84 protein-coding genes (1 of these 84 only partly in view) are annotated in these 95,381 nt (G+C 67.9%); 39 read left to right on the forward strand and 45 right to left on the reverse strand.

Translation table 11 applies throughout. The features are described from left to right. Window positions 1–784 carry the 3' portion of an aldehyde dehydrogenase gene (locus CRM90_RS15275; protein ID WP_102807807.1) on the forward strand. 689 nt of this gene lie to the left of the window's left edge, so 784 of the gene's 1,473 nt are visible here — the last part of the coding sequence; the start codon falls outside the window, past its left edge; the stop codon is at window positions 782–784. Window positions 785–841: 57 nt separating this feature from the next. Here the strand turns inward: CRM90_RS15275 and CRM90_RS15280 are convergent, their stop codons facing one another. Next, window positions 842–1,300 carry a MaoC family dehydratase gene (locus CRM90_RS15280; protein WP_102807808.1) on the reverse strand — a complete coding sequence of 153 codons (459 nt, stop codon included), beginning with the start codon at window positions 1,298–1,300 and terminating at the stop codon, window positions 842–844. A gap of 53 nt (window positions 1,301–1,353) precedes the next feature. Continuing rightward, window positions 1,354–3,183 (reverse strand): acyl-CoA dehydrogenase, encoded by a 1,830-nt coding sequence (locus tag CRM90_RS15285; RefSeq protein WP_102807809.1) that lies wholly within the window; start codon window positions 3,181–3,183, stop codon window positions 1,354–1,356. A gap of 262 nt (window positions 3,184–3,445) precedes the next feature. On the opposite strand from CRM90_RS15285, the gene CRM90_RS30715 reads away from it, so the two are divergent. Then, on the forward strand, window positions 3,446–3,583 hold the full coding sequence (locus CRM90_RS30715) for a hypothetical protein (RefSeq protein ID WP_199189913.1): 138 nt from the start codon (window positions 3,446–3,448) through the stop codon (window positions 3,581–3,583). Further along, window positions 3,584–4,213 carry a TetR/AcrR family transcriptional regulator gene (locus CRM90_RS15290; protein WP_102807810.1) on the forward strand — a complete coding sequence of 210 codons (630 nt, stop codon included), beginning with the start codon at window positions 3,584–3,586 and terminating at the stop codon, window positions 4,211–4,213. Between the two features lie 50 nt (window positions 4,214–4,263). On the opposite strand, the gene CRM90_RS31330 is transcribed toward CRM90_RS15290, so the two are convergent. After that, window positions 4,264–6,774 (reverse strand): hypothetical protein, encoded by a 2,511-nt coding sequence (locus CRM90_RS31330; RefSeq protein ID WP_142391379.1) that lies wholly within the window; start codon window positions 6,772–6,774, stop codon window positions 4,264–4,266. A gap of 184 nt (window positions 6,775–6,958) precedes the next feature. On the opposite strand from CRM90_RS31330, the gene CRM90_RS15305 reads away from it, so the two are divergent. Genes CRM90_RS15305 through CRM90_RS15315 form a run of 3 tightly spaced genes read left to right on the forward strand, consistent with a single transcriptional unit; the run spans window position 6,959 to window position 10,016 of the window. After that, on the forward strand, window positions 6,959–7,801 hold the full coding sequence (locus CRM90_RS15305; protein WP_502693278.1) for a PaaI family thioesterase: 843 nt from the start codon (window positions 6,959–6,961) through the stop codon (window positions 7,799–7,801). Between the two features lie 5 nt (window positions 7,802–7,806). Beyond that, on the forward strand, window positions 7,807–8,970 hold the full coding sequence (locus CRM90_RS15310; RefSeq protein WP_102807879.1) for an acyl-CoA dehydrogenase family protein: 1,164 nt from the start codon (window positions 7,807–7,809) through the stop codon (window positions 8,968–8,970). Beyond that, window positions 8,967–10,016 (forward strand): acyl-CoA dehydrogenase family protein, encoded by a 1,050-nt coding sequence (locus CRM90_RS15315; RefSeq protein WP_102807813.1) that lies wholly within the window; start codon window positions 8,967–8,969, stop codon window positions 10,014–10,016. Before CRM90_RS15310 ends, CRM90_RS15315 begins: the two co-directional genes overlap by 4 nt. 1 nt (window position 10,017) lies before the next feature. On the opposite strand, the gene CRM90_RS15320 is transcribed toward CRM90_RS15315, so the two are convergent. After that, window positions 10,018–10,800, reverse strand: a complete 783-nt coding sequence (locus CRM90_RS15320) for a crotonase/enoyl-CoA hydratase family protein (RefSeq protein WP_083117445.1) — start codon at window positions 10,798–10,800, stop codon at window positions 10,018–10,020. Window positions 10,801–10,955: 155 nt separating this feature from the next. Between CRM90_RS15320 and CRM90_RS15325 the strand changes: the two genes are divergently transcribed. Genes CRM90_RS15325 through CRM90_RS15340 form a run of 4 tightly spaced genes read left to right on the forward strand, consistent with a single transcriptional unit; the run spans window position 10,956 to window position 15,522 of the window. Beyond that, on the forward strand, window positions 10,956–11,696 hold the full coding sequence (locus tag CRM90_RS15325) for a 1-acyl-sn-glycerol-3-phosphate acyltransferase (RefSeq protein ID WP_502693280.1): 741 nt from the start codon (window positions 10,956–10,958) through the stop codon (window positions 11,694–11,696). Continuing rightward, a complete protein-coding gene (gene fadD12, locus CRM90_RS15330; RefSeq protein ID WP_102807815.1) occupies window positions 11,696–13,333 on the forward strand; it encodes an acyl-CoA ligase FadD12 in 1,638 nt (545 codons plus the stop codon). Before CRM90_RS15325 ends, fadD12 begins: the two co-directional genes overlap by 1 nt. After that, a complete protein-coding gene (locus CRM90_RS15335; protein ID WP_102807816.1) occupies window positions 13,302–14,588 on the forward strand; it encodes an alpha/beta hydrolase in 1,287 nt (428 codons plus the stop codon). The genes fadD12 and CRM90_RS15335 overlap by 32 nt, the downstream gene beginning before the upstream one ends. Beyond that, window positions 14,581–15,522: a DUF4436 family protein gene (locus CRM90_RS15340; RefSeq protein WP_233209343.1), complete on the forward strand. Its 942-nt coding sequence runs from the start codon at window positions 14,581–14,583 to the stop codon at window positions 15,520–15,522. Before CRM90_RS15335 ends, CRM90_RS15340 begins: the two co-directional genes overlap by 8 nt. Here the strand turns inward: CRM90_RS15340 and CRM90_RS15345 are convergent. From CRM90_RS15345 to CRM90_RS15355, 3 genes are all read right to left on the reverse strand, one after another. Further along, window positions 15,519–16,937, reverse strand: coding sequence for a WS/DGAT/MGAT family O-acyltransferase (locus CRM90_RS15345; protein ID WP_102807817.1), 1,419 nt, complete (start codon window positions 16,935–16,937; stop codon window positions 15,519–15,521). The two genes, CRM90_RS15340 and CRM90_RS15345, sit on opposite strands and share 4 nt — an antisense overlap. 57 nt (window positions 16,938–16,994) lie before the next feature. Next, complete coding sequence (locus tag CRM90_RS15350) at window positions 16,995–18,191, reverse strand: alpha/beta hydrolase (protein ID WP_102807818.1); 1,197 nt, start codon at window positions 18,189–18,191, stop codon at window positions 16,995–16,997. A 140-nt stretch (window positions 18,192–18,331) separates the two neighbouring features. Then, window positions 18,332–19,318 (reverse strand): glycoside hydrolase family 6 protein, encoded by a 987-nt coding sequence (locus CRM90_RS15355; protein WP_102807881.1) that lies wholly within the window; start codon window positions 19,316–19,318, stop codon window positions 18,332–18,334. 101 nt (window positions 19,319–19,419) lie between these two features. On the opposite strand from CRM90_RS15355, the gene CRM90_RS15360 reads away from it, so the two are divergent. Beyond that, the gene (locus CRM90_RS15360) at window positions 19,420–21,057 is read left to right on the forward strand and encodes an amidohydrolase (protein ID WP_102807882.1); all 1,638 of its coding nucleotides are present in this window, start codon (window positions 19,420–19,422) and stop codon (window positions 21,055–21,057) included. 21 nt (window positions 21,058–21,078) lie between these two features. Here the strand turns inward: CRM90_RS15360 and CRM90_RS15365 are convergent, their stop codons facing one another. Together CRM90_RS15365 and CRM90_RS15370 are read right to left on the reverse strand one after the other, a co-directional pair. Then, window positions 21,079–22,104: an alcohol dehydrogenase catalytic domain-containing protein gene (locus CRM90_RS15365; protein ID WP_102807819.1), complete on the reverse strand. Its 1,026-nt coding sequence runs from the start codon at window positions 22,102–22,104 to the stop codon at window positions 21,079–21,081. 7 nt (window positions 22,105–22,111) lie between these two features. Further along, window positions 22,112–24,055: a flavin-containing monooxygenase gene (locus tag CRM90_RS15370; protein WP_102807820.1), complete on the reverse strand. Its 1,944-nt coding sequence runs from the start codon at window positions 24,053–24,055 to the stop codon at window positions 22,112–22,114. A 128-nt stretch (window positions 24,056–24,183) separates the two neighbouring features. On the opposite strand from CRM90_RS15370, the gene CRM90_RS15375 reads away from it, so the two are divergent. The 4 genes from CRM90_RS15375 to CRM90_RS15390 all read left to right on the forward strand — a co-directional run bounded on the left by CRM90_RS15375 (window position 24,184) and on the right by CRM90_RS15390 (window position 28,883). Beyond that, entirely contained in the window at window positions 24,184–25,071 is an 888-nt protein-coding gene (locus CRM90_RS15375; RefSeq protein ID WP_102807821.1) for an alpha/beta hydrolase, read from the forward strand. Between the two features lie 4 nt (window positions 25,072–25,075). After that, window positions 25,076–26,176, forward strand: coding sequence for an acyl-CoA dehydrogenase family protein (locus tag CRM90_RS15380; RefSeq protein ID WP_102807822.1), 1,101 nt, complete (start codon window positions 25,076–25,078; stop codon window positions 26,174–26,176). Beyond that, window positions 26,176–27,339 carry an acyl-CoA dehydrogenase family protein gene (locus CRM90_RS15385; RefSeq protein ID WP_102807823.1) on the forward strand — a complete coding sequence of 388 codons (1,164 nt, stop codon included), beginning with the start codon at window positions 26,176–26,178 and terminating at the stop codon, window positions 27,337–27,339. Before CRM90_RS15380 ends, CRM90_RS15385 begins: the two co-directional genes overlap by 1 nt. A 260-nt stretch (window positions 27,340–27,599) precedes the next feature. Then, window positions 27,600–28,883, forward strand: a complete 1,284-nt coding sequence (locus CRM90_RS15390; RefSeq protein ID WP_102807824.1) for an HNH endonuclease signature motif containing protein — start codon at window positions 27,600–27,602, stop codon at window positions 28,881–28,883. Here CRM90_RS15390 and CRM90_RS15395 read toward each other — a convergent pair. The 3 genes from CRM90_RS15395 to CRM90_RS15405 form a co-directional block, all read right to left on the reverse strand. After that, window positions 28,880–30,178, reverse strand: coding sequence for an amidohydrolase family protein (locus CRM90_RS15395; protein ID WP_102807825.1), 1,299 nt, complete (start codon window positions 30,176–30,178; stop codon window positions 28,880–28,882). The genes CRM90_RS15390 and CRM90_RS15395 overlap by 4 nt on opposite strands. Then, window positions 30,172–31,350: a CoA transferase gene (locus tag CRM90_RS15400; RefSeq protein ID WP_233209344.1), complete on the reverse strand. Its 1,179-nt coding sequence runs from the start codon at window positions 31,348–31,350 to the stop codon at window positions 30,172–30,174. Before CRM90_RS15400 ends, CRM90_RS15395 begins: the two co-directional genes overlap by 7 nt. Before the next feature lie 117 nt (window positions 31,351–31,467). Next, on the reverse strand, window positions 31,468–32,388 hold the full coding sequence (locus CRM90_RS15405) for a hotdog family protein (RefSeq protein ID WP_233209349.1): 921 nt from the start codon (window positions 32,386–32,388) through the stop codon (window positions 31,468–31,470). 169 nt (window positions 32,389–32,557) lie between these two features. Between CRM90_RS15405 and CRM90_RS15410 the strand changes: the two genes are divergently transcribed. Beyond that, window positions 32,558–33,715, forward strand: coding sequence for an acyl-CoA dehydrogenase family protein (locus tag CRM90_RS15410; RefSeq protein WP_102807827.1), 1,158 nt, complete (start codon window positions 32,558–32,560; stop codon window positions 33,713–33,715). A 6-nt stretch (window positions 33,716–33,721) separates the two neighbouring features. Further along, window positions 33,722–34,441, forward strand: a complete 720-nt coding sequence (locus CRM90_RS15415) for a GntR family transcriptional regulator (RefSeq protein WP_102807828.1) — start codon at window positions 33,722–33,724, stop codon at window positions 34,439–34,441. On the opposite strand, the gene CRM90_RS15420 is transcribed toward CRM90_RS15415, so the two are convergent. The 6 genes from CRM90_RS15420 to CRM90_RS15445 all read right to left on the reverse strand — a co-directional run bounded on the left by CRM90_RS15420 (window position 34,438) and on the right by CRM90_RS15445 (window position 42,232). Then, the gene (locus tag CRM90_RS15420; protein WP_102807829.1) at window positions 34,438–35,376 is read right to left on the reverse strand and encodes an enoyl-CoA hydratase/isomerase family protein; all 939 of its coding nucleotides are present in this window, start codon (window positions 35,374–35,376) and stop codon (window positions 34,438–34,440) included. The genes CRM90_RS15415 and CRM90_RS15420 overlap by 4 nt on opposite strands. Then, window positions 35,377–36,909 (reverse strand): fatty-acid--CoA ligase FadD4, encoded by a 1,533-nt coding sequence (fadD4, locus tag CRM90_RS15425; protein ID WP_102807830.1) that lies wholly within the window; start codon window positions 36,907–36,909, stop codon window positions 35,377–35,379. It lies immediately after the preceding gene. 52 nt (window positions 36,910–36,961) lie between these two features. Then, window positions 36,962–37,867, reverse strand: coding sequence for a DUF4436 domain-containing protein (locus CRM90_RS15430; RefSeq protein WP_081845105.1), 906 nt, complete (start codon window positions 37,865–37,867; stop codon window positions 36,962–36,964). Between the two features lie 48 nt (window positions 37,868–37,915). After that, window positions 37,916–39,742: a phosphoenolpyruvate carboxykinase (GTP) gene (locus tag CRM90_RS15435; RefSeq protein WP_102807831.1), complete on the reverse strand. Its 1,827-nt coding sequence runs from the start codon at window positions 39,740–39,742 to the stop codon at window positions 37,916–37,918. A gap of 154 nt (window positions 39,743–39,896) precedes the next feature. Beyond that, window positions 39,897–41,327 (reverse strand): hypothetical protein, encoded by a 1,431-nt coding sequence (locus CRM90_RS15440; protein ID WP_233209345.1) that lies wholly within the window; start codon window positions 41,325–41,327, stop codon window positions 39,897–39,899. Further along, on the reverse strand, window positions 41,324–42,232 hold the full coding sequence (locus tag CRM90_RS15445; protein WP_102807833.1) for a hypothetical protein: 909 nt from the start codon (window positions 42,230–42,232) through the stop codon (window positions 41,324–41,326). Before CRM90_RS15445 ends, CRM90_RS15440 begins: the two co-directional genes overlap by 4 nt. Window positions 42,233–42,325: 93 nt before the next feature. On the opposite strand from CRM90_RS15445, the gene trmB reads away from it, so the two are divergent. The 3 genes from trmB to mmpL3 are packed head-to-tail and all read left to right on the forward strand — an operon-like array spanning window position 42,326 to window position 46,933. Beyond that, a complete protein-coding gene (gene trmB / locus CRM90_RS15450) occupies window positions 42,326–43,120 on the forward strand; it encodes a tRNA (guanosine(46)-N7)-methyltransferase TrmB (protein ID WP_102807834.1) in 795 nt (264 codons plus the stop codon). Next, entirely contained in the window at window positions 43,117–43,806 is a 690-nt protein-coding gene (locus CRM90_RS15455) for an NYN domain-containing protein (protein WP_102807835.1), read from the forward strand. The genes trmB and CRM90_RS15455 overlap by 4 nt, the downstream gene beginning before the upstream one ends. A gap of 49 nt (window positions 43,807–43,855) precedes the next feature. After that, window positions 43,856–46,933 carry a trehalose monomycolate exporter MmpL3 gene (gene mmpL3 / locus CRM90_RS15460; RefSeq protein WP_102807836.1) on the forward strand — a complete coding sequence of 1,026 codons (3,078 nt, stop codon included), beginning with the start codon at window positions 43,856–43,858 and terminating at the stop codon, window positions 46,931–46,933. Here mmpL3 and CRM90_RS15465 read toward each other — a convergent pair whose 3' ends face one another. Then, window positions 46,934–48,088, reverse strand: a complete 1,155-nt coding sequence (locus CRM90_RS15465) for an AI-2E family transporter (protein ID WP_083117491.1) — start codon at window positions 48,086–48,088, stop codon at window positions 46,934–46,936. Between the two features lie 373 nt (window positions 48,089–48,461). Here CRM90_RS15465 and CRM90_RS31335 point away from each other — a divergent pair, with 373 nt between their 5' ends. From CRM90_RS31335 to CRM90_RS15495, 3 genes are all read left to right on the forward strand, one after another. Continuing rightward, on the forward strand, window positions 48,462–51,662 hold the full coding sequence (locus CRM90_RS31335; protein ID WP_158249022.1) for a cysteine peptidase family C39 domain-containing protein: 3,201 nt from the start codon (window positions 48,462–48,464) through the stop codon (window positions 51,660–51,662). A 69-nt stretch (window positions 51,663–51,731) separates the two neighbouring features. After that, window positions 51,732–52,910, forward strand: coding sequence for a lysylphosphatidylglycerol synthase transmembrane domain-containing protein (locus tag CRM90_RS15490; RefSeq protein ID WP_102807840.1), 1,179 nt, complete (start codon window positions 51,732–51,734; stop codon window positions 52,908–52,910). Window positions 52,911–52,936: 26 nt separating this feature from the next. Beyond that, window positions 52,937–53,314, forward strand: a complete 378-nt coding sequence (locus CRM90_RS15495; RefSeq protein WP_102807884.1) for a DUF3054 domain-containing protein — start codon at window positions 52,937–52,939, stop codon at window positions 53,312–53,314. On the opposite strand, the gene CRM90_RS15500 is transcribed toward CRM90_RS15495, so the two are convergent. The 4 genes from CRM90_RS15500 to CRM90_RS15515 all read right to left on the reverse strand — a co-directional run bounded on the left by CRM90_RS15500 (window position 53,311) and on the right by CRM90_RS15515 (window position 56,460). Then, window positions 53,311–54,639, reverse strand: a complete 1,329-nt coding sequence (locus CRM90_RS15500; protein WP_102807841.1) for a HAMP domain-containing sensor histidine kinase — start codon at window positions 54,637–54,639, stop codon at window positions 53,311–53,313. The genes CRM90_RS15495 and CRM90_RS15500 overlap by 4 nt on opposite strands. A 7-nt stretch (window positions 54,640–54,646) precedes the next feature. Next, window positions 54,647–55,315, reverse strand: a complete 669-nt coding sequence (locus CRM90_RS15505) for a response regulator transcription factor (protein WP_170310646.1) — start codon at window positions 55,313–55,315, stop codon at window positions 54,647–54,649. Between the two features lie 57 nt (window positions 55,316–55,372). Beyond that, a complete protein-coding gene (locus CRM90_RS15510; RefSeq protein WP_102807842.1) occupies window positions 55,373–55,744 on the reverse strand; it encodes a heme-binding protein in 372 nt (123 codons plus the stop codon). A 167-nt stretch (window positions 55,745–55,911) separates the two neighbouring features. Next, window positions 55,912–56,460, reverse strand: coding sequence for a hemophore (locus CRM90_RS15515; protein ID WP_102807843.1), 549 nt, complete (start codon window positions 56,458–56,460; stop codon window positions 55,912–55,914). Window positions 56,461–56,736: 276 nt separating this feature from the next. On the opposite strand from CRM90_RS15515, the gene CRM90_RS15520 reads away from it, so the two are divergent. From CRM90_RS15520 to CRM90_RS15530, 3 genes are read left to right on the forward strand one after another with little or no spacing between them, the layout of a single operon-like run. Continuing rightward, the gene (locus CRM90_RS15520; protein WP_102807844.1) at window positions 56,737–59,676 is read left to right on the forward strand and encodes an MMPL family transporter; all 2,940 of its coding nucleotides are present in this window, start codon (window positions 56,737–56,739) and stop codon (window positions 59,674–59,676) included. Further along, window positions 59,673–60,167, forward strand: coding sequence for a transcriptional regulator (locus CRM90_RS15525; protein ID WP_102807845.1), 495 nt, complete (start codon window positions 59,673–59,675; stop codon window positions 60,165–60,167). The genes CRM90_RS15520 and CRM90_RS15525 overlap by 4 nt, the downstream gene beginning before the upstream one ends. A gap of 4 nt (window positions 60,168–60,171) precedes the next feature. Next, entirely contained in the window at window positions 60,172–60,591 is a 420-nt protein-coding gene (locus CRM90_RS15530) for a CoA-binding protein (protein ID WP_102807846.1), read from the forward strand. Here the strand turns inward: CRM90_RS15530 and CRM90_RS15535 are convergent. Continuing rightward, window positions 60,578–61,267, reverse strand: coding sequence for a hypothetical protein (locus CRM90_RS15535; protein WP_102807847.1), 690 nt, complete (start codon window positions 61,265–61,267; stop codon window positions 60,578–60,580). The genes CRM90_RS15530 and CRM90_RS15535 overlap by 14 nt on opposite strands. Continuing rightward, the gene (locus tag CRM90_RS15540; RefSeq protein WP_102807848.1) at window positions 61,264–61,851 is read right to left on the reverse strand and encodes a hypothetical protein; all 588 of its coding nucleotides are present in this window, start codon (window positions 61,849–61,851) and stop codon (window positions 61,264–61,266) included. The genes CRM90_RS15535 and CRM90_RS15540 overlap by 4 nt, the downstream gene beginning before the upstream one ends. A gap of 70 nt (window positions 61,852–61,921) precedes the next feature. On the opposite strand from CRM90_RS15540, the gene CRM90_RS15545 reads away from it, so the two are divergent. Further along, on the forward strand, window positions 61,922–63,898 hold the full coding sequence (locus tag CRM90_RS15545; RefSeq protein WP_102807849.1) for a M13 family metallopeptidase: 1,977 nt from the start codon (window positions 61,922–61,924) through the stop codon (window positions 63,896–63,898). A 4-nt stretch (window positions 63,899–63,902) separates the two neighbouring features. After that, window positions 63,903–64,418: a nitroreductase family protein gene (locus CRM90_RS15550; protein WP_102807850.1), complete on the forward strand. Its 516-nt coding sequence runs from the start codon at window positions 63,903–63,905 to the stop codon at window positions 64,416–64,418. Window positions 64,419–64,484: 66 nt separating this feature from the next. Here the strand turns inward: CRM90_RS15550 and CRM90_RS15555 are convergent, their stop codons facing one another. Beyond that, complete coding sequence (locus tag CRM90_RS15555; RefSeq protein WP_502693279.1) at window positions 64,485–64,841, reverse strand: ArsR/SmtB family transcription factor; 357 nt, start codon at window positions 64,839–64,841, stop codon at window positions 64,485–64,487. Between the two features lie 105 nt (window positions 64,842–64,946). On the opposite strand from CRM90_RS15555, the gene CRM90_RS15560 reads away from it, so the two are divergent. Then, window positions 64,947–66,173, forward strand: coding sequence for an MFS transporter (locus CRM90_RS15560; RefSeq protein ID WP_102807851.1), 1,227 nt, complete (start codon window positions 64,947–64,949; stop codon window positions 66,171–66,173). On the opposite strand, the gene CRM90_RS15565 is transcribed toward CRM90_RS15560, so the two are convergent. The 4 genes from CRM90_RS15565 to CRM90_RS15580 form a co-directional block, all read right to left on the reverse strand. After that, window positions 66,139–67,587, reverse strand: a complete 1,449-nt coding sequence (locus CRM90_RS15565) for an alpha/beta hydrolase (protein ID WP_233209346.1) — start codon at window positions 67,585–67,587, stop codon at window positions 66,139–66,141. The two genes, CRM90_RS15560 and CRM90_RS15565, sit on opposite strands and share 35 nt — an antisense overlap. A gap of 66 nt (window positions 67,588–67,653) precedes the next feature. Then, entirely contained in the window at window positions 67,654–68,724 is a 1,071-nt protein-coding gene (locus CRM90_RS15570) for a L,D-transpeptidase (RefSeq protein WP_102807853.1), read from the reverse strand. Between the two features lie 145 nt (window positions 68,725–68,869). Beyond that, on the reverse strand, window positions 68,870–70,105 hold the full coding sequence (locus CRM90_RS15575) for an MFS transporter (RefSeq protein WP_102807854.1): 1,236 nt from the start codon (window positions 70,103–70,105) through the stop codon (window positions 68,870–68,872). Window positions 70,106–70,206: 101 nt separating this feature from the next. Next, window positions 70,207–70,725 carry a TetR/AcrR family transcriptional regulator gene (locus tag CRM90_RS15580; protein ID WP_158249023.1) on the reverse strand — a complete coding sequence of 173 codons (519 nt, stop codon included), beginning with the start codon at window positions 70,723–70,725 and terminating at the stop codon, window positions 70,207–70,209. 169 nt (window positions 70,726–70,894) lie between these two features. Between CRM90_RS15580 and CRM90_RS15585 the strand changes: the two genes are divergently transcribed. Both CRM90_RS15585 and CRM90_RS15590 read left to right on the forward strand, forming a co-directional pair. Next, a complete protein-coding gene (locus CRM90_RS15585; RefSeq protein ID WP_102807856.1) occupies window positions 70,895–71,776 on the forward strand; it encodes a bacteriorhodopsin-like in 882 nt (293 codons plus the stop codon). A 13-nt stretch (window positions 71,777–71,789) separates the two neighbouring features. Then, window positions 71,790–72,827, forward strand: coding sequence for a Brp/Blh family beta-carotene 15,15'-dioxygenase (locus tag CRM90_RS15590; RefSeq protein WP_102807857.1), 1,038 nt, complete (start codon window positions 71,790–71,792; stop codon window positions 72,825–72,827). A 34-nt stretch (window positions 72,828–72,861) separates the two neighbouring features. On the opposite strand, the gene ricR is transcribed toward CRM90_RS15590, so the two are convergent. Both ricR and CRM90_RS15600 read right to left on the reverse strand, forming a co-directional pair. After that, entirely contained in the window at window positions 72,862–73,152 is a 291-nt protein-coding gene (gene ricR / locus CRM90_RS15595; RefSeq protein ID WP_102807858.1) for a copper-sensing transcriptional repressor RicR, read from the reverse strand. Continuing rightward, window positions 73,153–73,746: a DUF305 domain-containing protein gene (locus CRM90_RS15600; protein WP_102807859.1), complete on the reverse strand. Its 594-nt coding sequence runs from the start codon at window positions 73,744–73,746 to the stop codon at window positions 73,153–73,155. An 80-nt stretch (window positions 73,747–73,826) separates the two neighbouring features. On the opposite strand from CRM90_RS15600, the gene ilvD reads away from it, so the two are divergent. Beyond that, window positions 73,827–75,524, forward strand: coding sequence for a dihydroxy-acid dehydratase (gene ilvD, locus CRM90_RS15605; RefSeq protein WP_102807860.1), 1,698 nt, complete (start codon window positions 73,827–73,829; stop codon window positions 75,522–75,524). Between the two features lie 123 nt (window positions 75,525–75,647). Here ilvD and CRM90_RS15610 read toward each other — a convergent pair whose 3' ends face one another. From CRM90_RS15610 to CRM90_RS15620, 3 genes are all read right to left on the reverse strand, one after another. Further along, a complete protein-coding gene (locus tag CRM90_RS15610) occupies window positions 75,648–77,093 on the reverse strand; it encodes a PE-PPE domain-containing protein (RefSeq protein WP_142391381.1) in 1,446 nt (481 codons plus the stop codon). Window positions 77,094–77,207: 114 nt separating this feature from the next. Continuing rightward, the gene (locus CRM90_RS15615) at window positions 77,208–77,993 is read right to left on the reverse strand and encodes a DAPG hydrolase family protein (RefSeq protein WP_233209351.1); all 786 of its coding nucleotides are present in this window, start codon (window positions 77,991–77,993) and stop codon (window positions 77,208–77,210) included. Then, window positions 77,990–79,330, reverse strand: a complete 1,341-nt coding sequence (locus CRM90_RS15620; RefSeq protein ID WP_102807863.1) for an FAD-binding oxidoreductase — start codon at window positions 79,328–79,330, stop codon at window positions 77,990–77,992. Before CRM90_RS15620 ends, CRM90_RS15615 begins: the two co-directional genes overlap by 4 nt. A 110-nt stretch (window positions 79,331–79,440) precedes the next feature. Here CRM90_RS15620 and CRM90_RS15625 point away from each other — a divergent pair, with 110 nt between their 5' ends. Both CRM90_RS15625 and CRM90_RS15630 read left to right on the forward strand, forming a co-directional pair. Next, complete coding sequence (locus CRM90_RS15625) at window positions 79,441–80,181, forward strand: IclR family transcriptional regulator (protein ID WP_102807864.1); 741 nt, start codon at window positions 79,441–79,443, stop codon at window positions 80,179–80,181. 66 nt (window positions 80,182–80,247) lie between these two features. Further along, the gene (locus CRM90_RS15630; protein WP_102807865.1) at window positions 80,248–82,470 is read left to right on the forward strand and encodes a molybdopterin oxidoreductase family protein; all 2,223 of its coding nucleotides are present in this window, start codon (window positions 80,248–80,250) and stop codon (window positions 82,468–82,470) included. Here CRM90_RS15630 and CRM90_RS15635 read toward each other — a convergent pair. From CRM90_RS15635 to CRM90_RS15655, 5 genes are read right to left on the reverse strand one after another with little or no spacing between them, the layout of a single operon-like run. Then, window positions 82,467–83,081, reverse strand: a complete 615-nt coding sequence (locus CRM90_RS15635; protein ID WP_102807866.1) for a pyridoxamine 5'-phosphate oxidase family protein — start codon at window positions 83,079–83,081, stop codon at window positions 82,467–82,469. The genes CRM90_RS15630 and CRM90_RS15635 overlap by 4 nt on opposite strands. Before the next feature lie 26 nt (window positions 83,082–83,107). Next, window positions 83,108–83,605 (reverse strand): TIGR04338 family metallohydrolase, encoded by a 498-nt coding sequence (locus CRM90_RS15640; RefSeq protein ID WP_102807867.1) that lies wholly within the window; start codon window positions 83,603–83,605, stop codon window positions 83,108–83,110. Then, a complete protein-coding gene (locus tag CRM90_RS15645; RefSeq protein ID WP_102807868.1) occupies window positions 83,602–84,351 on the reverse strand; it encodes a DUF2786 domain-containing protein in 750 nt (249 codons plus the stop codon). Before CRM90_RS15645 ends, CRM90_RS15640 begins: the two co-directional genes overlap by 4 nt. A 49-nt stretch (window positions 84,352–84,400) precedes the next feature. Then, window positions 84,401–85,405, reverse strand: coding sequence for an alpha/beta hydrolase family protein (locus tag CRM90_RS15650; protein ID WP_102807886.1), 1,005 nt, complete (start codon window positions 85,403–85,405; stop codon window positions 84,401–84,403). Window positions 85,406–85,434: 29 nt separating this feature from the next. Further along, window positions 85,435–86,274 carry an alpha/beta hydrolase gene (locus tag CRM90_RS15655; protein ID WP_102807869.1) on the reverse strand — a complete coding sequence of 280 codons (840 nt, stop codon included), beginning with the start codon at window positions 86,272–86,274 and terminating at the stop codon, window positions 85,435–85,437. A gap of 72 nt (window positions 86,275–86,346) precedes the next feature. Between CRM90_RS15655 and CRM90_RS15660 the strand changes: the two genes are divergently transcribed. Then, the gene (locus CRM90_RS15660) at window positions 86,347–87,354 is read left to right on the forward strand and encodes a sigma-70 family RNA polymerase sigma factor (RefSeq protein WP_233209347.1); all 1,008 of its coding nucleotides are present in this window, start codon (window positions 86,347–86,349) and stop codon (window positions 87,352–87,354) included. A 13-nt stretch (window positions 87,355–87,367) separates the two neighbouring features. On the opposite strand, the gene CRM90_RS15665 is transcribed toward CRM90_RS15660, so the two are convergent. Together CRM90_RS15665 and CRM90_RS15670 are read right to left on the reverse strand one after the other, a co-directional pair. Further along, entirely contained in the window at window positions 87,368–88,321 is a 954-nt protein-coding gene (locus CRM90_RS15665; protein ID WP_102807888.1) for an L-lactate dehydrogenase, read from the reverse strand. 37 nt (window positions 88,322–88,358) lie between these two features. Further along, window positions 88,359–89,321: a hypothetical protein gene (locus tag CRM90_RS15670; RefSeq protein WP_102807870.1), complete on the reverse strand. Its 963-nt coding sequence runs from the start codon at window positions 89,319–89,321 to the stop codon at window positions 88,359–88,361. Between the two features lie 492 nt (window positions 89,322–89,813). On the opposite strand from CRM90_RS15670, the gene CRM90_RS15675 reads away from it, so the two are divergent. Further along, window positions 89,814–90,212: a heme-binding protein gene (locus CRM90_RS15675; RefSeq protein ID WP_102807889.1), complete on the forward strand. Its 399-nt coding sequence runs from the start codon at window positions 89,814–89,816 to the stop codon at window positions 90,210–90,212. Window positions 90,213–90,320: 108 nt separating this feature from the next. Here CRM90_RS15675 and CRM90_RS15680 read toward each other — a convergent pair whose 3' ends face one another. Continuing rightward, window positions 90,321–90,770, reverse strand: coding sequence for a MarR family winged helix-turn-helix transcriptional regulator (locus tag CRM90_RS15680; protein WP_102807890.1), 450 nt, complete (start codon window positions 90,768–90,770; stop codon window positions 90,321–90,323). 92 nt (window positions 90,771–90,862) lie between these two features. Between CRM90_RS15680 and CRM90_RS15685 the strand changes: the two genes are divergently transcribed. After that, window positions 90,863–91,618, forward strand: a complete 756-nt coding sequence (locus CRM90_RS15685; RefSeq protein ID WP_102807871.1) for a pirin family protein — start codon at window positions 90,863–90,865, stop codon at window positions 91,616–91,618. Then, window positions 91,599–92,882, forward strand: a complete 1,284-nt coding sequence (locus CRM90_RS15690; protein WP_102807872.1) for a PQQ-dependent sugar dehydrogenase — start codon at window positions 91,599–91,601, stop codon at window positions 92,880–92,882. The genes CRM90_RS15685 and CRM90_RS15690 overlap by 20 nt, the downstream gene beginning before the upstream one ends. Before the next feature lie 4 nt (window positions 92,883–92,886). On the opposite strand, the gene CRM90_RS15695 is transcribed toward CRM90_RS15690, so the two are convergent. Then, the gene (locus CRM90_RS15695) at window positions 92,887–93,165 is read right to left on the reverse strand and encodes a GlsB/YeaQ/YmgE family stress response membrane protein (protein WP_102807873.1); all 279 of its coding nucleotides are present in this window, start codon (window positions 93,163–93,165) and stop codon (window positions 92,887–92,889) included. 233 nt (window positions 93,166–93,398) lie between these two features. On the opposite strand from CRM90_RS15695, the gene CRM90_RS15700 reads away from it, so the two are divergent. Continuing rightward, entirely contained in the window at window positions 93,399–94,478 is a 1,080-nt protein-coding gene (locus CRM90_RS15700; protein WP_102807874.1) for a phosphodiester glycosidase family protein, read from the forward strand. A 9-nt stretch (window positions 94,479–94,487) separates the two neighbouring features. Here CRM90_RS15700 and CRM90_RS15705 read toward each other — a convergent pair whose 3' ends face one another. Beyond that, window positions 94,488–95,312 carry an SDR family oxidoreductase gene (locus tag CRM90_RS15705; RefSeq protein WP_102807875.1) on the reverse strand — a complete coding sequence of 275 codons (825 nt, stop codon included), beginning with the start codon at window positions 95,310–95,312 and terminating at the stop codon, window positions 94,488–94,490. Between the last annotated feature and the right edge of the window lie 69 nt (window positions 95,313–95,381).

Genomic DNA, 95,381 nt, shown 5'->3' on the forward strand with positions numbered 1-95,381 from the left:
GTTCACCTTCACCGGGTCCAGCGGCGTCGGCAAGGAGATCGCCAAGATCGCCGCCGAGAAGCTCAAGCCGTGCACCTTGGAGCTGGGCGGCAAGTCGGCCGCGATCATCCTCGAGGACGCCGACCTGGATTCGACGTTGCCGATGCTGGTCTTCTCCGGACTGATGAACTGCGGGCAGGCCTGTGTCGGCCAGACCCGCATCCTGGCGCCGCGGTCGCGTTACGACGAGGTCGTCGAGAAGTTGTCCGCCGCCGTCGCGGCCATGCCGATCGGGCTGCCCGACAACCCGGGCGCCATGATCGGCCCACTGATCAGCGAGAAGCAGCGCGAGCGGGTCGAGGGCTACATCAAGAAGGGTGTCGAAGAAGGCGCCCGGCTGGTCACCGGCGGTGAGCGTCCCGAGGGGCTCGACGGCGGCTGGTTCGTGCAGCCGACGGTCTTCGCCGATGTCGACAACTCGATGACGATCGCGCAGGAGGAGATCTTCGGACCCGTCCTGGCGGTGATCCCCTACGAGACCGAAGAGGATGCCGTCCGCATCGCGAACGACTCCGTCTACGGTCTGGCCGGTTCGGTCTACACCACCGACAATGACAAGGCGATGAAGATCGCCGCCCAGATCCGCACGGGTACCTACGCGGTCAACATGTACGCGTTCGATCCGGGTTCGCCGTTCGGTGGCTACAAGAACTCCGGTATCGGCCGGGAGAACGGGCCCGAGGGTATCGAGGCGTACACCCAGGCCAAGAGCGTGCTGCTGCCGTTCGGGTACACCCCCGAATAGCAGGTCACACGAAGAAGCCCCGCACGCGCGAGCGTGTCGGGGCTTTTTCGTGTCTGGTCAGAACAGCGCGCGGACGATCATCTCGGCGACGGCGGCGGGCTTGTCGACACCGTCGATCTCGATGGTGTGCTTGACGGTCAGGTTGACGGTGTTGTCGTCGACCTTGTCGGCGCCGACGAGTTCGGACCGCACCCGGATGCTGCTGTCCACCGGGACGGCCGCCACGAACCGAACCTTGTTGAGTCCGTAGTTGATCGCCATCTTCGCGTTCTCGATGCGGAAGTTGTCCTTGGACAGCGCCGGGATCAGCGACAGGGTCAGGAAACCGTGCGCAATCGGTGTGCCGTAAGGGCTTTCGGCTTTGGCCTTCTCCACATCCACGTGGATCCACTGATGATCCCCGGTCGCGTCGGCGAAGTCATTGATGCGCTTCTGATCGATCTGCAGCCACTCGCTGACGCCGAGCTCCTCGCCGACCGCGGACGCCGCGTCGTCGATGGACGTGATCACCTTCATGGGGTCCCTTCCTCGTCAATCCCACCGGTTGGTCTCGCCATCTTGACCGACGCTCAGAAGGCCTCTTCGGGCAGGTCCATGATCGACACGTCGATCGACTCCGCGACCTTCCGCTCGGCGGCCAGCCGCGGCAGCACGTTGCCGGCGAAGAACTTCGCCACCGCCACCTTGCCGCGGTAGAAATCCTGCTCACGCGGATCCGGGTCGCCGTCGAGTGCGTGTAGCGCGATCTCGGCCTGGCGCAACAGGAACCAGCCGATCAGCAGGTCGCCGACGGCGAGGAGGAAGCCGACCGATTCCAGTCCCACCCGGTAGAGCTCGCGAGCATCCTCCTGCGCCCCCAGCAGATAACCGGTCATCACGGTCGCGACCGCGCGCACGTTGTCCAGCGCGTCGGTCAGCGATGCGCGCGCGGCGGCCAGCTCGGGCCGCGGGTCGGGGCTGTCGATGAACTTCTCGATCTGGGTGACGACATGCCCCAGTGCCCCACCCTGGTCCCGGGCGATCTTGCGGAAGAAGAAGTCCTGGGCCTGGATCGCGGTGGTGCCCTCGTAGAGCGAGTCGATCTTGGCGTCGCGGATGTACTGCTCGATCGGGTAGTCCTGCAGGAAGCCGGATCCGCCGAACGTCTGCAGCGACTCGGTCAGGCACTGGTAGGCGCGTTCGGAGCCGACACCCTTGACGATCGGCAACAGCAGATCGTTGACCCGCTCGGCCATCGAGGCGTCGGCACCCGAAACGATCTGTGCCACCGCGGGATCCTGGTGTGCCGCGGTGTAGAGGTAGAGCGCGCGCAGCCCTTCGGCGTACGCCTTCTGCGTCATCAGGGCACGTCGCACGTCGGGGTGATGGATGATGGTGACCCGAGGTGCCGTCTTGTCGGTCATCTGGGTCAGGTCGGCGCCCTGCACCCTGGTCTTGGCATACTCCAGCGCATTCAGGTAACCGGTGGACAGCGTCGCAATCGCCTTGGTGCCCACGAACATTCGTGCGTACTCGATGACCTTGAACATCTGGGCTATGCCGTTGTGCACATCGCCCACCAGCCAGCCGATCGCCGGCTTACCGTTCAGGCCCAGGCTGAGTTCGGTGGTGGCCGAGGCCTTCAGCCCCATCTTGTGTTCGAGGTTGGTGACGAACGCGCCATTGCGCTCGCCCGGCTCGCCGGTCTCGGGATCGAGCAGGAACTTGGGCACCAGGAAGAGACTCAGGCCCTTGGTGCCGGGGCCGGCGCCTTCCGGGCGGGCCAGCACCAGATGAAGGATGTTCTCGAAGAAGTCGCCGGTGTCACCGTTGGTGATGAACCGTTTGACGCCTTCGATGTGCCAGGTCCCGTCGCCGGCGTCGACCGCCTTGGTACGGCCCGCACCCACGTCGGAGCCGGCGTCCGGCTCGGTCAGCACCATGGTGGCGCACCAGTTGCGTTCGGCTGCCAGGGCGGCCCAGTGCCGCTGCTGCTCGTTGCCGATGTGGAACAGGATGTTGGCCATGATCGGCCCGGCCATGTACATGAACACCGCGGGATTGGCCCCGAGCACGAGTTCGTCGATCGCCCAGGTGACCATCGCAGGCGCCGGGACGCCGCCCACCTCCTCGGACAGCCCGATGCGGAACCACTCCCCCTGCTGCCAGGCCCGCATCGACGTGCAGAACGGCTCGGGCAACGACACCGCATGGGTACCGGGGTCGAATGTGGGCGGATGACGGTCGGTCTCGGCGAACGATTCGGCGACCGGCCCCTCGGCCAGCCGGGCTGCCTCGGCCAGCATCTCCCGGATCGAATCCCCGTCCAGGTCGGGATAGGCGTCGAGAGCCTTCTCCACATCAAGGAACTCGAAGAGATTGAACTCGAGGTCGCGGACATTGCTCTTGTAGTGGCTCATCGCGTGCGTCCTCCTCATCGCCGGCTGAGCCCGAGCCTAGCTCGGTTCACCTGCACTGATCAGGGTGTTCATCCAGCGTCCTGAAATATGGTGTTGGCCATATAAGTGCACGTCCGGACCCTCGGCAGTGCGGCCTATCTGGCTGTTTGCCTGCTGTTAACGTCGGCGTCAGGCCCTATGTTGCGCTCACCGCATTCTTAACTTATGGTCATAACCATAGTTATGGAGTTGGTCTCCAGACCTACCCCGCAAGGAGAGAGATATGTGGCTGATCGAGCTGAACATCGCCGGCCACCGGTTCACGCGCCACGTACCCGACAAGCGCCGTCAGCTGTTCGGTCGCGGAGCTCGGGCGCTGGCGTGGCGGGGTAGCCATTTCCGTCAAACCCCCGCCGCCTGAATGACCCGGACCCCGACACCCGATCGCAAGAGCCGCGGCTCCACCCGCACCAAGATGCTGGTGAGTGCCGCCGAGATGCTGCGTGAACGCGGCGCCGCCGGCGTGACGATCGACGAGGTGCTGGCCCGCAGCGGTGCGCCGCGCGGTTCGGTCTATCACCATTTCCCCGAGGGGCGAAGCCAGATCCTGCGCGAGGCACTGGAATACGCCGGCTACGCGATCACGACCGCCATCGACGAGGCGGCATGCGAGAACGCCGGGGTGCTTCTGCGCCGCTATGTACAACTCTGGGAAGACGCCCTGATCACCAGCGACTACACCGCCGGCTGTCCAGTGCTGGCCGCGGCCATCGGATCCGGCGAAGACGAACAACAGCTCACCGCAGTCGCCGGTGAGATCTTCAGCCGCTGGCGCGAGGCGTCCAAGCAGGCCTACCTACGGGAAGGCTTCGACGCCGCCGACGCCAGTGCATTGGCCGACACCACCCTGTCCGCGATGGAAGGTGCAGTGGTGCTGTGCCGCTCGGTGCACAGCCTGCAGCCCCTCCATGACGTCGCCGCCCAGATGGAATTCCTGATCAAGGCAAAGGAATTCGTGACGAAGTTCGGTGTGCCGACCCTGAACCCCTGAATGGCCAACGGGCACAGCCGAAATGGCTGTGCCCGTTGGTTTCCAATCGATCAGGGGTGATTGGTCCCGTCGGTTCCGGCTGTGCCCGGGGTCCCATTGGCCTGCGCATCGCCACCGTTGGTACCCGCGGTGCCCACGCCCAGGACACCCGAGTCATTGCCACCGTTACCACCGTTACCGCCGGCGCCGCCGATTCCGGTGCCTCCGGTGCCGCTGTTGGTGCCCTTGCCGCCCGAGCCGCCGTTGCCGCCGGCATTGACCCCATTGGTCGACGTCTGACCGCCGGACAGCACGAAGGTGCTGTTGCCGCCGGTGCCACCCGCGCCACCGGCCGGAGTGCCCGTCCCGGTGCCGTTGGCTCCGCCGTCGCCGCCATTGCCACCCTTCGACGTGCCGTTGACGATCGCGGTTCCTGCCGGAGCATCCGCGTCGGCTGCGTCGAGCTTGGCAAACCCACCATCACCACCGAGCGCGCCCTTGGTGGCACCGCCGTTGCCTGCGATGGCCGAGCCGCCGGTGATCGTGCCGTTGAGCCCGATGACCTCCGAGAAACCACCGTCACCGCCGGCCTTGCCGTTGACGCTGGAGGCGCCGCCATTGCCGCCGGTGGACGTGATGCCGATAGCGGAGCCGATGAGACCTGCGGCCGTGACCGAGGAGTCACCGCCCGCGCCGCCGGTACCACCGGCGCTGGCCGCCCCACCGTTGCCGCCGGTGGAGAAGCCGTTCACCACACCGGCGTTGGTCCCGACGATGCCTGCTTGCAGCTGGGCCGAACCGCCGTTGCCGCCAACGCTGCCCGCGCCGGTGGCGTCGCCGCCGCTGCCGCCCTTGGCACTTCCCAAAGCGGTGCCGTTCGGGCCGGACTGGATTCCCGCAGCACCGCCCGCGCCGCCCTGAGCAGCCCCGGGACCGCTCTTACCGCCGGCACCGCCGGTGGCGGTACCGCTGGCCGAACTCAGCACACCGTCCGCGACGATGCTGGCGCCGCCGCCCGTGCCGCCCGCGACGCCCGCCACGGTGGTCGCGTCGCCGCCCGCACCGCCCGCACCGCCGATGGCGGTACCCGCAGCCGCGCCACCATTGAGGCCCTCGACGTGGGCGCCGCCACCGCCGCCACCGCCGCCACCGCCGAGGCCGGCTGCAGCCGCGGTGCCAACGGCACCCTTGCCGCCCGAACCGCCCTTGCCGCCGGTGGCTCCGACGCCGTCACTCGCACCGGCACCACCGGCGCCTCCGACACCGCCCGTGCCGAACGCCGCACCGTCAGTTCCCGTTCCGCCCTTGCCGCCTGAGCCGCCGTTACCGCCGGCTTGCGTCGACCCGTCGGCCAGGACGCCCTTGCCTGCACCACCGACACCGCCCGTGCCGCCGGTGCCGCCGACACCTCCGCTGCCGGTCGCACCGCTGGAACCGAAGATGAAGAGGAATCCGCCCGCGCCGCCTGCGCCGCCGACACCGCCGACACCGCCTTCGCCGCCGGCACCACCGTCACCGGCTGCGCTGACACCGTCCACGCCGTCGACACCAGTGCCGCCGGTACCACCGGTGCCGCCCTTGCCGCCGGCACCGCCGCCGCCGCCCGAGCCGAAGATCATGCTGCCCTTGCCGCCGGCGCCACCATTGCCGCCGGCCTCACCCTTGCCGCCGCCCGCGCCGGTGCCGCCGGTTGTCCCGGTCACACCGGATCCACCCGCGCCGCCGAAGCCGCCGCTGCCGCTGATCGACAATCCACCGACGCTGCCGCCGTCGCCGCCGTCGGCTCCGCTGCCGTTCAAGCCCGCGCCGCCGTCACCGCCACTGCCGGTGATCAGGCCGCCGGCACCGCCGTTGCCGCCCTTGCCACCGTTGACAGTGGCGACACCCGCTCCGCCGTTACCGCCGGTGCCGAACCAGCCGGCCGCACCGCCGTTACCGCCGTTGAAACCATTGCCGCCGGTACCGAACAGACCCGCGTTGCCGCCGTTGCACGCGGTGGTACCGGTGCACGAGGCCGAGGTGAAGCTGTAGCCGTTTCCGAAGAGGATGCCGGCGTTGGGGTGGTCGGCGGTGCCGTTGCCGACGTACATCCGGATGAAGTCAGTGATCGGGTTGCCGGCCAGCGCGGCCATCGCGGCCGCTCCGGGCGACGCCACCCCGGCCGCCTTGACAGCGGGCGCCGTCGGCTTGGCTGCGGCGCTGGGGGATTCGGTCGCGCCGGCGGGCTTGGCTGCGGCCGCCGGGACATCGTCCTTGACATCCGGTGTCGAGTCAGAACCGCCCGTCGAGGTCGACGGCTTGGCTGCAGCTCGGCTCCGCGGGGCACTGCGCCCTGTGCCTGCCTTCGTGGAGCCCTTGGTCGACGAATTCCCGCTTGCGTGGGACGAACCGGTCGAGGATCGCCCCGAACCCGAACCGCTGGAGCCGCCCGCACCGCCGGTATCCGCCGCCGCCACCGGCAGGGCTGCCGACGCCACGCCGACACCGAGAGCGACCGCGAGCACACCCACCCGGCCCACCCAGCGGGCGTATCCGGACGATGACATATCGGTGTGGTCGGTGCTCTGCGACAGATTACGCACGGTCATATGATTCCTCGCCGTTTCATGCGAGAACCCCGTGCCCCCGCCCGTTGCAGAGAAATTACCGAAAGCTCACCGGCACAGGAGGTATTTCAGAGTTTTCGACGGCACCGGCGTTTCGTCGCGCTCCCGCTCGGCGGACCTGCCTGCGCACCACGACGGCCGCTGATGCTGGAATACGAGGGTGACGACGCCCGACCGAACGACCGGCATGCAGGACCCGGAGACGCCGGAAAGTGTCATCACCCGGTTCGGCATCGAGACGCTCGACGAGAACCTCACCGAGTTCACGGTCGTCGCCTCGATGCCGGTGGGCCGGTTGACCAACCCGTTCACTCAGATGCCGACGATCGGTCCGCTGGCCATCCTGGTCGACGATGTCGGCGGCCGGGCCAACTTCTATCGCCGCGGCGCCGGTCAGTGGACGGTCTCGAGCGAGCTCTCCGTCGAACTCAGCCCCGACGGGATCGACAGCCTGCAGGCCGCGCCGGACGAACCCGTCGTGGCGAGCAGTCGCCCGCTCGGACCGCACGGTGCGACGCTGCTGTCCATCTGCACGCTGAGTCACCGCGGCAGTACGATCGGCGGCGGCACCGTGCGCACGGTCGCCATCACCGGTGGCCCCGATGCACCCATCCAGCGGGGACCGGACACCCTGGCGCGCACATCGCAGACGACGCTGGCGCAGTTGATGTCCGCCGACCCACGGCCGGACGAGGACGGCACCTACCGGCTGGACCAGCGGCCGGATCCGATCATCAACAACCTGATCGGGATCGTCCACGGCGGGGTCAGCAGCGCCGGGCTGGAACTCGCGGCGTCCGCGGCAATCAACCACGGGCAGGCCGAACCGCTACGCACCGCATCGCTGCGGGTGAACTTCCTGCGCCCGTTCTTCGCCGGCGACCAATCCCGTTACGAGGGCACCGCACTGCGGGTCGGACGCAATTCCGCGGTCGGCGACGCCCAGGCTGTCGGTGCTGATGGCAAGGTGGCCATCCTGGCGCGTGTCACGGGCTACCGGTGAGCACCATGACCGACGACTTCGGGGCGCTGTGCGCCAATGAGCCCGAGCTGGCCCGCTTGCGAGCTTCGATCCGGGCGTTCCTGGCCGCCGACCGTGACGAATTCGGTTGGCAGCCAACCGTCGACGCGTGGCTGTCGAGCTGGGACGAGGCGTTCAGCGCCCGTCTCGGTGCGGCGGGATTCCTCGGCCTGACCATTCCGCGCGAGTACGGCGGGCAGGGACTGAGCCACCTGCATCGCTATGTGGTGACCGAAGAGCTGCTGGCCGTCGGTGCGCCGGTGGCTGCGCATTGGATCGCCGACCGACAGGTCGCACCCGGGCTGCTGGCCTACGGCTCCGAAGAGCAACGGCAACGATTACTACCCAGAATTGCTGCTGGGCAATACTTCTCCGCGATCGGCATGAGCGAGCCGCAGGCCGGCTCGGACCTCGCCGCCTCGGCCGCCAAGGCTACCAAGACCGACGGTGGCTGGTTGCTGTCGGGCACCAAGGTATGGACCAGCGGAGCGCACCTGGCCCACCAGATCGTGGTGCTGGCCCGCACCAGCCCGGTCGACCCCGACCGTCGCCACGCCGGCTTCAGCCAGTTCATCGTGCCGACAGACAGTGCGGGGATCACGATCAGTCCCATCGTGATCATGTCGGGCGAACACCATTTCAACGAGGTGACCTTCGACGAGGTGTTCGTCAGCGACGACAACCTGCTCGGCGAGATCGGCAACGGCTGGCATCAGGTCACCGCCGAACTGTCCTTCGAACGCAGCGGCCCAGAACGCATCCTGAGCACCGCTGCGCTACTGACGGCACTGGTGCGTCTGCTGGCCGGCCAGGACGATCTCGACGACCACGCCGCCGCGGCCGTCGGCGACTTGCTGGCCCGGGTGATCTCGTTGCGGCAGCTGTCGGTGTCGGTGGCCAGGGCGCTGGCCGCCGGGCAGTCACCGGTCAACGAGGCCGCCCTGGTCAAGGACCTGGGCACCCGCTTCGAGCAGGAGTCGGTGGAGTTGGCGGCCGACCTGTTCGGCTACGCCGCGACCGACTCACCGGATCGCGACCGGGTGGCCGCGCTGCTGAATGTGGCACGGCTGCATGCGCCGTTATTCACCCTGCGCGGCGGAACCAACGAGGTGCTGCGCGGTGTGGTGGCCCGCGGAATGGGGCTGAGATGACGCGGGCGTTGATCGGTGGTGTCTTCGTGACCACCAGCGGCACAGATGAATTGGCTGACCTGCGCCAGCTGGCGGAGGATATCGGGGCCCGCTCCTTCGACGAGCGGATCGGCCGACGCGGCCTGCCGGACGACGTCGACACCGCCGCATGGCGGCATCTGCAGGACGCCGGCCTGACCCGTCTGACCAGCGATCCCGAATCAGGCGGTGGCCCAACCGAATCCGCGGTTGTGCTACGGGCGCTGGCCCGGCATGCCGTCACCGTCCCGATCGCTGAAACCGATGTGCTGGCGGCCTGGTTGGCCGCAAAGGCCGGGCTCGAGGTCCCCGCCCAGGGGCCGCTGACGATCGCGATCGGCCCGGCCGGGGCGACGAGCATCAGCGGCGTTCCGTATGCGGGCTCCGCCGGCGCGGTGGTGGTGGCCGTGCGCGACGGCGCCGCACTCTCGGTGGCGATCACCGAGCCCGCGACCACCGCCACCGGGCACAACCTGGGCGGTGAACCACGCGACACCATCGCCGTGCCCGCCGAGGGGTTCGTCACCGTCGAGGGAGCCGCCGAGGAGCTGGCGCGGCGCGGTGCCTGGGCGCGGTGCATCCAGGCGCTGGGCGCGCTGGACGCCGCGGTCGAGTCCTCGGTGGCACACACTCGGGAGCGGGTGCAGTTCGGTCGTCCGTTGAGCGCGTTTCAGGCGGTTCAACACACGCTGGCCTCGATGGCAGGTGAGGTGGAACGGGCGCGCGCGGCCACCGAGCTGGCCGTGGCCGCCGTGGCCGTTCACGGATTCGACAGCGCCCAAGCCGATTACGCCGTCACCGTCGCCAAGGTGGTGCTGGGCCGGGTGGTGCCGAGCGTGGTCACCGCCGCCCACCAGCTGCACGGTGCCATCGGCGTGACGATCGAGCACCGCTTGTGGCTGGCGACGATGCGAGCCCGCAGCTGGATCGACGAATTCGGTGACACCGCCTGGCATGCGCGGAAGTTGGGCCGGATGGCGCTGGCTTCCGGCAACGACCCGTGGGACTTCGTCGTCGGCGCGGTCTGACTCAGCTGCCCGTCCAGTTCGGGGCACGCTTCTCGGCGAACGCGATCGCGCCTTCCTGGGCGTCCTTCGACCCGAACACCGGCATCATGATCTTCGCCTGCTTCTTCCACTGCTCCTCAGGCGACCAGCCGCGCGACTCGGTGATGATCCGCTTGGTGGCGGCCACCGCCAGCGGGCCGTTGACGGTGATCCGCTCCGCCAGCTCGATCGCCGCATCGAGCGCGTGGCCCGGCTCGGCCAGCGCGTTGACCAGACCCAGCTCGTGGGCACGTACCGCGGACAGGTTCTCGCCGGTCAGCGCCAGCTCCATCGCGATCTGATACGGGATGCGCTGCGGCAGGCGCAGCAATCCGCCGCCGCCGGCCACCAGGCCACGCTTGACCTCCGGGATGCCGAACGCCGAGTCGTTGGCCGCCACGATCAGGTCGGTGGCCAGCGCCAGCTCCGTCCCGCCGGCCAGCGCGTACCCCTCGACCGCGGCGATCAGCGGCTTGAGCGGCGGGCGCTCGGTGAAGCCCAGGCCGCGACCCTCGGCCACCACGTTCTCTCCGCGGGCGAACGCCTTGAGGTCCATCCCTGCGCAGAACGAACCGCCGGCCCCGGTGACGATGCCGACCGACAGTCCGGCGTCGTCGTCGAGCTCGTCCATCGCGGCGGCCAGACCATTGCTGACCGCGGCATTCACGGCGTTCTTGGCCTTGGGCCGGTTGATGGTGATGATCAGAATTCGGCCGCGGCGCTCGGTGAGGACGGCGGGCTCTTCGGTAACGGCGTTTTCAGTCACGTCCGGAATGGTATCTATCGAGGTACGACGCGAGTCGCGAGGCCGGTAGCATGGAAAACTAGAACACGTTCCAATTCCTAGGAGGATGTGTGAGCACCAGCGACGCGACACCCGCCGAGACGGAGAAGTGGGACCCCGGCCTGGTCGAGAGGACCATGGGCGTGCTGCGCCCGTTCCTCAAGCTCTACCACCGCAGTGAGGTCCGCGGACTGGAATCGTTCCCGCCCGGCGGCGCCCTGGTGGTGTCCAACCATTCCGGCGGCCTGTTCGCGATGGACGTGCCGGTGTTCGCCCTGGGGTTCTACGACCACTTCGGCTACGACCGGCCGGTCTACACGCTGAGCCACGATCTGGTGCTGACCGGTCCGACCGCCGGCTTCTTCAAGCGCAACGGTTTCATCCGGGCCAATCACGAGAACGCCGACGAGGCGCTGCGCTCCGGCGGCGTGGTGGTGGTGTTCCCCGGCGGCGACTATGACGTCTACCGGCCGACGCTGTCCCAGAACAAGATCGACTTCGACGGGCGCACCGGCTATGTGAAAGCCGCCATCAATGCCGGGGTTCCGATCGTGCCCACGGTCGCGATCGGCGGCCAAGAGAGCCAGATCTTCCTCACCCGCGGCACCGGCGTGGCCAAGGCGCTGCGGCTGGACAAGCTGTTGCGCGCGAAGATCCTGCCGATCTCGTTCGGTTTCCCGTTCGGGTTGAGCGCTGTCGTTCCGCTGAACGTGCCGCTGCCCACCAAGATCGTCGTCCGGGTGCTCGAGCCCATCGACATCACCGCGCAGTTCGGCGAGGACCCCGACATCCATGCCGTCGACGCCCACGTGCGCGGCGTCATGCAACGGGCCCTGGACGAACTGGCCGCCGAACGTCGCCTCCCGGTGATCGGCTGATGGACCTGCTGTCCCGGCTGACGTCCGTCGGCGACGCCGTTGTCACGCTGGCCAAGGCCGGCTTCCTGACCCCGATGCGTCCGGACCGGACGGTCGCGATGGTGAACGCCGCGCGCGCCGAGGGATTGTCGATCGCCACCGGGTTCGCGACGGCCGCCGCCCGCCGCCCTGACAGCCCCGGGCTGATCGACGAACTGGGCACTCTGACGTGGCGCGAACTCGACCAGCGAGCGCACGCGCTGGCGGCCGCGCTGCAGCAGCTGCCCGGCGGCACGCCAGAAGTGGTCGGCATCATGGCCCGCAACCACCGCGGGTTCGTCGAATCGCTGATCGCCGCCACCCGCATTGGTGCGGACGTGCTGCTGCTCAACACCTCGTTCGCCGGCCCGGCGCTGGCCGAGGTCGTCAATCGCGAACACGCCGATGTCGTGATCTACGACGAAGAGTTCACCGGATCGGTGGACCGGGCCGTGCAAGATCGCCCCGAGGCCACTCGCATCCTGGCCTGGACCGACGCCCCGACCGAGGCGCAGACGGTCGAGAAGCTGATCGAAGCCCATTCGGGTCAGCGGGCCACCTCGAGCGGCCGCAAGAGCAAGCTCATCCTGCTGACCTCCGGTACCACCGGAACTCCCAAGGGCGCCAAGCACTCCGGCGGCGGGGCGAGCAATCTCATCGCGATCTTGAGCCGCACGCCGTGGCGACTGGGTGAGACGACCGTGGTGGTCGCCCCGATGTTCCACGCCTGGGGCTTCTCGCAGCTGGTGTTCGCCTCGGCGATGGCATGCACCGTGGTGACCCGGCGCAAGTTCGACCCGGAGGCCACGCTGGCACTGGTCGACCAATACAAAGCCACCGGATTGTGTGTGGTCCCGGTGATGTTCGACCGCATCATGGACCTCCCCGAGGACGTCCGAAAGCGCTACAGCGGGCGCACTCTGCGGTTCGCGGCGTGCTCGGGATCGCGGATGCGGCCCGACGTCGTCACCAAGTTCATGGACGAGTTCGGCGACGTCATCTACAACAACTACAACGCCACCGAAGCGGGCATGATCGCCACCGCGACCCCGGCCGATCTGCGGGCCGCACCCGACACCGCGGGAAAGCCCGCCACGGGTACCGAGATCCGCATCTACGACGACGAGTTCAACACCGTTGCGACCGGCGAGGTCGGGCGGATCTTCGTGAAGAACTCCACCCAGTTCGACGGCTACACATCATCTGGTCCGGGGGGCAGTACCAAGGACTTTCACGACGGCTTCATGTCGTCGGGCGACATCGGCCGCCTCGACGACGCGGGCCGGCTGTTCGTGGTGGGCCGCGACGACGAGATGATCGTCTCCGGCGGTGAGAACGTGTACCCGATCGAGGTGGAGAAGACGTTGGCCGGGCACGCGGAGGTGGCCGAAGCCACGGTGCTCGGCGTCGACGACGAACAGTTCGGCCAGCGACTGGTGGCGTTCGTGGTGCTCACCGACGGCGCGACCGCGAACCCCGACGACCTGAAGGCGCACGTCCGGGAGAACTTGGCCAACTACAAGGTTCCGCGGGAGATCACCGTCCTGAGCGAACTGCCGCGCGGAAGCACTGGCAAAATCCTGCGTAATGAACTCATCGCTCACACGGCTGACGGCTGAGCTTCGGCGGCCGCGCCCCTTGGTACGCGCGATCGTCGAAGCGGTCAATGCCGCCAACGGATTTCGTCCACTGGGGCGCCAGGGCTACAAGACGCTGGCAGTCTTCTCGTTCGGCTGGCCCACCTCGGAAGTGCCGATGCTCTACCTGGGCGGCTCCGTCCTCGACGCGGCGCGGCGCGGCCTGCGCGGCGACTTCCGCGGCCGGCGGGGTGTCGCGGCCCTCGCGCTGACGGCCGCGTCGTGGTTGTTCTTGCTGGCGATTCAACGCCGCAACGTGACCACACCACGACCGGTTTTACGCGCCGCGCTGGTGGAGGGGCTCGGCGAGAACTTCACCGACGTTCTGGAAACCTTGCCGAACACACCGTCGCCGTCGGGCCGGCCCACCGCATGGCGGACGACGTGGTCGCGGCGACGCTTCGTCGACAAGACGAGCACGATCAGCTACGGGCCACACGGCCGCGCCAATCTGGCCGACGTGTGGCGCCGCCGCGATCTACCCCGGGAGGGCAAGGCCCCGGTGCTGCTCGAGGTGCCCGGTGGAGCGTGGGCGATCGGCTGGCGCCGTCCTCAGGCCTACCCGTTGATGAGCCACCTCGCCGACCGGGGCTGGATCTGTGTGGCGATGAACTACCGGGTCAGCCCGACGCACACCTGGCCGGACCACATCGTCGACGTCAAGCGTGCGCTGGCCTGGATCAAGGAAAACATCGCCGACTACGGCGGCGACCCCGATTTCGTTGCCATCACCGGCGGTTCGGCCGGCGGTCACCTGGCGGCGCTGGCGGCCCTGACACCCAACGACCCGGAGTACCAGCCGGGGTTCACCGACGCCGACACCTCCGTGGTGGCCGCGGTCCCGGTGTACGGCCGCTACGACTGGTACACCACGCACGGCAACGGCCGCCGCGAGTTCATCGGCTACCTCGAACGCCTCGTCGTCAAGCGGCAGTTCAGCAGGTTCCGGGATATCTACACCGCCGCATCACCGATCCGCCGGCTACGCGCGGACGCACCGCCGTTCTTCGTTCTGCACGGCGAGCAGGACTCGGTGATCCCGGTGGATGAGGCGCGGGATTTCGTCGGCGAATTCCGCACGGTCTCGCAAGCACCGGTGCTCTATGCCGAGTTGCCCGGTGCACAACACGCTTTCGACATCTTCTCCTCACCGCGGGCGCATCAGTCCGCCGAAGCGGTCGGACAGTTCCTGTCCTGGGTATACGCGAAGCGGATGAACAAGGGGGAGCATGCGTAATCACATCCGACGGGTCCGTGATGTCGGGCTGCGCCGATTGATCATCGCCTCCGCGCTGCTGGTGGCGGTGATCGCGGCCAGTGTTGCGGGGTATCTCACCAGCCGCAACAACACCGATCAGGAGAGTTACTTCGGCGACGGGGACAATCCGGACCGGGTGAACGTGACCGCCTGGATCACGAAGGTGGACTCGACGACACAACAGCTTTCGGTGACCATCGTCGATGTGGCACCGAGTGGGAAACTGGCCGACCCGGACGGCAACTTCGCCCAGGACGTGACGCTGACGACGGCCGCTATCGGTAACTGGAAGGCGGACATCAAGGCAGGCAATCCCGCGCCGGACATCGAGCAGAGAGTGAGCGTGGACGGAGCGGTCACCGACTATCCGTTCGATCGATACACCGGCCGGCTCGAAGTCCACGTCTACAACACCGACGGCAACAATGTTCCGGTGGCCCTCACCGTGGTCAACACCGATCCGTTCTTCGGCCTGAACACCTCGGCAGGCACCGCCCAAAGCGGCGGCGTGCTGGTGAATCTCGGTCTGCACCGCAGCATGCCCACGGTCATCTTCGCGGTCTTCATCATGATGCTGATGCTCGGCCTGGCGATCGGCGCGGTGGTTGCCGCCTTCTACATCCTGAATTGGCGACGCGGCCTGGTCTTCCCGGCCTGCTCGATGATGGCCGCCATCCTGTTCGCGTTGATCCCACTGCGCAATGCGGTGCCCGGCAACCCGCCGATCGGGTCCATCATCGACTTCGGGTCGTTCTTCATCGCCGAAGCGGTCATCTCGATCTCGCTGATCTCCAGCATCGTGGTGGGCTTCCGCCACCAGCGAAAGATCGAGATCGCCGAAAGTACCCCCACCGAGGTGCTGGACGACATCCCGTCCGAGGACACCGCGACGATGGCTACTGAGCGCCCCTAGGCCTGCGCCATCGCCGTCTCGACGACCGCCAGCTCACCGGAAAGTCCTGCCGCCACTCGTATTTCGGAGAACGCCGCCAGCATGGCCTCGGTGACCTCGTGCGGGTCGCCGACGGTGACACCATCGGTGAGCACCGAGATGTTGAGCTGGTCGACGTAGCTCCACACGGTGATGTTCATCCCGCTGCCGGTGGTCAGCGGACCGACGGAGTAGATCTCGGTGACCAGTGCGCCGCCGACCCGGCCGTGTTCACGCGGGCCGGGCACATTCGAGATCGGCAGATTGAGGACCTTGTTCTGGCCGTCCTTGGTGGACAACCACTTGAACAGCGCTTGGGCGGGCGCAGGCGGCAGGTAGGTGGACCACCGGCTGATCAGTTCCGGCCCGATGAGCTGATGGCTCTCCTTGGCCAGCACCGCGGCATCGTGGGTCTGCCGCACCCGCTCCAGCGGATCGGCCACGTCGACCGGGACGGCCACCATCATGCCGGTGAAGTAGTTGCCCGACACGCGGTCCGGGTCGAAGTTGAAGCTCACCGGCACCGACGCCAGCAGCGGGTGATCGGCCACGCCGTCGTAGCGCAGCAGCAGCGTGCGCAAGGCGCCCGCGGCGGTGGCCAGCACCATGTCGTTGATCGTGACGCCGAGGAGCTTGCTGGTCTCTTTGATTTCAGCGAGCGCCAAAGTCGCTGTGGCGAAACGTCGTTCGGGAGTGAGCATGTGGTTGAGGAAGGACGGCGGCGGGGTGAAGGGCATGGTCAGCTCGGGCGACAACTTGCGGCTGCTGCGGCGGACCCGGGCCATGCCGTCGGCGGTGTACTTGATGACACCGGGCAGCTTGGCGATCTGCCGGAAATGGTCGGCGAATGCCGAGCGCACCAGCTCACCACGCCGGGGTGAGGGGTCGGTCGAGAAGTCCTGGTCCGGGTCGGGACCACTCTGCAGGTCCATCCCGCGCGCCATCAGGTTCCCGGAGGCGACTCCGTCGGCCAGCGCGTGGTGGATCTTGCCGACAACGGCAATGCGGCCGTTGGCAAGACCTTCGATGAAGTACATCTCCCACAGCGGGCGGTCCCGGTCCAGCGGGGTGCTGGCGATCTCGCCGATCGCCTCATCCAGTTCGCGCCGGCCACCCGGCTCCTTCACCCGCCACGGGCGGATGTGGTAGTCGAGGTCGACGTCGCAGTTCTCCCGCCACATCGGGTGATGAAATTTGAACGGGATGTCGACCAGTTGATAGCGGAACGGGTCGAGTTTGTAGAGCCGGCCACGGATGACCTCGCGGAACTCTTCGACACCGAAGGTTCGGCCACCGAGGTCCTGCAGTTCGATGATCGCCACCTTGAGGGTGTGCATGTGCACATTGGGAGCCTCGCTGTACAGCAGCACAGCATCCCAGCCACGCAATCTCTTCATCCGTGCGCCTCTCCGCCCCTGCCCCGTCCCGTTCGGGACGATACAGCCGAGTAGGTCTCAGATGACCTCTTTGGTGGACATCGCCGCGCGGTCGCGGTGAATCCGATTGAGGAACAGGCCGATTGCGGTGGACACCGACCCGGTGCGAGCACCGTCGGTCATGTCGAAACCGTGTCCGGCACCGGGCAATTCGACATATCCGACCGGCGCGTGCGACACGCTGCGCAACCGCTCCACGAAGCTCTGGGCCTGCGCGACCGGTATCACGCTGTCGCCGGAGCCGTGCACCACCAGGAACGGCGGGGCCTTGGGATGGATCCGCGCGATGGGCGACGCCTTGCGGAACACGTCGCCGTGCTTGCTCTGCTTCTTGTTGACCACCACGCGCTCGAGGAAGTCGACAAACCGGGTGCGTTCCGGCGTCGAGCGGTCTTCCCAGTCGTACCGGCCGTAGATGCCCACCACGGCGTCGACGGCGGTGTCCGAGCCCTCTGGCAGGTGCTCCTGGAACTCGGGGTCGTCGATGGTCAGTCCGGCCAGCGCGGCCAGGTGGCCACCGGCCGAACACCCGGCGACGGCGACGAAGTCACGGTCGCCGCCGAACCGGTCGACGTTGGCGCGGGCCCAGGCGATCGCGGCTTTGATGTCGTGGATGTGCTGCGGCCACGGGTGGTGCGGTGCGACGCGGTACTCCACGGACAGGCACACCCAGCCCTGCGCGGCCAGGTGCGACATCAGCGCGTAGCCCTGCAGGATGCGGCTGCCGTGCACCCAGGCGCCGCCCGGGACGAACACCAGAACCGGTGCGGGCTCGGCGGGCAGGTCCTTGCGACGCCAGACATCGAGAACCTGGGTCGGGTGATCGCCGTAGCGGACCGAGGAACGGTGGAGATGCTTGCGGTGCTCCAGGGCCCTCGCCACCGGCGGCTTGGTGTCGGGTGCCGGCCAGTCGATCTGCAGGTCCTCGGGCAGCACCACACCTCGCAGCCCGGTTTCGGCGACCTGGCGGGTGCTCTCCCGCTGGACCCGGCGCACGCGGCCCGCGTCGGGCGCCAGCCACGACTTGGCGGCCGCACCGAGGAGCTCAGGCATCTGCTTGGCGCCCCAGACACTCATGGCGCTCAGTGCGCCCAGCGGTTCGAGGTGCTTGCCGACTACGGGGAGCTGGGCAGACGCCATGCTCATCGCCATCAGGTAGTCGGCCGGACCCGCCTGCATCAGCCAGCGGGCCGTCGTCCACGGTCTAACCGTCATGGCGCGAAGCGTACCCCGCTGGCACTTTCCGAAACGACAAATTCTTCGGAATGTTCACTGCTTTGCTGGCCGAATCGAGATTCAGTCGTGCCCAGCGATTCCCACGGTGCCCGGGCGTTTGCCCGAACGTCAGTGTTCGCTCAGTGCCCGGCGTTTCGCGCCAGTTCGATCGCGAACGAGTTCACGAAGTGGCCCGGGCCCGGATCGCCCCGACCGCACGACCCGTCGGAGTCACCCGGACGCTTGACCCACAGGAACGCGTCGATGTGGCCGTTTCCGGTGTCGGTGGTGGGCTGGACGCCGAGCGCGCGGCCGCTCGGATTGCACCAGTACAGTTCGCCGTCGGCCGGCCCGTTCCCGTTGCGCGAGGTGTCGATGACATACGGCTTTCCGCCGGTCATGCCGGAAACTGCTTCGCCGTAACCGATTTCCTCGTCAGTGGTGAAGAAGTTGGAGACGTTGAGGCTGAAGCCGCGGGCTTTCTCGATACCCACCTGGTTGAGCCGGTTGGCGATCTCGTCGGCGGGCAGCCACCGCGAGTGGCCGGCGTCGACGTACACCGCGGCGGCGGGGTTGCGGGTCAGCGTGTCCACGCCGTAGCGGATCAGGTCGAAGCGTTCCTGGCGTGCGCCGGCGGACAGGCAGTCGGCCATGTCGAGGGCATCCGGTTCCAGGATGATCGTCACCGGGCCGCCGCCGATCTGGGAGGCGACGCGGTCGATCCACCCGCGGTAGGCCTCACCCGAGCCGAACCCGCCTGCCGCGAAACTTCCGCAGTCGCGATTCGGCAGGGAGTAGATGGCCAGCATCGGCATGGCGCCGGCCGCCCAGGCCCCATTGAGATAGGTGCTCACCGCGGCGGCCGGCACCAGATTGTCGATGAAGTAGGCCTGCGGAGTGTTGGCGATGTACGCCAGTTCGGGGTTGTCCGGATTGGCCTTGGACGCCCGCATGGCTGCCGAGTTCGGGTCGACGTAGAACGGTGATCCACCGATCGGGGCGGCGTCATCCGCGAGGCGGATGGGGCCGGTGTGAACCGGCGCGGTGCTGAGTACCAGCCCGGCGACGACGGCGAGGGTCATGAACGGGGCGATCCACCGTGCGACGGCACCGGCAGCGAAGGACATCACCGGAGAAAAGCTAATGCGCACCGGCGGCAAACGCCAACTGTCAGCCGCACCGAACGGCACTAGTTCCCTAGACTCAGGTGACCCTGAAGGAGGCCCAGATGACCGAGGCCGCAGATGTGATCTACACCGGTGGCGATATCGTCACCATCGACGACCGCAACCCGTCGGCGAGCGCGTTGGCGGTTCGCGCCGGCCGGATCACCGCGGTGGGCGACCGGGACGACGTGGTGGCGGCGCACCAGGGGCCGGGCACCCGAATGGCCGACCTCGACGGGGCGACGCTGCTGCCGGGTTTCCTCGACCCGCACAGTCATTACATCAATTCCCTGACCGTCGCCAATCAGGTGAACGTCTTTGCGCCGCCGGCCGGACCGGGCGCGGATGTCGAGGCAATCCTGAATTCCCTCAGGTCATTTCGGGACTCGCATCGGGTGCCACCGGGCGAGATGATCGTCGCCTACGGCTACGACGACACCCTGATGCCCGACGGGCGGACACTGCACAAGGACGACCTCGACGTCGACTTCCCCGCCAATCCCGTACTGGTCGGGCATGTTTCGATGCACGGCGCGGTGCTCAACTCGGTGGCAATGCGGATGTTCGACATCACCGCGGACACCGTCACCCCGGCAGGCGGGGTGATCGTCCGCAAGGACGGCTCCACCGAGCCGGACGGGCTGGTGATGGAGACCGCGTTCCTACCGATCTTCGCCGCCATGCCCAAGCCGACACCGTCGCAGGAGATCGCCTGGAGCAAGGCGGGCCAGATGCTCTATGCCGCGGCAGGCATCACGACGGCGCATGAAGGCGCCACCCACGCCGCCGACGTGGAGTTGATCTACCGGGCCGCCGAAGGCGGAGCGAGCCTTATCGACGTGGTGGCCTACCCGTTCATTCTGGAACTCGACGAGGTGCTGCAACGGCACCCTGCGGAGACGTTCGGCAGCTATCACAACCGGGTCAAGCTCGGCGGGGTGAAAGTCACACTGGACGGCTCACCGCAAGGCCGCACCGCATATTTCACGACGCCGTACCTGACCGATGGCCCGGACGGGCAACACGACTGGTGCGGTGAGCTCGGCTTCTCCCAGGAGACCGTCAACGGCTGGTTCAAGAAGGTCTACGACCTGGGCCTACCGCTGGACATCCACGCCAACGGAGATGCGGCCATCGACGTCGCGCTGGCCGCCCATGAATTCGCGGGCGCCGGCGATCTCGGCAAGGACCGTCTCACGGTCATGGTGCACTCGCAGTTCGTTCGTCGAGATCAACTGCGGCGCTACGTCGACTACCAGATCACCCCGTCGTTCTTCACCCCGCACACCTTCTACTTCGGCGACGCGCACGTCCGGTTGCGCGGGAAGGCCCAGGCAGATTTCCTGTCCCCGATGCGCGCGGCGATCGATATGGGGCTGCACCCCACCAACCACACGGACTTCGTTGTCACGCCGCTGGATCAGATGTTCGTGGTGTGGACCGCGGTGAACCGGATCTCGCGCAGCGGCCAAACCATCGGCGCCGACCAGCGCGTCACCGCGCTGGAGGCGTTGAAGGCCATCACGATCAACGCCGCACGCCAGTACCGCGAGGCGGATACCAAAGGCTCGCTCGAGGTCGGTAAGCTCGCTGATCTCGTTGTGCTGGACGACAATCCGCTGACAGTTGATCCCATGGCGATCAAGGACATCACCGTCGTCGAGACGATCAAGGAAGGTTCGACCGTCTACCGGGCATAGGTCGGGGCGTTGCGCCCGAGGTCACGGCGTGAGCAGGACCTTGACGACCTCCCCCGACCGCGCCGCGACGGCGGCATAGCCGTCGGCGGCCTGCGCCAGCGGCATTGTGGTGGTGAAGATGCCGTCGACGTCGAGGCGACCGCTCTGCAGCAGCGGGATGAGTTCCGGCCAGGTCTGCTGCACCGGCGCGGTGGTCATCCGGAAGGTGAGGCTGCGCAGCAGGGCGGTGAGCGCCGGGAACGGGTACGGGTTGAGGTTGTGCACCCCGACCACCGACACCGTGCCGCCGGCACGCACGGTGGCCAGCGAGTCGTCGATGGTCGTGTCGTTGCCGACGGCGTCGATCACCGAGTGCGCCCCGAGACCGCCGGTCGCGTCCATGACGGTCTGCGCAGCGGCCGGTTCGATCGCGATCGCACCGAGGCGGGCGGCCCGATCCCGGCGTTCGGCGACCGGGTCGACGGCGTAAACCCTTGCCGCACCTTGAAACAGCGCGCTGCGCACCGCGCACAGCCCGACCGCACCAAGCCCGATGACCACCGCTGTACCGCCGAGCGGGATGTCGGCACGCTTGGCGGCGATCCAGCCGGTGGACAGGTTGTCGGTGAGCAGCAGGGCCTGCTCGGTGTCGATGCCCACCGGCATCTTGAGCAGCTGGAAGTCGGCCGCCGGAACGGCCATCAGTTCGGCCTGCGCGCCGCCGAGCACCCCGGAACCGAACACCTGCGGACCCGACGCGCACAGGATCGGATCCTTGGTCGCGCACCCGGTGCAGGCGCCGCAGCCGGCCACCGACGACACGATGACCTGGTCGCCGACCGTCACCGTGCGCACGTCCGAGCCGATCTCGACGACGGTGCCGATGGCCTCGTGGCCCAGCGAGACAGGCTGGAAGAGCGGATAGTCGCCCTCGTAGAAGTGCAGGTCCGAGCCGCAGATGGCGGCCGCCGTCACCTTGACGATCGCGCCGGTCGATCCGGGTAGCACCGGGTCGGGCCAGTCGTCGACCCGGACCGACCCCGGCGTGTCGATGAGCACCGCGCGCATGGTGTCCTCACTCTCCCTTTGTCACAACGAAGTTCGACCAGTCCGGGGTGCGAATCGCATTCCAGTAGACCGGCAGCCGCCACGGGCTCACGGTGTGGATCTCCCCGTCCGGGTTCTTGAAGTACGAGTGTTCGATCGAGGGGTGCGCCCACACCATCTGGTTGATCTCGTCCTGATGCTTGCGATGCCATGCCTCGGTGGCCTCGGTCGTCGGTTCGATTGCTTTCCAGTCATTCTCGACGATATCGGCCAGACAACTGTCGATGTAGCGCATCTGCAGCTCGGAGTTGAAGATCAGGCTGCCGCCGTGTGCCAGGTGATTACCCGGCCCGTAAAGCATGAAGAAGTTCGGGAACCCGGGCACGGTGATGCCGAGATAAGCGGCGGGCCGCTCACCCCAGGAGGCACGCAGGTCCACCCCGTCGCGCCCGGTGATCTGCATCGGGTACAGCACCTCGGTGGCACGGAAACCGGTCGCGTAGACGATGACGTCGATGTCGTGGACCACCCCGTCGGCGGTCACCACACCGTGCGGCGTGATCCGCTCGATCGGAGTGCGCACCAATTCGACGTCGTCGCGGCGCAGGGTGGTGAGCCAGGTTCCGTTGTCCTGCAACGTACGTTTACCGGTCGCCGGATAGTCGGGCAGCACCTTGGCCAAGAGATCCTGGTCGTCGCCGACCTGGGTGGCGATCCAATCGGTGAACATCAGCCGGGCCAGCGCGTTGACCTCGCTGACCGCGTAGTTCGGATCGTCGGGGTGGACGTAGTCCGGGTCGGATCGGGCCGCCTCCAGACCCTTGTCCGCACCGGGCCACAGAAGCAGGAAGCGGTACCAACGGTTGTAGTAGGGAAGATGATTCATCGCCCACCGCACGCCGTCGGGGACGCTGTCGTGGTACATCGGGTTGGGGAACATCCACTGTGCGGTCCGTTGGAAGACCGTCAGGTGCGACACCTGGTCGGCGATCGCCGGCGCGATCTGGAAGCCGCTGGCCCCCGCGCCGATGAGTGCGACGCGCTTGCCGGTCAGGTCCACGGAGTGGTCCCACGCCGCGGAGTGGAAGGCCGGCCCCTCGAACTCATCGGCGCCCTCGATGTCGGGCAGCGCGGGCCGGTTCAGCTGGCCGACCGCGGTGATGACGGCGCGGGCGTCAATCGTGGATTCGGTTCCGTCCTTGTCCCGCACGGTGACTCGCCAGATGCCGTCGGCGTCGCTCCATGCGGCCGAGACCACCTCGGTCTGCCAGCGGACATTGGCGTCGAGCTGGTGCCGGTCCAGGACGGTCTCGAAGTAGGCCCGCAGCTCGGGTTGTTCGGCGAAGTAGTGCGACCAGTCGTTGCTCGGCTCGAAGCTGTAGCAGTAGAAGTGGTTCGCCACGTCCACCCGGGCACCGGGATAGCTGTTCTCCCACCAGGTTCCGCCCGGGCCGGCATTCTTCTCCACGATCGTGAACGGGATGTTGGCCTGCTTGAGCCGGATGCCGGCGAGCAGACCCGATTCCCCACAGCCGATCACGACGACCGGGAAGTCGGCGGTCGCGGCGGGGTCCAGCGCGACGGGGCGGCGTGGGTCGACGTCCTCGAGGTCCATCTCCTCGAGCACCATCGGACGGTACTCGTCGTCGACGTGCTCGCAGGCCGTCCAGTCCAGCATCTCCCCGATCAGTTCCGGGCTCAGCGGCACCGGCCCCGGGCAGCCCCGGTCGCGGTAGTCGGCGATGATCGGCAGGGCGAGCGCCCGCGCCTTGGCCTTGTCCTCCTCGGACATGAAGCCTTGGACCTCGTTGAGGAAGACGCCGGCCTGGGTGAACTCCCGGATGAACCGCGGATCACCGGTGATGTGGACCAACGACAACAGCAGCGTGGGAATGCTGACCTGCTCCAACGCCGCCGCGATCTCCTCATCGGAAGACGTGAACGGTTGGCCCGCATACGGATTGGTCGTCATCGACGGTGTCCTCTCACCCAGCGGCAATTACGCTACGCAGCGTTCCGTAATTGCCGCCACCACGATACTGTCGGCGCCGTCGAGGATCAAGGTCCAGTCCTGAAAGCGGTCTTGCCATACTGGGCGGCGTGGCCAACACCGACATCCATCCCGAACTGCGCAAAGCCGCGCGGTTCACCCCACGCGCGCTGATCTCCGCCCGGACCCTGCCGGTCCTGCGGCGGCTGACGGGCCTGCAACGACCGAAGAACGACGGCGTCGAGGTGCTGACGTTGGAGTCGGGGGTCGGTATCCGCCTCTATCGGCCTGCCGGCGCGACCACGACCACGCCGGCGCTGCTGTGGATCCACGGCGGCGGTTACGTCCTGGGGACCGCGGCGCAAGACGATGCCTTGTGCCGCCGATTCGTCCAGGCCTTGGGCATCACGGTCGCCTCCGTCGACTATCGCCTGGCACCGGAGCATCCGTACCCCGCGCCGTTGGAGGACTGCTATACCGCCCTGCAGTGGCTGGCCGGCCTGCCCGCTGTCGACGCGGACCGGATCGCGATCGGCGGGGCCAGCGCCGGCGGCGGACTTGCCGCCGCACTGGCATTCCTGGCCCGCGATCGCGATGGCGTGAAGCCGGTCTTTCAGCTGCTGGTCTACCCGATGATCGACGACCGCAGCGTGGGCCAGCACCTCAACGATCCGGGGCAGCGGCTCTGGAACGCCACCAGCAACCGGTTCGGCTGGCAGGCCTACCTCGGTGGCGCCGATCCCGAGATCGCGGCGCCCGCGCGCCGCACCGACCTCGCCGGATTACCGCCGGCCTGGCTCGGCGTCGGCACACTGGACCTGTTTCACGACGAGGACCTCGACTACGCTGCGCGGCTTCAGGCTGCCGGTGTGCCGTGCGAAGTCCACGTGGTGCCCGGCGCGTTCCACGGGTTCGACGGGATCGTCGCCAAAGCCGACGTGTCCAAGGCGTTCTTCACCAGCCAGTGCGACAGCCTGCGCATGAGTTTCGGGAGCTGAGCCGATGACAGCGTTGACCACCGAACAGCGGGACCTTGCCGAGGCGGTGACCGACCTGATGGCCAAGCGGTCGCCGGAGGCCGAGGTACGCCGGCTGATGGCCACCGACACCGGATACGACCCCGGGGTGTGGGCCGAGCTCGCCGGCATGGGCCTTTTGGGTCTGGCGATACCCGAAGAGTTCGGCGGCTCCGGCGCCGGCGCCGTCGAGGTGGGTCTGGTGATGGAGGCCATGGGACGGGCGCTGCTCTGTGCGCCGTACCTGTCCACCGCCGTGCTGACCACGCAACTGCTTGCGGCACTGGGCGATTCGGACGAGCAGGCCGACGTGCTGCCGCGGATCGCCGCGGGCGAGCTGATCACAGCGGTGGCGTTCGCCGAAGACGGGTCGGCACGGCCGCCCCTGGCCTCGACCACGAGGGCGCGTGCCGACGGGTCGGGGTGGCGGTTGTCGGGCAGCAAGACCTACGTGCTGGACGCGGCGAGCGCCGGGCGGATCTACGTGCTGGCCGGGGACGGGGTGTACGCGGTGGATGCCGACGCCCCGGGTCTCGACGTCAGCGTGCTGTCGACGGTTGACCAGACCCGCAAACAGGCCCGAATCGTGTTGAACGACACGCCGGCCCGGCTGGTGGGTGCGGCCGACTCCGGTGCGGCGGCGCTCGGCCACGCCCTGGACCTGGCATCAGTGGCGCTGCTCGGCGAGCAGGCCGGTGGCGCGATGTGTGCGATGCGGATGGCCGCCGACTACGCCAAGACGCGGTTCCAGTTCGGTCGGGCCATCGGCAGCTTCCAGGCGATCAAGCACATGTGCGCCGACATGCTGCTGGAGGCCGAGTCGGCGTTGTCGGCGGCTCGGCATGTCGCGGCGGCATTCGACGCCTCGGACGAATCACGCTGTGTGGATCTGGCTGCCGCACAGGCTTATTGCTCGGAAGCATTCGTCACGGTCGCGGCCAACAGCATTCAGGTGCACGGCGGTATCGGGTTCACCTGGGAGCATCCCGCCCACCTCTACCTGCGGCGGGCCCGGACCGACGCCGAACTGTTCGGCGACCCGGCGTGGCACCGGGAGCGTTACGTGCGACTGCGGGAGGCCCAGTGATGACCGACGACGACGTGCGCACCGAGGTCCGGGGCTGGCTGGCGGACAACTGGGACCCCGAGTTGGATCGCGGCGCCTGGGCACAGCGGGTGTTCGACGCCGGCTGGGCGGTCCCGAGCTGGGAGCCGCAGTGGTGGGGGCGCGGCCTGAGTGACCCGCAATCCCGCATCGTGGCAGCCGAATTCGCCGCGGTGGGCGCACCGGGCACCGGCCACGACAGGGCGAATCTGTTCGCCTGCACCCTGCACGACCTCGGCACCGACGAGCAGAAGCAGCGCCTGATCCCGCCGTCGATCCGCGGCGAGACCAAGTGGTGCCTGCTGTATTCCGAGCCCGGCGCCGGGTCGGATCTGGCGGGGCTGCGCACGCGCGCCGAACGGGACGGCGACGACTGGGTGATCAACGGCCAGAAGGTGTGGACGTCGTTCGCCAAGACCGCCGACTACGGGCTGCTGGTGGCGCGCACCGACTGGGATGTGCCCAAGCACAACGGGATCAGTTTCTTCATGTTCCCGATGCGACAGCCCGGCGTCGAGGTCCGTCCGATCCATCAGATCACCGGCGAGTCGGAGTTCAACGAGGTCTTCATCTCCGGGGCGCGGGTGCCGGACGCCAACCTGGTCGGCCAGCCCGGCGGCGGCTGGTCGGTGCTGCAGGTGGCACTGGCCTACGAGCGGCGGCTGATGGGCGACCTGGCCCGCACGTCGCGCGGGGCGCGCAAGCCTCAGGCCGATTCCGACAGTCTGGTGGCGATGGCCCGCAGTGCCGGCAAGCTCGACGACTCGTTCGTCCGCCAGGAGATCGCGCGGGTCGAAGGGTATGCGGCGGTGAACCGGTGGAACACCCAGCGGGCCAAGGCAACCTCTGATCGCGCCGAGGCCGCCACCCTGCTGGCGCTTGGCAAGATCGCGATGTCGCGGATCCTGCACGAGACGGCGAAGGTGCAGACCGAGATCGCCGGTCCGGAGGCGATGCTGACCGGGCCGGACAATCCGGTCGGCGACGCGGTCACGTTCCGGACCTTGAATGCGTACTTCACCTCGATCGGCGGCGGCACCGACCAGATTCAGCGCAACATCGTCGGCGAGCGCGTGCTGGGCTTGCCGAAAGAGCCGGAGCCGTACCGCAATACCGCGTTCCGGGAGTTGCCGACGTCGAGCTAGGGTGATCGCCGGTTCCGGGCCATCCACAGTTCCGAACTCATCCCCAGCCTGATGGCATCGACGGGTTCGTGTTGCCTCATGTCGCTTCGTGCGTGCTGTCACGACTTTCGGTTTCGGCGCCGCCGCCAACGCCTTACGGGCGTGACTTCGATGCCTTGAACGCGCATTTTCAGTGAGGCAACGAATCCCCTCTTCGCGCGCATTCCTGACGAGGAAACGCGTGTCGGTTTTTGTCAGTGGTTCGAACTAGTGTTCTAATCATGGGTTCGATGACGGCAGCGTTGGATGCGCTCGACGCAGCGATCGAATTAGTGGGCGCGGCTGATATCGAAGACGTGCCTGCACCAGAGCGATTCGCGGTTCTGGAACGACTCGAGACCGCGATGCGCCGGCAGGTTGCGATCTCGCACTCGCAGCTCACGCGGCTGGAGCGGTATGAGGGGTGCCCGCCGATTTCGATCGTGGTGGCTGACGTGTTGCGGATCAGTCGTGGTGCGGCCAAGCGCCGAGTTCGTGACGCCGAACAGCTGGTGCCGCGTCAGACATTGACCGGCGCGGAACTGCCCGCGTTGTTGCCTGCCACAGGTAAGGCATGGAACGCCGGGCTGCTCGACGGCGAGCATGTGCGGGTCATCCAACGGTTTTTCCGGGGTCTGCCGGATCATGTCGGACCGGTCGAGGTCGAGAAGGCCGAACGCACCCTGGCTGAGCATGCGCAGGTGATGCGGCCTGATCAGTTGGAGAAAATCGCTGATCGGCTGGCCGCCCATCTCAACCCCGACGGCACGTTCTCCGACGAGGACCGTGCCCGTAAGCGTGGCTTCCAGTGGTGCGGCGGCCAACGAGCCGACGGCATGAGCGTCGGAAAACTGATCGCCGACCCAGCTCTACGGGGGATGCTCGATGCCTGGTTGGCGAAGTTCGCCGCTCCCGAGCCTGAGGACACCCGAAGCCACGCACAACGGCAGCACGACGCACTGGCCGTGCTGGTCCGTCGTCAGCTGGGCGACCCGAAACTGGGCAAGCACAACGGACTTCCGGTCACGATGATCGTCACTACGACCTTGCAAGACCTGGCGGCCGGAGCCGGACACGGGGTTACCGCCGGAGGGACCTTGCTGCCGATCTCAGACCTGCTCCGGATGGCCACGCCGACGTACAACTATTTGGCGGTGTTCGACGGCGTCACCGGGCAGTCTTTGTGGCTAGGCCGGTCCAAGCGACTGGCCTCAGCGGATCAGCGAATCATGCTGCTGGGCAAATACCGTGGCTGCACCGCACCCGGTTGCACGGTCAACGGCTACAACAGCCAGGTGCACCACTCGACCAAAGACTGGAAACACGGCGGCACGACCGACATCGACGACCTCACCCTGGCCTGCAAATGTGACAACCTGCTCGTCGAGAACGACGGCTGGACCACCCGCCAACTGGCAGACGGCCAGACCCAATGGGACCCGCCACCCGATGTGCCACTGCGGGGCGGCACCAACAACTACCACCACCCTGAACGTCTTCTACCCAAGGATGACGAGAAAGACTAGGGCCGCAGGTGCAGGTGGCCGCCGATGACGGTGGCGGTCACGAGTTCGGCGTCGAGGGCGTCGAGCACCTCGGCGGGCGCTGCGCTCAGCACACACAGGTCACCGGACTGCCCCGGCTCGACGGTCCTGGGCACGTCGGGACGCTCGGCATGCCCGGTGAACAGCGTCAGTGCCGTTGCGGCCGACACGCATTCGGCTGGATTCAGCACCGCCCCGGTCTTGGTGGTTCGGTGCACCGCGGCGCGCATGCACGCCCACGGATCGGCATCACCGAACGGCTGGTCCGTCGACAGGGCCACCCGTACCCCGGCGTAGTGCAGTGATGCCAGTCGCCACAGTGCGGGCTGGTCAGCGGCGTCGACCTCGATCAGGTACTGGTCACCACGTTCGGTGACGAAGTTCGGCTGGGTCACCACCAGCACACCGATGTCGGCGAGGTCGGCGAGAGCGTCGTCGGGAACCACCGCCGCGTGCTCGATCCGGTCGTCGGGGTGGGTGCCCGCCACCCGCAGCGCCGCCAGTGTGACCACCAGCTGGCCTGCCGTCACACAGTGCAGGGCGACAGCTCTGTTGTCGCGGTGCTGTGCGGCGATCCACCCGGCGAGTTCGTCGAGATCGAGCGAATCATCATGCAGGATGCGCTTTCCCGGCGCCAGCCAATGCACGTTCTGACGCAACCCGCCGTGCCGGTGTTCCTCGGTCAGGGTGATGATGTCGTCGGCGCCGAGGTTTGGGGTGGCATCGGTGACGCCGGTGACGCCATAGCCGAGAAGCCGCCTGCTAACCGTGGCCAGCGATGTGTCGCGGCGCGCAACCGCATCCGACCAGTTGTCGTAGCTGCGCAGCCTGCCGTCGGGATGATCGGGCAAACCCACCCTGGACAGACCCGCGGAATTGAGGTACCACAGCACGCCACTGCGATGTTGAATGCGTACCGGCACAGCGGGAGTGAGATCATCGAGCAGACTGCGGTCCAGTGGGCCCGCGGCCGACTCGTGGTAGCCGACGGCCCGGATCCAGCCGTCCTCGCCGACCGGCGCGGCGGCGAGCACGGCGGCGAATTCCGCACGGCTATGGACCAGCGCCGGGCCGACCTGCACGGAGTCCAGCGCCGCAGCCGCGGCCCGCAGGTGTACGTGGTGGTCGTGCAGGCCCGGGATGACGGTGCCGCCCGCGGCGTCGAAGGTGTCCTCACCGCGGCGGGGGGTCAACGAGTCGGCGATCTCGTCGATGGCGGCGGCTACCCTGATGTCAACTATTCGCCCGTCCAACAGGTGGGCTCGCTGGATCAGCATGGCACCGAGTTCCGCTGCTGGACAAATGCTTCCACCGCGGCGTTGTCTGCGCCCAGCGCCGATGCCGGCGGGCTGGGCAGCGGAGCATGAGGCTGCCGTACCTGGATCGGCGACAGCGACGGCCCGGTGGGCAAGGCCGCATATGTGGCCGCGACGGCGGCCATCGCCACGTCGAGGGTCTCGCCACCCCCGCGCTGCAACGAATGCGCCACGGCCAGTGCGGCTTCCAGCCCGGTCAGCGGGTCGGCGATGGCGTCGGCGCAGAACACCGGGTCGTTCGAGCTGGTGCCGACCAGTCCGCCCGCGACGGCCGCGTCGTCACCGAAGGCGGGACGCTGCGACTGCGACCCATGACCGGTGATACGAAGCCAGACCCGGCCCGCCGGGCCGGGCAGCGACTCGGAGCTCAGGCCCCGCCGCTGCAGCACACCGGGCCGTGAGCCTTCGATCACGACGTCCGCGGCCGCCAGCAGTGCGCGCAGGCTCCCGCTTTCGAAATCAACTGCGTAGGAACGCTTTCCGTGGTTCATCCAATCAAAAAAGGCCGCGTTCCCGGAGCGGGTGCCGTCGGGGCGGCTCGGGCTCTCCACCTTGACGACCGTGGCCCCCGCCGCCGCGAGAAGCCGACCGCACAATGGGCCAGCCCACATCGACGACAGGTCGGCAACCAATAGCCCTTGTGCCGCGCGGGGTCCGGTGCGCGGCCCCGAAGTTCGCACCACCGGCGCCGCCGGAGTCGTCTCGCCGAGGCGGGCGGCGGGCAGGTCCAACAACGTGGCCCGGTCGAGGACCTCGTCGCCACGACGACAGGCGGCCCACTCCTCGACCGCGGGCCACGGGTCGGGCACCGAGTCGGCTTCAACGAGAGCGGGGACGGCCTCGATGTCGTCGGTTCGCGACAGGGTCAGGGCCCACCAGCCGTCCCGGGTCGGCATCAGGTGGGTGGCCCCGCCGGCCGAGACGCGGCCCTTGCGATGCAGGCCGAGCAGAGCGGCACGTCCGGTGAGGATGGTGGCGACATCGACCGGGATGCCCAGGAGATGAGTCAGCTCGGCGGCGACGGCGTCGGCCCGGGTTAGCATTGCCGCCCGGGAGTGGTCCGGCGGACCGTCGGACCGGCCGGTCAACCAGGCCAGGCCACTGTTGGCCCAGTCGGCGCCGGCGTCGTTCACCTGACCATTGTCGCGCGCGCCGGAAGGCCCCCGCAGAGATCCTGCGACAACAGCCGGACCGATATCGGTATCGAGATAGGTGACGGCCGGGACTGCGTTCGGGTTTTGTCTCTCGGATCAGAAATGCAGGGCGGTGAACCGCCAGTCCAGCACCTGCCGGTCGTCACCCTCGTCGGCGACGGCATAGACCACCGAACGCAGGGTGAGCACCCCGCCCCGGTCTCCGGGCAGCGGATCGGCCGCCTCAATGTGCAGGTCGCTGTACAGCGTGTCACCCTCGTGCACCGGACCGGTGTGGTCGCACGACGCCCACCCCAGCACCGTCGCGAGATTCGGCAGCAGCTGACCGGCCTGGGCCAACGCCAGCCCGATGGTGTGCCCGCCGTACACCAGGCGCTGGCCACCCACCCGCGAATCATGGTGGGTGGCAGCGATGTTCAGCGTCAGCCGGGCCAGCTCCGGCGCGGAGCTCGCCACGTCGCCGGTGCTGCGCAGAACCGAACCGGCCATGTCGGGGTAGAAGTGCGGGCCGGGAACCCGCTCGCGGAACGCCACCGCGTTCCAGTCGGCGGTCGGCTGCGGCGGCGCGGGCAACTCGGCGCCGATCACCGACAGGTCGTCGGCGTGCCCGGTGTCCGGGGCGTTCGGGCTCATCGGCAGCATCGCGCAGCGGTAGAAATCCAGGACCAGCCGGCCGACCTGGTCGATGGTGGTCATCCGCAGCGCCGCCAGTCCCGTCGGCGCCCGTCCGGGCTTGGCGCTGTTCTGCCGCAGCCCGACCACCTCGGTCCGCGTGAAGATGGTGTCGCCGATGACCGGATAGCGGTAGAACGTCAGCCCCCGGTAGAACAGGTTGGCCTTGACCCGCTGGGTGGCTAGCGTGCTCTGGCCGATCGCGACGTCACACACCAGCCCCGGATGGGCCAGCTCAGCGGTGCTACCCACCACGGCATAGGCCAGCCCGGCGTCCAGGGACAACCGCAGCCGATCGCCGACGATGGCCTGATGGCTGGCGGCGGCACCCGAGGTCAGCGTCATCGACGGTGCCCAGTCGAAGACCTGGCCGACCACCAGATCATCGAAATACGGTCCGCCCGACTCGCCTCCACCAATATGGCCGTACAAAGTCACAGTCGCTCATCCTGGTGCTTCCTCGCCCTGCATGTCAATATGGCCGTACATTTCACGACTTCTTGGAGCGGCCTACGTGAGCACTGCACTCAACGACGAAGAGACCATGCTGGTGGAGACGGTGCGGGCGTTCATCGACCGCGACGTCAAACCTTCGGTTCGCGAGGTCGAGCACGCCAACACCTACCCCGAGGCGTGGATCGAGCAGATGAAGCAGATCGGGATCTACGGCCTCGCGATCAGCGAACAGTACGGCGGCAACCCGGTGTCGATGCCCTGCTACGTCGAGGTCACCCAGGAACTCGCCCGCGGCTGGATGAGCCTGGCCGGCGCGATGGGCGGGCACACCGTGGTGGCCAAGCTGCTGGAGATCTTCGGCACCGAGGAGCAGAAGCAGACCTACCTGCCGAGGATGGCCACGGGCGAGGTGCGCGCGACGATGGCGCTGACCGAGCCGGGCGGCGGTTCGGATCTGCAGAACATGGCGTGCGTCGCCCGCGCCGACGGCGACGACCTGGTGATCAACGGAGCCAAGACGTGGATCTCCAACGCCCGCCGGTCGGGTCTGATCGCACTGTTGTGCAAGACCGATCCGCAGGCTATGCCGCGTCACAAGGGCATCTCGGTGGTGCTCGTCGAGTCGCCCACCGCCGGGCTGACGATCTCTCGTGACCTGCCGAAGCTCGGCTACAAGGGCGTGGAGTCCTGCGAGCTGGCCTTCGACGACTGCCGGGTGCCGGCCACGTCGATCCTGGGTGGTGCGCCCGGACGCGGTTTCGGCCAGATGATGAAAGGCCTTGAGACCGGCCGTATTCAGGTCGCCTCGCGTGCCCTCGGCGTGGCTACCGCGGCCCTGGAGGACGCGCTGGCCTACGCCCAGGACCGGGAGAGCTTCGGACAACCCATCTGGAAGCACCAGTCAGTCGGCAACTACCTGGCCGACATGGCCACCAAGCTGACTGCGGCCCGTCAGCTCACCCGCTACGCCGCCGAACGGTACGACAGTGGGGAGCGGTGCGACATGGAGGCCGGGATGGCGAAGTTGTTCGCCTCCGAGGTGGCGATGGAGATCGCGCTGAACGCGGTGCGTATCCACGGCGGCTACGGCTACTCGACCGAATACGACGTCGAACGGTACTTCCGTGACGCGCCGCTGATGATCGTCGGTGAGGGCACCAATGAGATCCAGCGCAATGTGATCGCGGGTCAGCTCGTCGCGCGCGGAGGCATCTGACCGGCCATGAAACCCGAACCCGCGTATCAGGTTCTGCGGCAACGGCTTCGCGACGAGATCGCGGCCGGGGCCTATCCTGACGGCGTGCGGTTGCCGACGGAGTCGGAGCTGGTCGCCCAGCATGGGCTGTCCCGGCAGACGGTCCGCCGCGCGTTCCAGGATCTGGTGGCCGAAGGTGTGGTGTACCGGGTGCCCGGCCGCGGCACGTACGCCAACCGGGGATATTTACGGCAGCTCGGTTCGATCGAGGACCTGATGAGCCTGTCCGAGGACACCAGCATGGAAGTGCTGCAGGGACTTTCGCGCCGCGTCGACGTGACGGCGGCCAGCCGGCTGCGCCTGGAGCACGATGTGGTGTATACCGTGGTGTTCCGACGTGTCCATGATGAGATTCCGTTCGTGGTGACCACGGTGCACTTACCGGAGCACATCGCCCGGCTGGTGTTCGACTCCCCGGAGCTGGCCGACGGCGCGGTCGGCACCGACACCGTGATCGGTGTCCTGGAACCGCACCTGGATCAGCCGATAGCCGAAGCGGCCCAGTCGATCACGGTTGCACCCGCCGACGAGCTGGTCGCCGAGGCGCTCGGCTGCGAGCGATACCATCCGATGCTGCGGGTGGACCGGCTGTACTCCGACACCACCGGCGCCCCGGTGGAGCTGTCGGTCAGCCACTTCCTGCCCGAGCAGTACACCTACCGGGTCACGCTACGCCGCTCCGGCTAGGTGACCTCGTCGACCAGACCCCACGCCAGCGCGGTAGCCGGATCGACGGTCCGGCCGGACAGCACCAAATAGGCTGTGCGCCAACGCCCGATTCGCCGGGTGATGCCCACGGTTCCACCGGCGCCGGGAATCAGGCCCAGCGTCAGCTCCGGCAGCCCCAGCACCGCGTCGGGATGGCAGCTCACCCAGCCGCAGAACGACGCCATCTCCAGTCCGCTGCCGAGAACGCGACCGTGGATGTCGGCCCGGCAGGCCCGGCCGAGGCGCCGGCTCAGCTCGTCGAGCGCCAACGCGGGGCTGTGCCGGGTCCGTGCCAGATGCGCCGAAGCCGGGTCGGCGAAGGTGCCGAACTCGCCGAGATCCCCACCGCTGCAGAAAGATGCGCCGTTGCCGCTGAGCACCAGCTCGGTGACGGTGTCATCGAGTAGCGCGACGGTCAGCGCCTCCAGCAACAGCGCCCGGGCGTCGGTGCTGAACGCGTTGTGCCGCTGCGGCCGGTTGAATCGGATACGCAGCGTGCCGCCGTCACGCTCGGCGAGCACCGGGTCGGCGATGTCAGGCAGCGACGCCGGACCCCGCGAGTCAAGCCAGCGGGCGAACTCCGGCCCGGACTGCAGCGTCGAGTACGCCAGCGACTCGGTGATGATGCCGGGGAGCGCCGGGCCGGTCACGTCGACCGACCGCAACACATCGTCGCAGACAGCGCTGGCGTGCGGCCAGTGCCGGCAACGGTCCCGAAGCAGGGCCACGGTGTCGCTCACCGACTCCACCGCGACGTAGCGGCGGTCTTCCTGCTCCTTCTCGGCCAAGGCGAAGGTGGCTGTGTCAAGCCAGAATTCACCCTCGGGCGTCGACGGCTCGCCGACCGCAACGACGACGCCCGGCGGACCGGTGACCCCGATCGGCGGCGGGTCGGACAGGTCGACGAGACGCATCTAGCCGGTCGGCGCGGGCGAGTACTTGACGATCAGTTCCTGTTTGTACAGCTTGCCGGTGTCGGTGCGGGGCAGCTCGGACTCGAACGAGATCGACCGCGGACACTTGTAGTGCGAGAGCCGATCACGCAACCACGCCAGCAGCTCGGCGGCGAATTCCTCCGTCGCGTCCGCGGAGTCGACCAGCTGGACCACGCCCTTGACGCTTTGGCCCATCTCCTCGTCGGGCACGCCGAACACCGCGGCGTCCATCACCTTCGGGTGCGTGACGAGCATGTTCTCGGCTTCCTGCGGATAGATGTTCACCCCGCCCGAGATGATCATGTGGTGTCGGCGATCGGTGAGGTAGAGGTAACCCTCCTCGTCCAGATAACCGATGTCGCCGACCGTCTTCCAGCCGTGGCTGTCGCGCGACTTGGCGGTCTTCTCGGCGTCGTTGAGGTACTCGAAGTCCATGCCGCCTTCGAAATAGATCTCCCCCGCCTGGCCGGGCGGCAGCTCGTTGCCGTCCTCGTCGAGGATGTGCAGTCCACCCATCATCGGCTTGCCGACCGAGCCCGGGTGGGTGAGCCAATCCTCGGCGAAGATCAACGTCGACCCGATGGCCTCGGACGAGGCGTAGTACTCGTCGACGATCGGGCCCCACCAATCGATCATCTGCTTCTTGATCTCGACCGGGCAGGGCGCAGCTGCGTGCATGACCCGCTGCAGACTCGAGATGTCGTACGAATTACGGACATCCTCAGGCAGTTTCAGCATCCGGGTGAACATCACCGGGACGAACTGGCCGTGGGTGACCTTGTGGCGCGCAATCGCGTCCAGGCAGCCCTGCGCGTCGAACTTCTCCAGCACCACAGTGGTGATACCCGCCGCCAGCGTCTGCATCGACCACACCGAGGGAGCGGTGTGATACAGCGGGGCGGGGCTGATGTAGACCGCATCGGGGTTCATCCAGAATCCGATGAGTCCGGCCATCATGCCGGGCACCTCGGTGGGCGGCAGGTGCGGAAGCTCGCGCTTGATTCCCTTGGGGCGCCCCGTCGTTCCCGACGAGTACTGCAGCAGGTCGCCTTCGATCTCGTCGTCGATCGGCGTAACCGGCTGGTCTGCAACGCATTCCGGGTAACTGCGCCAGCCGTCGAGCTCACCGTCGTTGATGATGAGCAGCGGCGGCATCGTCGGCAGCTCCGCGGCGAGCCCGGCGAGGGTGTCCGTCAGCCCGGCCGAGCCGACGACGGCCTTGGCCTCGCTGTTGTCGATGATGTACGCGGCTTCGGCCGCCGTCAGGTGCGTGTTGATCGGCACGTAGTAGAGCCCGGAACGCCGCGCCGCCCACAACACGGTGTGGAAGTGCTCGTTGTTCTCGATGAGGATCGCGACGGAGTCGCCCTCACGCAGCCCGGCCTGCCGGAACAGGTGTGCCAGCTGGTTGGCCCGAGCTTCCATCTCGCCGAACGTGACGGTTTTCCCGGACGGATACAGGATGACTGCCGGCTTGTCGGGAGTGGCCTGCGCATGCTCGCGGATCTGCATGGCAGCACTGTACGACAGCCCGAATTGACAGGCGTCAACTAGGTGCCGCTAGTCAGTCGCTGTGCCGAGCCCAGGACACCAGGTAGATGACCAGCGCCGCGACCAACGCCACCAACACCCAGAAGACCAGCGCCTCGTCGATCCAGGACCCCGGCGGCGGATCGCCGGGCAGCACGTTGCGGATCGGGACGACCGCGAAGAGCATCGCGGCGAACCACGTCGAGAACGGCGGCTGGAATTTCTTCTTGCCCAGCAGCATTTCGATCGCGGCGTACAGCGCCAGCGCCGGCAGCATCAGCAGCACCAGGCAGATCCCGAAGATCAGGGCCAGCGGGCCGCGCGATCGGGAGAACGTGACGGTCGCGTTGTCGTCGGCGCCGCCGGAGTGGGTGGCGGGCCCCGTCCGATCGCTGCGAACATCCCAGCCGTACAGCGATCCGCTCACCTCCACCCGGGCAGGCACATAACGCCTCTGGTCGCCCGACCCGACATACACGTCGGCGCCGATGGTGTCGGTGGTGTACCTGTCGAACGGCCACCTGTCGGCGTCGCCGGTGGCCAGCAGCGATGTCTTGGCGACTTTGGGGACCTGACCCTTGGGGAAGGTCAGCTCCCCGAACTCGATGCACGGACACAGCCGCACCACCATGTCGGTGGTGAGGTTGCCGAACTCGGGATCCAAGAAGCCCTTCTGCGGTATCACCAGAACCTCGACATCCACCCGATTGTCGAGTGGATGAATGGCCGTGAGCTCCAACAGGACAACGGTCTCGTTGGCGGTGTCCAGATTGGTGGGCTTCAGCGAGTGCGCCGAGCTGTCGATCCAGAAGTAGCCCGCCACCGACCCGATGTAGATGGCGAGAATGACGCCGACGGTGGCGATCCGGCGCCACCACGACTGGGCGGGCGCTGGCGCGTTGCGCGCCGGCGCCGGCGCATCCGCCGACGGGACCCCCACCGAACGGATATTAGCTGGGGTCAGGGGCCGAGCTGGCCGTAACGGAAGTTAGTCGGCTTCGGCAAGGCGCTGCTTGAGCGCCTCGAACTCGTCCTTGACCCCGGTCGGCAGCTTCTCCCCGACGAACTCGAACCACTCCTCGATCTGCGGGAGCTCGTCGCGCCATTCCTCGACGTTGACCGCCAGTGCCTCGTTGACGTCGGCCGGATCGGCGTCCAGGCCCTCGAGGTCCAGGTCGCCCGCGCTCGGCACGATGCCGATCGGCGTGGTGGAGCCGTTGGCCTTGCCCTCGACCCGCTCGATGATCCACTTCATCACCCGGCTGTTCTCGCCGAAGCCCGGCCACAGGAAACGACCGTCGTCGCCGCGGCGGAACCAGTTGACGAAGAAGATCTTCGGCATCTTCGACTCGTCGGCGTTCTTGCCGAGGTTGATCCAGTGCGCGAAGTAGTCGCCGACGTTGTAGCCGAGGAACGGCAGCATAGCCATCGGGTCACGACGGACGGTGCCGACCTTGCCCTCGGCGGCGGCGGTCTGCTCGGAGCCGAGCGTCGCGCCGATGAACACGCCGTGCTGCCAATCGCGGGCCTGCGTCACCAGCGGCACCGTGGTCTTGCGACGGCCGCCGAACAGGATGGCCGAGATCGGCACGCCCTGCGGGTCGTCCCACTCGGGGGCCAGCGTCGGGCACTGCGACATCGGGGTGCAGTAGCGCGAGTTCGGGTGCGCAGCCTTCTCATCCGAGGCCGGCGTCCAATCGCTGCCCTTCCAGTCGATCAGGTGCTGCGGGTCGCCTTCGAGGCCCTCCCACCACACGCCGCCGTCATCGGTGAGCGCGACGTTGGTGAAGACGGTGTTGCCTGCCGCGACGGTCTTCATCGCGTTCGGGTTCGAGCTCCAGTTGGTGCCCGGCGCGACCCCGAAGAAGCCGAACTCCGGGTTGGTGGCGTACAGCCGGCCGTCCTTGCCGAAGCGCATCCAGGCGATGTCGTCACCGACGGTCTCGGCGCGCCAGCCCGGGATGGTCGGCTGCAGCATCGCGAGATTGGTCTTGCCACACGCCGACGGGAACGCGGCGGCGACGAAGTACGCCTTGTTCTCCGGGGAGATCAGTTTGAGGATCAGCATGTGCTCGGCCAGCCAGCCCTCGTCGTGTGCCATGGCCGAGGCGATGCGCAGCGAGTAGCACTTCTTGCCCAGCAGCGCGTTGCCGCCGTAACCCGAACCGAAGCTCCAGATCTCGCGGGTCTCCGGGAAGTGGGTGATGTATTTGGTGTCGTTGCACGGCCACGGCACGTCTTCGTCGCCCGGCGCGAGCGGTGCACCGAGTGAGTGCAGCGCCTTGACGAAGAATCCGTCGTCGCCGATCTTCTCCAGCGCGGCCTTGCCCATCCGCGTCATCGTCCGCATCGAGACGACCACATATTCGGAGTCGGTGATCTCGACGCCGAGCTTGGGGTCATCGGCACCGAGCGGGCCCATGCAGAACGGCACCACATACATGGTGCGGCCGCGCATCGAGCCGCGGTACAGGTCGGTCATGAGGCCGCGCATCTCGGCCGGGTCCATCCAGTTGTTCGTGGGGCCGGCGTCGATCTCCCGCTCCGAGCAGATGAACGTGCGCGACTCGACGCGGGCCACGTCCGACGGCGCCGAACGGGCGAGATAGGAGCTCGGCTCCTCGGAGTCGCTCAGCTTGGTGAAGGTTCCGGCGGCGACGAGCTCGTCGCACAACCGCGTGTACTCCTCTTCGGAGCCGTCGGCGAAGACCACCCGGTCGGGCTGCGTGAGTTCGGCGACTTCCTGGACCCAAGCGAGCAGGCCCTGATGCTTGGTCGGTGCGTTATCCAGACCGGGGATGGTCGCTGAAGTCATCGCTGTCAATCTCCTGCTTATTTTTATGGCCAGGACGCAGGCCGGATTCCGCGCCGAGACACGGTCCTCCCTGAAAAATAGGTTAACGCGGGTGAGATACCCGCGGTTAATCGGGATTATGTCCGATCACTCACAGGAACGATTCAGAAGCCCACTAATTGGCCTGTTTGGCTGTATTCAGCGCGTCGAGTTCATCGCGGACCGCAGCCATCGCACTCTCAATCACTGGGACATGCCGGTCGCGGGCCGCGACCGCGCGGGCGCCGGCGGTCGTATGTTCGCGGATCTCGCGGTCGATGCGGGCAATGGTGTCCCCGGTTCGGGCGTGGTCTGCGGCGTCACGTTCGGCGGCCGCACGGCCCAGTGACGCCTCGGCCGCCACCACTCGGGTGGCCACCCATTCCTCCAGCGCGGTGCGCTGACTGCCGACGACCTCCACCACCCACCGGTCGAGGACCGCCCGGTCATGCAAGAGGCCGCGGACCCCGACCACCCACACGGTCAGGGCGACCCCGATGACGGCGCCGCCGAGTGTGCCGCCGACCGCCCACTGCGGCGCCAGGCCGGCGAACACCCGACTCAGGGTCAACGCCACCCCGACACCGAAACCGCCGCCCAGCAGCAGCATCAATCGGGTCTCCGCGCCGCGGGCCCGCGACGGCGCGGTGCCCACCGCGACCGGGGGACGGGAGTCCACCGGCTCGACCGCCAGACCCAGCTCCTCGCCGACGTCGGCCAGCTGCCGGGCGACGCCGGCGGCGACGTCGTCGGCCACCTCGGCCGCCCGGCGCCGCACCTCGTCGGGGAAATGGGCGAGACCGCGCCGGCTCACGCCTGCCAGGTCTTCCTGTAACTCCGTTCGCACCGAGGCGCACCGGTTGCGGGCGAAATAGGTCAGCGCAACGCGGGCGTGCTGAACCTGGGCGCGCAGCGCGATGGACCGCTGCGACTTGTCCACCCGGTACCGGTGCAACGCCGCGGTGCGCGCGGTGCGCAGGGCGGCCAGCCGTGCCTCCCGGCCGGCCCCTGCGACGTCGAGCTCCAGCCGCCGATGCACCGTCAACAGCCGATTTTTCAAGGCTTGCAAGCGATTTCGTCGATCTCGGGTCTCGTCGGTGAGCGTCTCGCGCAGCGCGGTGACGAGCTCGTCGATGACGGGTGCGCCCAAATCGGGCACGGCGGCCGTGCCGACCCACGGCATGTCGCGGTAACGGGGCGCCCGCTGCGCCAGCAGCGCACGGTCGGCATCGAGCACATCGCGCCAGGTGCGATGGACGTCGATCTTGGCCACCACCCCGATGACCGCAGCGGTGTCGGCAGCGACGGCGTCCAGCAGCGCACAGTCCGACTCGGTGATCGGCGCGGTGGCCGAGACCACGAACACCACCGCGGCGGGCGCCTGGCCGGCAGCCAGCTCGTCGGCTTCGACCACGGTGTGGTCGGGCAACCGCTCCCGCAGAGCGGTGACCACACTGCTGGTCCCGCTCAGCCACGGACCGGCCACCAGCACCACGTCGCGCCGCACGGTCGAGGGCATCGGCAGGGCCGCATCGATCTGCGCCACCAGGGACTCGACGTCGGTCACGGCGTCAGCTCCACCGGTTCCGGCACGCCCCCCGCGCGTTCCCACAGCCGCAGCGAGCCGCGGGCGATGTCGGCACCGCAGCGGCTGTGCAGCCGCGACACCGGCCCGCGTGAATACCGCTGCCAGACAACGGCGCGCCGCAGGTGGGCGTGGGCGCTGACGCCGGCATCGACGGTCATCCCGGTGGCCTGCACCACCTCGATCGCCGCGGCCATCCTGGCGGCGACGACCTCGTCGGCCGCCGAATCGGCGAACTCCTCGATCAACCGGCGGTAGCGCACCGGTGCCGCGGCCGCCTCGAGCCCGGCGAGCAGTCCGTCCAGCGCGCTCGCCTGGCGCAGCGCCGCGATCACTCCGGCTCGATCCGCGCCGTTGCGCAGCGCCAGCACCGCGTGCGCGATACCGAACAGATCGAAGTCGACGAGCAGTCGCTGCCGCACCGCAGTGGGCAGCCGATGCTCACCGGCCGCGAACCGGTCAGTGGAACCCAGGTCGGCCGGGTCGGCCGTCAACGTCCGCAGCGCGCCGAGCAGTTCGTCGTCCAGGATCCGGTCGTCCACCGCGGCGGCCGCGGCCAGTCCCGCCAGGGGATAGACCGGCACACCCACGCGATCGCCGAGCAGCCGGCAGCGCTCGGCGGCCGCCGCGACCGGCCCGCGACCGCCGAATCCGGTCAGGTCCGCTTTGTTGAGGACCGCGATGACGGGCCGCGGCGAGGTGGTCAGCGCGCGCCGATCTTCGGGCTTCAGCGTCTCGGCGAATACGTGAACGTCCAGGTCGGCAGCCTCGGTCGGCGCCAGCACCGCCACACCGGCCCCATGCAGCACGCGGGTCACCGTGCGCCGGCCGCACCCGGGCCTGCCGACCACCCTGACCCGCACCGGCAGCCCCACCACATCGGACATGCTGGCATCAGCGGGCGTGTGGCGCGAGCCACTACCAGGAGAAGGCAACTGTTGGGTATCAATATGCACCACGGAGCGGGTACACCTCTGTTCATGAGCGACCATGGACGGATGCATGCGCAGCGCCACGGTGGCTCAGCCACGCCCGATGCCTGGCCGGCGCATCCCTATCCCCGGATCACCAGCTTCCGTTCGCGGCGCTCGACCCTGACCGACGCACAGCAGGACGCGTGGGACCGGCTGTGGCCCGAGATGGGCACCATGGCACGCGAGGTCGACGGGCAGGAGCGCAGCGGCCAGGGATTCACCCCGGCGAAGCCTGCGGGGCTGCTGGACACCACGGCGTGGTTCGGTAGACAGGCGCCCGTCGTGCTGGAGATCGGCTGCGGAACCGGCACGTCGACGCTGGCGATGGCGATGGCCGAACCGGACATCGACGTCGTCGCGGTCGAGGTCTACAAGCGCGGCCTGGCTCAGCTGCTCAGCGCTGTCGGCCGCGAAGGTGTGTCCAACATCCGGCTGGTCCGCGGCGACGCGCTCGACGTGTTGGAGAACATGTTCGGCCCCGGCTCGCTCACCGGGGTCCGGGTGTTCTTCCCCGACCCGTGGCCGAAATCGCGGCACCACAAGCGACGGCTGCTGCAGCCGGCCACGATCTCGCTGATCGCCGACCGGCTGCGACCGGGTGGCGTGCTCCACGCCGCGACCGACCACGCCGGCTACGCCGAGCAGATCGCCGAGGCAGGTGATGCCGAACCCCTGCTGCGCCGCGTACAGCCCGGTGACGAGCTGCCGATCTCGGTGCAGCGCCCGACGACCAAATACGAGACGAAGGCCGCTGAGGCGGGCAGCGCGGTGGCCGAACTTCTGTGGTTGAGGCAACGATGAGTGTGATCGAAGACGCGACGGCGCCCGCACTGCCGGACAGCGGGGATCAGCCGGTGAGTCCGCCGATCCAGCGGGTGCTTCTGGTCTGGGACGCGCCCAACCTGGACATGGGCCTGGGGTCGATCCTCGGCGGTCGACCGACGGCCGCTCACCGGCCGCGATTCGACGCGCTGGGCCGCTGGCTCCTGAACCGCACCGCCGAATTGTCGGCCGGCCACCCGGAAGTCTCGGTGGAACCGGAGGCGACGGTGTTCACCAACATCGCGCCCGGCAGCGCGGACGTCGTCCGCCCCTGGGTGGAAGCGTTGCGCAACGTGGGCTTCGCGGTGTTCGCCAAGCCCAAGATCGACGAGGACAGCGACGTCGACTCCGACATGCTGGCCCACATCGAGATGCGTCGCACCGAAGGTCTGGCCGCCGTGCTGGTCGCCTCGGCTGACGGACAGGCGTTCCGCGCGCCGCTGGAGGAAATCGCCAAGGCCGGCACCCCCGCCTACGTGCTCGGATTTCGCGAACATGCCAGCTGGGCGTTAGCGTCGGATACCTTGGAGTTTGTCGACCTGGAGGACATTCCTGGTGTTTTCCGAGAGCCGCTGCCGCGAATCGGCCTAGATTCGCTCCCAGAGCAGGGGGCATGGCTACAACCGTTCCGGCCGCTGTCCTCATTACTGACATCGCGCGTCTGAGTAGGAGAAACCGATGCGCAGGTCGCAGAAGATTTGGTTAGGAGCTTAGGTGTTCGCCTGGTGGGGTCGAACTGTGTATCGATATCGATACATCGTGATCGCGGTCATGGTCGGGCTGTGCCTCGGTGGCGCCGTATACGGAGCCTCGTTGGGCAAGCACGTCACCCAGAGCGGTTTTTACGACAACGGCAGCGAGTCGGTGCGGGCCTCGACGCTCGCCGACGAGGTGTACGGCCGTGACCGCACCAGCCACGTGGTCGCCATCCTGACGCCGCCGGGCGACGAGAAGGTGACCGACAAGAACTGGCAGAAGACAGTCACCGATGAGCTCGACCAGGTGGTCAAGGACTATCCCGATCAGATCGTGGGCTGGGTCGGCTGGCTGAAAGCCCCCGACACCACCGACCCGACCGTCAATCAGATGAAGACGGCGGATCTCCGTCATACCTTCATCAGCATCCCGCTCAAGGGCGACGACGACGATACGATCCTGAAGAACTACCAGACCATCGAGCCGGCTCTCAAGAAGGTCAACGGCGGCACCATCCAACTCGCCGGCCTCAATCCGCTGGCCAGCGAGCTAACCGGGACCATCGGCACCGACCAGGCCCGCGCCGAAATCGCGATCGTCCCACTGGTGGCGGTGGTCCTGTTCTTCGTCTTCGGCGGCGCCGTCGCGGCCGCGTTGCCCGCCATCATCGGCGGCCTCACCATCGGCGGGGCGCTCGGCATCCTCCGGCTGACTGCCGAGTTCGGACCGGTGCACTTCTTCGCCCAGCCCGTCGTGACGATGATGGGCTTCGGCATAGCCATCGACTACGGATTGTTCGTCGTCAGCAGGTTCCGAGAGGAACTCGCCGAAGGTTACGACGTCGAAGCGGCGGTACGGCGGTCGGTGATGACGTCGGGCCGCACCGTCGCGTTCTCCTCGGTCATCATCGTGGCGTCCTCGCTACCGCTTCTGCTGATCCCACTTGGCTTCCTGAGGTCGATTACCTACGCGATCATCGCTTCGGTGCTGCTCGCGGCCTTCCTGTCGATCACGGTGCTGCCCGCGGTCCTGGGAATTCTGGGGGCCAACGTCGACGCCCTGGGGGTGCGGACTCTGCTCCGAGTGCCGTTCCTGGCCAACTGGCCGTTCTCGCGAAAGATCATCGACTGGTTCATCGAGAAAACCCAGAAGACCAAGACCCGCGAGGAGGTCGAAAAGGGATTCTGGGGCCGCCTGGTCAATGTGGTGATGAAGCGGCCGATCGCTTTTGCCGCTCCCATCGTGATCATCATGACGTTGCTCATCATCCCGATGGGGCAGCTGGCGTTGGGCGGGCTCAGCGAGAAATACCTGCCGCCGGACAACCCGGTGCGCAGCGCGCAGGAGCAGTTCGACAAAGAGTTCTCCAGTTTCCGTACCGAACCGCTGACCCTGGTCATCAAAACCAACAACGGCTCACCGGTCACCGAACAGCAGCTCGACGATCTGCGTGCCGAAGCGCAGACGGTGTCCGGCTTCGCCGGCAGCGACGACCCGTCGAAGATGTGGGAGGAGCGCTCGGCCCAGAACGGCGGATCAAAGGATCCGTCCGTACGGGTGATCCAGAACGGCCTGATCGACAGCAGTACCGCACCCCAGAAGATCGAGCAGTTGCGTGCGCTGACCCCACCCAGGGGCACCACGGTCCTGGTCGGCGGTACCCAGGCGCTGGCTCAGGACAGCATTTTGACGCTGTTCGACAAGCTGCCGCTGATGGTGCTGATCCTGGTGCTCACCACCACCGTCTTGATGTTCCTGGCGTTCGGCTCGGTGGTGCTTCCCATCAAGGCCGCATTGATGAGCGCATTGACGCTGGGCTCAACAATGGGCATTTTGACCTGGATGTTCGTCGAGGGCGGACACGGTTCAGGGCTGTTGAATTACACGCCACAGCCGTTGTTCGCCCCGATGATCGGTCTGATCATCGCGGTGATCTGGGGTCTGTCCACGGACTACGAGGTGTTCCTGGTGTCCCGGATGGTGGAGGCCCGTGAGCGCGGCCTGTCCACCGCGGAGGCCATCCGGATCGGCACGGCCACCACCGGCCGACTCATCACCGGTGCCGCGCTGGTACTCGCCGTGGTGGTCGCCGCGTTCGCGTTCTCCGACCTGGTGGTGATGAAGTATCTGGCCTTCGGTCTGTTGATCGCGTTGCTGCTGGACGCCACCGTCATCCGGATGTTCCTCGTCCCGGCCATCATGAAGCTGCTCGGCGACGACTGCTGGTGGGCACCACGCTGGATGAAGCGCCTGCAGGTGCGGATCGGCCTCGGGGAGACCCACCTGACCGACGAGCGCAAGCGGCCGATCGTGCGGGAACCAGATCCCGCCCTGGTGGGTGCCGGTGCGCCGGTATCGGCAGCCGAGGCCCGACGCCCGGCGCACGACCCGACCCATCCTGTCGAGGGTCGCGCGATGCCGCGTGTCGTCGGCCGCGCCGAGTACCGCAACCCGCCACCGCCGCAGGAAGCCCCGTCAGCCGCCGGAACCGCGCGGATGCCCGATCCGGTCGAAGCCCGCACCGAGATCACCGCCGGCGGGCAGGAGCGCAGCGACCGGGGAATCGCCGCCGGCGGGCAGGAGCGCAGCGACCGGGGAATCACCGAAGCACCGACCACGCGATTCTCGGTGGCCAAGAACGCCGTCAAGAACGCGGTGAACACCGCTGCCTCGGCGGCCAAGAGCACCCGCCCGGCCACGCCACCGGCGCCGGATCGGGAGATCGAGTCGTGGCTGGGTGAGCTGCGGGGTACCGGTGGGCAGGAGCGAAGCGACCGGGGAATGACCAAGCCGGGTGCCACCCCGCCGCAGCAGCCGTCGGCACAACCGACCCAAGCCATGTCAGGGCCGGAGGATGCCACCACCGCGATCCCCACTCAGCGCGACAAGAACGTCGCTGACGACGTCTCCCCCGCGATCAGCGCCGAGGAGACCCGTGCCATCCCGGTCAGCCGGCCCGAGCAGGGCGACTCCGAGGTGGCGACCGAGAAGCTGAACTCGCGCGGCAAGAAAGAGGGCGAGGATCGTCCACGTCGTGGCGGCGGGGCCGGCGGGGTCAGCGCGGCGGATCTGCTGCGCCGCGAAGGGCGCCTGTAGCTAGTCCCGCTCGCGCTTCGGCGGGACGACGTCGGGTTCGGCATTGAGGATGATGCCGTCGTCGTTCTCCTCGAGTTCGGCCGCCTCCTCGGCGGGGTCGTCCGCGACGAGAACCCGGATGGCGCTGTTGAGGAAGGCCACCAACGGCACCGACAGCAGCGCGCCGACGATGCCGGCCAGCACGGCGCCGGCGGAGATGGCGAGCACGATCGCCAGCGGATGGATCGACACCGCGCGACCCATCACCAGCGGTTGCAGGATGTGCGCCTCCAACTGCTGCACCGCGATGATCAGCCCCAGCGTGATCGCCGCGTAGACCACGCCTTTGGCGAGCAGCGCCACCACCACCGCGAGGAATCCGGTGACGACGGCACCCACCAGGGGAATGAACGCGCCGAGGAAGACCAGTGAGGCCAGTGGCAACGCCAGCGGGATGCCCATGATCGCCAGACCGGTGCCGATACCGACGGCATCCACCAATGCGACGAGCGCGGTGGCGCGCACGTAGCCGATCAGCGAGCCGAAGCCGGCCCGGCCTGCGTCCCGCACCCGTTCGCGGGCGTGCGACGGAATGATCTTGGTGACGAAGCTGTAGATGTTGCGGCCGCCGTGCAACAGGAAGATCAGGGTGAACAGCACCAGCAGTGCGCCGGTGACGAGTTCGGTGAGGGTGGCCGCCGTCGACAGCGCGCCGGTGGTCAGCTGCTCCTGGTTGTCGCGCAGCGCCTTGATCGCCGTGTTGCCTGCGTTGTCGATCTGTTCGCGACTCAGGTGCGCAGGGCCGTCGACGAGCCACCTGCGCAAGCCGTCGATACTGTAGGTGACCTGCTCCACCAGGCCCGGCAGGCCCGAAACGAATTGGCTGACAACGAAAGTCAGAATCCCGCCGAAGATGGCGAAGCCGCCGAGGAGGATCAGGGCCACCGCTCCGCCGCGGGGAGCTCCGCGACGGTCGAGCCAGTCCACGGCAGGCAGCAGCAGCGCCGCCAGCATGGTGGCCAGCGCCACCGGAACCACGATGACCTCGAGGCGGCTGACGACCCAGAGCAGGGCCACGATGGCCGCCCCGACGACCAGCAGGCGCCAGGACCACGCTGCGGTTTTACGGAGGAAGGGATCGACCGAGTCGTCGTCCGAAACGCGCGTGGCCGGCATGCGGCCAAGCGTAGTGGGAGATGGTCCGAATGCTTGCGGAACTCCGTCCGACGCGATTCTGCGGGCGTTCGCGAGCAAAGCACATTGGACACCGCAAGCTTGCGCTCACAACGAAAGTAAGCGTTGTTATGGACGGGGGTGTGAATTGCCTTTATGCTCCCCATTGCTACGTCGTACAGGTCCAGTTGCGACGGTTGGCTTCCAGTCGGTTCATACCCAAACGGGGGGTGGGTTCGTGGATTCTGTCGGCTCAAAATCAGGTCATCACGGCGTTGATCGCACGGAGTTGAAGGGTCGCCGCGGCGACCGAACCAACCGGATGCAATTGAACCGCGTTGACTTTGGCCTTGCGGCACTTGCTAATTCGCACGCGTTGACATGGCTTGGCGCGTCCGCGGTGGCCCTGGGTGTCGGCGCCGCGATCGCCTCGATGCCCGCGGTGGCCGCCGCCGACTCAACCGGCTCCGCCGGATCCAAGGGACCCTCGACATCGAGTAGCTCGTCGGCAGGCGGGTCGTCGAAATCCACCGGACATTCAGCGGCGCCGAAGAAAAATGTCCGACCCAAATCGTCGGACAACACGGTCTCGTCGATTCCGTCCGGCTCCGACCCGGCCAGCACGACAGCAACCTCGAGCAAGAAGTCGACGATCAGCACACGGCTGGCGAGCCCCGCCGCAGCGGCCGCGACTCCGCGGGCGTCCGCGCTTCCCACGCCGGAAGCCGCAGCCCAGACGATCATCAGCTTCTTCGTCGGCGACGGGACCGCGGCACACCCGAACGCCGGAATCCTCTCCGGCAACGGCTACACGTGGACCGCCGACACATGCGCATCGAACACCTCCTGCAAGGGCGGCAACAGCGGCGTCTTCGGCAACGGCGGCGACGGTTTCAACGGCGGAAACGGCGGCAGCGCGGGCTGGTTCGGCAACGGTGGGGCCGGTGGCGCCGGCCTGGTGAGCGTCAACGGCGGAAACGGCGGCAACGGCGGACACGGCGGGCTGATCACCGGTAACGGCGGCGCCGGTGGCGCGGGCGCGACGACAGCGACGGGTTCGACTGGCGGCCGGGGTGGCTCGGCCGGCCTGACGGGCAACGGCGGCGATGGCGGCGAAGGCGGGACGTCGACCGGTGACTACCAGGGCGGCACCGGTGGTCGTGGTGGCACAGGCGGCCTGTACGTCGGCAACGGTGGAAAGGGCGGCGCTGGCGGCAATGCCATCCTGAACGGCCAGACCGGCGGCACGGGCGGCAACGGCGGCGACACCGGGCTGGTCTCGTTCTGGGGCATCGCCGGCGACGGTGGCGAAGGCGGCGGCGCCAGTTCCGGTGACGGCGGTGCCGGCGGTAAGGCCACGTTCGGCGGTCGCGGCGGCAACGGCGGCAACGGTGGTCTGTTCTCGCTCTTCGCTTTTGGGGGTGACGGCGGGGCCGGTGGCGACAGCCCGGCGAAAGGCGTGACCGCCACCGACCACGGCGGTAACGGGGGCAACGGCGGACGCGGCGGCCTGTGGGCGGGCAGCGGCGGCGACGGTGGAACCGGCGGAGTCGGCGGCGGCGACGGTGGCAACGGCGGGAGCGTCGGCATGCTGTCGGTCTTCGGCGCGGGCGGTGACGGCGGTGCGGGTGGCCTCGGCCAGGCCGGCATCGTCGGAACCAACGGGGCTGATCCCGGCAAGAATCCGTCCTACTCGATCAACGGCGGCGACGGGGCACCCGGCGGTGCGGGCGGTTCCGGCGGTCGCGGCGGCAACGGCAGCTGGATCATCGGCACCGGCGGCCTCGGTGGCGACGGCGGCCAAGGCGGTGACGGCGGCCAAGGCGGCACCGGGTACACCCCGGACCAGGAGACCATCGACCCCGGACTGAACGGCGGCAACGGCGGTAACGGCGGAGCCGGCGGCCTCGGCGGAACAACCGGGGGTGCCGGCGGCACGGGGCGGGTGCTGTTCTTGCTCGCCTCCAACGGAACCGCCGGCGGCAGCGGCCAAGGCGGCAAGGGCGGCCAAGGCGGTGCCGGCGGGTACGGCCGTTCGATCAACGACGTGACCGGCGGATCCGGCGGTAACGGCGGCAACGGCGGAGCCGGGGCCGCGGGTGGCGCGGGTGCCGACGGTGGCGCGGGCGGCAACGGCGGCGCCGGCGGCGCCGGGGCATACGGCGGCGGCCAGGGTGGCTCCGGCGGTAGCGGCGGCGCCGGCGGTGACGGTGGCGAAGCGACCGACACTGCCGGGGCGGGCCGCGGCGGTGCGGGCGGTTCGGCCGGTGACGGCGCTGCCGGCGGCTATGCCGCGATCGATGCCGGTCCCGGCGCGGACGGCGGCAACGGCGGCAACGGCGGACAGGGCGGCGACGGCAGCGTCGGCGGCCTGGGCGGCGACGGCGGACAGGGCGGCGCCGGGGCCGGCACCCGGGGCGGTTCGGTCGGGGACGACGGAACACCGGGCGTACGCGGCGCCAACGGTTCGTCGACAGTCGCAGCGAGTGCGGTTGCGGCGAAGTCGGCCGCTGCTCAGCCGGCGGGCCCGGCGGCGTTCTTCGAGGAACTCAGCCGCCAGATCGCCTACGTCTTCTTCAACCGCGCGCCCAGCGTCATCGTCGAGGTCGGCGGCCAAGCCGGACCGACGAAGCAGATCCAGGTGACCGTCAAGGGCGAAAGCAACAACGGCTACGGCGTCAGCTACACCGTCAAGGTGGATCCGAAGTTCGGCAGCGTCGTCGCCGGCGACACGCCCGGGACGTTCATCTACACCGCGAACGACGCACTCATCCAGCCGGGAATCGTCGACCACTTCACGATCACGGTGAACAACGGCACGGCGGCGAAGCTGCCCGGCCTGGCCGGGATGGTGCAGGGCATGCTGCATTCCTTCGCGATCATGGTCGGTGCGGCCAAGCCCGACACCTTCGACGAGGAGATCGAAGTCACCGTCGACGGCACCAAGCAGTACGGCAACGCAACCACCGCCGCCGCCTACTGGGTGAACCAGAGCTACTCCAACTGCCAGCTGCAGGCGGCCGCGTCCGCGGTCCTGCAGGCGATCAAGCAGTTGCCGACGGCGGACACCGAGCAGACCTGGGTCGACTGGGCGAAGACCAATGATTCCGTGGTGACGCCGGGCGCGAAGATGTATCTGGACGCCAACATCGCGGAGGGTGTCGCAACCCAGGATGCCGTCGCGCTGATCAACAAGTACTTCAACGTCACCGCGACCTACCGTGAATACGACAAGACGCAGGAGGCCGGCGAGCAAGCGCTGCAGGATCTGGAAGCCGCACTGGCCGAAGGCAAATCAGCGATGGTGGCCTACCCGGTCTCGATCGTGTGGACAGCGGTCACCGACTTCAAGCCCGAGCCGAAGGACAGCTACTGGACCGCCGACCACGCCGCGGTGGTGACGCAGGTCGACCTGAAGAACGGTGTGGTGTACGTCAACGACAGCTCCATGCAGAACAACGGTGTGAGCGTCGGGCAGGCCAAAGCGCTGCCGATCGGCGTGTTCATGAGCGGGTGGCAGGCCGCCGGCTACGACTTGACGATCATCACTCCGAACGCACCGACCACCGTCGTCTAAGGCGGTAACCACCCCGACATCCCGCGGCGGACACCGTCGCGGGATGTCGGCGGCGTTACTCTGATCGGCGTGTCCTACGACGCGTCGGTGAACGCCGCCCGCGAGGATCACGGCCCCCCGGCGCGCGGGAAGTACTGGTGGGTCCGCTGGGCGCTGCTCGGCGTCGCGCTGATCGTTCTGGTCGTCGAGGCCACCCTGGTGTGGGATCAGCTGGCCAAGGCCTGGACAAGCCTGATCTCGGCGAACGGCTGGTGGGTGCTGGCGGCGGCCGCCGCGGCCATGCTGTCGATGCACAGCTTCGCCCAGATCCAGCGGACGCTGCTGCGGTCGGCCGGGGTGATCGTCCACCAGTGGCGCTCCGAAGCGGCGTTCTATGCGGGTAATGCGCTGAGCACCACGATGCCCGGTGGTCCCGTGCTCTCGGCGACGTTCGTCTATCGGCAGCAGCGGCTGTGGGGCGCCTCCCCCGTCGTCGCATCGTGGCAGTTGGTGATGTCGGGCGCGCTGCAGGTCGTTGGTCTGGCCCTGCTCGGTCTCGGTGGCGCATTTCTGTTGGGCGCCAAGAACAATCCTTTCTCGCTGCTGTTCACCCTCGGCGGGTTCATCGCCCTGCTGTTGCTCGCGCAGGCGGTGGCGACCCGTCCCGAACTCATCGACGGCATCGGCGTCAAGGTCCTCGGCTGGGTCAACTCGGTGCGCGGCAAGCCCACCGACACCGGCCTGCGCAAGTGGCGCGAAACGCTGAACCAACTGGAATCGGTCAGCTTGAGTCGCCGCACCCTCGGGGTGGCGTTCGGCTGGTCGTTCTTCAACTGGGTGTGCGACGTGGCGTGCCTGGCGTTCGCCGCCTACGCCACCGGCGGCAGGCCGTCGCTGGCCGGATTGACCGTCGCCTACGCCGCCGCACGCGCCGTCGGCTCGATCCCGTTGATGCCGGGCGGCCTGCTGGTCGTGGAGGCCGTGCTGGTACCCGGCCTGGTGTCCAGCGGGATGGCCCTGTCCGGTGCGATCTCGGCCATGCTGATCTATCGGCTGGTCAGCTGGATCTTCATCTCGGCGATCGGCTGGGTGGTGTTCTTCTTCCTGTTCCGCACCGAGGGTCCGCTGGACCCGGACGCGGTCGCCGACGAGATCGCCGCAGCCGAAGCCGAAAGCGGCAGCGCGACCGTCGACGATCCGGCCGACAGCGCGCTCCAGGGCCCGGTGCCGCCGCCGTGCCCGGACCCCGACGACGGCACGCCGCCCTGATTCGGGGCGTGTGCTTGAATCCGAACATGGCAGTTCGTAGCGACACCCGCCCGGCCCTGCTGGCGCTGGCCGGCGACATCGTCTGCGTCGTGGTGTTCTGCGCGATCGGGCGCCGCAGCCACGCCGAAGGCCTGACGCTCGCCGGAATCGCCGAGACGGCATGGCCGTTTCTGTCCGGCACCGTGGCCGGTTGGCTGATCTCCCGGGCCTGGCGCGCACCCACCGCGATCGCGCCGACCGGCGTGATCGTCTGGCTCTGCACCGTGGTGGTGGGAATGTTGTTGCGCAAGGCCAGCTCTCAAGGCGTTGCGGTGAGTTTCATCATCGTCGCGTCGGTAGTGACGGCGGTACTGCTGCTGGGCTGGCGCGGCGTCGCGGCCGTCGTCGCCAAACGCAGCGGTTAAGCCTGCGCCGCCGGGGCGACGGGTTCCGGAGCGGTCGAGACCGTCAACACGGCGCGCAACCCGCCGAGTGGGCCGTCGGAGAGTTCGATGTCGCCACCGTGCAGGGCGGCCTGCTGAGCCACCAGCGCCAAGCCCAGACCTGAACCGCCCGCGGTGGCGGTGCTGCCACGGGCGAAGCGGCCCAACACTTTTCGATGCTCTTCGGCCGGCAGGCCGCGACCGTTGTCGTCGACGGTGATGGCCAGCAGCGGGCCCTGGCGGCGGGCCCGCAGCACGATGCGGGTGGCCTCCCCGTGGGTGATCGCGTTGCGCACCAGGTTGTCCACGGCCAACCGCAGCCCGGCCGGCCAGCCCCACACCGTGCCGGCCTCGTCGGCCTCCACGATGATCTCCCCCACCCCGGACCGGATGTTCTCCCGCGCAACCCGATCGAGCATCTCGGCGACATCGATCGGCTCGCGGTCCTCGGCGCGGGCCAGCTGCCCGGACGCCAACTGCCCCAGCGCGGTGATGATCGCCTCCACCCGGCGCTGCGCGCGCGCCAGATCGGCGACCACCTCCTCACGCTCTTCGGGCGGCAGGTCGTGGATGCGCAGCGTGTCCAGGTCAGCGCGCATCGCGGTCAGCGGGGTCCGCAGTTCGTGGGCCGCGTTGGCAGCGAAATCCTGGGCCGCCTGAAGCGAATTCGTGGTCGCCGCCTGGGCATCCGCCAATCGGTTGAGCATCGCGATCATCGCCTCGGACAGGTCCTCGGCCTCGCGGGAACCGTGCACCGGATCAAGGCGATCGTGGCCGGTTCCCAACCGCCTGGTCTGCTCGGTGAGCTTCAGCAGCGGCCGGATCGCCGGCCCGGCCAGGATCCAGCCGAGCGCCAACGCCACCATCACCGCGAGACAGACGATCAACACGTAGAGCGGAATTCTGGCGCGGCTCAACAGGATGCTGTCGGCGCGGATACCGATCGAAACCAGGATCCCGCCGGACTGGTCGACGTTCACCGTCCGCACCCGATAGTCGAAGCCGTTGACGGTGACCGTCGCGGTCCCGGGCGGCAGCGGCGGCAACTGGAACCCGCGCTGGAACATCACCTGGCCGGTACGCCGGGATCGTCCCGTCGTCACCACCCGGCTGGGATCGCGCAGCTGTTCGGGATACATGCTGGCGTCGACGATCGAGTCGAGACGCTTGTCCAGTTGCGCCTCATCGTTGTTCGCCAGCACGATCGAGGTCAGCACCGCCAGCAGCGCGACCACGATCGCGGCGGCCACTGCGGCAGCCAGGGCGACCCGGCTGCGCAGGGACAGGCTCTGGCCCAGCGAACTCACGACCGGATCACGGCTCCGACCGGAGGACGTATCCGATGCCGCGCACTGTGTGGATCACCCGCGGCACACCCTCGCGTTCGAGTTTGCGGCGCAGATAACTGATGAACACGTCGGCGACGTTGGTGTCGACGTCGAAGTCGTAGCCCCACACCAACTCCAGGAGCCGCTGTCTGGACAGCACCACACCGGAGTTTTCGGCGAGCACCGCCAGCAGGTCGAATTCGCGTTTGGTCAGCTCGACCCGGTCGCCGTTGACGAACACCAGCCGCCGGGCGGTGTCGATGGTCAGCGGTCCGATCGTGACGGCGTCGGAGCCCTCGTGTGAATGCGACGCCCGCCGCAGCAGCGCATGCAATCGGGCCACCAGCTCGCCCAGATCGAACGGCTTGGTCAGATAGTCGTCGGCGCCGGCCTCCAGGCCGGCGATCCGGTCGTTGACGGTGTCGCGCGCCGACAGCACGCAGATCGGAATGTCGTTGCCCAGCGCACGCAGCGCGGTCACCACCGCCACACCGTCGAGCTCCGGCATCTGGACGTCGAGCACCAACGCGTCGTGATTCTCGTTCGCCAACAGCCGCAACGCTTCCTTGCCGGTCGCCGCGACCCGGACGTCGAACCCCGAGTGCCGCAATCCGCGGGCAACCGAAGTCCGGACATCCGGGTCGTCGTCGACCATCAGGACGGTGCGGCCAGCGCCTTCCTGGGCGGGCTGCTGTCCTACCCGCACCGCGGGTTAGGCGCCAGGAACGTCAGGAGCGCTACCGCAGCGGTTCTTCAGATCGACCAGCGGCTGACGAATGCCTTGCAGGTCGGCCTTCACCGAAGGGTTGTAGTCCAGGTACTGCTTCACCTCGGACCGGATGGTGTCGCGCGGCGCACCCTCCAGACCGGTGAAGAACGCGTTGACGTCCGGGTGCGTGAACAGGTAGGCCGACGTCGCCGCGGACACACCCGCGGCCACCCCGGCCAGGTCGGCGGCGGTGCAGTTCGGCGGCGGGTCGGCCAGCGCCGACGGGGCTGCGCCAATCAGCATCGCGCCGGCGACGGCGCCCGTGCCGATCGCTCCGACGACCGCGCGACGGGCCAGACGGGCATTAAGCAACATGCTCGGACTCCTTAGCGTTTGGGAGAAGCACTGTCAGTAACCGGTACTGACAGAAGAAAGCTAAGCAGAATTGCTGCAGACTTTCGCGCCTTGAGCTTAACCAATCGTAAGAATGTTCCGATGTGGCTGCTCAGGGCAGCTTCTGAGCGGGCGCCGAGCGCGCCGATTCAGCGAGTACCGATCGTGGCCGGGCCCGGCAGCGGGCCGTTGCCGAGCGCGGTCTGGCTGCCGGAGAGTTGTTGCGCCGGTGTCGTGGCCGTCAGCGCACCCGGCGCCGGTGCGGGCAGGCCGCCGGTCTGAGCCGACTGCAGCAGGCCGAGCACCTGCGGGAGGCTCACGGGCAGCTTGCACTGGGTGGACATACTCGTCAGCGGCTGCTGGATGGCCTGCAGGTCCTTGGCGGCCTGCGGGTTGGCGTCGAAATAACTCTTCAGCGCGACCACGGTCTGCGGACCGGCCTGCTGCTGGGAGATCGTCGTCAGCGCCTGATTGGTCTGCGGGTGCGCGTCCAGATAGGTCCCGGTGTTGGTGGCCACCGTGCCGATCGTTTTGGCGAGCTGGCTGGCCGCGCACGGGTCGGGGGCGGCGGCCGCCTCCGACATCGACACCGATGTCGACAGCGCCAGCAGGGCGGCACCGCCGGCGGCAGTGGCGGCCAGCACGGCACACACCCCGCGGCGCAGGCCCGCGGTCGCGGAGATGGTGGACGCAGACATGGGGACTCCTCGACTTCGCTGACGTTTGACTGACGTCACGCCGCGGCGCAGCGTCGCTACGACTCGGCACGGTCCCCGACCCCTGACGTGGTCGGTGGACATCCTGCCATCGGCAACGGCCGGGCCGCCACTCGTACGCAGGTAACGAGCGCCTGATCAGGAGGTCTCAATCCAGCTAAGACCGCCGGTCACGACAGGTCAGCGCACAGGCATCTGCGGTACGCTCGCAACCACGCAATCCGGGGAGAATGCGGGGAGACAGCCATCCAGCAGTTCATGATGCGCCTCAGCAGCAACCTGCGCAGATTCCGCTGGCTGGTGTTCACGTGCTGGTTGCTGGCATTGGTGCCGTCGGTATATCTGGCCCTCACCGAGTCCAATCACCTGACCGGTGGTGGCTTCGACGTGGCCGGCTCCCAGTCGCTGCATGTGCAGTATCAGCTCGAGGACCATTTCCCCGACCAGGGTGCCTCCCCTCTGGCCATGGTGGCCGCTCCTCGCGCCGACGCGAGCTACGCCGACATGAACACCGCCGTCGCGCAGTTGGAGGAGGCGGCCAAGCAGGTTCCCAGCGTCGTGGTGGTGCCCAACCAGGGTCAGCCCGCACCCGCCCCGGATCGGCCCTACGTGGTGTCGCTGCGGCTGGACTTCAACAACACCGGCGCGGTCGACGTCGCGCGGCAGCTGCGCCAGAAGATCGGGGTGACCGGCGATCAGCCGGGCCAGATCCAGAACGGCCGGGTCAAGCTCTATGTGATCGGTCAGGGCGCGCTCGGCGCCGCCGCCCAGACCAGCACCAAACACGACATCGCCGAGGCCGAGCGATGGAACCTGCCGATCGTTCTGATTGTGCTGCTCGCGGTGTTCGGCTCGCTGGCGGCTGCGGCGGTCCCGCTCCTGCTGGCGGTGTGCACCGTCGTGGTGACCATGGGTGTGGTCTATCTGCTGTCGACCGTGATGAGCATGTCGGTGTTCGTGACGTCGACGGTGTCGATGTTCGGCATCGCACTGGCCGTCGACTATTCACTGTTCATCCTGATGCGCTACCGCGAGGAACTGCGCGCGGGCCGAGACCCGCAGCAGGCCGCCGACGCCGCGATGGGCACCTCGGGGCTGGCGGTGTTGCTGTCCGGTCTGACCGTGATCGCCTCGCTGACCGGCATCTACCTGATCAACACACCGGTGCTGCGGTCGATGGCCACCGGCGCGATCCTGGCCGTGGCGGTCGCGGTGCTGACCTCCACGACATTGACCCCGGCGGTGCTGGCCACGTTCGGCAGGCCGGTGGCTCGACGTTCGCGGGCGCTGCAGTGGTCGCGCCGCGCCGAGGCCACCCAATCGCGGTTCTGGACCCGCTGGGTCGGCGAGGTGATGCGCCGGCCGTGGCTGTCGGCGCTGGGTGCGACGGCGGTGCTCCTGCTGATGGCGGCACCCGCGTTCTCGATGGTGCTCGGCAACAGCATGCAGCGCCAGTTCCCGGCCACCCATGAGGTCCGCGGCGGGGTGGCCGCGGCCGCCCAGGCACTCGGGCCCGGCGCGCTGGGCCCGGTACGGGTGCTGGTCACCTTCCCGGGCGGCGCGGCCTCCGACCCGAAGAACGCCGCCGCGCTGGACGCGATCAACACCGAGATCTCGAAGGCGCCCGACGTCGTCTCGGTGTCGACGCCGGTGTTCGCCGACAACAACAGCAGCGCACTGATCTCGGCGATCCTGTCGGTGGACCCCGAGGACCTCGCCGCCCGCAATTCGATCGACTGGATGCGCAGCCACCTCACCGCACTGCCCGCGGCGAAGGGCGCGCAGATCGACGTCGGCGGCCCGACCGCACTGATCAAGGACTTCGACGACCGGGTCGGGCACACCCAACCGCTGGTGTTCGTGTTCGTCGCGGCGATCGCGTTCGTGATGCTGCTGATCTCGGTGCGGTCGGTGTTCCTGGCCTTCAAGGGCGTGCTGATGACGGTGCTGTCCGTCGCCGCGGCCTACGGCAGCCTGGTGATGGTCTTCCAGTGGGGCTGGCTGGAGGGGCTGGGCTTCCATCGGATCACCTCGATCGACTCGACGATCCCGCCACTGGTGCTGGCGATGACGTTCGGCCTGTCGATGGACTACGAGATCTTCCTGCTGACCCGGATCCGGGAGCGCTACGTGCAGGTCGGTGACACCCGTGACGCCGTCGCCTACGGCGTGTCCACCAGTGCCCGCACGATCACCAGCGCCGCGCTGATCATGATCGCGGTGTTCATCGGGTTCGCGTTCGCCGGCATGCCGTTGGTCGCCGAGCTGGGGGTGGCGTGTGCGGTGGCCATCGCCGTCGACGCCACGATCGTCCGGCTGATCCTGGTGCCTGCCTTGATGGCGATGTTCGACCAGTGGAACTGGTGGCTGCCGGCGTGGCTGGCCCGGATCCTGCCGTCGGTCGACTTCGAGAAGCCGCTGCCCAAGGTCGACCTCGGCGACCTCGTCGTCATTCCCGACGACATCTCGTCGCTGGCGCCGCCCGCCGCCGATCTGAAGATGGTGGTCAAGGGCGCGGCCAAGCTGAAGACCTTGGCCCCGGACGCCGTCAGCGTGGCAGATCCGCTGGCGTTCACGGGATGCAGCGAGCTGGCAGGCAAGGTCAAGGGCAGCGACGACGCCCGCGCCCGCCCGGTCCGCCTCGGCCCGGGCGGTACGTCGACCGTCAAGCTGATCCGCGGTTACCGCAGCGCGCGGACGTCGACGCCGCGGCCGATCCATCCGGTCACGATGTGGCGGGGACGGCTGGCGATCGCTCTCGATGCGTTGGAGACCGGGGCCGCCGGCGACCGGCGCGGCGGCGTGGAGCGGCTCAGCCCGGTGGAGACCACCAACGTCCAGCTGTCGACGGGTGACCGGCTGCAGATCCCGACGTGTGCGGAGACGCTGCGCATGCAGGCGTTCCTGATCATGTGCCGCAACAGCCGGTCGGATTTCGCCGAGTTCGCCGACCTGGTCGGTGGGATGGATACCGAGACCGCCGCGGTGGTACTCGCAGGGATGGACCGGTATTACTGTTCTGGACAACCTAAGCGACAATGGGTGGCGACTCAGCTGGTCCGCCGGCTGGCCGACCCCGACCCGTCCGATGTCGGCGACGACGAGCGGTGGGCAGGGCCGGAGGGGGCCGCCGAATGGGAGCGGATCAGGCAGCGTTGCCTTGCGGTGGCGGTGGCGATCCTGGAGGAGGCGAGGTGACGGTGGCAGCGGAACGCGATGCCTTACCCGCAGCGGCCGCGCAATCATTCATCGACCCCCGTCCCGTCGAGTTCTGGCCCACGGCCTCGATCCGCGAGGCGCTCGAGAGCGGCGACATCACCGTCTGGCAGCGGATCGTGATGGCCATCAAGCGAGATCCCTACGGCCGGACCGCCCGCCAGGTCGAGGAAGTGCTCGAACACTCCCAGCCGTACGGCATCTCCAAAGCACTGGCCGAGGTGCTGCTGCGCGCCCGCAGCCACCTGGAGGCCAACGAGCGCGCCGAGGCCGCCCGGCACGTCCGGTTGCTGCTCGACCGGTCAGGCTTGGCCGAGCAGGAATTCGCCTCCCGGATCGGGGTGGCCCAATCGGATCTGGACTCCTACCTCGACGCCACGGTCAGTCCGCCTGCGTCGCTGATGATCCGGATGCGCAGGCTGTCGGACCGGTTCGCCAAGATGCGCGCCCAGCGCGCGTCCGGCGGAGATTGAGCCGGTGAATCCGAATTCGGCTGAGCTGGAAGCGATTCTGCGCGACACCCGCACGGTCGCGGTGGTGGGCGCCTCCGACAATCCGGCCCGGCCGAGCCACGAGGTGTATCAGTATCTGGCGCGGTTCAGCGATTTCGAGCTGTATCCGGTGAACCCGAACATCAGTGACATCGACGGCGCCCGAGTCTATCCGTCGCTGGCCGAGTTGCCCGTCGTGCCGGACATGGTCGACGTGTTCCGCCGCCACGACGATCTTCCCGGGGTACTGGCGGACACGCTCGCGCTGAGCCCGCAGCCGAAATGCCTGTGGCTGCAACAAGGTCTGTGGCATGACGAGGTGGCTGAGCAGGCGCGCGCCGCCGGGCTGCGCGTCGTGATGGATCGGTGTTTGAAGGTGGACTACGCCAGGCTCATCGGGCGTTGATCGGCGAGATGTCGAGCACCAGCCACCGGCCGTCCTGCTTGGCCAGGCTGACCCGCAACGCCAGTACCGCGGTACTGGGCTGCTGACCCGGCTGGCTTTGGGTGCCCCGCATCACCACCGCCACACTGGCTGCGGTGGGACCCAGCGCCTCCAGCCCGGCCGACATGGTCTGCGCCGTGGCGGAGATGTTCTTCTTGGCCAGATCCGAAGTGGACTTGCCGAATTCGTTCTTGAACGCATCGGCCCGGTCGGGCGCCATGAACGTCGCGGCCCGGTCGATCGACGACATCGGGTCGGCCGGTGTGAACGTCGCGGTGGCTTCGGACGCGGCGGTGGCGATGCGCACCACCTCGGCGGAATCGCGGGTGAAATCCCGGTCCGGGCGCGTCCACTGGGTGTAGCCGACGACGACGGTGGCGACCAGCGCCGTGGTGGCCAGCGCGACCACGGCCAGGCGTAGGCCGGGGCCGTCGTCGTCGGTACCGACGGTCACCGAATCCCGGCGGAACAGCACGATGTTGACGATCACGCCCTCGACGATGAGCAGGCACAGCATCGAGCTGACCGCCACCCACCAGAGCGGCCAGCCGAGCACGACACCGATCGCGAGCAGGGCCGCGATGGCGGCCAGTGGTGCCACGATGTCGAAGGCCAGGACGCGGGCCAGGTTCCTCATCGCAGCGACTCCAGCCGCGAGATCATCGGCTTGCCGTCCACATCGGAGACACCAAGCCGCAGGTTCCAGCGCACGGTCGTGGGTTTGTTGCCGGAGTTCTCGCTGACCGAGGTGGCGATCACCAGCACGGAGTCGGTGCGGGTGGCCAGCTCTGGCGGCAGGGCAGGCGCCTGCGGGGCCTGACCCGGCTTGGCGTTCAGGTCATGGTGCACCGCTTCGAAGGACACCGACTCGATCTGTCCGGTGGTGCGGGCCTGCAGGGTGCGGACCACCTCGCGGTAGGGCTTGATGGCGGCTTCGAAATCGGAGTTGAGCTGACCGGCGGTGCCGTCATGCAGTTTCGCCAGGCTGGCGTCGACGTTGTCGACGTTCATGTTGATCAGAACGCTGGTCCAGTTCGCGGCGGCCGACATCACCTTGGACTGATAGGCCCGCTCGTCGGCGGCGTCGTGGTGCCCGGACCAGATCAGTACGCCCAACACGACGGCCGCGACGGCCACCACACCGAGAACGGCGGAGGCGACGCCGTAGCCGGTGAAGGTCCGCTCGTCGGCACCGTCATCGGTCGGTTCGGCCTCAGGCATGAAGGCGAGGCTACCGGGCGGCCACCTGCGGGCCGGACGCCGAGGTCGGACCTCTGGTAAGGATGGTTGGGTGACGGTAGAAACGCTGCGCTCGGGTATCGACCTGTCCCATGTCGAAGCCCAGGTTCGCCCCCAAGACGATCTGTTCGGCCACGTCAACGGACGCTGGCTGACCGAGTACACCATCCCCGGTGACCGGGCCACCGACGGCGCGTTCCGGACCTTGTACGACCAGGCCGAGGAGCACGTGCGCGAGCTCATCACGCAGGCGAGCGGTTCGGCCGGCACCGATGCGCAGCGGATCGGCGACCTCTATGCCAGCTTCATGGACGCCGAGGCCGTCGAGCGCCGCGGGGTGCAGCCGCTGCTCGACGAGCTGGCGCACATCGATGCCGCGGCCGATCCGGCTGCGCTAGCCGCGGTGATCGGCTCGCTGCAGCGCACCGGTGTGGGCGGTGGAGTCGGGCTCTACATCGACACCGATTCCAAGAACTCGACGCGTTACCTGCTGCACGTCACGCAGTCGGGTCTCGGTCTGCCGGACGAGTCGTACTACCGCGACGAGCAGCACGCCTCCATCCTGGGCGCCTATCCGGCGCATATCGCCGCGATGTTCGCACTCGTCCTGGGCGGCACCGCCGAGGACCACACCGAGCGGGCCGCGCGGATCGTCGCACTGGAGACCAAACTGGCCGCCGCGCATTGGGATGTCGTCAAGCGCCGCGACGCGGACCTGACCTACAACCTGCGCAACTTCGCCGATCTGCCCGCCGAGGCGCCCGGCTTCGACTGGGCCGGCTGGATCGGCGCGCAGGGCACCACCCCGGACGTGGTGGCCGAACTGGTTGTGCGCCAACCTGATTACCTCACCGCGTTCGCCGAGCTGTGGTCGAGTCACGACTTCGCCGACTGGCAGGACTGGGCGCGCTGGCGACTGATCAACGCCAGGGCCGCCTACCTGACCGAGGCGGTGGTGGAGGCGAACTTCGACTTCTACGGTCGCACCCTGTCCGGCACCGAGCAGATCCGCGAACGCTGGAAGCGGGCGGTGTCGCTGGTGGAGAGCCTGATGGGCGACGCTGTCGGACGGCTCTACGTCGAGCGGCATTTCCCGCCGGATGCCAAGGCCCGTATGGACGTACTCGTGGACAACCTGCGCGAGGCCTACCGGGTCAGCATCAACGACCTGGAGTGGATGACGCCGGAAACCCGTCAGCGCGCACTCGCCAAACTGGACAAGTTCACCGCCAAGATCGGCTACCCGAAGAAGTGGCGCGACTACTCGACGCTGGTGATCGATCGAACTGATCTGTACGGCAATGTGATTCGTGGTGCCGAGGTGGCCCACGACCGGGAACTGGCCAAGCTCGGCGGCCCGGTCGACCGCGACGAGTGGTTCATGACCCCGCAGACGGTCAACGCCTACTACAACCCCGGCATGAACGAGATCGTGTTCCCCGCGGCGATTCTGCAGCCGCCGTTCTTCGATGCCGAGGCTGATGACGCGGCGAACTACGGCGGGATCGGCGCCGTGATCGGCCACGAGATCGGTCACGGATTCGACGATCAGGGCGCCAAGTACGACGGCGACGGCAATCTGGTCGACTGGTGGACTGACCAGGATCGCGCCGAGTTCGGTACGCGCACCAAAGCGCTCATCGAGCAGTACGAGACGTTCGTGCCGCGTGGGCTCCAGCCGTCTCAGCACGTCAATGGCGCGTTCACCGTCGGCGAGAACATCGGCGACCTGGGCGGGCTGTCGATCGCGCTGCTGGCCTACGAGCTGTCGCTGGACGGCAAGGAAGCCCCGGTGATCGACGGGCTGACCGGCCGGCAGCGGGTCTTCTTCGGCTGGGCGCAGGTCTGGCGTACGAAATCTCGTGAGGCCGAGGCGATTCGACGCCTGGCGACCGATCCGCACTCGCCGCCGGAGTTCCGCTGCAATGGTGTGATCCGCAATATGGACGCGTTCTACGAGGCGTTCGACGTCAGCGAGGACGACGAACTGTATTTGGAACCCGAACGGCGCGTCCGCATCTGGAGCTAACGCCATGGAAGCTTGGGATGCCATTTGCGCGCGGCGCAATGTGCGCACGTACACCTCGAACGCGATACCTGGCGACGACATCGACCGGATTCTGGAGGCCGGATGGCGCTCACCCTCGGCGCGCAACAACCAGCATTGGGATTTCGTGATCGTCACCGATGCGGCCACGCTGCAAGAACTCTCAACGGTCTGGGTCGGCGCCGGCCACATCGCGAAGGCCCGCGCCGCGATCGCACTGGTGATTCCCGAACCGCCTGACGAGCGGACGAAGCTCCTCGACCAGTACGACCTGGGCCAGGCCACCATGGCGATGGCGATCGCCGCGACCGACCTGGGTATCGGCACCGGACATTCGGCGATCGGCGAACAGGACAAGGCCCGATCGATCCTCGATGTCCCGCCGGGTTATCTGGTCGCCTATCTGCTGGGCCTCGGCTATCCCGAAGACCGTCCGCTCACACCGATTCGCAAGCCCAACCGTCGCCCGTTCGACGAGGTCGTCCACCGCGGCAGCTGGTAGGTCAGCGCCCAGACAGTCGCCCAGGCTGTAGTTATCGAGCGAAAGTTCGAGTAAGCAGCACGCTAACTACAGGCTCGGCAAGGGGTCGGCGGCGACCTCGCGGTTGGCGCCGTCGACCACCGAGGCCAGCAGCCCGGGTAGTACCGCGTCGACTTCGTCTGCGCGCAGCCGCTGATGGGTGAGGCCGCCCACGACCAATCGTTCGAGCAATCCGGCTTCGCGCAGGATCTTGAAGTGGTGGGTGGCGGTGGACTTGTTGATGCCGTCGTACAGGGCGCTGCACTGCAGGGGTGCGCCGGCGTTGCGCAGCCGCCGGACCATCTCCAGCCGGGCCGGATCTTGTAGCGCCGCGAGCACCTGGTGCAGCGGGCCGACCTGATGGACGGGATAGCTGTCGGCAGGGAATGCCTGCACCTCAACCACGGTTGTCTCCTGTGTTCGCCGTCACGGCCTGCGAAGTTTGATCAACATCAAACCTAGCGTACGCTCGAACGAGTTCGATGACCATCAAACTACTCCGGAGTTGTCATGGCCTGTGTGCAGGACACCCCGCCCGCTGACGTCACCGGCCAGCGCTGGGCGTACCCCCTGCTTCTGGTGCTCAGCGGCGTCGCGCTCGGCGTCTCCGGCCTGCCCGCGCCGCTGTACGGCATCTACGAATCGAACTGGCATCTCTCGCCGCTGGCCACCACCATCGTGTTCGCGGTGTACGCCTTCGCCGCCCTGGCGGCGGTGCTGGTGTCCGGCCGCATCTCGGACGTGGTCGGCCGCAAGCCGGTGCTCCTCGGCGCGCTGATCGCACTGATCGCCGGTCTGGGCATCTTCCTGATCGCCGACAGCATCGAGATGCTGCTACTGGCCCGCACCATCCATGGCGCCGCCGTCGGCTCGATCGTCGTCGCCTCCGCCGCGGCGCTGCTCGACCTACGGCCGCACCACGGGGTGCGCAGCGGCCAGCTCAGCGGGGTGAGTTTCAACATCGGCATGACGGTGGCGATCGTCGGCTCGTCGCTGCTGGCGCAGTACGTCGCGCATCCGCTGCGCACCCCCTACGCGGTTGTCGCGGTGGTGTGCGCGATCGTCGGCATCGGTGTGGTGGCGCTGCGGGAAACCCACGAAGGCCGCACCGGCGGCCGAATCCGGATCAGCAAACCGGCTGTGCCACAGGCGATCCGTGAGGACTTTTGGTTCGCGGCCCTGGGCGCGATGGCGTCCTGGTCGGTGCTCGGGGTGCTGCTGTCGCTGTATCCATCGCTGGCCGCGCAGCAGACCCACGTGCACAACCTGGTGTTCGGCGGCGGCGTGGTCGGGGTGACCGCGTTCTCCGCGGCGATGGCGCAGCTGCTGGCCACCCGACTTCCGGCCCGGCGCTCGGCGGTGATCGGCGACATCGGCATGGCGGTCGCGCTGCTGCTGACGATCCCGGTGCTGCTCACCCACCGCTGGCCCCTGGTGTTCGCCGCCGCGGCACTACTGGGTACGACCTTCGGACTCGGTTTCGGCGGCTCGCTGCGCCACCTGTCCGACGTGGTGCCCACGGACCGCCGCGGCGAAACGATGTCGGCGTTCTACCTGCTGGCCTACACCGCGATGGCACTGCCGACGATCGCCGCGGGCTGGGCTGCCACGAAATGGCCTCTGGCGCAGGTGTTCCCGTGGTTCGCGCTGATCGTGGCGTTGGCCTGCCTGGGTGCTGCGGCAGTCGGCTTCAGACATGACGTCAGGCCGGCGAGTCCGTCGCGCCCGGCGTCTTGATCTGAGCCGCCAGCCACGGCAGCGCATCGGAAAAGGCCCGCTCGGCGAACTGCCAGGTGTGGAAGCTGATGATGCGGTGCACTGAGCAGGAGATGCCGACGGTCTTCGCCGTCGCGCACAGATCGTCGGCCGCCCCGGCCTCATCGGAGTCCTTGAACTCGTCGTGCCCGCCGAAGCCGGTGGGTGCGTCGGATTGCGGTCGGTGCCCACCGCCCCCGCCGTACGGCGATGCGGTGTTGGTCGGCGTCACGGTGTCCTCGAACCAGCCTGCGACACCCTGATACGGGCCGTGCCGCATCATCACGGTCCGCGGGTCGAACTCGTCCCACTTGGCGGCGTCGCCGCCGTAGAGCCGGCTGATCGTCTGGTCCTTGGTCCCTGAGGTCGGGCCGTGGTCGCCCGCGATGTCCTCGAAGGTGCTGAAAAGATCCGGATGCATGACGGTCAGGTCGATCGCGCAGGTGCCGCCCATCGACCAGCCGACCACCGCCCAGTTGGCCGCCTGATCAGATGCGCCGAAATGCTGTGCCACATAGGGCCGGACGTCCTTGGTCAGATGGTCGGCGGCGTTGCCGCGGGGACCGTTGACGCATTCGGTGTCGTTGTTGAAGCTGCCACCGGAGTCGACGAACGCGAAGATGGGTGCTTGTCCGCCATGGGCTTTCGCGTAGCCGTCAATGACGGGCATCACGTTTCCGCTGCGCATCCAGTCGGCTGGGGTGTTGAACTCGCCGGCCACCATCATGATGACCGGCAACCGGGGTGGCGTCGCGCCGGCGAACCAGGCCGGCGGCAGGTAGACGTACTCACTGCGGTGCTTGAATCCACTTGCGTCTGACGGGATGTCGACCTCGACGAGCTTGCCTGTCGTCTGCACGGTGTTGCGCAGGCCGGGCAGTTCGGCGGCGTCGATCTGGTTGGGCAGCGGCCCGGCCGTCAGGGCGCCCCAGGCGGTTTGCACGCTCGGGTAGTACCCGACCCACTTGTTCAGCGCCAGCAGCGCCGCCACCAAGGTCAACGGAATCGCCAGGACGGCGACACCTCGTCGCCACCAGGAATTTCCGCGCCAGCCCAGTACCGCCACCGCGACCCCGGCCGCGAAAACCCCTATCCAGACCCACAAATAGAACGGTGCCGGATCTGAGGCCAGCCCCTCGGAGTTGACGTAGAGGCGCGCGACGAGCGCGCCGAGCAGGCCGACGACCACACAGACCGGCAGCCACAGCAGCCACCAGCGCCTGCTGGGCCGCCATCCGATCGCGACGATCAGCGCGACAGCGGCGACGATTTCGATGGTCAGCGGCAGCCAGCCGCCCAGCAGCGAAACTCCGTGCGCGTACTGGTGCAGATCAGGCGCGGGCAGCTGAGGCAGCGGTGCCGTCGGCGTCGGCGGCGGTGTCGGGGTGGGCGGCACGAACCCCATTGTGGAGTTCGTTTCTGTGCCTAAGCTTTGAGACCGGTTAGGCCAGTGGACGACTGGCTAGGACAGCTGCCACTGCCAGTCGTCGGCGCCGTCGGGGTTGTTGTAGGTGCCGACGGAGTTCTTGACCACGATCGGGTCGCCGCTGCCGAAGTTGTCGTAGAACCATTTGGCGTTGTCCGGAGACAGGTTGATGCAGCCGTGGCTGACATTGCGCTTGCCTTGATCGGCCACCGACCACGGCGCACTGTGCACGAACGCCCCACTGTTGTCGATACGCACCGCCCATTGGACTTTGAGCTTGTAGCCCTCGGGCGAGGTGTTCGGCACGCCGTAGGTGGCCGAGTCCATGATGATGTCGGGGAACTTCTCCAGCACGTAGTAGGTGCCGTTCTTGGTCTCGTGCTTGCCGTCCGGCTTGCCCATCGAGACCGGCATGGTCTTCTCCACCTTGCCATTTCGCGTGATCGTCATCTGGTGGGTCTTGTCGTCGACGGTGGCCACCAGGCTGTCGCCGACGCGGAAGCTGGACTTGGCGCCGCTGGCGTCGATGTTGACGACCGTGCCCTGCGGCCAGAAGTTGTACGGCCGCCACCGCACCTGGGTGTCGGTGGTCCAGTAGAACGCGCCGGGAACCGGTGGCACCGAGGAGATGTGGATGGCCTGCTCGGCCATCGGCCGGTTGGCGATCGGGCGGGCGAAGTTGATGATGATCGGTTTGGCGACGCCGACCATGGCGCCGTTCACCGGGTTGAATGACGGCGGCGCGAACACCGGATCCCCGGTGTAGGGCGTCGGGTTCTGGCCCTTCACCGGACCGGCGGCCGCGGCGGCGGCCTGCTGAGCGGCCACCGGATCGACCGGTGGCGGTGGCTGCGGAGCAAAGGGGTCGGGCGGCGGGACGGCCGGGTCGCCTGCGGGAGCGGACGGCGGGAACGCCGCCGGGTTGACCGCTGGCGGCGCGAACGGATCGGGCGCGGGCACCTGCGCGGGCGGCACGTCGGCGATCCCCGGATCGGCGGGCGCCTGGTCTGGATCGGCGAGCGCCGAACCGCTGCCGAGACTGATTCCGGCGGCCACTCCGACCACGCACAGCGTGGTGGCGATGGCCCCCTTCACCCGCAGCGTCATAACCAAAACTCCCTCGATACCGACTTTGACCCAGTCTGACATAACACGCTGGGTGCACTTCTGGAGTTCATTCGCCAGCGAACCCGGCCGCGAACTCCGTCACTGCCCTGAACTGTGCAGATCGTCGGGCGTGGGGTGACAAGCGTTACTTTTCGCTGGTAGCCGGGTGGTCCGCGAACAGCCCGCGGCTGACCACCACGCAAGCCAATGCGCCCAGCATCAGCACGCATGACGCGGTGAGCATCGCCGCGACTCCGGTCCGTTGGTAGAGCAGTCCGCCGGTCAGCGATCCGGCCATGATGCCGACCTGGAAGCACGCGACGTAGAGCCCGGAGGCACCGTCGGGATCCTGCGGCGAATGCCGCATCGCGGCGGTCTGCAACATCGGCGGCATCGCGTTGGCGGTCGCACCCCACAGCACGATCGCCGCCGCCCCGGCAGCTGCGACGGCGACGGTGTGCCACCTCAGGTGACCCAGCGCCGCCAGTGCCGCGAACGCCAGCGACGATGCGGCCAGACAACCCATCACCGCGGCCTTGGGCCGCCGGTCCCCCGGCCGGGCCAGCAACGCCATGCCGGTCAGGCCGGCCACCCCGTACGCCGCGAGCAGCCAGGCCTGCTGCGCCCCGTGCACGCCGACCACATCCCGGATGATCACCACGATGAACGTGTAGGAGATGAAATGTGCGGTGACACCCACCAGCGTCAGCACGCTCAGCATCAGCAGCGGGCGGTTGCGGTGGTGGATCACTCTGCGGGGCCGCGCACCGCCGGCCGTGTCGGTCAACGCCATCACCGGAAGTGCCAGCCGTGCCGCCACCAGGACGAGCACCGACGCCACGGCGATGACACCGACCGCGGGCCGCCAGCCCCACAGCTCGCTCATCGCAGCCGTCAGCGGGCTGCCGACCACCAGCGCCAGGCCGGTGCCGACGTACACCGCCATGGTGGCGCGGCCGGCGTGGCTCGGCGGCACCAGCCGCGCACCGATCGGCGCGATCACCGACCACATCAATCCGTGGGTCAGCGCGCACAGCACCCGGCCGACGGCCAACACGGTGAAGGTGGGCGCCAGCGCGGAGATCAGTTGCGAGATCGACAGGCAGGCCAGCGTCCACAGCAGCGTGCGCCGTCTCGGCCATGTCGCCGTCCAGCGCACCAGCGGCATCGTGGCCAGCGCGGCCACCAGGGCGTAGCTGGCCAGCAGGGTGCCCACCATCGCTTCGCTGACGTGTAGATCGCGCGCGATTGCGGACAGCGCACCGACCGGCATGATCTCGGCGGTGACGTAGATGAACGCCGCGGCGGCCAGCACGGCCAGCGCTGTGGCGACTCGCGGTGTCCACGGGCCGGTGCGCGACGGCGAGGAATCCAAGGTCAAGAGGGCCCACCCGTGCGGTCCGGCACAGACGTCACCGCATCACGGTATCGGCCCATGCGGTGCGGGCCTAGCCTTCCAGACACGTTGCGAACGTGTCGTTTTCAGGAGCTGCCGAGAACCAGGTCGACCGCCGCCTCGATGATGTCGTCGTCGGGCAGCGTGCCGAACATGAGCGACGGGCACGCCACCACGCCGGCCAGCATCGAGATCGCCGCTTCCAAGCGCGGCCCATGGAAGCGCTGCTCGAGGATGGCACGGACGGGGCGCTGACCTTCGGTGTTGATCTTGTCCCTGAGCTGGCACATCGTCTCGACCGTCGCCCATTGGGCCATCGCGGCGAGCACCCGGTCGAGGTGCAGGTCGGCGACCGCTTGACGGAACGCCATGAGTTCACCCACCAGATCGGCCCGAATATCGCCGGTGGGCTCGTGGTGCGGCATGTCGCCGAGGGCTTCAAGTGCGGTGGCGAACAGATCGGCTCTCGACGGCCAGTGTGCATACAAAGTCGTCTTCGAGTACCGGGAAACCTCAGCGACGCGGGCGTGGGTGAGTGCATCGGCGCCCTCGGTGCTGAGCAGGTCTAGGGCAGTCCTGGCGATGTCGGCACGCGTACGTATCACCCGAGCGTCCTCGCGCACCTCTGCCCTTTCCTGCGACTCCTCACGCCGTTCCCATGAAACTAGTCGATCGACAACTTGTCCAATTCTGTAATAATTTTCCACTATTGAACAGATAGGACACTATCGTACAGTCCTTCCTGTAAGCCTCGCATCCCAGTGAAGGTGAAAGATGATTCCTGACGCACTAACCCAGGCCCAGTTCGACACTGTCTACAACGTCCTGTCACTGACGCTCGCCGCTCAGTTGTTCGGCGCGATCTTCCTTCTGTCAGTCCAACCGAGGGTTCTGGCCCGCTACCGTCAGGCCCTGGTGATCTCCGCGATCGTGTGCGGTATCGCGGCCTACCACTATTTCCGCATCTTCGAATCGTTCAAGGCAGCGTTCGTCACCGATGCCCGAGGTGGCCGCGGAACCTACATCCAGGCCGCGGGTGAATCGTTCAACGAGGGGTACCGCTACGTCGACTGGCTGCTGACGGTGCCGCTGCTGCTCACCGAGCTCATCGTGGTGCTGGCGCTGGCCCATAAATTACGGAACTCGTTGTTGTGGCGATTGATCCCGGCGTCCGCGCTGATGATCGCGCTCGGCTATCCGGGAGAGATCAGCGGCGACAACACCATCCGCAACGTCTTCGGGCTGCTGTCGACGATCCCGTTCCTCTACATCCTCTATGTACTGTTCGTCGAACTGACGCGATCGCTGGATCGTCAGCCGGCGGCGGTGCGCCAAACCGTCAGCCGGATGCGGATCCTTCTGCTGGCCACCTGGGGCGTCTACCCGATCGCCTACATCATCCCGCTCTATTTCTCCCATGCCGGAGCCGACGCATGGGCATTTAAGCAGGTCGGCTACTCGGTCGCCGACATCCTGGCCAAGGTGCTGTACGGCCTGCTGATCTACAAGATCGCGCGGCTCAAGTCGTTCGCCGACGATCCGACCTTCTCTGCCCGGGAGAACGAGCACGCCGAGCACCAGGCACCCACCCAGGCGAACGGCAGCAGGACACCGAAGGTCGCCGTCGCACAACACGATTCGCCTACCTCAGCGTAGGGCGCTGACCGCCATGGCCATCGTGACGCGTCCGGCCCGCGTCGGCGGATGGCATGGCAGCGAGGGTCCCCCGGAAGCACATGCTCCGGGGGACTTCTCGTCTGGGGACAGCCGGACACTGGCGCGGGCCGCGGTGTGGTCGCGACGGCTGGTGGTCGGCACGCTGGCGATCACGGCAGTAGCCGGGATCGGTCTTCCCGGCCTCGCTTCACCAATCACTCTGGTTGTCGCGGCACTGGGTTTCGCAGCCGGCGTCCCGCACGGTGCGATCGACCACCTGGCCGCCGCCCGGCTGGCCGGCGGCCGATCGATCATCCTCATCACCGTCGCGTACGCCGGATTGGCCGCCGGGACATGGGCCTTGATGACGTGGGCGGGTACCGTCGCCCTGGCGGTGGTCGTCGGGCTCAGCGCACTGCATTTCGGCCTCGGCGAACTGCACGTCACACGACAGCTGAGCGGCTGGCGGCCGGGCGCGATCCCGACCGTTGCGCTTGTCATTGCAGGGTGCGGGGCACTCCTGCTTCCGCTCGCCAGGTCCGGTGACGATCTCGCCGCGGTGGCGTCGGCCGTCTCACCCGATATCGCCCATCTGCTCGGCTCGGCACCGATGCAAGCGGGCTTGGTGATCACATGGCTTGCCGCGGCCCTGGTCACCGTCATCGCCGCGCTGCGGTCGGGCCATCGAGGCGCTGCTGTCGACGTGGTCCTCATCGGGCTTCTGGGCGCGCTGGCATCGCCGTTGGTCGCATTTGCCGTGTGGTTCGGGGGCTGGCACGCCCTGCGTCACTGTGCGCGCATGCTGAGCGTCGAGCCCGGTTGCCGGAGCTTGCTTCACACCGGCCGGCGAGGTGCCGCCATCCGGCGGTTCGCCCGCCTTGCGGGGTGGCCGTCGGCCGGCGCTTTCACGGTCCTGGCCGCACTCGGGTGGTTCACCACGACGGCACCCGACCCGACCACTCTGGTGGCCGAGCAGTTGCGACTCCTGTTGGCTCTCACTGTTCCCCACATGGTGGTGGTGGGTTGGCTCGACCGAACCCCCGCCCCCTAGGCCCGGCGTCGGTACGCTGCCAGGCCAGTAGGGCTTAGGAGCGGACCAGGCGCGCGATCGCGGCGGAGGCCTCGGCCAGCTTCTTGTCGGCCTCGTCACCGCCCTCGGCGACCGCATGGCTGACGCAGTGCCCGAGGTGTTCGTCGAGCAGGCCGAGCGCGACGGACTGCAGCGCACTGTTGACGGCGCTGATCTGTGTCAGCACGTCGATGCAGTACTTGTCCTCGTCGATCATCTTCGCGATGCCGCGGACCTGGCCCTCGATGCGCCGCAGCCGCTTGGTGTAGTTGTCCTTCTGCGACGAATAACCATGTGCGCCAGTCATTTAGCCTCCAAGCATCTGCTTCATCTGGTCGATCTCGGCCTGTTGCGCGGTGACCATGGACTTGGCCATCGCGGTCAGGTCGGCGCTCTGACCGTTGGCGATCTCGGCCTTGGCCATCTCGATGGCGCCCTGGTGGTGGCCGATCATCGCCTGCAACCACAGTGTGTCGAACTGCGGCCCGTTGAGCGATTTGAGTTTGGTCATCGTGGCGTCGTCGACCATGCCCTGCATCGCCGCGCCGTGCCCGCTGTGGTCTCCCATCGTGGGGTCGACGTCCCACTGCACCAGGAGCGCTTTCATCGCGTCGATCTCCGGTTGCTGTTCGTCCGAGATCTTGCCGGCCAGCGTGCGGACGGCCTGGTTGGTGGTGTGTACGGCGGCTATCGCCGCCAGGTCCACGGCCTGCTGGTGATGCGGGATCATCATCTGCGCGAACATGACATCGTCGGCGTTGTGCGCGGCCACCGCCTGGCTGGCCGGTGCGGTCGACGTGGCGCGCTCGCTCATGCCCTCGGTGTTGCTGCACGACGAGACGACGACGGCAGTGGCAAGGGCTGCGGCAACCGCCACGATGCGGCTGAGCGTGGATGTCATGTTTTCACCGTACCTTCAATACCCCTCGGGGGTATAAAAAGAAATTTGGTGGGCACCCCCGACCACGGCATACTTGTCCGGTGAGCGAAACCCCCGATCTCAAGCCCCGCAGTCGCGACGTCACCGACGGTCTGGAGAAGGCCGCCGCCCGCGGGATGCTCCGCGCGGTAGGCATGGGCGACGAGGACTTCGTCAAGCCGCAGATCGGGGTGGCGTCGTCCTGGAACGAGATCACGCCGTGCAACCTGTCGCTGCAGCGGCTCGCGCAGTCGGCCAAGGACGGCGTGCATGCCGCGGGCGGCTACCCGATGGAGTTCGGCACCATCTCGGTGTCCGACGGCATCTCGATGGGCCACGAGGGCATGCACTTCTCGCTGGTGTCGCGCGAGGTGATCGCCGACAGCGTGGAGACGGTCATGATGGCCGAGCGGCTGGACGGCTCGGTGCTGCTGGCCGGCTGCGACAAGTCGCTGCCCGGCATGCTGATGGCCGCCGCGCGACTGGATCTGGCCGCGGTGTTCCTCTACGCGGGTTCGATCCTGCCGGGCCGGGCCAAGCTGTCGGACGGCACGGAGATGGACGTGACGATCATCGACGCGTTCGAGGCTGTCGGCGCGTGCGCGCGGGGGCTGATGTCGCGCGAGGACGTCGACACCATCGAGCGGGCGATCTGTCCGGGCGAGGGTGCCTGCGGCGGCATGTTCACCGCCAACACGATGGCGTCGGCGGCTGAGGCGCTGGGGATGTCGTTGCCGGGCAGCGCGGCACCGCCTGCCACCGACCGCCGCCGCGACGGCTATGCGCGGCGCAGTGGCGAGGCGGTCGTGGAGCTGCTTCGCCGCGGGATCACCGCCCGCGACATCCTGACCAAGGAAGCCTTCGAGAACGCGATCGCGGTCGTGATGGCGTTCGGTGGGTCCACCAACGCGGTGCTGCACCTGATGGCGATCGCGCACGAGGCCAACGTGAAGCTGGACCTGGCGGACTTCACCCGCATCGGCGCCAAGGTGCCGCACCTGGCCGACGTCAAGCCGTTCGGCAAGCACGTGATGTTCGACGTCGATCGCATCGGCGGTGTGCCGGTGGTCATGAAAGCACTGTTGGACGCTGGCCTTTTACACGGTGGCGTCATGACGGTCACCGGTGAGACGATGGCCGCCAACCTGGCCCACATCGCGCCGCCGGATCCGGACGGCAAAGTGCTTCGCGCGCTGAGCAATCCGATCCACCCGACCGGCGGCATCACGATCCTGCACGGCTCGCTCGCACCGGAGGGCGCGGTGGTCAAGTCGGCCGGCTTCGACTCCGATGTGTTCGAGGGCACCGCACGGGTTTTCGACGGCGAGCGCGCAGCGATGGACGCCTTGGAGGACGGCACGATCGTGGCCAACGACGTCGTCGTCATCCGCTACGAAGGCCCCAAGGGCGGCCCCGGCATGCGCGAGATGCTGGCGATCACCGGCGCGATCAAGGGCGCCGGGCTCGGCAAGGACGTGCTGTTGATGACCGACGGCCGGTTCTCCGGTGGCACCACCGGTCTGTGCGTCGGGCACATCGCGCCGGAGGCGGTCGACGGTGGCCCCATCGCGTTCGTGCGCGACGGTGACCGGATCCGTCTCGACGTCGGCAACGGCACGCTGGACGTGCTGGTCGATGAGGCCGAATTCGATTCGCGCAAGGCGGGATTCACCCCGCCCGCGCCGAAGTACACCACCGGTGTGCTGGCCAAATACCGGAAGCTGGTCGGCTCGGCAGCGAACGGCGCGGTCTGCGGGTAGGTGTTCCCGCGGTCAGCCGCCGCCTGCTGGTGGGGGTGTGTGTGTTGTTCAGAACGTGATAGCACCAGTGATATCGCGTTCTGAACAAACACATGGTGACCCCCGGCGCGGGAGCACCCACGACTAGCTGGCCCGCTTGGACCCGCCCACGCCCTTCTTGGCAGATGCCTTCGGCGCTGAACTCTTCTTGCTCGACGTCGTAGTCGACTTCTTCGACGGCTTGCCCGATTTCGCGCTGGGCGCCAACGGCGTCACAGCCGACGGCGTGGTCACCGCGGCCGCCGTCACCGTGGGCTCCGGCGCCGGTGCGGGCGTAGTCGTCGTCGACTTGCCGCTCAACACATCCCGGAATCCGGTGAACAGTGCCTTGGCCACGTCGCCGGGCACCGCGGCCCACTCCTGCGGCGTCAGCGTCGCCTGTGACAGGAACGGGATGTACTGCGACGACTGGTCATACGTGCGGTTGTAGGTGCCGCCCTCGCTGGGCGTCTGCACGTCGGTGTAGCCGATGTTCACCAGAATGGACAGCGCAGGCTGCAACGCATCGGCCAGCGGGGTGCCCAGTGTGATCGGGATCTTCGCCGCCTTGAAGACCGCGTTGAGGATGCGCGACGGCAGCCGCAGCGGCTCCAGTAGCGGCAGGTCGGTGGGCACCAGCGTGCTGTACGTGGTGCTGGGGGCGCCCAGGGTCAGCAACGCGATGAGGTTGCCCTCGATCGTGTTGATGCTGGCGCCCTGCAGCTCCGCGCCGCCGAGCAGGTAGGTCGGGAGCACGCTCGCCATGAAAGAGTTGGCCAGCGAGAACGGGTTCAGCGTCTCCGGAAAATCCGACAGCATGTCATAGCCGAGGGCGACGTTGACGAACGCACCGTTGAACTTGATGCCGAGGCTCGAACCGGAGCCGGCGTTCGGGCTGACCGGGTTCGTCCCGAACAGGTTGAAGATCGGGGCGAAACGCGCGTACAGACCCCCATTGGGAGTCTCGGGATTGCGCACCAACGCAATCGGCAGGTTGGTGACGTTGGTGCCCTGGACGCAGGTGACGCCCGACGAACACGGCTGGCCCGTGATCGAACTGACCTTGCCGGCGGCGACCAGCGGATCGTATCCCGGCAGCGTGTTGCCGTTGGCGCTGGACAGTAGGGCTTGATAGGTCTGGAGCGCAGCGGGAACGCCTGTGCCCGAGGCGATCAGTAGCGGACCGGTGGGACTGCTCGCCAGGATGTTCGGCCGGGTCGCGGTGCCGAGAACGTATCCACCGAAAGGCGCCGCGTTCAGGGTGTTGTTCAGTCCGACCGGGTCCGCTTTCTGCCAGTCGAAGGCCAGCGTGATGGACCCGATGACGGGGATGTTGTCGAAGGTGAAGCTGTCCACCCCGAGTTCGTTGATGAGCCACAGCAGCGGCCCGGTCGTGGTGGTGTCGAGGGTCAGGGCGTTTGCGGCGGGCGCCACGGGTTCGGCGACGGTGCCCATCGTCATCGCCACGGCGGTGGCAGCCGCTGCGCCGAGCAACGCGGACTTCCTGCTCCCGGCCGTCACTGCCCGCCGGATCTTGTTTGAAAACGCCACAGCTACCATCTGAAACCCCCGATCGCCGCCCCCACGAGGCTGTTTTGCGAAGATAACCCCTCAGGTCGGCGGTGGTGGGGATTTGGCAATCTCTGTTGCCAGAGGTGACAGCCGTCAGGTTTCAGCGAACTCCGCGTAAATTCTCGGCAGGAAGCTCGCGAGGTGGTTCATCTCCTGCGCACAGTGCACCAGCAGGTCCCGCGGCTCGGGCAGCTGATGTGCGGCGATCGGGCGGATCACCGAATCGGCCAGCCGGTTGCCGCGGCGCACCCCGATGTAGGGACCACCCATCCAGAACCGCGATCGCATTTCCGCCCCGCCTGGCACCGCCCGGACGTGGTGGATGAACCAGCCGATGTCGACCGGCACCTCGCTGGACCCCAGCCGCGCGCACACCGCGACGTCGGCGCCCAGCCGGGATGCGTCGAGGCCAAGCGCCGACGGTTCGAGGAATGCGATGGCCGCCTTGGCGTAGGCCGAGCCAAGGTATTCCTCGATGATCGAGGTCCGTCCGACGTAGCTGCCGTCGGGCCCGCTGTCACCCCAGTGCGCCGAGGCATGCGCGCGCGGATGCCACAGCTTGTAGCGGCTGGACTCGCTGCCGTGCCAGCCGAACCACCAGTCCCACATCGCCGGGGTGACGCCGGGCATGTCGGTGCGGATCGCGACGTGGAATCCGCCGCCGCGCAGCGCGCCGTAGCCGTTCTCGGTCTGTTGATACCCCTCGTCGAGAAGCGTTGCCGCCGAATCGAATCCGAGCATCGTCTGATCGGCCTGCGGACCGTGCTCGAGTGCGACGACGGCGTGCCGCGGCAGGTCGGCCATCTGCGGATCGAAGTACTTGCCCCACCCGGTGTCCCCGTCACCGGGGCGGTAACCCAGGTACGTCTCGGCCATCAGAGTCGTCCCATCCAGCTGTGGAACCGGCCGTCGGGGTCGTACTGGGCTCGTACCCGATCGAGCCGGGCCATGCTCTCATCGGTGACGAATTTGGCGGGGCGGCGGCCCAGATTCTCGTCGGCCAGCTGGATTCCACTCGCCAGCGATGCCATCGACGCCATATTGGATCGTGGCCAATCGCTGTACTTGTCGTCGTCGGCCGGGTCCAGCCAACCGGCATACAGCGCCAGGTAGATCTCGCTTTCCAAGCTGTAGGCCATGTCCTGGCGCTGCGGCGACGGGCCCCAGTTCAGCCATAGGAAGTGCGCGGGGTGCGGCGGCAGGGTGTCCAAAATGCGGTGGATACCCGGCATCAGCTCGGCGGCCGAGGCGTTGGTCCACATGTTGTCGGCGGTGTAGCGATGATCCTCCAGATAGTTGCTCATCACCGCGGTGTACCAATCCGCAAGGGCCATCGGCGCATACGGAACGGCGATGAGTGCCTTGTCGACGACGGGACACTGGTCGAGCAGATTGAAGGCCTCCTTGGCTTCGGCCTCGGTGTCGGCAAACGCCGGTGAGGCCATCACGATCGCCGGCCGGTCGATGCCCGCGTTCGGCACGCTCCTGGTGGCGACGATCTGCAACTCGACGCGGCGGTCGACGTCGGCGGAGATGCCACGGGCCCAGGTGAAGATCTCGTCGGCGAGCTCCATCGGGTAGGCGTAGAAGCTGCTGCCCAGCACCGCCGGCTTCGAATACAGCTTGAGGTGGAACGCGGTGACGACGGCGAAGAAGCCCGGTCCGGCGCCGCGGGCCGCCCAGTACAGATCCGGGTGGTGGTCGGCGTCGATGTAGATCTGGTCGCCGTCAGCGGTCACCACGTCCAGCCCGATCACGCTTTCACAGGCCGGCCCGACCACCCTGCTGTTCCAGCCGTAACCGCCCTGCAGCAGATAACCGCCGATGCAGACGCCCTTGCAGTGCCCGGCGGGAAAGAACAGTCCGACCGCATCGAGCTCGGCGGCCAGCACGCTGCCGCCCTTGCCCGGCCCCGCGACCGCGGTCATCGCGTCGACGTCGATGCTGGTCTGGTCGACTCGGCTCATGTCCAGCAGCACCGCGCCGTCGCGCAGGTGGCTGGCTGCCCAGCTGTGGCCGCCGGACTTGATGCTGATCTGCTTGTTGTTGGCCTTCGCGTAGCGCACGGCCGCGACGACGTCGTCGGCGTCGACCGCCTGGACGATGACGTCCGGATAGCGGTCGGGCACCCGCTGGTTCCACACCGTCGCCCGGCGTGCGTTCTCGTACCCGTCGTCACCGCGGAAGAAATGCCGACCCTCAGGAAGTGACCCCACCGAAGCCTCCTATGGTTCACATAGCGAATCGCTATGATCCGTAATGCGGCACATTACCGCTGCGGCTACGCCGACGGAAGGGATGTCAGTTGACTGACGCGAAAATTTCTATGGTCGGCGCCGAACGTCCCTCGAATGCCCGGGACGACGGCATTCAGGTACTGCGCCGCGCCGCGGCCGCGCTCGACGAAATCGCCACCGCGCCGGGCCGGCTGCGCCTGGTGGACCTGCACAGCCGGCTGGGGCTCGCCAAGTCAACCGCGCGGCGGCTGCTCGTCGGTCTGGTCGAGGTGGGGTTCGCCGCAGTGGACGACGACGGCCGCATCGTGCTCGGGGATCGCCTGCTCGCTCTGGTCAATGCCGACGCCGCCCACATCACGTCCGCATTCCGGTCCACGTTGGAGCGGGTGGCCGAGGCAACCGGTGAGACGGTCGACCTCTCGGTGCATCGCGGTGGCCAGATGCTGTTCATCGACCAGATCGAGTCGCCGCACCGGTTACGCGCGGTCTCGGCGATCGGCGGGCGATTCACCTTGTGCGACACAGCCAACGGCAAGGCCGTGCTGGCGTTGTTGGACGATGACGACCTCGAGCAGGCGCTCGCCGCCCTCGACCCGGGCCAGGCCGATCGGGTGCGCACCGAAATCCGGACCGTCCGCACCGAGCGGGTGGCGTTCGATCGCGACGAGCACACCGACGGCATCTCGGCCGCGGGGATCGCGGGCCGCGCGGCCGGCGGCAACATCGTCGCGATCTCGGTGCCCGCCCCCACCGGGCGGTTCAACGCCCACTCCGACCGCATCGTCGCCGCCCTGCGCGAGGCTTTGGAGTCACCGGTCTGGACGGACTGAATCAAATCTGACCATCCGGTTGGTTGGGCTTGCCACCGGGGTCGATCGCAGAGCACAGTGGCAACCATGAGCCGCACCGCTTTGCGAATCTGCCCGTTCTGCGAGGCCACCTGCGGGATGGTCCTCACCATTGATGACAACGACCGGGTCAGTGCCGCCCGGGGCGATCGTGACGACGTGTTCAGTCACGGCTTCATCTGCCCGAAAGGGGCCAGCTTCCCCGAGTTGGACAACGACCCCGACCGGCTGCAGAAACCCCTGGTGCGCCGCGACGGTGAGCTGGTCGAGACCTCGTGGGCGGAGGCCTTCGCCGCGGCCGCCGGCGGGCTGCAGCGCGTCATCACCGACACCGGCGGCTCGTCGGTCGCGGTGTACCTGGGCAACCCGAACGCGCACACCATCGCCGGGTCGCTGTACGGGCCGGTCGTGATCAAGTCGCTGGGCACCCGGCAGGTGTATTCGGCCAGCACACTGGACCAGATGCCCAAACACGTGTCCTGCGGATACCTGTTCGGCAACCCGCTGGCCTTCACCCTGCCCGACCTCGACCGCACCGACTACCTCGTCGTCATGGGCGCAAACCCGTTGGTGTCCAACGGTTCTCTGGCAACCGCCGCCGACTTCCCGGGTAAGCTCAAGGCATTGCGCCGTCGCGGTGGCACCTTGGTGGTGATCGATCCCAACCGGACCCGCACCGCCGAACTGGCCGACCGGCACATCGCGCCCCGCCCCGGCACCGACGCGGCACTGCTGTTCGCGGTCGCGCATGTGCTCTTCGATGAGGACCTGGTCGATCTGGGCAGGCTGGCCGAGCACGTCTCCGGTCTGGAGCGGGTGCGGGCGGCGGCGCAGGACTTCCCGCCGGAGGCGGTGGCCGGGCACTGCGGGGTGGACGCCGACGAAATCCGAACGCTGGCACGCGAACTCGCCGCGGCCCCGAGCGCAGCGGTCTACGGTCGCATCGGCACCTCGACCGTCGAGTTCGGCACGTTGACCAGCTGGCTGGTCGACGTGGTGAACATCCTGACCGGCAATCTGGACCGCCCGGGCGGGGTGATGTTCGCCAGCTCGCCGATCGCCGGGGCGCCGCGCCCGCCGCGTCCGGGCCGCGGATTCGCCACCGGACGCTGGCGCAGCCGGGTCTCCGGCCATCCGGAGGCACTGTCCGAACTGCCCGCGGTCGCGCTTGCCGAGGAGATCGAGACCCCCGGCGACGGGCAGGTACGGGCGATGATCACGATCGCGGGCAACCCGGTGCTATCGGCACCCGACGGCGCCCGGCTGTCCGACGCCCTCGATGGCGTCGGCTTCATGGTGTCGGTGGACCCGTATCTCAACGAGACCACCAGGCACGCCGACGTGATCCTGCCGCCGCCTGCGCCTTCTCGCGCAGCGCATTACGACCTCGCGCTCAGTGGGGCGGCGGTGCGCAACAACGCCCGGTATTCACCACCGGTACTGCCGCTGCCCGAAGGCAGGCCCGACGAGTGCGAGATCCTGGCGCGGCTGGCGCTGATCGTGCTGGGTATGGGCCCCGACGCCGATCCGGCCCTGGTGGACGAGCAGGTGATCGCGACCACCCTGGGCAAGGAGGTCGCCGACGAACACTCGCCGGTGGCGGGCCGATCCGTCGAGGAGCTGACCGCGATGCTGCCCGAGGGCCGCGGTTTCGAACGACGGCTGGACATGATGCTGCGGCTGGGCCCGTTCGGGGACGGTTTCGGCGCGAAGCCGGACGGCCTGACCCTGCAGCGGCTGAAGGACACCCCGCATGGGGTGGACCTCGGCGCGCTGACCCCGCGGATCCCGGAGATTCTCCGAACCCCTTCGGGCACAATCGAATTGGATCCTGAGCCGATTCTCGCTGATATCCCGCGGCTGCAGGCCGCGCTGACGTCGGAGCCGGGGTTCCTGCTGATCGGCCGGCGACACCTGCGGTCCAACAATAGCTGGATGCACAATCTGCCCGCCCTGTCCGGCGGCACGAACCGCTGCACACTGCAGATCCATCCGGACGACGCCGCCCGGCTGGGCCTGGAGGAGATGGCTGTCGTCACCGGCCCGGGCGGGAAACTCGAAGTGCCCGTGGAGATCACCGATGCGATCCGCCCCGGCGTGGTGTCACTGCCGCACGGGTGGGGGCATACCGAGCCGGGGACCCGGATGCGGGTGGCGGCGCAGCACCCGGGCGTGAACGTCAACAACCTCAACGACGGCACGCTGCTGGATCCGTTGTCGGGCACCGCGGTATTGAACGCGCTGCCGGTGGAGGTGGCTCCGGCCGGCTAGTACAACACCTTGCGAATGTTGTCCTCGCAGTAGCGTTCCTCGAGGTCGGCGTCGGACCAGTCGTGCCGCAACGCCTTGGCCATCTGGGCCACGCTGGGCAGCGCGGTCGGATTCCAGGTCTCCGGCTTCCAGGTATCCGAGCGCAGGAATGCCTTGGAGCAGTGGAAGAACACCTCGTCGATGTCGATCTCCAACGCCAGCAGCGGCCGCTGGCCCTTGACCGCCATGGCGTCGAAATAGTCGGCGTCGGCCAGGATGCGGCCCCGGCCGTTGATCCGCAGCGTGTCGCCGCGGCCCGGGATCACGAACAGGGTGCCGACGCCGGGACGCTGCAGCACGTTGAGATACCCGTCGACGCGCTTGTTGCCAGGCCGATCCGGGATGGCGATGGTGCGGTCGTCGATCACGTGGACGAATCCCGCCGGATCCCCCTTCGGCGAAATGTCAACGCGTCCTTGCGCATCGGTGGTCGCCACGAACGCCAGCGGTGAATGCGCCAACCAGTCGCGCTGCACCGGCGACAGCCGGTCCTTCACCTTGTTGGCCACGTAGTGGTCGGGTTCGCCCACGATCTCCCGCAGCTGGGCAACGGTCGTCACTTCACGATGCATCGCCTCAGTATCCTCCACCGCGCCGGTCAGCGGACACCTTCCTTGGCGTACACCACGCGCAGCACATGGCCCACCTCCGGTCCCATCACCAGCGCGGCCAGCTCGCAGAACGTCGCGACGAATCCCGGACCGTGGGCGGGACCCTGCGGGGTCAGGTGGTGGGCGATCTCGTGCAGCAGCACCAGTTCTCGCATGGCCCAGTCAGCGGTCGAGCGGTCAGGAACGGCGATAACTCCTGTGCCATCGCTGTTTTCGTAATGGGCCGCGGTGGCGGCGCGGCGGGGTCGCACGGTGAGCGGGCCCGGGGCGGGCCATCGCGAGGTCACCGCGGGTAGCGCGAGCACCTCGTCGACGTACCGCTGCACCGACGGCATCGAGGCGAACCGTCCCTCCGGGGGCAGCGTGAGCTGGGTGCCGAAGAAGTCGATGGTGCGTGAACTGTGTTGGGCGGCACGGTCGAAGAGTGTCCGGACGAACTCTTCGGCCGCGTAGACGCGGGAGCGCTGACTGTCGCGCGCCGTCACCGCGGCAGCCGGGTCCGCGCCCCCGGCAACTCGGGGCTGGACCCCAATCGGGCCTGCTTGCCCGCACGGTCCCCCGCGCGGCGGGCCGCCGAGGAATACCCCGCGGAGGCACGGCTGGCCCGCCAGGTACCGCGCGCCTTGGACGTCTGGCGGTAGTGCTCGCGCAGTTCGAGTTCCTTGTTGCGCAGCGCCACAGCGGTTCCCGGCGCGGTCGTGCGATCGCGGGTGGCCTCCTGGCGGGCCTCCTCCCGCGCCTGTGCCAGCCGCTGGGCGACGCGGGCGCCGAATGCCAGCTGGAAATTCAGCCGCGCGGTGATCGTCGGCGTCGGCTTGTGCGCGCCGGTGGCCAGGTAGGCGTCGCAGGTCCGCACCATCTGCACGACGAGACTCGCGTACAGGGCGTGACTGGCGTCGATGTCCTCGGCGAACCCGTAGGCGTAGACGAACGCCGAGTTCGACGCGACGTCACACTGCACATCGTTGGCCGCGGCGATCCCGGCGAACAACTGCACGTAGGTGCGCAGACCGCGGGCACCCGGCTCCCCGATGGTGATCGTGCGCTGAGTCGGCGCCTGCGCGGCACTGCGGGTGGCTGAATGCGACCGTGCGACGGCCAGATCGATCGACGTGGCGGTGGCCAGCCGCTGGGCGGCGGCCATGAACGCCTCCGCCTCGTGGGCGTTGTCGGTGCCCTCGGCCTGGCGCAGGAGCGCGGCGATACGTGCCAGCATCTTGTCGTCGGTCACGCTTGGCAACCTAGCCGAGCCCCGTGACATCGGTGCGCCGGCAGATGAGTCAACTGTTGATGAACCCGTTCAGCGCCGCCGTCAGCTGCGGTGACAGCGGTCCCGGCTTCGCGTAGTTGCCGACGTTGTCGCTTGGGTCGTCGCGCAGTACGTGGTTGACGCCCTTGAGCGCGACCAGTGACAACGACGTGTGCTCCAGAGCGTCGGCGAGCGGAGTGATGTCCGCGCAGTTGGCCTGACCGTCGGAGTCCGAGCAGGTCAGCAGCACCGGGGTGGCGGCGGGGATGGCCGCGGCCAGCTTCAGCGGGTCGATCGCGTCTGACTCGACGACCGCTTTGACGTTGCCGGGGTTCAGGATCGCGCTCAGACCGTCGGGCAGTTGGGCGGGCGCGGTGCCGGTCTTCCGCGCCTGCTCCACGGCGGCGGTCCATGCCGCGATCGTCTGGTCGGCCTGCTGTTGGTTCTTCTGTCCCGCCTTGACCGCGGCCGCGACGTCGGCCCTGACCCGGTTGGTGATCAGGTCGAGGTAGCGGCCGGCCAGCGGCTGCAACAGACCCACGGAGTGGATCTTGGGGGCGTCGGCGGAGGTGTCGTCGGCCAGCGTCATCGCGTGCACGGTTCCTTCGCCGAGGCCGTAGACCGAGATGCGGTTCTTGTCGGTGGCGGCCTCGCTTGCCAGGAACCGCACCGCGGCCTTCGCCCCGGTGGTGTAGACGGCGCTGCCGACGTCGGCCGGGTGGTCGGCGTACGGTCCCAGACCGGTCTTTCCGGTGCCGACCTTGTCGTAGCGCAGCGAGGCCACTCCGTGGTCGGAGAGGTATTCGGCGAGCTGGCGCATGTTGCCGATCGGCCCGGCGACGTTGTTGTCGCCGTTGCGGTCCGTGCGTCCGCTCTCCGAGATGAGCAGCGCCGCCGGCGCTTGCTTGTCAGCGTGCTGGTGGCGGTAGGTGCCGTGCACGGTCAGCCCGGCGGCGTCGAAAGTGACCTCGTCTTCGACCCAGGCGTTGGCCGACTGGCTGTTCGACGAGCATCCGGCGACCAGCATCACAGCCATCGCCGCAAGGGCGAGGCGACGGCGCAGGCTCACAGCCTTGCTTCGATCCAGGTGGTCACGTCGTCGAGCACCAGGTCGCGCTCGGGCTCGTTGAACACCTCGTGATAGAGCTCCGGATAGACCTTGCGGTTGACGTCGGACGAGCCGACGCACTCGACCAACCGTTCGCTGCCGGCAGCGGGAACCAGCCGGTCGGCGCCGCCGTGGACGACGAGAAGCGGTGCGGTGAGCCCGCGTGCCCGCTGCGGCATGGTCTCCCCGACCTTCAGCAGCGCTTTGGCGATGCCGGCGGGAACTTTGCCGTGCCACACCAGTGGGTCGGCGTTGTAGGCGGCCACCACCGCGGGGTCGCGGGACACGGCGCTGGCGTCGAGTTCCTCGACCGGCAGGTTCGGCAGCAGCGAGCCCACCGCCTTGCCGAAAAAGGCCTTGACGGGTGGTACGCCGACGTTGGCGGCGACCGCCGGGCCGGACAGCACCATGAGGTCGTAGTCCCCCGGGTGTTCCACCCCGTAGGTGAAAACGATGCCGCCACCCATGCTGTGGCCCAGCACGATGCGCGGGAGATCCGGGTGCTCGGCGGTGGCGGTCGCGACCAGGGTGCCGAAATCCCCGGTGTACTCGTCGATGCTGCGCACCATCACCCGCTTGCCGCCGGAGCGGCCGTGCCCGCGGTGATCGAGGGCGTAAGTGATCAGCCCCGCCTGGCCGAAGCGCTCGGCGACGTGGCCGTAGCGGCCGGCGTGTTCACCGAGGCCGTGCGAGAGGACGACGACGCCGCGCGGTTCGGTGTCTGGTGTCCACACGTCGTAGACGATGCGGACGCCGCCGACCCCGTCGAACGTCCGCTCGGTGCGCGTTGTGACCATCAGGGGAGCCTAACGGGGTGCTCGTGCACACGCCGGTTCCGGCTGTCGGTGCTCGTGCGTAAGCTCGGCACGGTGAGCGTGCTCGCCCATAATCTCGATGACGGGCTGGACCCCGGCCGGGGTGATTTCCTGGCTCAAGCCGAGCCGTACCGCCGCGAACTGCTGGCGCACTGCTACCGGATGACCGGCTCGCTGCACGACGCTGAGGATCTGGTGCAGGAGACGTTCCTGCGCGCGTGGAAGTCCTATGACCGCTTCGAGGGCAAGTCGTCGGTGCGCACCTGGTTGCACCGCATCGCCACCAACACCTCGTTGACGGCGCTGGAAGGCAGGCAGCGGCGGCCGCTGCCGACCGGATTGGGCGCGCCGAGTTCGAACCCGCACGACGATCTCGTCGAGCGTGCCGAGGTGCCCTGGCTGGAGCCGCTTCCCGATTCGTTGTACGAGGACCCGGCCGACCCGTCGGTGATCGTCGGGTCCCGGGAATCGGTCCGGCTGGCGTTCGTCGCGGCGCTGCAACACCTGTCCCCGCGCCAGCGCGCCGTGCTGGTGCTGCGCGATGTGCTGCAGTGGCGCGCCGCCGAGGTGGCCGACGCCATCGACACCTCGGTGGCCGCGGTAAACAGTCTGCTGCAGCGGGCGCGCGCCCAGCTCGAGACCGTCGGTCCCAGCCAGGACGACGAACTCTCGCCGCCGGAGTCCGATGAGGCACGCGAAAAGTTGGCCTGCTACATCTCGGCTTTCGAGGACTACGACATCGATCGACTGGTGAAAATGTTCACCGACGAAGCGATTTGGGAGATGCCGCCGTTCGACGGCTGGTATCAGGGCGGCCCGGTCATCGGGGCGCTCATTCACCAGAACTGCCCTGCGGAGAAGGCCGGCGACATGCGGCTGCTGCCGCTCACCGCCAACGGCCAGCCCGCTGCGGCGATGTACATGCGGCTCCCAGATACCGGCGGCCGGCATGTGCCGTTCCAGCTGCACGTCCTCGACATGCGCGCCGACGGCATCTCGCACGTGGTGGCGTTCCTGGACGCCAGCTTGTTCGCGAAATTCGGCCTGCCGGAAGTGCTTTAGCTCTCCGTAGCCGCTACAGCCCCAGGGAATGCTGGGCTTGTCGCAACGTGGTCGCCGAGGCCTGCAGCCCGAGGAGTTCGGGAACCGCGAGCGGAACCTGCAACACCTCACCGGCGCCGGCAGCCGACACAACGGTCGGCAATGACAGTGCCACATCGGTGATTTCGTAGGCACCGCGCTGGACTGTGGATATCGGCAGCACCCGGTGCTGGTCTCCGAGCACCGCTTCGATGATGCGCGCGGTGGACAGGCCGATCGCCAGATTGGTCGCGCCCTTGCCCTCGATGATTTCGTACGCGGCATTGACCACGGCTGCTGAGATGGCCTTCTGAGTCGCCTCGTCGAACACCGCCGCACCTTCGGCGCGGAACTGCGCGGCGGGCACACCGCCGATTGAGACGCTCGACCACAGCGAAATCTCGGAGTCGCCGTGCTCACCCACGATGAACCCGTGTACGTTGCCGACCGCGAGATCCGCGCGCTGAGCTATCAGGTACCGAAACCGGCTGCTGTCCAACAGCGTTCCCGATCCGAAGATACGTCCGGTCGGCGCGTCGACGGCCTGTGCGGCGGCGTAGGTGACGACGTCGACCGGGTTCGTGACGAACACGATGACCGCGTGCGGGGACAGCTCCAGCAGCTGCGGCGTGAGTTCTTGCGCCATCGCCACATTCGTGGCGGCCAGGTCCAGCCGGCTCTGTCCCGGATGTTGTTTGGCCCCGGCGGTGACCACGACGACCGCCGACCCGGCGGTGACGTCGATCTGGTCGGAACCTGTCACGGTGCAGTGTGGAACGAACTGACTGCCGTGGTTGAGGTCGAGGACCTCGGCACGCACCTTTTTCGGGTTGGTGTCATAGAGCGCCAAAACGCCTGCCGATCCGCGGATCAGGCAGGCGTAGGCGATCGCGGTGCCGACGCTGCCGGCCCCGATGATGGCGACTTTGCGGTTCCGGTGTACGAACACCTCACCATCATCGGGCACGGCGCGCGGCCCTGGGCGGTCAGTCGATACCGACGATTTCCTGAGCGATTGCGGCCAGCCGGGTCTGGGCAGCCGAAACCAGCCGCTGACGATTCTTGTTGGCCTCTTCGTAGGCGATGATCGCCCGGATGTCGGCCGCATCCTGCAGCTCCTTCACCGCGGCGACAGCCTCGCTGAGGTTGAGCTCGTCATAGCCGGCGATCGGCAGTTCCTCCGGCGACAGGATGCCGGTGGAGCTCCGCAGCGAGTGGATCGCGTCGGCCGCGCCGTCGGCGCCTTCGCGACGCGCCACCTTCTCGGCGGATTCCAGCGCCGCGTCCCGGGCGCCGGCCGCGGCCTTGACGGCGACCTCACCGGCGTGGGCGCCGCGATTGACCAACTGGTCCACGGCAGGCCGGGTGTTGCGCAGTGCCTCCAGCGCGCGGTCGATACCGCGAGCCGACGAGATCATCGGCCAGTTGGCCACCCGAACGGTCAGACCGGTGAGGATCTGCAGCGGCGTGCGGCGCAGCGCCGCCGGGCCGCCCAGCGCGTCCTCGGCCAGCACGGTGGTCAGCCAGTCGACGGTCGCGGAGTGTGCCGTGATCAGACGGTTGGCCAGGCTTTCGATGTCGGGCTTGCGAGCGGCCACCGCCAGCGCCTTGATGTAGCGGGCGCGGTCGAGCAGCTGCCCCTCGAGCGCGAGGTCACCCAATAGGGCTTCGTCGAACGGCTGCGCCTGCTCGGTCAGTGCCTTGACGGCTGCGGCGGCGCGCCCGAAGAACGGGCCGATGACGTCCGGGAATCCGCCGAGGTCGCGGATCGCGCTCTCGATGGCCTCCGCACGTTCGCGGCCGTTGGCCGCATTCTGGGTGAGCTCGGTGCGCACCGCGTCGGTGCGAGCCTGAGTCACCCTGGTCTCGGCGATCTGAACTTCCGTGTTGGTCAGATCGAGAATGGCCCGCAGCTGGGCCAGCAAGGTAGTCGTATCGGGTTCTGTCATTGTGTCTCTCCCCTGGTGCGTTGACGGATTCGTGCCGGCGCGGGGTTTGCACCTCGTGACGGCGTCTACCCGATCCCCCCGATCGGTATGCGCTTCGGAGCCGGCTCACGGCATTCTGCAAGCCATCTCACACCCCTGGACAACGCTGGCCACACCGGCACCACCGGCCACGAGTAACTGTCAAAACCGTCAATTCCCTTGGTAATTCATCCGCAGGTAGCCGAGCGTTTGCCCGCGTCACAGTTGGATAACACCGTTCTTCGCGATCAATTAAGAGACCGGCGTACCCGATAAGTCTTCTCAGAGCCCACGCAACGTTTGCGACGCGGTCTGGCTCGTTTTGAGAGACATGTCACCGGGTTGGGCTGTAACACTTCGCAATTCGGCTATCCCCCGTCGCCGCGCGCGGGTTTGCCGCAAAACCTCATGGGTACTTTGGGTTTCAGGACGGGGGAACCAATCACCGACCGCGCGTCGGAGGGAGAAGTGATCATGAAGTTCAGCGGTATCGCGTCAAGCAAAAGGGTCGCGGCCGTGGGCACCGGTTTGCTCATGGGGGGCATGGCGGTGGCCACAATGGCTGCGCCGATGGCCTCGGCAGCACCGGACTGCAGCAGCGCCGGAGTCGCCAGCACAGTCAGCTCGGTGACCGGTTCGGCGCACCAGTACCTGGCTGGACATCCCGGCGCCAATCAGGTTCTGACTGCGGCATACACCCAGCCCCGCCCGCAGGCCGAAGCCAATGTGCGCGGGTATTTCACCGGGAACCCTGGCGAGTACTACGACCTGCGCGGCATCCTGGCCCCGATCGGCGACACTCAGCGCGCGTGCAACGTCACGGTGCTGCCGCCGGATCTGGAGTCGGCCTACACCATGTTCATGGCCGGCTGATTGAGTGCGGCGGTCACGCCGTCGATCACGGACTGATTGATATCGAGACAGAACTCAGAGCGAGAATTTTGTGAAAAACTCGCTCTGAGTTCTGAATCGTCGCAACAACTAGGTGCCCTCGAGCCGGTCAAGCGCCGTGGTGATCACCGTGTCGAAGGCTCGCAGTTGCGTCTGCGTCATCCCTTCGAAGAGCACCGAACGAACCAGCGCGACGTGGTCGGGGGCTGCCGCGTGCAGCGCGTCGTTTCCGTCAGCGGTGATCTCGACACTGGCGCCGCGGCGGTCCTGCTCGGTGCCGTTCCGCTCGATCAGGCCACGGCCCCGCATTCGGGCGAGGTGATGGGAGAGCCGGCTCTGCTCCCAGCCCAGCGACCCGGCCAGCTCGAGCACCCGGGCCGGTCCTCGCTCGGAAAGTTCAACCAGCACCTCGTAATCGGCGAGCGACAGTCCGCACCGTTCCTGCAGCTGGCGGTTCATCGCGGCCTGCAGGCGGCCGTTCAACGCCAGGTAGTTGCGCCAGATCCGTTGTTGGTCGCCGGTCAACCAACGCTGGGCCATACCGCTCACCATACCGGAATACATGACACGTCATCTATGTTGTCGCTGAGCAGCCCGCCACCTAGGCTGGCAACGACCCAAGGGGTGATGACATGGCCGCAACCGTCGACATCAGACGTGCCGCCGACCGCGCTGCGACGAAGATAGATTGGCTGAACTCGAAGCACTCGTTCTCCTTCGGGCACCACTACGACTCCGACAACACCCACCACGGCCTGCTTCTGGTGAACAACGACGACATCGTCAAGCCCGGAACAGGATTCGACACCCATCCGCACCGCGATATGGAGATCGTCACCTGGGTACTGCAGGGATCCCTGGTCCACCAGGACTCCACCGGACACTCCGGCGTGATCTACCCGGGGTTGGCGCAGCGGATGTCGGCGGGCCGCGGCATCCTGCACTCGGAGAAGAACGACTCCTGGACGCTCACCGGCGACGAAACCCACAGTGAGCCAGTTCATTTCGTGCAGATGTGGCTGGTTCCCGACGAATCCGGGATCGATCCGGGCTATCAGCAGCTGGAGATCGACGACGAGTTGCTGCGCGGCGGGCTGGTGACGATCGCCTCCGGAATGCCCGAGCACAACGGCCACACCGCGATCGCCATCCGCAACCGATACGCGGCATTGCACGGTGCCCGGCTGCAACCCGGTGCGGCCGTTGAGCTGCCCGAGGCTCCTTACCTGCACCTGTTCGTTACGCGCGGCGAGGTGACGCTCGAGGGCGCAGGCGAGCTGCACGAAGGCGACGCAGTGCGATTCACCGCCGCCGGCGGCCAGCGGGTCACCGCCACCGCGCCGTCCGAGATTCTCGTGTGGGAGATGCATGCCGGGCTGGCGGGCTAGGGCCGCCTGCGCGGCCGCCGCGGTGCTGACCGCGGCGTGCGGACATTCCGCGCCGCCGGCTCCCCCGGCCTCGGCTCCCACCGGGTTGGCGCCGGTCGCCGTGGTCGTCCCGGCCGGCCTCGAAACCGCGCCGTTCGACACGCCGCGCCAAGCCCTCGTCCCGCCGGGTTGGACACTGTCGGTGTGGGCCCGGGTGCCACGGGCCAGGCTGGCGGCCTGGGCACCGGACGGGGCGCTGCTGGTGTCGGTCCCCGCGGCGGGCCAGGTATTGCGACTGGCACCCGATCGCCCTCAACCACAGAGCACGGTCCTGCTCGACGGGCTGGACCAGCCGCACGGCCTGGCCTTCGATCGCGGCACGCTGTACGTGGCCGAAAGCGATCAGATCGACGCCTTCGACTATCGCGGCACCCGGGCCGATGGCCCCCGCGTCGTCGCTGCCGGGTTGCCCGACGCTCGCAGTCCGGATCTCGGTGGGGCGTATGCCCATGCCCTCAAAAGCGTGACCGTCGGTCGCGACGGCGCGGTGTACTTCTCGATCGGCTCGACCGGCAACATCACCGCCGACGATCGGACGGCGCAACCGCCGCGGGCGACGATCATGCGGGTCCCGCCCGGGGGCGGTCCGGCGGCGCCGTTCGCCACCGGCGTGCGCAACGGGACCGGCCTCGCGACCGCGCCCGACGGAGCGCTGTGGACCGCGGTCAACAATCGCGACCAGGTTGCCGATCCGCGTCCCGGGCCGTCGTACTCCCGAGTCACCGACTACGTCAACGATCACCCGCCGGAGTCGGTGGCGCGGCTGACGCCGGGACGCGAACTCGGTTGGCCCTATTGCAATCCCGACATCGATGGGCCGCCGGCGTTCGTGCGGGACGTCCAGACCAACGCCGACGGCAGCAAGCTCGACTGCGCGGCGCTTCCGCCGGTGGAGCAGACCCTCGGTGCGCACTCCGCACCGCTGGGGTTGAGTTTCACCACCGGAGCGCTCCCCGCCCCATACGACTCCGGCGCCCTGGTCGGGGTGCACGGCTCGTGGAACCGTACCCCTCCCAGAGCGCCGGAGGTTTCGTTCTTCGCTTGGCGCGCAGGCCCTTTGGCTGGCGCCTTGGGTTCTCAGCAGACCCTGGTCGGAGGTTTCCAGGACCAGGACGGCTCGCGCTGGGGGCGACCCGTTGCTGCTGTCGCCGGCCCGGACGGCGCGGTGTACATCACCGACGACTACGCCGGGGCGGTGTACCGGCTTGCGCCACCGGGCCGCTGACCGCTCAGTGGTGAACTCGGCTGCCGCGTCCGGTGACCGCGACGTAGATCGCGATCAGCACTGCGGCGACGACGATTCCGACCAGGAAGGGGATGATCGCGAATCCGCCGTTGGAGTTGGCGTACCCGACCTGATAGGTGATCCACGAGCCCAAGAAGGATCCCACCGCACCGAGCAGGATCGTCATGATGATGCCGATGTTCTGCTTACCGGGCATAACCAGTCGCGCCAGCGCGCCGACGATCAGGCCGACGACGATGGCTCCGATAATCGTTCCGATCATTGCTGCTCCTCATGTTCCGGCGGGCCCAGGCGGGCACCGCGTGGATCAGTGGTTCCCCACTCACCGCACGGATAACCGTTCCCGCGTAAATTTCCGTCGTCGAAGTGCATTGCTGCAGGTCGTGACGACGCCGGTGCCGAACCGCCGCGAGACTGTTACCTAAGTTGACTGTGTGGTTGCTGAGAATGATGGTGTACGTGCCGTAGAGCACCGACCGTCATGAAAGGGCAACTGTGCCAACCATCGCCGCGAAGCTGCGCCGCCTGGTCGCGGGCAGCATGGCCGCGGTGAGCTGTCTGACCCTGGCAGCCACCACCGGCACTCCCGTCGCGGCGGCCGATGCGCGCGCGCAGCTGGCCCAGGCGATCGCCACCACCCGCGGCAGTTACCTGGTGTACAACTTCGGCAGCGGTTTCCCCGCACCGATGCTCAATGCCGGCGGCAACTGGTACGAGCTCACCAACGGCGGCCACCTGATGATCATCAAGGCGGCCTCGAGTCGGCTGACGCCGCGACTGCTCGTCGACAGCCACTCCGGCTATCAGGCGCGCTGTGAACGAACGCCCGGCACCCGCACTCGGGAGGGCCTGGTGCAGGCCTCGGAGACCTACACCCCCCTACAGGCCTGGCAGGCACTCGGCCAGCCCACCATCGCGATCAACGCCAACTTCTTCGATGTCCGTGGGCAGCAAGCCGGTTCGTGGAAGTCGACGGGGTGCAGCTCCCCGCTGGGCGCGTACGTCGACAACACCCGGGGACAGGGCCGGGCCAATGCCGCGGTCACCGGAACCATCGCCTACGCAGGCAAGCAGGCGCTGTCCGGCGGCGACGAAGTGTGGACCGCGCTGACCACGATGATCCTGCCCGTCGCCGGGGCGCCGTTTGTCGTGACGCCCAAATCGCCCACCGACTACGACGCCGCCACCCCGGTGATCCAAGGCCTGCTGGACAAGGGCACTCGCTTCGTCGCGGTCAGCGGGCTCGGCCTGCTGGCCCCGGGTGACACCGGGCAGATGAACGACGGCGGGCCCAGCGCCGCCCGCACCGCGCTGGCCTACGCCCGCGACAAGGACGAGATGTACGTGTTCCAGGGCGGCAGTTACACCCCGGATCAGATCCAGGATCTGTTCCGGGGTTTGGGCAGCGACACCGCCATCCTGCTCGACGGCGGCGGCTCGTCGGCGATCGTGCTTCGCCGCGACACCGGCGGCATGTGGGCCGGTGCCGGTGTGCCGAAGGGGTCGTGCGACACGATGGCTGTGCTGTGCGATTCGCGTGAGCGCGCGCTGCCCGCCTGGCTTGCCTTCAACTGATCAGCGATGTCAGGGCTGGCCGAGTACCCGGCGCAGCACCGCGTCGCGGGCGCGGGTCGGCAGCTTGGTCATCAGGGTCATCTGCAGCGCGGCGGGCAGGCCCACGGGGTACCGCGCCCGGGGCTTGGCGGCGGTGAGCGCCTGGAGCACCACCGCGGCCACCTTCTCCGGGTCCACCGCCATGCGCTGCGACGCCGGGATCGACTTACGCATCCCCGCAACATGTTTGGAGTACAGCGCACGATGCTGCGGCGACAGCGCGGCCGCCATCTCGACGACACTGCGATCCGCATCGCGCCACAGGTCGGTGTCGGTCTGCGCCGGCTGAACCACGCTGACCGCGATGCCCCACGGCCGCAGCTCGATTCGCAACGCATCGGCAGCCGCCTCCAGGGCGAACTTCGACGCACTGTAGGCGCCCATCATTGGGGCCGAAAGTTGGCCGTTCACACTGGAAATGAACACGATCCGGCCGTGCGACTCGCGCAGCAGCGGAAGCACCGCCTGCGTGACGGCGAGTTGGCCGACCACATTGACCTCCAGTTGCCGACGGATCTCGGCGGGAGTCAAGCCTTCCAGCGGTCCGCTGACCGCGATGCCCGCATTGTTGACCACCGCGTCGACCCGGGCGGGCAGTGCGTCGGCGAGCGCAGCGACCTGGGCGTCATCGGTGACGTCGAGGGTGACCGGACTGACCCGCGGCAGCATCGCCAACGCGTCGGCATCGGCGGGGTTGCGCACCCCACCGATGACGTCCCAACCGGCCGCGGCCAGGTGCTTCACAATCGACTTGCCGATTCCCCGGGCGGCGCCGGTGACCAGGACAGTGGGCATAGCCGCGACTCTAGCCCGGATTTTTCGTGGGATGTCGCCTGTAGGGGTGTGTAGATAAGCGAAAGTTCC

This window comes from Mycobacterium sp. ENV421, assembly GCF_002887815.1.
Lineage (GTDB): Bacteria > Actinomycetota > Actinomycetes > Mycobacteriales > Mycobacteriaceae > Mycobacterium.

Coding starts and splice junctions, on each gene's coding strand:
- CRM90_RS15280 (WP_102807808.1), bottom strand. CDS start 1,300: ATGAAGGTGATCACGTCCATCGACGACGCGGCGTCCGCGGTCGGCGAG.
- CRM90_RS15285 (WP_102807809.1), bottom strand. CDS start 3,183: ATGAGCCACTACAAGAGCAATGTCCGCGACCTCGAGTTCAATCTCTTC.
- CRM90_RS30715 (WP_199189913.1), top strand. CDS start 3,446: ATGTGGCTGATCGAGCTGAACATCGCCGGCCACCGGTTCACGCGCCAC.
- CRM90_RS15290 (WP_102807810.1), top strand. CDS start 3,584: ATGACCCGGACCCCGACACCCGATCGCAAGAGCCGCGGCTCCACCCGC.
- CRM90_RS15310 (WP_102807879.1), top strand. CDS start 7,807: ATGACCGACGACTTCGGGGCGCTGTGCGCCAATGAGCCCGAGCTGGCC.
- CRM90_RS15315 (WP_102807813.1), top strand. CDS start 8,967: ATGACGCGGGCGTTGATCGGTGGTGTCTTCGTGACCACCAGCGGCACA.
- CRM90_RS15325 (WP_502693280.1), top strand. CDS start 10,956: ATGGGCGTGCTGCGCCCGTTCCTCAAGCTCTACCACCGCAGTGAGGTC.
- fadD12 (WP_102807815.1), top strand. CDS start 11,696: ATGGACCTGCTGTCCCGGCTGACGTCCGTCGGCGACGCCGTTGTCACG.
- CRM90_RS15335 (WP_102807816.1), top strand. CDS start 13,302: ATGAACTCATCGCTCACACGGCTGACGGCTGAGCTTCGGCGGCCGCGC.
- CRM90_RS15340 (WP_233209343.1), top strand. CDS start 14,581: ATGCGTAATCACATCCGACGGGTCCGTGATGTCGGGCTGCGCCGATTG.
- CRM90_RS15345 (WP_102807817.1), bottom strand. CDS start 16,937: ATGAAGAGATTGCGTGGCTGGGATGCTGTGCTGCTGTACAGCGAGGCT.
- CRM90_RS15350 (WP_102807818.1), bottom strand. CDS start 18,191: ATGACGGTTAGACCGTGGACGACGGCCCGCTGGCTGATGCAGGCGGGT.
- CRM90_RS15355 (WP_102807881.1), bottom strand. CDS start 19,318: ATGTCCTTCGCTGCCGGTGCCGTCGCACGGTGGATCGCCCCGTTCATG.
- CRM90_RS15360 (WP_102807882.1), top strand. CDS start 19,420: ATGACCGAGGCCGCAGATGTGATCTACACCGGTGGCGATATCGTCACC.
- CRM90_RS15365 (WP_102807819.1), bottom strand. CDS start 22,104: ATGCGCGCGGTGCTCATCGACACGCCGGGGTCGGTCCGGGTCGACGAC.
- CRM90_RS15370 (WP_102807820.1), bottom strand. CDS start 24,055: ATGACGACCAATCCGTATGCGGGCCAACCGTTCACGTCTTCCGATGAG.
- CRM90_RS15380 (WP_102807822.1), top strand. CDS start 25,076: ATGACAGCGTTGACCACCGAACAGCGGGACCTTGCCGAGGCGGTGACC.
- CRM90_RS15385 (WP_102807823.1), top strand. CDS start 26,176: ATGACCGACGACGACGTGCGCACCGAGGTCCGGGGCTGGCTGGCGGAC.
- CRM90_RS15390 (WP_102807824.1), top strand. CDS start 27,600: ATGGGTTCGATGACGGCAGCGTTGGATGCGCTCGACGCAGCGATCGAA.
- CRM90_RS15395 (WP_102807825.1), bottom strand. CDS start 30,178: ATGCTGATCCAGCGAGCCCACCTGTTGGACGGGCGAATAGTTGACATC.
- CRM90_RS15405 (WP_233209349.1), bottom strand. CDS start 32,388: ATGACGCTGACCTCGGGTGCCGCCGCCAGCCATCAGGCCATCGTCGGC.
- CRM90_RS15415 (WP_102807828.1), top strand. CDS start 33,722: ATGAAACCCGAACCCGCGTATCAGGTTCTGCGGCAACGGCTTCGCGAC.
- CRM90_RS15420 (WP_102807829.1), bottom strand. CDS start 35,376: ATGCGTCTCGTCGACCTGTCCGACCCGCCGCCGATCGGGGTCACCGGT.
- fadD4 (WP_102807830.1), bottom strand. CDS start 36,909: ATGCAGATCCGCGAGCATGCGCAGGCCACTCCCGACAAGCCGGCAGTC.
- CRM90_RS15435 (WP_102807831.1), bottom strand. CDS start 39,742: ATGACTTCAGCGACCATCCCCGGTCTGGATAACGCACCGACCAAGCAT.
- CRM90_RS15445 (WP_102807833.1), bottom strand. CDS start 42,232: ATGTCCGATGTGGTGGGGCTGCCGGTGCGGGTCAGGGTGGTCGGCAGG.
- trmB (WP_102807834.1), top strand. CDS start 42,326: ATGAGCGACCATGGACGGATGCATGCGCAGCGCCACGGTGGCTCAGCC.
- CRM90_RS15455 (WP_102807835.1), top strand. CDS start 43,117: ATGAGTGTGATCGAAGACGCGACGGCGCCCGCACTGCCGGACAGCGGG.
- CRM90_RS15465 (WP_083117491.1), bottom strand. CDS start 48,088: ATGCCGGCCACGCGCGTTTCGGACGACGACTCGGTCGATCCCTTCCTC.
- CRM90_RS15495 (WP_102807884.1), top strand. CDS start 52,937: ATGGCAGTTCGTAGCGACACCCGCCCGGCCCTGCTGGCGCTGGCCGGC.
- CRM90_RS15505 (WP_170310646.1), bottom strand. CDS start 55,315: ATGGTCGACGACGACCCGGATGTCCGGACTTCGGTTGCCCGCGGATTG.
- CRM90_RS15510 (WP_102807842.1), bottom strand. CDS start 55,744: ATGTTGCTTAATGCCCGTCTGGCCCGTCGCGCGGTCGTCGGAGCGATC.
- CRM90_RS15515 (WP_102807843.1), bottom strand. CDS start 56,460: ATGTCTGCGTCCACCATCTCCGCGACCGCGGGCCTGCGCCGCGGGGTG.
- CRM90_RS15520 (WP_102807844.1), top strand. CDS start 56,737: ATGATGCGCCTCAGCAGCAACCTGCGCAGATTCCGCTGGCTGGTGTTC.
- CRM90_RS15535 (WP_102807847.1), bottom strand. CDS start 61,267: ATGAGGAACCTGGCCCGCGTCCTGGCCTTCGACATCGTGGCACCACTG.
- CRM90_RS15540 (WP_102807848.1), bottom strand. CDS start 61,851: ATGCCTGAGGCCGAACCGACCGATGACGGTGCCGACGAGCGGACCTTC.
- CRM90_RS15550 (WP_102807850.1), top strand. CDS start 63,903: ATGGAAGCTTGGGATGCCATTTGCGCGCGGCGCAATGTGCGCACGTAC.
- CRM90_RS15560 (WP_102807851.1), top strand. CDS start 64,947: ATGGCCTGTGTGCAGGACACCCCGCCCGCTGACGTCACCGGCCAGCGC.
- CRM90_RS15570 (WP_102807853.1), bottom strand. CDS start 68,724: ATGACGCTGCGGGTGAAGGGGGCCATCGCCACCACGCTGTGCGTGGTC.
- CRM90_RS15585 (WP_102807856.1), top strand. CDS start 70,895: ATGATTCCTGACGCACTAACCCAGGCCCAGTTCGACACTGTCTACAAC.
- CRM90_RS15590 (WP_102807857.1), top strand. CDS start 71,790: ATGGCCATCGTGACGCGTCCGGCCCGCGTCGGCGGATGGCATGGCAGC.
- ricR (WP_102807858.1), bottom strand. CDS start 73,152: ATGACTGGCGCACATGGTTATTCGTCGCAGAAGGACAACTACACCAAG.
- CRM90_RS15600 (WP_102807859.1), bottom strand. CDS start 73,746: ATGACATCCACGCTCAGCCGCATCGTGGCGGTTGCCGCAGCCCTTGCC.
- CRM90_RS15625 (WP_102807864.1), top strand. CDS start 79,441: ATGGTCGGCGCCGAACGTCCCTCGAATGCCCGGGACGACGGCATTCAG.
- CRM90_RS15630 (WP_102807865.1), top strand. CDS start 80,248: ATGAGCCGCACCGCTTTGCGAATCTGCCCGTTCTGCGAGGCCACCTGC.
- CRM90_RS15635 (WP_102807866.1), bottom strand. CDS start 83,081: ATGCATCGTGAAGTGACGACCGTTGCCCAGCTGCGGGAGATCGTGGGC.
- CRM90_RS15650 (WP_102807886.1), bottom strand. CDS start 85,405: ATGGCTGTGATGCTGGTCGCCGGATGCTCGTCGAACAGCCAGTCGGCC.
- CRM90_RS15655 (WP_102807869.1), bottom strand. CDS start 86,274: ATGGTCACAACGCGCACCGAGCGGACGTTCGACGGGGTCGGCGGCGTC.
- CRM90_RS15670 (WP_102807870.1), bottom strand. CDS start 89,321: ATGACAGAACCCGATACGACTACCTTGCTGGCCCAGCTGCGGGCCATT.
- CRM90_RS15675 (WP_102807889.1), top strand. CDS start 89,814: ATGAAGTTCAGCGGTATCGCGTCAAGCAAAAGGGTCGCGGCCGTGGGC.
- CRM90_RS15680 (WP_102807890.1), bottom strand. CDS start 90,770: ATGGCCCAGCGTTGGTTGACCGGCGACCAACAACGGATCTGGCGCAAC.
- CRM90_RS15685 (WP_102807871.1), top strand. CDS start 90,863: ATGGCCGCAACCGTCGACATCAGACGTGCCGCCGACCGCGCTGCGACG.
- CRM90_RS15690 (WP_102807872.1), top strand. CDS start 91,599: ATGCCGGGCTGGCGGGCTAGGGCCGCCTGCGCGGCCGCCGCGGTGCTG.
- CRM90_RS15695 (WP_102807873.1), bottom strand. CDS start 93,165: ATGATCGGAACGATTATCGGAGCCATCGTCGTCGGCCTGATCGTCGGC.
- CRM90_RS15705 (WP_102807875.1), bottom strand. CDS start 95,312: ATGCCCACTGTCCTGGTCACCGGCGCCGCCCGGGGAATCGGCAAGTCG.